Below are 115,343 nucleotides of genomic sequence, written 5' to 3' on the forward strand. Positions count from 1 at the left end.
ACCTTTGTTTCTTTGATATATCTGTCCTATATCAAGGACCGGATGCAGAAAAACGAACTTTTTTCAAAGTACACCCTCCAGGGACTCCTGGATGAACTGGATGTTATCGAATGCTTCACTGAGCCAGGAAAAACACCAATTCAGGGCGAAGTCCTGAAAAAGCAGGAGGATCTGTATACAGCGATGGATGTTGCACCGTTATACGCAAAGCCTAGTGTGGAGACACCGGGAATTTAGGATGAATGGAGTCGTTTGAAATGACGCAGGAATCGCTCATCTCCGAGCCTGCTGCTGCAAGAGTAAGGATGCAGCCCTTTTTCAGGGATTTCGTGAAAGGCACCTTTTTGGTCTGCAGCTCCCATTCATCAATGCCGGGATTGGCTGCTCCATGGGCAATGGCCTTGGAGGAATCCATGACAGAACCGCCTCCGACCGCCAGGACGAAATCGACCTTTTCCTTTATCGCTAGCTCGACGCCTTTTCTTACAAGCTCTATCGAGGGATTGGCTCTTACACCGCCAAGCTCAACAAAGGGTATTCCCTCGCTTTTTATCGACTGTCGCACCTTATCGAGAAGGCCGCTCCTTTGGGCCGAGTGACCGCCGTAGTGGATAAGAACCTTGCCAGCGCCGAATTCCTTAAGATATTTTCCGACATTTTCTTCCTCGTTTTTACCGAAGTAGACCTTAGTCGGAATGTCATAGATGAAATTTTTCATTGTAAAGACCTCCTGAAGTCATTATAATATTTGATGGTATCTTTGTGAATAGTTGATTATTTTTTATGGAAAGAAAAGGATGAAATGGCTGCAATAAGATCGCTTGGCAAGGAAAGCCTTGATCCACAAAAGGTAAAAGAAGACAAAAAAAGCTGCAGGAGATTCGGGACATGCGGGGTCGGAGACCTTGCCATCTATATGCCCGGGACTTTCTTTAACAGGAGACTCTATATACCTATATCATCTGTAAGTCATGTATATAAGAGGGTCGCCTATAGTAAGGCCGACGGGAAGGGGCTTCTCTCACCAGTGCTTTTTATTGTCGTAAGATATGATAAAGGACAGGAGAGGACCGCCTTTTTCAAGGACCTGCGGGAGGCCGACAGGATGCTTGATGAAATAAAGCGGGTTGCACCTGCTATAGTGACTATGAGTCCCGCTGGAGAAAGAAATGCCAGAGAAAAGGCCAGAAGAGAGGAGGCTCTCAAGGAAAGAAAGCTCTCTGAAAGGGCTCTGAGATCCCTTAGACAGCTTTCAGGTGATAAGGATAAGCTTAAGAAAAGTCCTGTCCTCTATCAGGATCTGGCAGGAATGGCCAGGATAAAGAGGAGGATGGACCTGATAAAGCCGGCCTACCAGTGGATAGTACTTATCCTTTTCCTTATCGGAGCAGCAGGCTTTATAGCAGCCATAATGCTAAGGAGCAGCGGGCTTATTACACCGACAGCATCTGTAGTCGCCATGCTTATCTGTGCAATGATAATGATACTTATGATAAATACAAGGATTCTTCCAGGTCCGGTTAAGAACAGGAGAAATGTGAACAGGGATTATGAGAAGGCAGTTTCTGATATGGAGCATTTCATCAGTGGCTTCGGTGATTTCCATCTGCCAGCCATATATTCTCATCCGTTAGTTATCGATATGCTTACTCGTATAATAAGAGAGGGCAGGGCGGAGACTATAGAGGAGGCTCTTCTGGTCCTTAAGGAGGACCTTAAGGCGGCTGACAATACCAAGGTAGTAAGCCGTGAGGAGTATGAGGAAATAGTCACTGTAAAGCCGATGTTTACAGTCAGGGATTATGAGTGAAAAAGTTTCATCAGACAGGTAAAAAGGGCTGTGCATTGCAATGATGCACAGCCTTTTGTACAAAACACACCTGATTTACAGTTGAATTTTATTCACTACAAGGGTAAAATTTATTTAATTAAAGGACCTTGTAGCTTCCGGATGAGTCCCGGTAATGATCGGGGGTTACAGGAGAAAACAGAAAGAAGGGATTTTTTTGGCAACTTTTATTATCGGACTCATTATCTTAGTCGGAGGCGGTGCGCTCTACGGACGCTTCTGCGAGAGAGTATTCGAACCTGACGACAGGGAGACTCCGGCCTATGCTAAGCAGGATGGGGTGGATTATGTCCCGATGGCTACCTGGAGGAACAGCCTGATAAACCTGCTGAATATCGCAGGAACAGGACCTATCTTAGGACCTATCCAGGGTATCCTGTTCGGACCTATCGCTTTTCTTGCGATTCCGATCGGAAACGTGATCGGAGGATCTATGCATGATTATTTCTCAGGAATGATCTGTACCAGGGACGGAGGACTTCAGATGCCTCAGTTCGTTTCCAGATATACTAACAAGGTGGTCTACATCCTCTATGATATATTCATCTGCATACTCCTGCTTCTGGTCGGAGCTGTATTTATATATACTCCTGGTGATATCTTCAATACTCAGGTGCTTGGCAGAACAGGAGCAGCTACAGACTATGTGACATGGATAGTTTATACCTGCATTTTCGTATATTATCTTATAGCTACTGTATTCCCTATTGATAAGATAATCGGACGCATCTACCCGATCTTCGGAGCTATCCTTGTGGTATCGGCTGTAGGTATCTTTATTGCTGTATTTGCAAGGTCATATCCTCTTACCGATGTCTGGGGCAGCTGGAATACGCTAGGGCAGTTTGCCAAGGACGGAGGCTTTGATTACAGGGCCTTCTTCGGATCTGGCCCTCTTGCAGCTGACGGCCACCATTTCATACCTATCTTCTTCGTGACAGTGGCCTGCGGTATCCTGTCAGGATTCCATTCTACACAGACAGCCCTTATCTCGCGTACTATAAAGAGCGAGAAGAAGGGAAGGATAGTATTCTACGATATGATGATACTTGAGGGCTTTATCGCTATGTGCTGGGCTGCCGGAACAATGGCAATGATCAATATGGGAGCAAGCCACGGCGGAGTCACTATGATACTTGACAAGGCATCAGGGGCCTGGACCTTCAATGTATTATCAGCCGGAAAGCTTACAGCAGTAAGCGCGACCTCGGTAGTCGGAGTCCTCTGCAAGAATGCACTGGGACCGGTAGGCGGAATGATAGCTATCATCGGTGTTATCGTTCTTCCGATCACATCAGGAGATACAGCCTTAAGGTCGCTTCGTCTTACTATCACTGATTCATTCCATCTGAAGCAGGATAACAATGTAAGGAGAATCGGACTTGCTATACCGATATTTGCACTTGTCTATGCGATCCTTGTATGGGCCAAGCTTGATGCAAACGGCTTCAATGTCCTCTGGAGATACTTCGCATGGTCCAACCAGATGATCTCCCTGTTTGCACTTGCAGGTATAACTATCTATATGTTTGAGAACAAGAAGGCAAGGTTCGCGTGGATGCCTATGATAGCAGGAGCCTTCTACTCCTTCGTTACATGCGCCTTCATCATGAATGCCCAGATAGGCTTCAGGCTTCCGTGGAATGGAGCATATATCGTTTCTCTGATATGGACAGTATTATATGTAGGTCTTGTCCTTTTTGCCGGAAAGAAAAGAGCTTCTGCCGGGAAGCTTGACGCAGTGACCGCCTGATCACTTCGTAAATCAGTAGACATATACGGGTCACTGCGCTATGTCGCGGTGGCCTTTTTGCTTTATTTTGAAAGGAAAACTTATGGATCAGATGATCAGGTTTCTAAGGGAAGAGGGAGTGTCGGACGGGATATTATCAGATGTGGAGGCCTTCAGGAAATTCTATAAGCTAAGTCCAGGTATGGAGAAAAGGATCCCTGCTTCACAGTACAATTATTACGGGACCGATGTCTGGGAGGAGGCACTTTCTACTATACTTGCCGGAGAAAACCTTCTCCTTTCAGGCCCCAAGGCTACAGGGAAAAACGTGCTAGCAGACGGCCTTTCAAGGGCCTTTGGACGTCCTCAGTGGGATATTTCACTCTATATAAATGCAGATGCGGCTTCACTTATAGGCACAGATACATTTAAAGACGGCGAGGTGTCACTGAGAAAGGGCCCGATCCTTAAATGCGCCGAGGAGGGAGGCTTCGGAGTCCTCGATGAGATAAATATGGCAAAGAATGAGTCGCTTGCTGTCCTGCATGCAGCCCTTGATTTCAGAAGGGTAATAGATGTTCCGGGCTATGAGAGGATAGAGCTTAGTGAGGCCACACGCTTTATAGGTACAATGAACTACGGCTATGCAGGAACAAGGGAGCTTAACGAGGCCCTGGCCTCACGCTTTATGATAATACAGATGCCTGTTATAAGTGAGGACAACCTTAAGCGACTTATAGCATCTAAGTTCCCTGAGCTTAAGGATGATTATACAGCCCAGTTTGCAGAGCTTTTTACAGAGATAAGAAAGAAGTGCGAGGGGGGAGAGATCTCTTCAAAATCCCTTGACCTGAGGGGGCTTTTGTCAGCCATAGAGATGATGAAAAGGGGACTTGAGGTAGATAAGGCTCTTTCACTTGGGATAGTTAACAAGTGCTTTGATGCCTATGAGAGACAGCTTGTATCTGATATGATACAGGTGAGATTCCCGGGGAATCTGGATAGTGGGAAGGTATTTAAGGCCTGATGAAGATTACTGATTTCGAGAAAAAGCGGGCCTCGAATCTGATCTGGAACGGAGCTCATGATTACTCGGCCGAGGTCGGATTCAGGGTCTATGACAAGGAGGGGAAGGCTGATATCTACTGGAATACGATAGTAGGGATCATACACAGGAGATATGACTGGGATAGTCTTATGGACTATTACAATTCCTTTGATGAAAAGATAAATCAGTCTGTCTATCAGAGCCTGTTCTGGATAGGACTTGAAAACGGAGCTTTTTTAAAGGAAAGAAATCTTCGTCCGGCTCTTTCTGATCTGAGAAGGGCCTATGCTTCTGATGCCTTAAAGCTTTCGACAGGCAATACTGATTTCGAGGATTCGGCCGGACAGAGGCTTTTAGCTATCACACGTGGACATTTAAGGAGATGCATGGGCCTTGATGCAGCCCTCCCTGACCAGGTCGATATAAAGCTTCTTGATGCTATAGAGCTGCCCGGTGAGCTTGATACTAAGGGATCAATAGAGCGGATAGATAAGACTCTTAAAACATTTTTTCCATACACCAGCGGCCCACACAGGAAAACCTTTCTTGACAGATTTTATCTGATAACTTCTGTTCCTTCACTTTTCTTTAGAAAAAGGAGGAGTGCTTATGATGATGGCCTTGACCACCTCTCATTCGGCCTTGGAGAAAAGGCTGTCTCCTCCGGTAAGATCGATCAGAGTCATATTTCAGTCAGCTTTGCAAAATATACGACTCAGACTGATCAAGGGATGAAGGAATACATAAGGGAATACTTTGGTAAGGCAGCTTTTACAGAGACAGAGACCAGGGACCTTGAAAAGCGCTACTGCAGGGGAAACCATCAGGACGTAAGGCTCTTTTTCACGAGAGGAGAAGATATTGGCGAGCCGGGCAAGGAGAGCTTTGCCACAAAAATGCACAAAAAGGCCCTGAGGCAGGCAGAGATCAATAAAAAAACATACAAGGACAATGAGGCGCTTAACAGGATACAGATAGATAAGCTTACTGAGAGAATCAGGAATTCGCTGCTTGTCAGGATGGAGGACCAGAGCATAGGTGCAAGGTCCGGTAGGATCAGACCAGAAAAGGTATGGAGAGCCATGCTTTTAAATGATGACAGGATCTTTAAAAAGACAATTCCGGGTGATCAGGGAAATCTGTCAGTGGATCTGCTTCTTGACGGCTCGACCTCCCAGGTCAGGAGGACTGAGATAGTCTCAGCTCAGGGCTACATGATTGCTGAGGCTCTCAGCAGATGCGATATTCCTGTAAGGGTAGCTTCATTTTGCTCAATTTCCGGATATACTGTCTTTACCATCTACCGGGACTACAGCGAAAAGGATAAAAATACTGAAATATTCAGATTTTCGACGAGTGGAGCCAACAGGGACGGGATAGCAGTAAGGGTTGCTGCCGGACTGATGAGCGGACCCGTTCCATCGGGGCTTGAGGAGAACCATGCGGATCACAGGATTCTTATTATCCTTTCTGACGCTACTCCCAATGATATGATAAAGATCAGGACTTTTGACGGAGACTACAGGAATTATGCTGCAGAGACCGGAGTAAAAGATACTGCAGAGGAAGTGCATCAGGCAAGGCTTGACGGGATAAGTGTGCTGTGCGTATTTACAGGAGAGGACCGGGCTCTTCCTGATGTAAGAAGGATATACGGGCAGGATTTTACCAGAATAAGGGATCTCAATATGTTTTCGGATGCGGTAGGCTCCATGCTGTTAGACCGTATCGCAGGCTATTGACCCAGCCCCCTCACACCTCGCACCTCGCACCTCACACCTCTCACACCTCACATCTCTCACACTTCGCACCTCACACCTCTCACACCTCGCACCTCACACCTCACACCTCTCACCTTTTACTATGATATTGTAAAAACATCTCCTCTGGTGCTATAATAAATCCCGTTATGAATGAGATAAAGGAACTTGACCAGAGAGTAATAGATAAGATAGCTGCCGGAGAGGTCGTAGAACGCCCGGCATCAGTTGTGAAGGAGCTTGTGGAAAACTCCATTGATGCCGGCTCGACTGCCATATCAGTAGAGATAGAGGGTGGCGGGATAGACCTGATAAGGGTAACTGACAATGGAAGCGGCATAGCTTCGGATCAGATAGAGCTTGCCTTTACCAGGCATGCGACAAGCAAGATAAGAAGTGATGAGGAGCTTAAGAGCATAAGCTCACTTGGTTTCCGTGGTGAGGCCCTGTCCAGCATAGCTGCGGTTTCAAAGACAGAGGTATTTACCAAGGGATCTGATCAGATGGCCGGTGCATACTGCCGTATCGAGGGCGGAGTCATAAAGGAAAAGGCGCAAAAGGCGGCTCCTGATGGGACTACCTTTATTGTCAGATCCCTTTTTTACAATACGCCTGCCAGACGTAAGTTCCTGAAAAGTCCGGTGACAGAGGGTAACTATATAAGGGAGCTTATCGAGAAGCTTGCTATATCGCATCCTGAGATAGCCTTCAAATTCCGTTCCAATAAGGCGGATAAATTCATTACTGTAGGAGACGGCAAGCTTTTAAATGCCGTATACTGCGTATATGGCAGGGGTATTGCTGCCCATCTGTTAGAGCTTGATACAGAGGCTTGCGGTATCAGGATAAGAGGCTTCATAGGAAAGAGCGAGCTTAACCGCGGCAACAGGACAATGGAGATATTCTTCGTTAATGAAAGGCTTGTGAAGAGCAATATCCTTTCAAAGGCCATAGAGGATGGAGGTGAAGGATATGTGATGAAGCATCAGTATCCCTTTGCCATCCTCTTCATTGATCTTGACAGATCGCTTGTGGATGTAAATGTACACCCGGGAAAACAGGAGGTCAGATTCATGGACGAGCCTGCTGTTTATCAGGCTCTTAGTCAGGCTGTCCATGATGCCTACCATAGAGGGGATATGGAAAGAAGCACTGGCGATCTGGAGGAAAAAAGTGCCTTTGCCCCTGAGCTTGCCAGAGCAGATGAAAGCAGGCCAAAAAGCGCACCGGAGCCATTTGAAAAGGACAGGCTGCAGCAGATAAAGGAAAGTATAAGAGAGCAGATCAGTAAGGATTCTCCTTATGAAAGAAAGTATGACAGAAAAGAGGTCGATTCCTTTCTTTGTGAGCATAAGGGAGACTATACAGACGAGTCAAAGGAGAAAAGCGACAGGGAATTCCTTTCCGGAGACAATGGCCAGATATCACCTGAGAGGAGGGATATCCTGGATAGGAGCTTCGAGCAGTCCTCTTTTATTTCAAAGGATTCTATAGAAAATCACAGACTTATAGGGCCTGCCTTTGATACCTACTGGATATTTGAATATAATGATGCGCTTTATCTTGTGGACCAGCATGCAGCCCATGAGAAGGTAAATTACGAGAGGCTTATGAGGGGGCTATCTGATCAGACAATGACCTCAGAGAGTATTTCGCCGCCTATTATAATGACCCTTACAGTCCAGGAAAAGCAGGCGGTTTCTGAACATATAGATGCATTCGAGGAGCTTGGCTTTCGGATCAGTGATTTCGGAGAAAGGGAGGTCGCACTGGAGGCAGTCCCGGGTAATCTCTTCGATATAGACCCGGAGGAGCTCTTTACCAATGTGCTAAGCGATATAGATTCCTGGAACAAAAGCGGCCTGCCACGGATAGTCAGGGAGAGGATAGCGACTATTGCCTGCAAGGCCTCGGTAAAGGGAAATCAGAGGATCTCTGCCAGGGAGATGGAGCATCTTTTTGTCGAGATGATGAAGGCCGATGAGCCCTTCCACTGTCCACATGGAAGACCTACAGTGATAAGGCTTACAAAGGCTGAGATAGACAGACGCTTCAAGCGGATAGTCGGATAAGGGACACTTATTGAAAGGAAAGCCATATGTCAGAAATTTCTCCTATGATGAAGGAGTATCTGAAGACAAAAGAGGAATATAAGGACTGCATTCTTTTCTATAGATTGGGCGATTTCTATGAGATGTTTTTTGACGATGCAAAGACAGCCTCAAAGGAGCTTGAGCTTACTCTTACCGGAAAGAACTGCGGGCTTGATGAAAGGGCACCCATGTGCGGTGTTCCGTTTCATTCTGCTGATACCTATATATCAAAGCTTGTAAGATCCGGCCACAAGGTAGCTATCTGCGAGCAGCTCGAGGATCCTAAGGAGGCTAAGGGGCTTGTAAAGAGAGGAGTGATAAGGATAGTCACTCCGGGTACAGATATCTCTGCCTCATCTGATTCAGCGGTAAATAATTATATTGCCTGCATATATTACAATAATAGAAGTTCTATAGGACTTGCCTTTTCGGATGTGGGTACAGGAGATTTCTTTACTACAGAGACTGATTCTGTTTCTAAGGTTATAGACGAATTATCCAAATATTCTCCCTCAGAGATCATCTATAATGAGGCTCTTGAGAATGAGGCAGGAGATCTTATCAGGCAGCAGGCTGCCCTTAAGAGGATGTGCCAGAGTGTCGACAGATCATATTTCCTCTATGATAATGCCATAGAGGCCCTGAAACGGCATTTCAAGGTCTTTTCTCCTGCTGCTATAGGACTTGAGGGAGATGATCAGGCCATAGTCGCAAGCGGCGCACTGATCTCGTATCTTACTGATACCCAGATGAATGATCTTTCACAGCTTACTGAGATCCATCCATATTCTATAGGCGGCTTTCTGATAATAGATCATTCGACGCTTAGAAACCTCGAGCTTACAGAGACTATGAGGCAGAAGGAAAAGAGGGGATCTCTTTTCTGGGTGCTGGATCATACAAAGACTGCAATGGGCCAGAGAAGGCTAAAAAGCATGCTGACCCATCCGCTTCTTAAAAAGGAGGCCATAGATGAAAGACTTGATGGAGTAGAGGAGCTTTCTTCTCGTATGATAGACAGGGAGGAGATCAGAGAGAGGCTTACAGGAATTTATGATATAAACAGGCTTCTTACAAGGGTTTCCTACAGGACAGCAAATCCAAGGGACATCCTGTCATTCCGCGACTCCATAAGGCCTCTGTCATCTGTAAAGGAGATCCTTAAGGAATTTAATTCAAAGCTTTTAAGCAAAATAAATGACCATATCGACCCTCTTGGTGATATCCTCTCCCTGCTCGATGCAGCTATAGATGATGATGCCCCGGCCACCCTTCATGACGGCGGCATATTAAAGGAGGGCTTTAACGAGGAGGCGGATAAGCTCAGAAAGGCCAGAAGTGACAGCAAGCAGTGGCTTCTTGAACTGGAGACAAGAGAAAGAGAGCGAACAGGCATTGCCAAGCTTCGTGTCAGATACAATAAGGTTTTCGGATATTTCATAGAGGTAAGCAATTCCTACAAGGACAAGGTCCCGCCTGATTATATAAGAAAGCAGACCCTTGTAAATGCGGAACGCTTCTATACAAAGGAGCTTAAGGAGCTTGAAAATACTATACTGGGAGCCTCTGACAGGCTTATATCTCTTGAAAAGCAGATATTTTCTAATATTCTTGACCAGATAGACAAGGCTTCCGCAAGGATAAGGCGAACTGCTGATGCTATAAGCCTTCTCGATGTCTTATCGGGAGTAGCTGATGTCTCCCAGAAGAGGCATTATATAAGGCCTTCTATAAATCAGGATGGTGTGATAGATATAAAGGGAGGACGGCATCCTGTGGTGGAGCTTATGATAGCTGACGGCTCCTTTATTGCAAACGACACCTATCTGGACAGGGAAGATCACAGGACGGCTATCATTACAGGACCAAATATGGCAGGCAAATCGACCTATATGAGGCAGACGGCTGTCATTGTCCTTATGGCTCAGTGCGGCTTCTTTGTACCGGCTGACTCGGCTGATATAGGGATCTGCGACAGGATATTTACCCGGGTAGGCGCAAGTGATGATCTGGCCACTGGACAGTCAACCTTCATGGTCGAGATGAACGAGGTCGCAAATATCTTAAAAAATGCGACACGTGACAGCCTTGTGATTCTTGATGAGATAGGACGGGGGACCTCGACCTTTGACGGCCTCTCCATCGCCCAGGCTGTAGTGGAATATGTCACGGAAAAGATAGGGGCTGCCACTCTTTTTGCAACACATTACCATGAGCTTACTGCTCTTGAGGGAAAGCTTGCCGGAACTCATAACTACTGCGTCGCTGTTAAGGAGGATGGGGATGACGTCACCTTCCTTAGGAAGATAATCCCGGGCGAGGCAGACAGGAGCTATGGTATAGAGGTCGCAAAGCTTGCAGGAGTTCCGTCTCCTGTGCTGCGCCGTGCCAGAAGCATTGCCGCAAGGCTGGAGCGGGATAGCCTGACTGGTCAGGCCAAAAGAAAGGATGATCAGATAGATGGACAGCTGTCATTCTATGATATCCTCACTCAGGAAAACGAGGAGGATGAAAAGGAGAGAGAAAGAAAGGATCAGATAATCAATCGGATAAAGGAGCTTGATCCAAACAGCATGACGCCGATAGAGGCGCTTAATGTGCTGGATGATTTGAGGAAAAGGGTTAGGGATTAAATAACGGAGGTAACATGGATATAATCGATGCCTACAGATCCGCCGGCATCAGGCCGGAGGTTTATGAATATGCAAAAAGGGCTGAGCAGACCCTTAAGGACAGATTTGACCTTATCGACAGGATCGCAGAGTGTAACCAGCTGAAGGTCGTAAATGCGATGAGAAAGAACCGGGTCTCATATGACTGTCTGAATGGAACGAGTGGTTACGGCTATGGCGATGTCGGAAGGGATACACTTGAGAAGGTCTATGCGGATGTATTTTGCGGTGAGGATGCCCTTGTCCGTCCCCAGATCACCTGTGGTACCCATGCCATAGCACTAGCTCTCTTTTCGAATCTCCGTCCCGGGGATACATTTGTCTCGGCTGCGGGAAAGCCATATGACACGCTTGATGATGTGATAGGGATAAGGCCATGCAGAGGGTCACTTGCAGAGTACGGTGTGAAATACCGACAGGCAGATCTGAAGGCTGACGGAAGCTTTGACTTTGAAGCCATAAGAAATGCCATAGATGAGAATACAAGGCTTGTAGAGATCCAGAGATCAAAGGGCTATGCGACCAGAAAGACATTTTCGGTAGATGAAATAGGGGAGGCGGTCCGTTTCATAAAGAGCATAAAGCCTGATGCCTTAGTCTTTGTTGACAACTGCTACGGCGAGTTCGTCGAGGATAAAGAGCCTCTTTTGGCCGGAGCCGATTTCATGGCCGGAAGTCTAATCAAGAATCCGGGCGGCGGACTGGCCCCTATAGGAGGATATATAGTAGGGAAAAAGGAATGCATAGAAAATGCAGCCAACCGCCTAACATCACCTGGACTTGGCAAGGAGGTCGGAGCATCCCTTAATGCGATGAGGGATTTCTATCAGGGATTTTTCCTGGCTCCAACAGTCACAGCAGCGGCAGAAAAGGGAGCCATACTTGCTGCAAGGATATTCGAGGGACTGGGATATGAATGTATACCATCCTCGGATGAGATAAGACATGATATCATCCAGGCAGTAAAGCTTAGGACGCCGAAGGCTCTCTGTGCCTTCTGTGAGGGTATCCAGGCTGCATCACCCGTTGACAGCTATGTGAAGCCTGAGCCATGGGATATGCCGGGCTACAGCGATAAGGTGATAATGGCTGCCGGAACCTTTGTAAGCGGAGCCTCAATAGAGCTTTCTGCTGACGGACCTTTAAGAGATCCTTATGCGGTCTATTTCCAAGGAGGACTTACATATCCTCATGCCAAGATGGGGATCCTGATGGCTCTTGAATATCTTATCAGGGCAGGAGAGATTATATTGAAATAAAGCTTGATCTGTGGTATCTTTAATTAGTATGTATTTTCATGTGATGTCAAAGGGAGAGAGGAGACATCATCGGAAAGATAAGACAATGGACCACTCCGGTGGATCCACAGACAAAGGCAAGAGACTATGGAATAGAGAGTCTTACCGACCCTGAGCTTTTATCCCTCGTGATAAGGAACGGGACAAAGGAAAAGAATGCGCTGGATCTGGCCTGCGAGGTACTGGCAGGTCGCGAGGGCTTTTATGCACTAATGGAAGCAGACAAGTCTGAGCTTATGGCTATCGAGGGCATTGGTGAGGCCAGAGCCTGCCTGCTGCTTGCTGTGGCTGAGATCTCCAAGAGAGCCTCAAGGGACAAAAGGAAATTTTCACTTCCTATCACCTGTGCCAGAGATGCAGCGGATGCAGTAATGCAGTCACTCCGCTACGAGCGCAGGGAGATAGTCATGCTTCTGATACTTGATGTCAGGATGCGGATAACTGATCAGGTCCTTATGTCTGTAGGTACGGCGGAGAATGCAGCCTTTTCGACAAGGGAGCTTTTTTCGGAGGCTCTTAAGAGAAGAGCCAGCTCGGTGATTTTAGTTCACAATCATCCAAGCGGGGATCCCTCTCCGAGTGAGGCGGACATTGCGGTCACAAGGAAGACTCAGGAAGCAGGAAGACTTTTGGATATCCCTCTTCTTGACCATCTGATAATAGGAGATCTAAGGTTTTACAGTTTCAGAGAAAGCGGGCTTATCACTGCTAAAGCGTGAAACAGGAGGATAACATGACCAACGGTTACGGAATCGATATGGGTACAGGCAATTTAAAGATATACAGCCGTGCTTCGGATACAGTAACTACAGAGAAGAATACAATTGCCATAGTAGAGGGCAATCAGATGTATGCCTACGGAGATGAGGCATATGAGATGTATGAGAAGGCACCGGAGAATATCGATGTATCCTTCCCGATAGTAGGCGGAGTCATTGCTGACTTCGACAATATGCAGACCATGCTCCTTGAGGTTCTGCGGGAAAAGATAGACGCCCGTCTAAAGGGATCCGATATAGTGATCGCTGTTCCTACAGACATCACAGAGGTAGAGAAGAAGGCTTTTTATGATATGTTCGCAAAGACAAGAATCAAGGCCAGGAGCATAAGACTCTGTGAGAAGCCTCTTGCCGATGCCTTAGGACTCGGTCTTGATATCACAGAGCCTACGGGTGTGATGGTAGTTGATATAGGAGCAGATACTACTGAGATATCGGTTATTTCCTTAGGAGGTCTTGTTCTGTCAGAGCTTCTTCCTTTCGGTGGCAATAAGCTTGATGATGCTATAGTCACCTATATGAAGAGAGTAAAGAATCTTGTCATAGGCCGAAAGACTGCCAAGGATCTTAAGGAAAAGATAGGCTCTGCTGTAAAGAGTGAGGACGAAACGCCTCAGAAGATCTCTATAGTAGGACGTGATATAGTAAGCGGACTTCCAAGACCATATGACATCACAAGCGATATCATCTATGAGGCAATAAAGGACGAGCTTCTAAATGTCGGCTCCAACATCCGTATGATCCTTGAGAAGGTTCCTCCTGAGCTTGCCAAGGACATTGTCCGCTCCGGTATCTATATTACAGGCGGAAGCTCTCAGATCACAGGACTGGTAGATCTCTTCGAGAGCATGACTGAGATCAGCATGAATATAGCAGAGGACGGAGAGCAGACTGTGGCAACGGGACTTGGCATGGTCCTTTCAGAGGACAAATATGACAGGTTTGGATATACGATGAAGTCAAGGATATTCAGTTAAAGCCATGAATAAAAAGGACAGGATAAATATTCCGGGATATGTGGTGCTTCTTTTCCTGACTCTTCTCTGCATAGTCATACTTTTCTTCAGCTATGCGACTGACTTTGCAGGAGGACCGCTCCAGACCCTTGCTGACTATGTCTTTTTGCCTATGCAGCAGGGACTTACAGCAGCAGGCTCAGGAATTTCACACGGAATTGCCGAACGTACTGAGAAGGAAAAGCTGATAGAGCAGAACAAGAAGCTTGAGGAAAGAGTGACGGAGCTTGAATCCAGGCTCACCAATACCCAGCTTCGTGAAAATGAGCTTGACAGACTTCAGGATCTTCTGGACCTGAGCCATGACTATGACAAGTACAAGACCACAGGAGCCCGTATAATAGCCAAGGGTACAAGCAACTGGTTTTCTACCTTTACAATAAATAAAGGCAGCGCTGACGGGATCAGGCGTGATATGAATGTCATCGCAGACAACGGTCTGGTCGGAGTAGTAGTCTCTACAGGCAGGCATTTCGCGAATGTCCGCTCTATCATCGACGATGATTCGAATGTATCGGCCCAGATAGCAGATACAGAGGATCAGCTCATAGTAAGCGGAAGCTTAAAGGACATGCAGCAGAGCGGTATGATAACCTTCAACGGCTTAAGAGATGAGAAGGGAAAGGTCAGGTCAGGAGACGCTGTCGTAACAAGCAATGTATCAAGCAAATATCTGCCTGGTATACTGATAGGATATATAGGAGATAAGGATGATTCGAGTGATGGCCTTACCAGCCATGGGACAATAACTCCGGTAGCCGATTTCACCCATCTTTCGGAGGTCTTAGTCATTACTCAGCTTAAGGAAGCTCACTCATGAAGACGGTGTATTATTTTTTGCGCGGGGGTCTTATACTTATGGCCCTCGTTATTGTGTTCATACTTCAGACAGCTCTGATGCCCAGGCTGTCTCTTTCGGTGACTCCTAATCTATGTCTCTGCTTTGTATCCATGATGGGATTTATGCGGGGCAGAAAGACAGGAGCCCTTACTGGTCTCCTTGCAGGGATCTTTCTCGACCTTCTGTCAGCCCAGCTGTTTGGTACATACACACTTATCTATATGCTGCTTGGCTATCTGAATGGCTTTTTCAGAAAGATCTATTTCGGAGATAGTATCAGACTTCCGGTGATACTTACGGGGGCAACAGATCTTCTTTACGGTCTGATAATCTACTTCGTTTTTTTTCTTACAAGCGGACATACACAGATCTATTATTATTTCTACGGAGTCATGATGCCTGAGATGGTGGTTACAGTTATCTTTGCACTGATAATGTATTTTCCGGTCTTCAGGCTGAACGAGCTCATAGAAAGGATCAGGAACAGGAGGGAACGCAGAAGTGCTTGATGAGATAAAGGAAGCCTTCGGGCGTATCTTTTCATCCAGAAAAAATATCATATATGCGGTGTTTTTTGTCTTTGCCATGACCCTTATTGCAAGATTGTTTTTTCTGCAGATCATTCGCGGAGAAAGCTACAAGTCAAACTACAATCTAAAGATCGAAAAGACAGAGCCCATAAATGCAAGAAGAGGAAATATCTATGACAGGAAGGGCAGACTGCTCGCCTACAACGATCTTGCATATACTGTAACCCTTATGGATACAGGCTCCTACAAGGACAGTAAGGAAAAGGCGCGCCGCTTCAATGCAGAGATAGCTCTTTTGATAAAAAATATCGAAAATAACGGCGATGAGATCGATCTGGATTTCGGTATCATCCTTGACAGTGACGGCAAGCTGTCATTCAGGGACAGCGGAAGCGCTGTAAACAGATTCAGGGCGGATGTATACGGAAAGGCCAGAACTACGGACTTAGGTTTCGACAAGGACTTAGGTTACAATACAGCCGATGCCACGCCTCAGCAGATCATGGATTATCTCTGCAATGACAAGAATAAATTCAGGATCAGCAGTAAATACAGCGATGACATGAGGTTTAAGATAGCAGTGATCCGCTATAAGATCTGGCTGAACCGTTACCAGCAGTATGTGGCCACACCTGTAGCCTACAACGTGAGCGCAAAGACTGTTTCCTATGTAAAGGAAAATACGGATATCCTTACCGGAGCTGATGTAAGGGAGGATTCTGTCAGAAAGTATAATTCGCCTGAGGCCATTGCATCTATAGTCGGATATACGGGCACCATTTCATCCGATGAATACAACAAGAGAAAGAAAAAGGACAAAACCGTTACTATGAACGATCAGGTCGGAAAGACCGGAATAGAAAAGGTAATGGATTCAGTCCTTTCGGGAAAGAAGGGCTATCGCAAGATCTATGCCAACGCCCAGGGAAAGCCTATCTCTGTTACAAGCGAGAAAAAGGCTACTGCCGGAAACGATGTCTATCTGTCTATAGACAAGGATCTGCAGGTGAAGACCTATAAGCTGCTTGAGAAGGAGATAGCAGGGATCCTGGGATCAAAGATCGCAAATATAAAGGAATACAAGGCTTCCGGTAAAAATGCCGGATCCAATGTAGTTGTGCCTGTCTACAATGTATATTTCTCCTTTATCAATAACAACCTGATCGATATGGACGAGCTCCAGGAGAAGTCGGCCACGGAGGTTGAGCATAAGGTAAGCAACGCCTTCATAGCCCACGAGGATAAGGCTGTAGGATATGTAAAGAATGATATCCTTTCCTCGAGGGCAAAGGCCTATGGTGATCTGAGCGAAGAGGGACAGGATTACTCGACCTTTATAATCAGATATCTGAGAAACTCATCGATACTCTCGGATAAGTCAAAGAATCAGGATGATCCCTATTACAGGAAATGGTCGAATGAGAAGATATCAGTATACAGTTATCTGAAGCACTGTCTGTCAAAAGGATGGATAGACTATACAAAGTTTTCCGGAGAGGATCAGCTTGTCGATTCACAGGAGCTTTATCAGGAGCTGGTGAAATACATCCTTGCTACTATGGTAAAGGATTCGGATTTCAAGAAGATAGTATATCATTATGCCATATTAAATGACGAGATAAGTGGAAGCAGCCTTTGTGCCATACTTTATGATCAGGGAGTGCTTAAAAAAGATCAGGCAAAACGCGATGCCCTTGCTAATGGAAGCATAAGCGCCTTCTCCTTTGTCAAGTCAAAGATAGGAAGCCTTGAGCTTACTCCGGGCATGCTGGGACTTGAGCCGTCAAACGGAGCCTCTGTGATCACGGATGTAAGGACTGGAAAGATTCTGGCCCTTGTTTCCTATCCAGGATATGACAACAACAGGCTGGCAAATTCAGTGGATAACGACTACTATGCCTCCCTGCTTGCAAATACCTCAAATCCTCTCTATAATCATGCTACCCAGCAGAGGACTGCTCCAGGATCCACCTTCAAGCTTGTGACATCCACGGCCGGACTTGCAGAGGGAGTCATAACGACCACTTCTACTATAGAGGATAAGGGAGTCTTTGAAAAGGTATCTAATAAGCCTAGGTGCTGGATCTATCCAGGAAACCACGGCGTGATAAATGTATCTGAGGCCATCAGGGATTCATGTAACTACTTCTTCTATGAGGTTGGCTGGAGACTTGCCGGAGGAGACAACCACTATAACGATGCCAGAGGTATAAGGCGAATAAGGAAATATGCTTCTCTTTACGGTCTGGGTGACAAGACAGGTGTCGAGATCGATGAGAATAAGTCCCATATAGCTACCCAGTTCCCTGTAATGGCTGCTATCGGTCAGTCAGATCACAACTACACTGTGATAGCCTTGTCACGCTATGTCACAGCGGTTGCAAGCAGCGGTAATGTTTATGACTACACTCTACTCGATCATGTGGAAAGTCCTGACGGGCGCATCCTTAAGACCTATAAGCCGAAGAAGGTAAGACATATCAATGTTCTAAATTCCTCTGACTGGCAGGCCATCCATTCAGGAATGAAGATGGTAGTCGAGGGACTTGAGACCTTTGACGGCTTCCCGGTAGAGGTAGCAGGAAAGACAGGAACGGCCCAGCAGAGCGGACATGCCAACCATGCACTTTTCGTTGCATATGCTCCGTATTCTTCTCCGAGGATCTCGATCGCGACAAGGATACCTTTTGGATATACCTCGCATAATGCAGCAGATGTATCAAAGAATATCCTGGGAGTCTATTTCAAGGTAAAGTCCTCAGAGAAGCTTTTAAAAGGCGGAGCTAATCAGGTAAGTACAAATGGAAGAGTAGTGGACTAAGGAGTATATATGACTGAAGATCTGATTATAAAGGGCTATCCGCACGGGATCAGGCTGGTGATGAATCCTGATATCCCGATAGAGCAGCTTCTTACAAGCCTTTGTGTGAAATTTGCCGCTTCAAAAAAGTTCTGGGGAGAGGCTACAATGTCGCTTACCATAGAAGGAAGGCAGCTTGATGATCAGGAGCTTGAGGCTGTCATCCAGTCGATCGAGAGGAACAGCGATGTGACAGTATCTCTTGTGAGTACAAGAGACAGGGTCTTTGAAAAGGAGATGACAAGGAAAAAGGATGCCTTTTATTTCGCAAAGACAAGGGACTATCTGAAGATCCATGACGGAGATATAGATATGGGAAGAAAGGTGATAAGCAGCTACGGACTGCTTGTCACAGGAGATATCATGTCAGGTGGAAGCGCCGAGTGCGGAGGCAGTCTCTATGTCCTTGGAACTATAGCGGGAAAGGCAAGCGCCGGTAAGGTGATCGGGAAGAATGCCTGTATCGTAGCATCAGGAATCTCTGATGCAGATCTTTCTATAGGATCTGTCAGAGAGAATTTCTCGATAAAGAACAGGACAAGATTTTTTTCAAAGGACAATGAGATGATAATTGTCAGGGTAGAGGATGGGCATTTAAGCCCGGAGAAATTTACAGGAAGCATAAATGTTTAGAAATTACAGGTTCAAAAATTACAATTTCAGACTCGTTGCTTTTGTTGTAGCTCTTACGATTTATGGTATAATGATAATCGGAAGTGCTAATAAGGACTACCAGAACAAGCAGATCATAGGTATGGTCTTAGGCGTAATAGTAATGGTCATTGTCTCAATGATCGATTATTCGATGGTACTGTCATTTTCCTATCTGCTCTATGCCCTTGCGGTGCTGGCCCTTCTGGCGATAAAGACACCGCTCGGATATTCCTCCCATGAGGCTACCAGATGGATAAGGATAGGAGGACTGCAGTTCCAGCCTTCGGAGATGGCAAAGGTATTTCTTATCCTTTTCTTTTCGGCCTATCTGATGAAGTACGCCCAGTCACTGAATAACAGGAAGCGCATCCTCATTACAGCCTTTCTTGCTATGATCCCTCTTCTGGGTATCCTTATGGAGCCGGATCTTTCGACCACTGTAGTTACCTTTATGGTGATCTTTACCATGCTTTTTTATGCAGGCTTTTCGGGAAGGCTTACGGCTGCACTCGTTGGCCTTGGAGCATTCGGATCACTTGCTGTGATCTTCCTTACCCTTCATTCAAACGGAGTCCTGCAGGGCTACCAGAATGAAAGGATAGCTGCCTGGCTTTCTCCGGATAAGTATCCGGCCTCATCCATGCAGCAGCAGAATTCCATAATGGCGATAGGCAGTGGTATGCTTTTTGGAAAGGGACTTACAAGCACAGGCGCTGATTCGGTAAAGAGCGGAAACTACATACCCGAGCCCCATACTGATTTCATATTTGCGGTTACGGGTGAGGAGACGGGATTTATAGGAACTGTTATTATGGTTATCCTGATCTTTGGTATCGTCTTTGAATGTATGCGTACTGCAAAGAAGGCCAAGGATCTGGCAGGGCAGCTGATATGTGTCGGTATGGCATCGCTTGTTGCTTATCAGGCCTTTGTAAATATCAGTGTTGTCACAGGCCTTATGCCAAATACAGGTCTTACACTTCCTTTTGTAAGCTATGGCCTTACATCGCTTGTGACCTTGTATTTCGGGATAGGCTTTGTCCTGAATGTGTCATTGCAGGCCAAGATGTTTTACGCAGACCAGAGGAATTTCACCTTTGATCTCAAGGAATAAAAAGGAGTGGTTATATGAATATAGGACTAGTGGCACATGACGCCAAGAAGAAGCTAATGCAGAATTTCTGTATTGCATACAGATCTATACTTGCCAGACATAAGCTGTACGCTACGGGGACAACGGGACGGCTTATCGAGGAGGCAACCAATCTTAAGGTGCATAAATATCTTTCAGGACATCTTGGAGGTATGCAGCAGCTGGGAGCCCAGATAGAGCATAATGAGATAGATCTGGTTATATTTCTTCGGGATCCGCTTACAGTGAAGTCACATGAACCGGATGTGAATGTTATAATAAGGATGTGCGATGCGCATAATATACCGCTGGCTACAAATCTAGCCAGTGCTGAGCTTCTTATAAGAGCATTAGACAGAGGAGATCTTGAGTGGCGTGAAATGTATAAATAAAAACAGGCTGCGGCTTTTTGCTTCGGTCCTGCTTCCCTTATCCTTTATCCTGACAGGATGTCAGGGACAGATAAAGCAGGAATACTCACTTGACAGCAGAGCAGCCGAATATGGATTTGTAAAGGAGGATTCGTCCTCCCTGATGGCTTCGGATCTGTGTCCATACATAGAGGACTCATCCGGCGCCGATCAGAACAAGACAGTATATGCAGCTGGAGCCTTTAATGAGACGACGGGCGAGACTAAGTACAGCCAGAATCTTCTGAAAAAGATCTATCCTGCTTCAACGACCAAGATTCTCACGGCTCTTGTCGCAATAGAAAACGGAAATCTGAACCAGATCTGCACAGTAGAGGCGTCTGATCTGGATCTGCCTGCCGGCTCATCGGTTGCTCATCTGAGGGTCGGAGACAGACTTTCACTCTATGATCTGATGAAGGGCATGCTGCTTGAAAGCGGAAATGACGCTGCTAAGGCCATAGCCAGATCTGTTGCCGGCAGTGAGGAAAAATTTGCTGATCTTATGAACCAGAAGGCAAGGGAGATCGGCGCATCTCATTCGCATTTTGTGAATCCTGACGGACTTCCTGACGAGGATCATTATACCTGTGCCTATGACATGTATGTGATCTTTCATAATGCCCTAAAGGAAAAGACCTTCAGGACCATAATCAGATCTAAAAAGCAAAAGGCTACAGTCACAGACAGCACTGGAAAGGCATCGATTGTCACATATAAGTCGACCAATCTTTATTTTACAGGAGATATCAGGTCTCCTGAGGGCATCAGGGTCTTAGGGGGTAAGACCGGAACCACAAACGATGCAGGATATTGTCTCGTTCTATGGTCAGAAAATAAGACGACAAAAGCGAAAATCATTACCGTTGTTTTCAAGGCTGACACCAGATACGATCTGTATCTGATGACAAATAAACTTCTGACATCGTTTGGCTCGGTTTGAATTAAGGAGGTAAGCTATGACGATTCTAGTTACTGGAGGCGCTGGTTATATCGGAAGTCACACATGTATTGAGCTTCTGAACAATGATTATAATGTGGTTGTTGTGGACAATCTCTACAATTCCAGCAAAAAGGCGCTTGATCGTGTAAAGGAGATCACGGGGAAGGATCTGAAATTTTACAAGGGGGATATCCTTGACAAGGATTGTCTTGAAAAGATCTTTAAGGAAAACGATATCGACTGCGTTATCCATTTCGCAGGGCTGAAGGCTGTAGGCGAGTCTGTAGGCAAGCCTTGGGAATACTACAACAACAATATTACAGGCTCTCTTAATCTGATAGAGGCAATGAAAAATGCAGGCTGCAAGAACCTGATCTTCTCATCCTCGGCAACCGTATACGGCGATCCGGCACAGATTCCTATTACAGAGGAATGCCCTAAAGGCAAGTGCACGAATCCATATGGATGGACCAAGTGGATGCTCGAGCAGATCTTTACAGACATGCATACAGCAGATCCGGACTGGAATGTGATCCTTCTCCGTTACTTCAATCCTATCGGAGCTCATCCGTCAGGTCTTATAGGCGAGGATCCTAACGGCATCCCTAATAATCTTATGCCTTATATCACCCAGGTAGCTATCGGCAAGCTCCCGGAGCTTGGTATCTTTGGAAATGACTACGATACTCCGGATGGTACCTGCGTAAGGGACTATATCCATGTATGTGATCTTGCTACCGGACACGTTGCAGCCCTTAAAAAGATAAAGGAGAACTGCGGTGTAAGCATCTACAACCTCGGTACAGGAGTAGGGTATTCAGTTCTTGATGTAGTAAATAACTTCATCGAGGCTACAGGAGTAAATGTCCCTTATTCCTTCAAGCCGCGTCGTGAGGGTGACGTACCGCAGTGCTATTCCTCAGCCGATAAGGCAAAGAGGGAGCTTGGCTGGGAGGCAAAGTACGGAATAAAGGAAATGTGCCGCGACTCCTGGAACTGGCAGCAGAAGAATCCTGATGGATTTGGGGAGGCCGAAAGCCTGTAGGTAAGAGCGAGTCGAAGACGAAGCTCGAACCACAGGCGAGGCCGTTCTTTGAGATTAATGAGAGCAAGCCGAAGGCGCAGCTCGAATTTAGCGAAAAGAACTTCCTTGACAAGAGGTGCGAGGTCAGAGGTGAGAGGTTAGAGGTCTGAGGTGAAAGGCTGAAAGTTTCGAGATGAGAGTAAGCTGAAAGCGAAGCTCGAGGCCGAAAGCTTCGAGATGAGAGCAAGCCAAAGGCGAAGCTCGAATCCGAAGCGAGGTCGTTCTCTGAGGCTGAAAGTTTCGAGATGAGAGCGAGCTTATAGCGAAGCTCGAATCCGAAACGAAGCCGTTCTTTGAGATTAATGAGAGCGAGCCATAGGCGAAGCTCGAATTTAGCGAGCAGAACTTCATTATTATCGAGAACGAGTCGAAGACGAAGTTCGAGCTTAACGAAGACAGCTTCCTTGACCGAAAGCACAGAGACAAGAACGAGCATGAGCGAGGTGCGAGGTCAGAGGCTCTGGTTTTACTAAACCCTAATCCCTCACACCTCACACCTCACACCTTAAACCTGCCCCCTCGCACCTCACACCTCTCACCTCAGATTGTACTCACATAAATACAAAAATCTCTCACAAACCCCCTTGACATCCTCTCATATCTGAGTATAATAGTCTTTGTTGTCGCGAACGAAAGAGAGCGACACAGGATATATGGTTCCTTGGTCAAGCGGTTAAGACGCCGCCCTCTCACGGCGGAATCAGGAGTTCGATTCTCCTAGGAACTATTAATTGAGGGTGTTTACTTGAGTACCTGTATCGGAAGCTTTTCGGTACGAACCATAACTCTTGAATCAAGAGGGCGGGCCGCATGGCCCGCTCTCTTACTTGTATAAGGATGTAAGAAGCATGAATGCAAGAGAATACGAGGAGAAGACCTTAGACTTTATCACTCCTATCCTTGAGGAACTTTCACTTTCGCTCTGGGATGTGGTTTTTGAGAAGGAAGGTCGTGAGTACAGCCTATCAGTATATATTGATAAGCCGGGCGGGGTTACAGTAGATGACTGTGAGGCAGTAAGCAGCCGGATGAATGAGATCCTTGACAGGGAAGATTACATCAGGGAACCATATACATTTGTGGTGAGCTCGCCTGGACTTGACAGGGAGCTTGTCAGAGAAAGGGATTTCATCAATGCAAGAGGACGCAAGGTCCTGATACATACATATCGTTCCATTGGCGGAGAAAAGGAATTCACAGGAGTCCTTAACGATTTTGATAAGGATTCCGTGACGATCGATACCGGAGAAGAGAAGCAGAAGTTTTTACGCAGGGACATATCCCTGATAAGGCTTGCTTTTGATTTTTGATATAAGCATTAGGAGGATAAGATGGCAGACTTTAGTGAACTGAGCGCAGGACTTGATTTGCTTGAGAAAGAAAAGGGCATTCCGAGAAATGAGATAATAGATGCTATTGCGGAAGGCTTAAAGCATGCCTGCAGGCAGCAGATCGCAAACAGGCGGCAGGTGAAGCCTGAGAATGTGAATGTTGATAATATCCATGTCACAGTAGATTATAACACCTGCGAGTATCATATTCTCGAGGCAAAGCAGGTCGTTAATGATGTGGTAAATCCTGATACACAGATTTCACTTCAGGAGGCTCATGACAAATTTGGCGGCGACTATGTCCTGGGGCAGAGTGTCAATGTAGAGATCAATTCAATGGACTTCAGCCGTGTAGCAGTAAAAACCGCAAAAGAGACTATAGTCCAGAAGATCAAGGAGGTTGAGAAGCTTTCTGTGATCGAGGAATTCAAAAAGAAGATTGGCACTATTGTTACCGGAGTCGTAGAGAGATATGCCGGCAGGAATATCAGTATCAATCTCGGAAGATGTGATGCCCTCCTTATGGAAAGCGATCAGATCAAGGGTGAGCATTATAATCCTACAGATCATATCAGAGTCCTCGTGGTTGATGTAAAGGATGGGTCCGAGGAAGACAGATTAAAAAAGAACGCTTCCGGCAATGAGAAGAAAAAGAAAAGAGACAATGGACCGAGGATACGTCTGTCACGTTCTCATCCTGATTTTATCAAATGCCTTTTTGCAGAAGAGGTATCTGAGATAAGGGATGGCATAGTTGAGATCAAGGCTGTCTCAAGAGAGGCAGGCAACAGGAGCAAGATCGCTGTGGCATCAAACGATCCCGACGTGGATCCGGTAGGAGCCTGCGTAGGAATGAATGGAAGCCGTGTAAATGCAGTCGTTTCTGAGATCGGAAATGAGAAGATAGATATAATCGAATGGTCTGACCAGCCGGCTCAGCTTATCGAGAATGCACTGGCACCGGCAAAGGTCATTGCTGTCGTGGCAGATGCTGATCTGAAGCAGGCAAGAGTCGTTGTGCCTGATTATCAGCTTTCTCTTGCGATTGGAAGAGAAGGACAGAATGCCAGACTTGCAGCCAGACTTACAGGCTTCAAGATCGATATCAAGAGTGAGACACAGGCTGAGCAGACGCCAGGATTCATGACATTTGATGATATCTATGGCCCTGAGGATGATGTGGATCCTGATTCTTCTGATGACATGGATGATGCAGAGGATATCGATTCTTCTGATGACATGGATGATGCAGAGGATATCGATTCTACTGATGACATGGATGATGCAGAGGATATCGATTCTACTGATGATATAGATGATGCAGAGGATATTGATGCATCCGATGCAGAAGATAGCTCTTATACTAATAATGGAGAGGGCGAGGAGTAAGGCCGGAAAGCGGAGAGAGTAGATAGGAGTCAGATTGCCGAAGAGATTACCAGAGAGAAAATGCGTCGGCTGTGGAGCACTAAAGCCTAAGAACGAGCTTGCGCGTATAGTCCTTTCACCGGAGGGGGAATTTATTGTAGACCCTACCGGGAAAGCCCCGGGAAGAGGAGCATATATATGCAGAAATAAGGATTGCTTAAGAAGGGCGGAGAAGAACCGTGGCCTCGAGAAGTCCTTCCGGCGCAGCATAAGCCCCTTAGTATATGAGAAACTGGGGAGGCTTATAGATGAATAATGACCGGATCCTGTCATTTATTTCTCTGGCCAGGAAGGCCGGCAAGATAAAAAGCGGTGAGTTTTCCACCGAAGAAGCAGTGAGGCAGGGTAAGGCATATCTTGTGATTGTAGCATCAGATGCCTCTGATAATACCAGAAAGCATTTTGATGATATGTGCAGATACAGAGACCTGCCCTTTTATATAATAAGCGATTCTCTTTCTTTAGGAAGAGCACTAGGATACGAGTTTCGGATGAGTCTTGCGGTCACTGACCAGGGATTTGCGAGATCACTTGAACAGAAGATACAGGCCTTTATGAGCAGCAAGGAGGAATAAAGATGGCAAAAATCAGAATCTATGATCTATCGAAAGAGATAAATGTATCAAATAAGGACATCGTTGCACACTTTGCTGCTTCAGGTAAGACATTTACCGCCTCTAGCGGACTGACTGAACAGGAGGCGGATGAGGTCAGGAGGGCATTTGGTGAGAAAGCTGCTCCTGCCGGACCGGATAACAAGGAAAAGAAGGAGCACAGTGCCGTGGAGGTAAAACCTGTGGAAGAAAAAAAGCGTGATGTAAGGAAAGACGAAAGCACTAATCGTCACAAGTCGGAGCAGGGAGGCGCATCCAGACAGAATAAGGCAGCTGTGGCTCCTGTACAGAAGAGAAAGAGAAACATCACTGCAGTATTCCATTCTGAGAATTCCAAGGAGCATGGCTCCTCTGGAAGAAAGGATGGAAAAGGTCAGGGAAGGAACAGGAAGCCTTCTACTCCTGAAAGACGCGGGCCGATCAAACCGCGTACCGACGGCAACAGGGTAAGGCCAAAGGGACTGGATGCCTATCCGGATCAGAAATTTGAGTCTAAGCCCACAAAGCCAGTTCCTGCCGCTTCGCAAGCAGCAAATAAGCCTGTAAGCAAGCCTAAGACCGAGGAGATACCAAAGAAGAAGGAAGAGGCAAAGCCGGAAGGTCCAGTCAAGCTTGGAAATATCATGGAAGCGCTTGTCCAGCAGAAGAAGAGAAACGCTGAGAGAAAGAAGGAAGCGGCTGCTGAGAGGCGCGAGAGGAGAAACGGTTCTGCTTCGGATAAAAGATCTGGCAGAGGAGATCGTGACAACGACCGCAGAAGGAATTCCTTCGATCCAGGCATTAAGGACAGAGGAAATAATGGCCCTGGTGAGATGGCCTCAGCTGACAAGGGCCGTCATAACGGAAAACCTCATAATAAGAGAGGCAGAGCTGATCATGATGCCTTAGGGAGAAAAGAAGAGCATTATATCAATCTCGAGAAAAACGGCGGTAAAAAGAAAACAAAGAATAACAACAATAATAAGGTCGAAAAACGTGATCCGGATGAGATCATCACGATCACAGTACCTGATCGTATTTCGTTAAGAGATCTTGCTGACAAAATGAAGGTGGTACCTTCTGAGATCATAAAGAAGCTTTTCCTTGCCGGAAAGGTATATACTCTTAATTCGGAGGTCGATTTTGACGAGGCTGAAAACATCGCAGCTGAGTTCAACTGCATCCTGGAGCATGAGGAAAAGGTCGATGTAATCGCAGAGCTTGTAAAGGATGATGAGGACGATCCTTCGACTCTGGTTCCAAGACCGCCTGTTGTCTGCGTAATGGGACACGTCGATCATGGTAAGACATCGCTTCTCGATAAGATTCGTCATACCCATGTATCGGACAAGGAGGCAGGAGGTATCACCCAGAAGATAGGAGCTTATGTAGTAAGCATCGACGGAAAGAAGATAACCTTCCTTGATACTCCTGGACATGAGGCATTCACTGCAATGCGAATGAGAGGTGCTAATTCCACCGATATAGCCATCCTGGTGGTAGCTGCCGATGACGGAGTGATGCCTCAGACTGTAGAGGCCATAAACCATGCCAAGGCTGCTGGTGTAGAGATCATTGTTGCAGTCAATAAGATAGATAAGCCTAATGCGAATGTCGAGAGAGTAAAGCAGGAGCTTTCAGAATATGAGCTTATTCCTGAGGACTGGGGTGGCAGCACCATCTTTGTTCCGGTATCAGCTCATACGGGCGAGGGTATAGACCAGCTATTAGAGATGGTCCTTCTGACAGCCGATGTTATGGAATTAAAGGCCAATCCTAAGAGAAACGCCAGAGGTCTGGTGATCGAGGCAGAGCTTGACAAGGGACGCGGAGTTGTAGCTACAGTTCTAGTACAGAAGGGAACCCTTCATGTAGGAGATCCGGTGGCAGCCGGATCCTCGTTCGGTAAGGTCAGGGCCATGCTCGATGAAAACGGAAAGAGAGTAAAGAAGGCAGGACCTTCGACACCTGTTGAGATCTTAGGACTTTCAGAGGTTCCAAACGCCGGAGAGATCCTTAATGGATTTGATACAGAAAAGGAGTCAAGGGACTATGCATCTACCTTCGTTTCTGTCGGCAAGGAGAATCTGATAGAGGAGACCAGAAGAGGAGTAAGCCTTGATGATCTGTTCAGCCAGATCAAGGCTGGAAATGTCAAGGAGCTTGATATAATCGTAAAGGCTGATGTACAGGGCTCTGTAGAGGCAGTCAGATCCTCTCTTGAAAAGCTTTCAAATGACGAGGTCGTCGTAAAGGTGATCCATGGTGGCGTGGGAGCTATAACAGAGTCAGATGTAAACCTTGCAGCAGCATCAAACGCTATCATCATCGGTTTCAATGTAAAGCCTGATAATGTGGCGAAGTCCATAGCAGATCACGAGGGCGTGGATGTCCGTCTTTACAAGGTCATCTACAATGCAATAGCAGATGTAGAGAGTGCCATGAAGGGAATGCTTGAGCCTGTATATGAGGAGCAGGTTATAGGCCACGCAACGGTAAGAGCTACGTTCAAGTCCTCAGAGGCTGGCATAATTGCCGGATGTATAGTTGATGACGGATATATGGAGCGTGACTCCACTGTCCGTATCCGCCGCGGCGATGAGCAGATCTACGAGGGCAAGCTTATTTCCCTCAAGCGTTTCAAGGATGACGCCAAGACTGTCAAGGCCGGATATGAATGTGGTCTTGTTGTCGAGGGATTCTCTGATTATCAGGAGGATGACAGCCTCGAGGCATACAAGATGGTAGAGGTAGCCAGAAAGTAATAATGAGAAAGAACAGTGTTAAAAATAACAGGATAAACGAGGATGTAACAAGGGTCATCTCCGAGATTCTTAGAGAGGATGTAAAAGACCCGCGCATATCTCCTATAGTTTCTGTTACTGATGCTATCGTTGCTCCTGACTTAAAGACTGCAAAAATCTTTATCTCTGTTCTAGGAGATGATCAGGACGGCTGTCGTACAATGGAAGGCATCAGATCATCTGCAGGATATATAAGGCATCAGCTGGCCGTAAGGCTTAATCTGAGAAATACTCCCCAGCTGGAGTTTATTCTAGATAAGTCTATAGCCTATGGCGTCGATATGTCCCACAAGATAGATCAGGTAATGGAGCATGACAGGGAGGCTGATGCCGGAGAGGAATGACTCCCGGCTGGCCTCTGAAGGAATATAATGAGATTAGAAGATTATTTAGATGGAGTAAGGACCATTGCTGTATCAGGTCATATCAGGCCTGATGGAGACTGCATTGGCTCGGTGCTTGGCATCTACAATTACATAAGGACAAATTACAGGGAGATCCAGATCAAGGCTTATCTGGAGCCTATCCCATTTGACTTCGAATTCCTGTCAGGCTCTGATAAGCTGATAAGGGCAAACAGGTTTGATAATACAGCCTTTGATCTTTTTATCTGCTGTGACTGTGGAGATCTTGGAAGACTTGGGGATTCTTCTGTATATTTTAGCAATGCGAAAAAGACCATCTGTATCGACCATCACGAGACTAATGGTGCTTTTGCTGATGTGAATTATGTTTTTCCCGAGGCATCGAGTACCTGTGAGCTTGTAGGTCAGATAATAGACAGGGAGCGGATCGATAAGAAGACAGCTGAATGTCTCTATACCGGAATGGTAACAGATACCGGGCTCTTTCAGTATAACTGCACGCATTCAAGCACTATGGAATTCGCCGGTTTCCTTATGGATAAGGGAATCGATTTTTCCTACATAGTCGATCATGTATTTTTCACAAAGAGCATAAAGCAGCTTCAGATGCTTGGAGTCGGGATCACTAATTCGAAGACCTATCTGGATGGCAGGATAATAGCAAGCTATGTTACAGCTGATCAGATGAAGAAGTATGATGCAGCACCTAAGAACATGGAGGGAGTGGTAAGCACCCTGCGTTCAGTCGAGGGAGTGGAGCTGGCCTTTTTCATGTATCCTACTGAGGATGGAAGCTATAAGGTTTCTTCAAGAGCCTCAACAGACAGGGTTGATCTGTCAGCACTGGCTCTTAAGTACGGCGGAGGGGGTCATAAGAGAGCTGCCGGCTTTTCGATGGAAGGGACTGATCCTGTTTTGATGATAGATGAGCTTATTGACCAGGTGAGACCATTTTTTAAGGAGGAGGCCTGATGGACGGAGGGATTCTTATTATGGATAAGCCCTCCGGCTTCACTTCCTTCGATGTCGTTGCAAAGCTCCGCGGCATATTTCATATAAAAAGAATCGGACATACAGGCACTCTTGACCCTATGGCTACAGGAGTGCTCGTTGTCTGTGTAGGAACGGCTACAAAAGCCGTAAACAGACTTACGGCCTCTGACAAGGTCTATGAGGCCGGGATAAGGTTCGGAGAGAAATATGATACCGGTGATATCACGGGAAAGCTTTCAGCAAGGTCAGACATGGCCATCACTGAGCAGGATTTCAGGCAGATTTTTGACAGATTTACAGGAGATATAGAGCAGATCCCTCCAATGTATTCGGCAAAGAAGGTGAACGGAAAAAGGCTCTATGAATATGCCAGAGAGGGGATAGAGGTCGAAAGAAGTCCGGAACAGATCCATATTTTTTCAATAGAGCTTTTAAGCTTTGACTATCCGCATGCCAGAGTAAGGATACATTGTTCCAAGGGTACCTATATCAGGACTCTGATCGAGGATCTTGCCGAAGGCTGTGGAACTGTTGCCACGATGGAAAGTCTTCGCAGAACGAAAAACGGAGATTTTTCGATAGAGGATGCGCTGACATTTGACGATCTTACTGATTCTTCTGATCCCTGGTCTCTTCTTCTACCAGTGCCATGAGTTATTATAATGGAAATCATAAAAGGAATAGATAATTATCTGCATAAATTTCCAACGGCAGTGACAGTTGGAAAATTCGACGGGATACATCTGGGACATGAGGCTCTGGTTTCGCTTATCACCACAAGACCAGGTATGAAAAGTGTGATGGTTACCTTTTCTGCCTCACCCAGAAAGGTCCTTTTCGACCATGATCTTAAAAATATCATTACAGAAGAGGAAAGAAATTTCATCCTTGAAAAAAAGGGTATAGATATCCTTCTGGTGCTTACCTTTGATAAGACCCTGATTAAGCTTTCACCGGAGGACTTTATAGGCCTTCTGGTAAACAGGATAAATATGCGATATCTTGCAGTAGGAAGTGATTTCACCTTCGGCTATCAGGGAAAGGGGAATACAGACCTGTTATTGCAGCTTTCTGGTCGGATGGACTTTGATCTGAAGGTAATAGAAAAGATAAAGGACGAAGGCAGGGATATAAGCTCAAGCCGTATAAGGGACCTTATAAAGAAGGGAGATGTAGCTCAGGCAGGACGCCTGCTTGGACATCCATTCCTGATAGCAGGGTCAGTAGTCCATGGCAGGCATCTGGGAACGGGTATGGGAATACCAACTATAAATATAATCCCTCCCGAAAACAAGCTTCTTCCGCCATTCGGAGTATATATCACGACTGTAGAGATAAGGGGAAGGATCTACCACGGCATTACCAATGTCGGAAATAACCCTACGATCTCAGACGACAATCCTGTAACGGTCGAGACAAATATTCTGGATCCGATCGGAGATCTCTACGAGGAAAGGGCGACGGTCATTTTTCATAGATTTATCCGTCCGGAGAAAAAGTTCGCAAGCATAGAAGAGCTTACAGAAGAGATTAAGAGGAATATAAGGGAGGCGAGGGAGTTCTTCAATAGGGGTTAGTAGTCCCTAACCCTCAATTCCTCCCCTTGACTTTTCCGCCATTGTTTGCTAGTATAATCAAGTTGTTTTCTGCACGCAGCTTTACGATTATCCGACGTTGGCTTCGTGCGAGATGTAAATTGTTTTATAGGAGGATCACAATGATCACAAAAGAGAAAAAGCAGGAACTCATCACAAAGTATGCCCGTACAGAGGGTGATACAGGCTCACCTGAGGTTCAGGTAGCTATCCTGACAGAGCGTATCAGAGAGCTTACTGACCACATGAAGCAGAATCCTAAGGATCATCACAGCAACAGGGGTCTGCTCAAGATGGTAGGTAAGAGAAGAAACCTTCTTACATATCTAAGGAATAAGGACATCGATCGTTATCGTGCACTTATCGCTAGCCTCGGCCTGAGGAAATAATTATGGATAGAAAGACATACACAATGGACCTTGCCGGCAGACCCTTAAAGGTAGAGGTCGGTAAGGTAGCAGCGCAGGCAAATGGAGCAGTACTTATTTCCTATGGGGATACTACGGTTCTTTCTACAGCCACAGCAAGTGATGCTCCAAGAGAGGGAATAGATTTCTTCCCTCTTTCAGTAGAATTCGAAGAGAAGTTCTATTCGATCGGAAAGATTCCGGGTGGATTCAATAAGCGTGAGGGAAAGGCATCCGAGAATTCGGTCCTTACCGCTCGCGTTATAGACCGCCCTATGAGGCCGCTGTTTCCAAAGGATTTCAGAAATGATGTGACGCTCAACAATCTGGTGCTTTCAGTAGATCCTGAATGCCGTCCTGAGCTTGTAGCTATGATAGGTACGGCTATGGCTACATGCATCTCTGATATCCCTTTCGACGGACCTTGTGCTATGACTCAGGTGGGTATGAAGGACGGTGAGTTTATCATCAATCCGTCACAGGCTGACTGGGATTTCGGAGATCTGGAGCTTACAGTTGCTTCCACCAGGGATAAGGTCATAATGATCGAGGCCGGAGCCAATCTTATCTCAGATGATAAGATGATAGAGGCTATTTATACCGCCCATGATGTTAACCAGCAGATAATAAAGCTGATAGATCAGATGGTAAGCGAGGTCGGGAAAGAGAAGTTCTCATATGAGAGCTGCGCAGTTCCTGATCAGATGCTTTCTGATATGAAGAAAGTAGTGCCTCCGGAGGAGATGGAGAAGGCAGTATTTACCGATGACAAGCAGACCCGTGAGGCCAATATCAAAGAAGTCACAGAAAGACTCGAGGAGGCCTTCTGTGATAATGAGGATTATCTGAAGCTCCTTCCTGACGCTGTATATCTCTATCAGAAGAAGACAGTAAGGAAGATGATCCTTAAGGACCATAAGAGACCTGACGGAAGAGAGATAAAGCAGATAAGACCTCTTTCTGCTGAGGTGGATCTGATCCCAAGAGTTCATGGCTCATCTATGTTTACAAGAGGCCAGACTCAGATCTGTGATATAGTTACTCTTGCTCCTCTTTCAGAGGCACAGAGGATAGAGGGACTTGATCCAAATATAACAGAGAAGAGATATATCCATCAGTATAATTTCCCTTCTTATTCTGTCGGTGAGACCAAGCCTTCAAGAGGACCAGGACGTCGTGAAATAGGACATGGCGCTCTTGCTGAAAGAGCCATAAAGCCTGTACTTCCGCCGATCGAGGAGTTCCCGTATGCGATAAGGGCAGTTTCAGAGACCTTTGAGTCAAACGGTTCCACCTCAATGGCAAGTACCTGTGCCTCATGTATGTCTCTTATGGCAGCCGGAGTTCCGCTTAAGGATATGGTTGCCGGTATTTCCTGCGGACTTGTGACAGGAGATACAGATGATGATTATATAGTTCTTACCGACATCCAGGGCCTCGAGGATTTCTTCGGCGATATGGATTTCAAGGTAACAGGAACTCATGAAGGTATCTCAGCTATCCAGATGGATATAAAGATTCATGGTCTTACAAGACCTATTGTCGAAGAGGCTATCCACAGAGCTCATGAGGCCCGTAACTTCATAATGGATACCTGTATGAGCAAGGCTATTGCAGCTCCAAGAGATCATCTCGCTGCTCTTGCTCCGAAGATCAGCTTCATCCAGATCCCGGTTGATAAGATCGGCGATGTGGTCGGTCAGAGAGGAAAGACAATAAATGAGATCATTTCCCGTACCGGAGCCAAGGTTGATATAGATGATGAAGGACGCGTATCGATAAGCTCCCTCGATGAGGAGGCTAATAAAAAGGCTCTTTCGATGATAAAGATCATCACTACAGATTTCCATAAGGGACAGATTCTTAAGGGTACTGTAGTCTCGATCAAGGAGTTCGGTGCCTTTGTGGAGTTTGCTCCTGGCAAGGAGGGAATGGTCCACATCAGTAAGATTGCAAATGAGCGTATCGACCATGTTGAGGATGTCCTTACACTTGGAGACCTTGTGACAGTTATATGCCTGGGAAAGGACAAGACAGGACGCATGTCCTTCTCTATCAAGGATGTTCCAAAGGATAAGCAGTAAAGACTTACATTATGGCTGCAGCTTGTAGAAATACAATCTGCAGCTTTTATATTATTTATATGAAGATAATAATAGCAGGCGCAGGCGCCGCCGGACTTGCCGCAGCTGTAAGTGCTGCAAGAAACGGAGCCGAGGTTGTTCTACTCGACAGGAACGAAAAGGCCGGCAAAAAGATATATATAACAGGCAAGGGAAGATGCAATTTCACAAATATTGCTCCTGTCGATGACTTCTATGCCAATATAGTTTCAAATCCCAGATTTATGTATTCCTCTTTTGCTCATTGCGATAACAGGGATCTGATCAGATTCATAGAGGATGCCGGTGTTGCGACAAAGGTAGAAAGAGGAGGCCGGGTTTTTCCAGAGTCTGATCATGCCTCAGATATCACAAGGGCCTTTACAGATACCCTGAGTCAGGCAGGTGTGAAAATACATTTACATACCCGCCTTACAGGGCTTATAATAGAGGATGGCCAGATAGCAGGAGCTAAGGTAGCAAGAGAAGGTCATATTTCTGAAAGAAATGAGATAAGAGCCGACGCGGTCATACTTGCCGGAGGAGGGTTATCCTATCCGAGCACAGGTTCAGATGGCAACATGATCCCTATGCTTGAGGAACTTGGACTAAAAGTAGAAAGACCTTATCCAGCTCTCGTCCCTCTTTTGACTAAGGAGGACTATATACCTTTGCTTCAGGGGCTTTCACTTAAGAATGTGACCTTTAATGTCTATTCAGAAAAGAAAAAGAAAGCTGTCTTTTCTGAATTCGGAGAGATGCTCTTCACTCATTTCGGTCTGTCTGGACCTATTGTCCTGTCTGCATCATCAAGGATCGCGGACTTTCTTTACAGGGAAAGAGAGCTTAAGGCCTGGGTCGATCTGAAGCCTCATCTTTCTCCGGAAAAGCTTCATAACAGGCTTATAAGGATAGCTTGTGAAAATCCCAACAGGGATTTCTCACATTTCTTTGATGAGCTTCTTCCATCAAAGCTATGCCCTGTCATCGCAGGACTAACTGGAATAGATCAGAAGCGAAAGATCAATTCGATAACCAGGCAGGAGAGGGAAAAGATACAGTTCCAGCTCGGACATTTTCCAATGACGATCACAGGGACCAGAGGCTTTAAGGAGGCGATTGTTACCGGAGGAGGTCTTTCGGTAAAGGAGGTCGATCCCAAAACTATGCAGGTAAAGAAGATCCCGGGGCTTTTTGTGGCCGGAGAGCTTATCGATGTTGATGCCCTGACAGGAGGATATAATCTGACCTGTGCTTTTTCAATGGGAGCGCTGGCCGGATATTCTGCCAGTCGTGGCTATGAAAGGAATTGCAATGAGTAAACAGATAGCAATAGATGGACCTGCAGGCGCAGGCAAGTCAACTATAGCAAAAAGGGTCGCAGCCGACCTTTCATATATCTATATAGATACCGGAGCCATGTACAGAAGCATAGGTCTTTATATGCTCCGTAATGGAATAGATATACATGACAGGGATAAGGTCGAGATTGAGTCAGAGAATGCCGATGTGAGTCTTTCATATGTGGACGGAAATCTTCATGTCTTTTTGAATGGCGAGGACGTCTCGAACGAGATTAGAAAAGAGGAGGTAGGTAATGCTGCAAGCGTGGTAAGCGCATATCCTCTGGTGAGAAGGAATCTGACAGAGCTTCAGCGCAGGCTTGCAAAAAAGGAAAACGTCGTAATGGACGGACGTGACATTGGCACATGTGTCCTGCCTGACGCCTTCCTTAAGATATATCTGACTGCCTCGCCAGAGGTCAGAGGAGAGAGAAGATACAGGGAGCTTATGGATAAGGGAGAGAGTCCTGATCTTGACAGAATTATCGAGGATATAAAAAAGCGTGATCAGGCAGATATGAACAGAGAGATATCTCCTTTGAGAAAGGCAGATGACGCAGTAGAGGTTGATTCATCTGATATGACTATCGATGAGGTCGTAAACAGGATAGAAAGTCTGATATGAAAGCAAGACGGATGATAATGATGCTGGCCGGCCAGACTCTCTGTGCGGTAAGCGCCGGAATGCTTCGCTTCTGCAATTTCGGTATGGATCCCTATAATTCAGGAGTGCTCGGGCTATGGCATATGACTGGCCTTCTTGACTTTGGGACCTTTTCCCTTATAGTCTGCCTGCTGCTTCTTGCAATAGACTTACTTTTTCTCGACAGGAAGAGGCTTGGTATAGGAACGGTCTACAATATGGTCATTATGGGATATGTGATAGACTTTACCTACAAGACACTAAAGGGGCTGCTGCCGGGCGCATCGATCGCTGTAAGGATCATTTTCCTTTTCGCTGGTCTAGCCCTTCTGTGCTACTCATCTTCTATGTATCATGTGGCCGATATGGGAGTTTCTCCCTATGACTGCATTCCATTGTCGATATCCGAAAGGGTAAGGTTCAGGTTTCGGACCGTGCGACTGACCTCGGATTGTATAATGGTCCTTATTGGACTGATAGGAAGACAGATGCCGGGAGTCACTACTATAATCACAGCACTCTGCCTAGGACCATTCATAGAGCTTTTCAATCCTTTAAACAGAAGGCTTATAGGAGAAGAGAAGAAGGATATGAAGAAGTGAAGAGACTAAGGCTTGTATACGGGGGAAGCGGAAGCGGCAAGAGTGATCTGGCGGAGGGGCTTCTTGACACCTGTTTGGATAAGATCTATCTGGCCACAATGCCCTTTGCAGGAGAAAACATTGGCCGGATCGATCGTCACAGGAGACGAAGGGCCGGGAAGGGCTTTTGGACCATTGAGCGGACTAAAGACATATCTGGCCTGCCATTAGCCGATAATGCAGTGGTACTTTTGGAGGATCTGCCGAATCTGCTTGCAAATACCATGTTCCTTCCGGACGGGACTGTGGATTATCATGCGGACGATAAGGTCAGGGAGGATCTTTTATATCTGATAGACAGATGCATGGAGCTTGTGATAGTTTCTGATGATATATTTTCATCGGGGATGAGCTATGACAGGCTGACTGAAAGATATATGAGCATGCTTGGATCCCTGCATGGCTTTCTGGCAAATAAGGGTGAGATGATAGAGGTCGTTGCGGGAATAGGGATCTATCATAGCAGCTTAAACAGATTGGAGTAGACAATGGATGCAGAAACAGACAGAAACAAACAGATAGTAAGGACCAGTATAGTAGGGATACTTGCGAATATCCTTCTTGCCTCATTTAAGGCTGTGATCGGAGTACTCTCAGGTTCTATTGCTATCACACTTGATGCAGTAAATAACCTCTCGGATGCGGCCAGCTCCGTCATAACTATAGTCGGGACAAAGCTTGCGGGAAAGCCGGCTGACAGAAAGCATCCGTTCGGATACGGGCGGCTTGAATACCTGAGCGCCATGATAATTTCTATCATTGTGCTCTATGCAGGAGTTACCTCCCTTAAGGAATCAGTAGCAAGGATCATACATCCGAAGAGACCCGATTATGCATTGCTTTCCCTTATCATCGTGGCAGTGGCCGTCCTTGTAAAGATAATCCTTGGCAGATATGTAGAGGGGGTCGGAAAGAGGGTAAATTCCGATTCGCTTATCGCCTCCGGCAGGGATGCCACACTTGACTCAGTGATCTCAGCCTCGACTCTGCTTGCAGCTCTTATCTATATAGCATCAGGTCTTTCACTTGAGTCATGGCTTGGAGCTATTATCTCTGTCGTTATAATAAAGTCCGGCATAGATATGCTTCGTGATACTATCTCAGAGATCCTTGGAGAACGCGCTGATACCCAGCTCGTTGTAGATATAAAAAAGACAGTAAGAGAGATGGATGGAGTAAGAGGAGCCTATGATCTGGTCCTTAATAACTATGGCCCTGATCATTATATCGGTTCGCTTCATATAGAGGTTCCGGATACCTGTACCGCTGACCAGATAGATGAGCTTACAAGGAAGATTACAAGAGAGATCTATAATAAGTACAAGGTCCTTCTTACAGCAGTAAGCGTTTATTCCTATAATACAAAGAATCCTATGGTAATAGGAGTAAGGGACAAGATAGAGGGTATTGTAAAAAAGTGCCCGAATATACTCCAGATGCATGGATTCTATATGGATGAGGAGGAAAAAACGATCCGCTTTGATCTTGTGGTGAGCTTCGAGGCGCCTGACAGACTGGAAGCCTTTAACAGCGCACTTGAAAAGGTAAGAAAGGAATATCCCGGCTATACTGTAACAGCCGCCATTGATGCGGATTTTTCAGAGATCTGATGATTTATTAAGCGGGATGCAGGATTTGGCTTAAATAAAGACAGGAGATAAGATGATATACCCGAAATTTTTACAGAATGGGAGTACTATAGGAATCGCAGCGCCGAGCGCCGGCGTAGGTGATGATATTGGTCAGTGGGAAGAAAGCTGCGCCCTTCTGCAGACTGAGGGGTTTTTTATAAAGGAGACGGAGTCGGTAAGGAATGTGGGGGACAGAAGTGCTGATGCTGTGACAAGGGCTAAGGAGCTGGGTTCTCTATTTTCAGATTCGGAGGTCGATTTTGTCATGTGCGCTGCGGGCGGAGATTTTCTTGACGAGTGCCTTCCTTATGTTGATCTTGATCTGATGAGGGCAAATCCCAAATGGCTGATGGGAGCATCCGATCCTACAGGAATACTATATCCTTATACGACTAAGTGTGATGTTGCAACTATTTACGGTCTTAACGCAGGTGGCTACAGCAGATACCCTGTACCTGACTATGTAAAGGATAATCTTTCTCTGATAAAGGGAGAGTCTCTTACTGAGAAGAGCTACCCTATGTATATGTCGATTCCGCCATTTGCATCAGATGATACTTTTTATGACAGGCCATCTGATATGACTTGCAGCAGGGACTATGTCAGTGCAAGGGGAAGATGCATAGGTGGCTGTATAGATGTGCTAAAGGATATGATCGGTACTCCTTTTGACGCAACTAAGGACTTCCTTAGAAGATATAAGGATGATCATTTCATCTGGTACTTTGATAATTTCTCACTGGGCGCCGAGGCATTCTACAGAACACTTCTTCAGATGAGATATGCAGGATGGTTCGATGATACAGAGGCTGTGATAGTAGGCAGAACTCTTTTTGAATCATCAGATACAGGGCTTTCATATAGAGAGGCTGCCGAGATGGCATTAGGTGATATTCCGGTCATACAGAGGGCCGACATAGGGCACACTCTGCCACATTTTACTATGATAAACGGGGCCATGATGGAGCTTGTCTACAAGGACAGCCAGATGGATATTACCTTTTCACTGGTGTAGTATATGGATATTTTAAGAAGCATTGTGATAGCTTTTTCGACCTATTCGACTATACCTATGCCGGGATTTCAATGGGATAAGAGATGCTACGACAGATCACTTGACTTTTTTCCTCTGGTCGGGGCGGCTCTATCAGGCATTCTTTTCCTTATACACAGGGGATGCCAGCTTCTTGGTATAAGTCAGGTATCAGCTGCTGTGATACTAAGCGCTGCGGTAGTGGCCTTTACCGGAGGATTCCATATAGACGGATTCATGGATACGATCGATGCGCTTTGTTCACACAGGAGTCAGGGAGAAAAGATCGAGATAATGAAGGATTCTCATACCGGAGCCTTCGGAGTGATATGGCTTCTGGTCTTAGCCGGCCTTTTTACAGCCGGGATCTTTGAGGCAGCAGGGAAGGGAAGTCTTAATTCACTTCTTTATGCCTTTGTCATATCACGTTCTCTTTCCGGCATTTCTGTAGCCTCCTTTAAGAGAAGGGATGATAATAGCTCCCTTATTCATTTCGATTCGGCTGTTCAGAAGTTCTCGACAGTTTTTATAATGATCTCATATATTGCGATCGCAACGGTTTTGATGCTGCATTCTGCGGACATGGCAGCTCTTGCAGCAACGCTCTGCTGCGTGGTATGGCTGCTTATATCCAGGGTTTTATATGAAAAGGAATTCGGTGGTATAAGCGGTGATACCTGTGGACATTTTCTCTGCATATGCGAGCTGGTCTATTTTGCAGCATTTGTAGTGATATCCGGTATCAGATGGTGATCAGAGGATTTTACATGGATTTTACAATAGGGTACTTGCAGATTTTACAGTGGGTTTTTAGAATAGAGGCCGAAAGCTTCGAGATGAGAGCAAGCCAAAGGCGAAGCTCGAATCCGAAGCGAGGTCGTTCTCTAAGATTGGTGAGACCGAGCTGATAAGCGAAGGTCGAACCTAGCGAAGAGAACTTCCTTGTTAGCGAAGAGAACTTCCTTGTTAGCGAAGAGAACTTCCTTGTTAGCGAGCAGAACTTCCTTTTTTTTGTATATGACATAAAGGAGAACATGATATGATCTACTGTGTTGAGGATGATGACAATATCAGAGAGCTTGTGGTCTATACGCTCGATTCTACCGGCCTTCCGGCCAAGGGCTTTCCGGGAGGAGTAGAGTTTCATACTGCACTGAAGAATGAACTTCCTGAGCTGGTTCTTCTTGATATAATGCTTCCTGGTGAGGATGGAATGGAGCTTCTGTCTGATTTGAGGAAGGATCCGAGGACCAGATCGATCCCTGTTATCATGCTTACTGCAAAAGGTGCCGAATATGACAAGGTATCTGCGCTTGATATGGGAGCAGATGACTATGTGACAAAGCCATTTGGAATGATGGAGCTGGTATCTAGGATAAGGGCAGTACTGAGAAGAAGCGGCAAGGGAAAGAACAGCGATGAACCAGTGCTTAGCTCCGGCTCTATTAAGATAGATGTTCTGCGCCATAAGGTAACAGTGGGCGGCAAGGAGGTAGTCCTTACGTTAAAGGAATTCGAGCTGCTCAAGATGCTGATACTAAACAGCGGAGTGGTTCTTACAAGAGAGCAGCTGCTAGAGGATATATGGGGCTATAATTTCGATGGAGAGACAAGAACAGTCGATGTCCATGTCAGGTCCCTGCGACAGAAGCTTAAGAACGAGGGCGACCGGATAGAGACTGTAAGAGGCCTGGGATACAGGATAAGGGAGAAATAATATGCAGAAAAAGATACAGACAAGAATGATTCAGGTGATAGCACTGGCTCTAACAATAGCCTATGCTGTCACCATATTTTTTGTATACAGGACAATAGTAAGCATTTCCGAGAAGAATGTGATCTATGAATCGGAATATCTTTCAGAGGCAGTAAATTATAACGGCTCTGATTTCCTTAAGTCATTAAAGCATCTTCAGACCGGAACAAGGATCACTCTTATAGACAGGGACGGATCGGTACTTTATGATTCAAAGGAGGATTCCCATACACTAGAAAATCATAAGAACAGACCAGAGGTCGCTGCAGCCTTCAGGAAGGGCAGAGGAATGGACAAAAGAAAGTCCGATACTCTAAAGGAGGATATGTATTATTCTGCTATAAGGCTTGATGACGGAAGGGTACTTCGGATAGCAAAATCGGTAAAATCGATTCTTGCTACCGTACTTGAGCTTTTGCCGGCCATGATCATAACTGTAGTTCTGCTTTTGATAGCGGCCTTCTATTTTGCCCACAAAACAGCATCAGATCTGATAAGGCCAATAAACAGCCTGGATCTCGACAATCCTCTCGACAATGATGTCTACGAGGAGATAAAGCCGCTTCTTGTAAGAATAGATGAGCAGAATAAGCAGAAGGATGCCATGGTTGCAATGAGACAGGAATTCTCGGCAAATGTCTCCCATGAGCTTAAAACTCCTCTAACATCGATTTCCGGCTATGCCGAGATCATAAGGGACGGTCTTGTAAAGAAGAAGGATATTCCTGATTTCTCAGACAGGATCTATAGAGAAGCAAACCGAATGATAAATCTGGTCAACGATATAATAAAGATCTCCAAGCTTGATGAAGGAGAGATAGGTATCGACAGGGAACAGTGCGATCTCTATCAGATGTCCTCTGATATAATAACAAGGCTTGTGCCAAAGGCCCGAGAATACGGGGTACATGTCTCACTTATAGGAAATCACCTTCAGGTGAACGGATACAGACAGGTGCTTGATGAGATGATACAGAATATAGTGGAGAATGCTATCAAATACAACAAGCCTGACGGTAAGGTGACTGTGACAACTGAGATGGCAGAGGGGAAGCCGTGTATCACTGTTAAGGATACGGGAATAGGGATACCGAAGAAGGATCAGGAAAGGATTTTTGAGAGATTCTACAGGGTCGACAAGAGCCATTCAAGGGAGACAGGAGGAACAGGGCTTGGCCTTTCAATAGTAAAGCATGCGGCTGCAATCCATAATGCCAGGATAATCCTTTCTTCTGTCGAAGGAGAGGGCACCACTATCACGATAGTATTCTGAGACAACTTAACAGGCATTTTACAATCTTTAACGGAGGCTTAACCCCTCCGTTATTTTTTTGTTACTTTGAAAGTGTATCATTACAGCTGTAACAAGGGAAAGCCAGTAGTTTTGATATGAAAAGGAGTACACAATGAAGAAAAAACTTTTTTCCCTGCTGCTTTTATCAGCACTTACAGTTTCAACAGTCCTTACCGGATGCGGCCAGGGATCGACAAAGAAGGCTGATGCCTCATCTGATACCGGATCAAAGTCATCCTCAAACAAAGCAGGAGGAGACTTAAGCGGAACAGTAGCAACAGACGGATCCACTTCAATGGAGAAGGTAATAGGCTACCTGAGTGAGGCCTTTATGCAGGAGAATCCTAATGTAAAGGTTACCTATAATCCTACAGGATCAGGTTCAGGAATTGAGGCAGTAGGGAAGGGAAGCTGTGATATAGGTCTTGCCAGCCGTGATCTTACAGATGATGAGAAGAGCTCGGGACTGACCCAGACTACAATAGCTATCGATGGAATTGCTATGATAGTAAATCCTAACAATGGCGTTGAAAACTTAAGTATGGACCAGATAGCTCAGATCTATACAGGAAAGATCACCAACTGGAAGGATGTCGGCGGTTCAGATGGAAAGATCGTAGTGATCGGCCGTGAGGCAGCATCAGGAACACGTGATGGTTTCGAGACCATAACAGATACAAAGGAGAAGTGCAAGTACTCACAGGAGCTTACCTCTACAGGTGATGTTATCCAGACAGTAGCAGGAAATCCTAATGCAATCGGATATGCTTCTCTTGCAGATCTTAACGATACAGTAAAGTCTATAAAGGTTGATGATGTAGCACCTTCAGAGGATACAGTAAAGGATGGTTCCTACAAGATCCAGCGTAATTTCAACCTGATCACAAAGGACGGCAAGGAATTAAGCGCACCTGCAAAGGCATTCTTCAATTATTGCACAGGCTCTGATGCAGCAGCGTATGTTTCAAAGGCCGGCGCTGTTTCTAAGTAGGTTCCAGGGGCCAGGGAACAGGGTATAGTAAATACTATCAACAACCCCCTAAACCCTAACCCCTGACAAACAAAGGAGATAATAATGGACTCAGTAGTCAGATTACAGTCACGGCTTAAAAGGCAGAAGGGTATAGAGAGTATATTCCACACAATCTTCCTTATCTTTGGTCTCTTCTCGATAGCGTTTGTGCTATTTATCACAGTTTTCCTTGTGATATCAGGAGTTCCGGCTATAACAAAGATCGGTATCTTTAAGTTCCTGTTCGGAACAAAGTGGGCATCAACTGCAGCAGAACCGTCATTCGGTATCCTGCCATTCATACTTACATCAGTATATGGTACGCTTGGAGCACTTCTTATAAGTGTACCGGTTGGGATATTCGCTGCAGCCTTTCTGGCAAAAATGGCGCCGGGACCTGTAGCTGCTGTAGTCCGTGAGGCGGTAGATCTTCTTGCAGGAATACCTTCAGTAGTCTGTGGTCTCTTCGGTATGATAATAATAGTTCCAGGAGTGAGAAGGCTTTTTAATCTCCCGGACGGAGCCAATCTCTTTTCAGCGATTATAGTGCTCCAGATCATGGTGCTCCCTTCGATTATTTCTGAGTCTGAGACAGCACTCCGGGCAGTGCCAAAGGAATATGAGGAGGGCTCACTGGCTCTTGGAGCCACCTATACCGAGACTGTATTCAAGGTTACCCTGCCTGCCGCAAGAAGCGGAGTGCTTACCTCTGTAATCCTGGGCACCGGACGTGCGATAGGAGAGGCAATGGCAGTAATGATGGTTGCAGGTAATGTGGCAAATATGCCTGGGATTTTCAAGAGCGTCAGATTCCTTACCACAGCAGTGGCAAGTGAGATGTCATACTCTTCAGGACTCCAGAGGCAGGCTCTTTTCTCAATAGCACTAGTGCTTTTCTTCTTTATTATACTTATTAACCTCGTATTAAGGAAGCTAACTTCGAAAGGAGAGATAAAATAATGGATGCGACAGGTACGACTGATATGATCCTTCAGGCAAAGGAAAGGATCTCCACAAAAAGAAGAGTAAAGGGAGCCCTGTTAAGAGGACTTATGTATTTTGCTGCAGCACTTACGACAGCTCTTCTGGCTCTTATAATCGGATATATCTTTTACAGAGGCGTACCATATGTGACATGGAATTTCCTCTCCACAGTCCCGTCTCTTCTGGATGATAATATAGGAATCCTGCCAAATATCTTAAACACTCTCTATATCATATTGATAGCTCTTGTATTTGCTCTGCCTATTGGAGTCGGTACGGCAGTATATCAAAACGAGTATGCGACAAACAAAAAGCTGGTCCGGGTAATAGAGCTTGCGACAGAGACATTAAGCGGTATACCTTCTATCATCTACGGACTTGCCGGAATGCTGATATTTGTTCAGGCATTAAACTTCGGGACTTCGATCATTGCAGGTGCTCTTACTCTTGCAGTCATGACACTACCCATTATAATAAGGACTACTCAGGAGGCCTTGAAGACAGTCCCGGACAGCTACAGGGAGGGCTCTCTTGCATTAGGCGGCGGAAGATGGCATATGGTCCGCACAGTAGTGCTACCATGCGCTATGGACGGTATTGTAACAGGAATAATCCTTTCAGTCGGAAGGATAGTAGGTGAATCAGCTGCTCTACTCTATACAGCAGGAATGGCAAATCAGATACTTTCTCCGGCAAAGGCAGTTATGCCGGGTAACGCAGGAGCGACTCTTACGGTTTCACTCTATATGTATGCAAAGGAAAGAGGAGAATTCAATGTAGCTTTTGCTATAGCTGTTATCCTTCTTCTCATCACCTTTGCAATAAATATCAGTGCAAAGCTTTTAGCCAGGAAGCTCAAGAGATGAGAGAGTCGGAAAAGTAAGGAGACAACATGACAAGCGTAATCGAAACAAAGGAATTAAATCTCTGGTATGGAAAACACCATGCCCTTATGAATATCAATATAGATATTCCCGAGAAGCAGATCACAGCTCTTATCGGTCCGTCAGGATGCGGAAAGTCGACATTCCTGCGCACGTTAAACAGAATGAATGATCTGATCGAGGATGTAAAGATCGATGGTCAGGTACTGCTAAAGGGTGAAAGCATCAATGATATGGATGTCAATGTCCTAAGAAGCCGTGTAGGAATGGTCTTCCAGAAGGCAAATCCTTTTCCTATGAGCGTATATGATAATATAGCCTATGGTCCAAGGATACTTGGAGTCCATAAGAAAAAGGAGCTTGATCAGATAGTGGAGACATCACTTAAGCAGGCTGCTATCTGGGATGAGTGTAAGGGAAGACTTCGTACCTCAGCGCTTGGGATGAGCGGGGGACAGCAGCAGAGACTTTGTATCGCAAGAGCTCTGGCTGTAAAGCCTGAAGTGCTCTTACTTGATGAGTCGACTTCGGCTCTTGATCCTGTTTCCACTTCAAAGATCGAGGACCTTCTGCTTGAACTGAAGAAAAAGTACACTATTATAATGGTAACCCATAATATGCAGCAGGCTGCCAGAATAGCAGACAAGACAGCTTTCTTCTTATTAGGCGAGCTTATAGAGTACGATGATACTGAGACTATATTCTCGCATCCATCGGATAAGAGGACAGAGGATTATATCACAGGAAGGTTTGGCTGATATGAGAGACAGATATAATGAAGAACTTAAGGATCTCAATGCTTCTCTTGTCGAAATGGGCAAGCTCTGTAAGGAGGCTATCTTAAAGGATGTCGATGCTCTTGCAGATGCTAAGCCGGGTGACCTTGAGGAGATAAAGGAGGTCTCTGATGCTATAGTAAAAAAGCAGGAGTATATAGAGGGTCAGTGCTATCGACTGATCCTGATGGAGCAGCCTGTAGCTAGCGATCTTAGAAACATCTCTGCGGTCTCAAAGGTCATTGTGGATATGCAGCGGATCGGGATAAACGCACTCGATATAGCTGAGATCGTTCCCTATGTGGCAGATTCGCCTCTTAAGAATCAGGTGCCTATACTTATGATGGCTGACGCAGCATCATATATGGTTTCAAAAAGTGTGGAGGCCTTTGTCGAGAAAAGCACAGATATAGCAGAAAGTGTGATCAAGTACGACGATACAGTCGATGACCTTTTCAATGAGGTCAAGACATCAGTGATTGAGGCTATCAGGAACAACAAGAAAAAGGATGCAGCCTCAGGAGTCGATATAATGATGATCGCCAAGTATTTCGAGAGAATGGGCGATCATGCAGAGAATATTGCTCATATGGTAAAATACCTGTATGATAACAGATAAGCAGAATTAAGTTTTAATATATTGTACAGGGGCAGTACTTTTGTTATAATTGGCTTATGCTTAAAGTAGAACATATAACAAAAAAATACAGAAAAACCACCGCAGTTAACGATGTCAGCTTCACTCTTGAGGATGGCACCGTTAATGTGCTTTTAGGGCCAAATGGTGCCGGAAAGAGCACTCTTTTCAAGTCTATAACAGGCTTCCTCAGATACAGCGGACAGATAACGGTAGACGGTATCCTTAACAAGACACCTGAGGCAAGACGCCTTATGGGATATATACCTGAGCTTCCGGCTCTTTATCCGAATCTGTCTATAATAGAACATATGGAGTTCCTTGCCAGAGCTTACAGATTAAGCGATTATAAGGACAGGGCAAATGCCCTCCTTGATGCCTTCGAGCTTAGGGACAAGGAAAAGAAGTTCGGGGACGAGCTGTCAAAGGGTATGCAGCAGAAGGTAAATCTATGTCTTGGCCTTTTAAGTGACCCGAAGCTTATTATCATGGATGAGCCTATGATAGGCCTTGATCCTCATGCCATAAAAAAGCTGAAGGAGATAATAGAGGAGGAGAGGCAGAAAGGGAAGACTGTCATTGTAAGCACCCATATAATCGATTCCATCGATATGATCTGGGACAGGGTCCTTATAATGAAGGATGGAAGCCTGTACGGTGATATGACCAGGGAGCAGGTTGAGGATACAGGAAGAAGCCTGGAGGATATCTTTTTTGATATCACAGAGGGAGGAGAAAGGTGAGACTGTTCGGTTATTATGTCTGGCATTCCTTTGTGAATCAGGTCAGGAAGATCTTTCGTACAAAGATAATCATATTTATCATAGCCTGTGCTCTGCTTGGGGGATTAGCCGGCGCTATAGGAGGCTCTATGGCGGCCCAAAGGACCCGGCAGACCGAAATGTCGGCTGAGAAAGAGAAGACCAAGGCAGCAGATCGGTCAGATAAGGGCCGTTCCGCTGTGAAGGCTCTTATCAGGTCGTCCGGCCTGACGGGGCAGAGGGCTGTTTTTGTATTTATATCAGCAGGAATAATAATCCTTTTTCTTTTTTTTATAGGCTCATCAGATGCAGGAGGAAGCATATTTCTGCCTGCCGATGCCGGAATACTTTTTCCGTCTCCTTTGGAGCCCCAGTCTGTTCTTATGTTCAGGCTTTTTGTCAGGATGGGAAGCTTTGTCTTTCTGACTGTTTATCTGGTGATCTGCAGCTTCGCATTTGCTGATATGATAAAGATAAGTCTCTTCTCCAAGCTTATGTTGATACTGGCCTGGATCCTTGCCTTCATCACAGCAAAGCTGTCCCAGATCTTATTCTACCTGCTCTGTGACAGATATGAATTTCTCAAGAAGAATATTAAGTATGCGGTTACAGCAGCTTTAGTCCTTATTATTTGCCTTATACTTTCCTATCAGAAGATAAGAGGTATAGCCATAGGGACAGCAGCGGATCATGTCCTTAATTTCAGAGGATCCACCTTTATTCCCTGTTATGGATGGCTGAAGGGAATGGCCTATTATGGCCTTAAGGGAAATGTCATAATGGCAGTGACAGATGCCATATTATCGGCTTTTTTTGCGGCTTTTCTTGTAATCCTGATATACAGACAGAAGGCTTGTTACTACGAATCGGCTCTTGAAAAGACCGACCAGATCGAAAAACAGATGGAAAAGGTCCAGAAGATGGGCCTTGCTATCCCGTCAGGAAAAGCTAAGCATAAAAGCCTTTCCGCAGAGGAAGAGGGTATAGGACACGGAAGAGGAGCCTCGGTCTTTTTCTTCAAGGATATGAAGCTTAGATTCAGGAAAAAGGGAAAGGGTCTGGTTACAAGGACCTCAGTCATATATCTTGCCATCTCCTTTATGGCAGGAGTGATAGCAAGGGATCAGTGGGGGATAAAGCCTGCCCTGGCTGCATTTACGGCTCTTAGCCTACTGGTCTTTTACAGATCCTTCCAGAATGAAAGCTCAGAGGACTTAAAGACCGGATTCTACAGAATGATACCCGAAAGTCCATGGAAGAAGCTCTTCTTCTCACTTGCCGGAGGAAGCACAGTATGCTGCCTGGACTTACTGCCATCTGTAGTACTCGTAGCTCTGGCCTTCAGACCGGCGCCGGCTGTACTATTGATCGGCTTTATCATAGTGATCACGACAAATATCTATTCATCGATTGTAAGAGCTTTTATTGATTCGGTCATATCTGATTCGATCGATCAGAGTGTCCATCAGGTCGTATTCATGACATTTCTTATGTTCGGCCTGCTTCCGGATTTCATAATCCTTTACATTGGATATATGAAAGGAGACATGAGTGCATATATACCATATATAGCTCTGGTAAATGTCCTTGTAGCTTGCTTATTCTTCTCTGTTACTCCTGTAAACCTTGAGGATATGAGAGTAAGGGCAGATAAGCCCTCGATTTCAGATTACAAGGGTGATCTGAAATCGGCAGCACATGATTTTTCTACGATAGGACTTGGACTTGCGCTTATAATAATATTATCTATTGCATCCCAGTTTCTTATATCGAAGCTAATCATGCACTATTTTCCGGGAGTAATGGATACTTCATGGGGAAGCTGGGCTGTCGTGATGCTTCCCGAGTATCTGATCGGTTTTCCGGCTGGACTTGCAGTGATAAAAAGAGTAAAGGCAGCTTACTATAAAGACCGGCCGCTTGGAGGCAGAGAATATCTGTTAGCAATACCATCATCCTTTTTCGTAATGGTAGCAGGAGCCCTTGCAGGATTTCTTGTCCTTTTTCTACTGGGACTTATCCTTCCTGTAAATAAGGTCTCAGGTATTTCTGTAATGTCAGACCAGGGACCTGTCTATGTACGGATACTCTTTATGGTGATACTTGCTCCTCTTATCGAGGAGTATACATTCAGGCGTACTCTTATAGACAGGCTGCGGCCGTATGGGGAAAGGACAGCAATAGTATTTCAAGCGGCAGCCTTCGGTCTCTTTCACGGGAATTTTTCCCAGATCTTTTATGCGATGGGACTGGGACTTATCCTTGGTGCCATATATGAAAAGACAGGAAGACTCCGTTACAGTATCTCACTCCATATGCTTATAAACTTCCTTGGCGGAATAGTATCTCCTCTTATCCTTTCGGCCATGCAGGGGAAGTTGTCAGGCTTTTATCATACTATGGCTATAGTCTATCTTGCTATTTACTATGGACTTGCCATAGCCGGTATTGCAGTATTTTTCATCTCCATGTCGAGACTTCGCTTATACCGTATGGAAAAAGAGCTTCCATCCGGCGCGACTGTCTCTACGGTATGCTGGAATCCGGGAGTCATGGCCTTTGCACTCTCCTGTGCAGCTCTTATATTTTTGCAGACAGCAGCCTAGGCTGTCCGCAAAAATATACAAAAATATAGTGAATGTCTTTTCTCTTTATGTGCAAAAGTGATATAATGTTCTAGTGAAGTTAAGCGAATAGCTTATTGAAAATGATTTCACTGTTGGAAAAGTAACTAGAAAGTGGGGTAACTGAATGAGCCTTAAAACATTTAAAGGCGGTGTCCATCCCTTCGAAGGCAAGGAGCTTTCAAAGTCCAAGCCTATCAAGGAGCTTCTCCCAAAGGGCGAGCTGGTATTTCCGGTATCTCAGCATATCGGAGCTCCGGCAAAGCCTGTTGTAGCAGGAGGAGATACGGTTCTTCGCGGTCAGAAGATTGCTGAGGCCGGCGGCTTTGTTTCATCGCCGATTTACTCATCGGTTTCCGGTACTGTAAAGGGCATAGAAAAGCGCCGTACAGCTACAGGAGATATGGTGGATTCGATCATCATTGAAAGTGACGGGAACTTCATGGAGGTTGGCTTCGAGGGGACCGATGATGTGACAAAGCTTTCAAACGAACAGATCATTGGAAAGATCCGTGAAGCAGGAGTAGTCGGTATGGGAGGAGCAGGCTTTCCTACACATGTCAAGCTTTCTCCAAAGGAGCCTGAAAAGATTGATCACATAATAGCCAACTGTGCTGAATGTGAGCCATACCTTACAAGTGATTACCGGGAAATGATGGAGGAGCCGGACAAGCTCATAGGAGGGATGAAGATCGTCCTGCAGCTTTTCCCGAAGGCTAAGGGAGTATTCGCAATCGAAAACAACAAGTCTGACTGCATTGAAAAGCTGACAGAGCTGACAAAGGATGATGACCGTCTTAGTGTTGTGCCTCTCCTTACCAAGTATCCTCAGGGCGGCGAGAGAACGATCATACATGCTGTTACAGGAAGAGATATCAATTCAAAGATGCTTCCTGCTGATGCTGGCTGCATAGTTGACAATGTGGCTACCCTTATCGCTATCTATGATGCGGTAAAGCTTGGGATTCCTGTAATGAACAGGGTATTTACTGTTACAGGAGAGGCAGTGTGCGAGCCACGCAACTACCGTATCTGTATAGGAACAAGCTATGAGGAGCTTCTCGAGGCATCAGGCGGACTGATACATGAGGCAAAGAAGGAGATAAGCGGCGGCCCTATGATGGGATTTGCGCTTTATGGACTTGATGTTCCGACCACCAAGACTACATCGGCCCTCCTGTGTCTTACAGAGGACGAGGCAAGCGAATATCAGGAAAGCGCCTGCATCAACTGTGGCCGATGTGTTGAGGCCTGTCCTGAGAGGCTCGTTCCTTCAAGGCTTGCGGATTTCGCTACGCATGGACAGAAGGAAGAATTTGAAAAGTGGTACGGGCTCGAGTGCGTTGAATGCGGCAGCTGCAGCTACGGCTGTCCGGCAAGACGTCCTCTTGCCCAGCATATAAAGACCCTGAAGAAGCTCCTGCTTGCTGAAAAGAAAAAGGCAGCAGCAAAGGATAAGAAATGAGGTGAGTGAATTGGAAGAGAAGAAAATGCTTAATGTAACCTCCTCGCCTCATGTAAGGGCAAAGGATGATACACAGCGGATCATGGCTTATGTGATCATAGCCCTGCTTCCGGCAACTATTTTTGGAATCTTTAATTTCGGAATAAGGGCCCTTTTAGTCATTGTTTCTACAGTGGCAGCAAGTGTACTTTCCGAGTATATCTACTGCAGGATAGTCCATAGAAAGAATACGACAAGGGATCTGTCAGCGGTAGTTACGGGCCTTCTTCTGGCCTTAAACCTTCCAAGTTCAGTTCCGATCTGGCTTGGTATAGTAGGCGGAGCCTTCGCTATAATCGTGGTAAAGGAGCTGTTCGGGGGACTCGGACAGAATTTCATGAACCCGGCTCTTGGTGCCAGATGCTTCCTGCTTATCTCATTTGCAGGACTGATGACAGATTTCTCTGATTACAGGGGATTTACTGATACCTTCGGAGGAGCAACACCACTTGCTACATTAAAGGCAGGAAAGAGTGTTGACACACTAAGGCTTATACTTGGAAACGTACCGGGGACAATAGGTGAGACATCTATGATAGCAATCGTTATAGGAGCTGTCTTCCTTATACTTATGGGAGTCATCACCTTACGCATACCTGGTACCTATATCCTTACCTTCGCTGTCTTTACTATCATCTTTGGCGGACATGGTTTTGACATGAACTTCCTTGTAGCAGAGCTTGCAGGAGGCGGACTTATGCTTGGAGCCTTCTTTATGGCAACAGACTATGTGACAAGTCCTATAACCCCGTCAGGTCAGATAATCTATGGAATACTCCTGGGAGTAATGACAGGCATATTCAGATTCTTCGGCTCCTCAGCGGAGGGAGTTTCGTATGCGATCATCTTCTCGAACCTTTTCGTACCTCTGATTGAGAAGGCTACAATACCTAGAGCCTTTGGTATCAGAAAGGAAAAGAAGGCTAAGAAAGCAAAGGAGGGTGTAGCATGAGTGACAAGAAATCGATTCTTAGGGATGCTATGAGACTGACCGTGATCACACTTGTATCAGGACTGCTTCTGGGACTGGTCTATCAGATCACTCTTTCTCCTCGTAATGCTGCTGCCGAGAAGGCGACGAATGACGCCTATAAGGCTGTATTTACAAAGGCAGCAAGCTTTAAAGACTATTCTGATTTCGATCCAGACAAGGCCGATGCGCTGATAAAGAAGGCCGGATATAACAATATATCTATCACTGCCTGTGTAGAGGCCTGTGACAATAGCGGAAAAACACTAGGATACGTGATCACAGTTGTGACAAAGAGCTACGGCGGCAACGCAACATTCTCTATGGGCGTGACTAACGAGGGAGTGATGAACGGTTATCAGATTACCTCGATCTCTGATACACCGGGACTTGGCATGAAGTCAACAGAGCCTAAGTTCAAGGATCAGTTCAAGGGTATCTCTGCCGGCAGGTATACTGTGACAAAAGATACGCCTAAAGATAATGAGATCCAGGCGATAAGCGGAGCTACAATTACCTCCCGCGCTATTACCAACGGAGTTGACGCCGGATTTGAGTATTACAAGAGTATAGCAGGAGGTGAAGAGTAATGGATAGCCCTAAGGAAAGACTATATAACGGAATAGTAAAGGAAAATCCTATCTTTGTCCTTGTACTTGGAATATGTCCTACACTTGCAGTTACAACATCTGCAATGAATGGACTTGGTATGGGACTTTCGACTACGCTGGTGCTTGCATTATCCAATGCCCTGATATCGGCTCTAAGGAAGATGATACCGGACAGAGTGCGTATGCCGGCCTTTATAGTTGTGGTTGCTTCATTTGTGACTATAGTGCAGTTTTTGATTCAGGGATACCTGCCTACACTCTATGATGCACTTGGTATCTATATACCTCTGATCGTAGTAAACTGTATCATACTAGGACGTGCCGAAAGCTACGCTTCAAAGAATCCTGTCATTCCTTCCCTGTTTGATGGTCTTGGTATGGGACTTGGATTTACTGCCTCCCTTATCTTTATCGGAGCAGTAAGAGAGCTTCTTGGAGCAGGAACGATATTTGGCTTCCAGCTTCTTCCACTGGCTGACAAGGCTAGTGGAAAGGCAGGCTATACTCCTGTTTCGATCTTTATCCTGGCTCCGGGCGCCTTCTTCATACTTGCTCTTCTCGTGGTGATCATGAATATAGTAAGAGAAAAGCAGGCCGCCAAGGGAAAGCCGCTTGCACCTGTTGCGAATTCATGCCTTTGCAATGACGAGGATGCTCTTGAGAAGGCAATGACAAGTGACGACCCTAACGTTAAGGAAGCCATCGACAATCTGAAGTCAAAGCAGAAGGAGGCGAAGTAAATGAGTAATCTAGCCCTTATTTTCATCGGAGCCTTTATAGTAAATAATGTGCTCCTAAGCCAGTTCCTTGGCCTGTGCTCATTCCTTGGAGTATCAAAAAAGACTTCAACAGCAGTTGGAATGGGAGGAGCAGTAACCTTTGTCATTACGATCGCTTCTGTCGTCGCAGGACTTCTTTATAAGTATATTCTGGTACCAACAGGATTTGAGTACCTTGATACTATCGTTTTCATACTTGTAATAGCAGCTCTGGTCCAGGTCGTTGAGATGTTCCTCAAGAAAAACGTACCTTCCCTTTACCGGGCCTTAGGTGTCTATCTTCCTCTTATCACGACAAACTGCGCGGTCCTTGGTGTAGCTCTAAAGAACGTGACCAACAACTACAGCATTCTTCAGGGTGTCGTATATGGTATAGGTACCGGACTTGGATATTTCCTGGCTATCGTCATTCTTGCCGGGATCCGCGAGAAGTATCACTATAATGATTATCCGAAGTATTTCAAGGGTACTGCAATGACCCTTATCACAGCAGGACTTATGTCTATGGCCTTCTTCGGATTCTCAGGAATGATCTAAGGAGGAAAGGTATGTTTAGTGGAATCATAATTGCTACAATAATCGTAGGTGCGGTAGGCTGCGCTATCGGTTTTCTCCTCTGTCTCGCATCAGAAAAGTTCAAGGTCCAGGTGGATCCGAGAGAGGAAGAGATACTTTCGGTCCTTCCCGGCAATAACTGCGGAGGCTGCGGATATCCTGGATGCCCCGGCTGCGCCCATGCCATAGCTGCAGGAGAGGCTGGTGTAGGTCAGTGTCCAGTAGGAGGAGCTCCTGTTGCAGCAAAGATAGGTGCAATAATGGGTGTCGATGCCTCTGAGCAGAAGCGGATGGTAGCCCATGTCAGATGTATAGGAGACTGTGACATGACTACTCCAAAGTACAATTATAGCGGAGTAGAGAGCTGTTCTGCCATGGCATTTGTGCCGGGCGGCGGTCCTAAGGAATGTAAGTACGGCTGCATGGGATTTGGTGACTGTGTGGATTCCTGTCAGTTTGATGCCATACATATAGTAAATGGTATAGCCTTAGTGGATAAGGAGGCCTGCAAGGCCTGTGGCAAATGCGTAGAGGCCTGTCCGCGTGATATAATCGAGCTTATTCCTTATGATGCCTCTGAGGTGGTTGACTGCAGGAACAAGGACAAGGGCAAGGATGTAATGGCCGTATGTAAGACCGGCTGCATCGCCTGCCATATCTGCGAGAAGACCTGCCAGCATGATGCGGTTCATGTAGTAGACAATGTAGCTTATATAGATCAGGATAAGTGCATTGGCTGCGGAGATTGTGCCGCCAAGTGTCCTAAGAAGGTTATAACAGTCCTTAATGCAAAGTCCTGTGAAAAGACTGCTTAGGTCTTTGGAACAAGCTTATTTAAGCGTCGTCTGTTTGTCTCAGACGACGTTTTTTTATTTTTCTGAAACTTTTTTACAGCTAATGGGGTCTAATAGATGTAAGCAAACGAAAGGAAGTGATGAATCAAGTGTTTTCCCGGGAAAGAAAGACTACTAACGAAAAGCTTATAGAAGGAATCCTTCTTGAAAAATATAACAGCTACTATCGGATGGCTCTAAGCTATACAAAAAATGAGGCAGATGCAGCTGATATAGTTCAGGAGGGAGCATACAGAGCAATAAGGATGGCCGGGTCCTTAAAGGATCCAAAGTTCGCTTCGACCTGGATCTACCGGATCATGATGAATGAGATCTACCGTAGCATGAGCAGGGCTGGGGCGACATCGCTTGATGCTATAGAATACGAAGGCGAAGGTCATGAGGATAAGTACAGGGATACAGATCTTGAAAGGGCTCTCGATTCCCTTGATAAAAAGGATCAGGCGGTTATCAAGCTAAGATATTTCGAGGAAATGACGCTTCAGGAAATAGCCCGGATCCTTGATGAAAATGAGAACACGGTTAAAAGCCGGCTGTACAGGAGTCTTAAAAAGCTAAGAGCAAAGATGGAGGAAAGCGGTTATGACAGATGAGTTTAATGGACTTAAGGAAAGATATGCCGGTTGTTCAATGGATGAAAAGGCGGTAAGTGCAATGAAAAAAAGGATAGAAGAAGCAGAAAACTTAAACAGGGCAGACAGGGCAAAAAAGAGAATAAGAGGCTTTGCTATAGCAGCAGCTGCAGCCTTTACGGTTGTAGTCCTCCCTAATACGAATCAGGGGATTGCAAATGCGATGGCAGGCATTCCGGGAATCGGTGGACTGTTTCGATTCGTTACTATAAGAGACTATCATGATAATACAGGAAGCAGTCAGGCAGACATATCTGTTTCCGGAATCAGAGCAAGTGGCAAAAAGGGTAAGAAGACAGCAGGAGAGATAAACAAGGAGATAAAGGAGCTGGCTGATAAGTATCTGGCCTCCTATAAGGAAACGGTAAGGAAGGGCGGACACGAGGCAGTAGATGTGGATACAGAGATAATAGATAAGACAGATGATTACTTTACTCTCAAGCTATCATCTACTGAGTCAGCAGCAGACAGCTATACAGAAAATCACTATTATACGATTTCTCTTAGGACAGGAAAGCAGATAAGGCTTATAGATCTGTTCAAAAAGGGAAGCGATTATAAGAGCGTGCTGATAAAGAGTGTAGAGGATCAGATGAAGGATCAGGTAAAGGATACGCCTGATGTTTCATATTTCTATACAGACAGCAGGGAGGATCAGGAGCTTACTGGATTTAAGGAAAGTGACCTGTTTGATAAGGCCTCATTCTATCTGAACAAGGATGGAAATATAGTCCTCTGCTATAACCAGGGTCAGGTAGCAGCCATGTATATGGGTGATCTGGAATTTGTTATCCCAAACGATAATGTAAAGGACATCCTTAAGTAATAATTGCGGCAGTGATCAAAATATTGTATAATCAGTCATTATGAAAAAGATACGTGAGATTCTTTCAACGATACTGATAATTACAATGATCCTGCCGCTTTTTTCATGTTCTAATGCTTCTGTGGAGGCGGATACGCCTCACAGCAGGACCGGGCTTTTTTTTGATACGGTAATAACGATTACATTATACGGTGATAGCGCAAAGGCATCAAAAAGACTTGACGCTGTTTTTAAAATGGCAGAGAAATATGACAATATGTTTTCGGCAACAAAAGGAAAGTCAGATATTTCAAGAATCAATAATGCCGCAGGGCAGCCGGTAAGGGTCCACAGGGAAACAATCCAGATAATAAGGGATGCAGTGGAATACTCAAAGAAGTCAGATGGCATCTTTGACCTCACGGTCGGAGACTTAAGCGATCTCTGGGACTTTAAGAACAATACAGGTACTGTGCCGGACAGACAGGCCTTAAATCAGGCACTAAAGCATGTAGATTACAGGAATGTGGAGATAGACGGTAACTACGTATGCCTTAAGGATCCGGACTCAATGATAGATCTCGGCGGTATAGCAAAGGGCTTTATAGCTGACAAGATTAAAAAGAAGCTTGAGAAGATGGGGGCGAAAAGCGGGATAATAAATCTCGGAGGCAATGTCCTGCTGATAGGAAACAGACCCGATGGCAAGCCATATACAGTAGGAATACAGCGACCTTTTTCCGATGATGGTACAGCTCTTTTCACACTTCAGGCCAGGGATATGTCAATTGTTACCAGCGGGACCTATCAGAGATATTTTGAAAAAAACGGCAGGATCTATCATCATATCCTGAACCTGTCCACAGGCTATCCGTATAATAACGGTCTTGATTCGGTGACTATTATAACAAAGAAATCCACAAAAGCAGATGCTCTGTCGACAACGGTTTTTGCAATGGGACTTAAAAAGGGCCTTGAATATGTCAACTCACTAAAGGGAGTTGAGGCAGTATTTGTAAAGACAAACGGAGAAATAATAAAGTCTTACAATGTAGACAGGCTATATAAATACACTAAGCTCAAAAAAAACTATTGAAAAAGCGACCGGATTAGGTTATTCTAGTCTTGTTCACAAAAAATTCACAAAGAAAGGCACTGATATGTTTGTTGGAACCTTCTGGTCACTTTTGCCACCTATAGTTGCTATCGCTCTGGCTCTGATCACAAAAGAGGTATATATATCTCTATTTGCCGGATGCGCTCTTGGAGCCCTGCTTTCAGCAGAATTCCATCCCTGGAGGGCCTTCGACACCTTCTTTAATACAATGATCAAAAGTGTGGATTTCTCCATACTTATGTTTATGATCCTGCTTGGAATGATAGTGATCCTGATGCAGGAATCCGGAGGTACAAGGGCATACGGAGAGTGGGCAATAAAGCACCTTAAGTCAAAGAGAGCGACTCTTGTCGCAACCTCTCTTCTCGGTGTGCTTATTTTCGTGGATGATTATTTCAACTGCCTTACTGTAGGGTCTGTTATGAGGCCGGTTACAGACAAGTATAAGATTTCAAGAGCAAAGCTTGCATATATAATCGATGCAACGGCCGCTCCCGTCTGCATAATAGCACCGGTTTCCTCCTGGGCCGCTGCTGTCAATTCCTATGTACCTAAGGGAAGTTCCATGTCGGGCTTTCAGATGTTTCTTTCTACGATACCATTTAATTTATATGCCATCCTGACTCTCTTTATGGTCTTCTTTACCTCGATCAGGGGAATTGATTTCGGACTTATGAAGGTCCATGAGGAAAATGCCGCCAAAGGGGATCTATTTACATCCGGCGGAGAGGCATTTAAGGATATGCCAGGCGAGGGCGATGTGACAGAGGGCGGAAAATACACTAAAGGAAAGGTCTCGGATCTTGTCGCTCCTATGCTGTTGATGATCGCCTCGGCAATCCTGTGCATGATATGGACCGGTCATCTGAATGGCGGAAAGAATATTGTTTCTGATTTTGCCAACTGCTCGTCATCTGAGTCCCTGGTCTTTGCCGGACTGGTGACCATAGCCTTTCTTCTGATCTATTATCTGCCTAGAAGGGTAATAGGCTTCAAGGACTTCATGAATTCAGTTCCTGAGGGTGGAAAGCTGATGATGCCTGCAATCCTGATCTTAGTCCTTGCCTGGACCCTTAAGGGGACGACAGATGGTCTTGGACTTGGGAGCTTTGTGAGGAGTTCTCTTGATCTGAATTCATCCCTTGTCAGATTTGTCCCTGTGATAATCTTTATGGTAGCGGTTTTTATCGGCTTTTCATCAGGAACAAGCTGGGGAACCTTTGCTATCCTGGTCCCTATAGTCGTCGATATGTTCTCAAGGTCTGACCAGACAATGATGATAATATCCGTTTCTGCGGTTCTTGCCGGAGCAGTCTGCGGCGACCATGTCTCACCGATCTCGGATACTACGATTATGTCATCGTCCGGGGCCCAGTGTAACCATGTAAATCATGTCCAGACTCAGATGCAGTATGCAGGCCTGGTGGTCCTTGTATGTATAGCAGGATATATAATTGCAGGCTTCACAAAGAACTGGTGGCTTACACTGGCCATCTGCATTGCTGCTCTTGCCGGGATCCTTACGGCTATAGGAAAGAAAAATCCTGTACAGACCTATTGACAAATACCCCATAGGGGTATATACTCCCTTTTAAGAGATACCCGATGGGGGTATCCCGTAGAAAGGAAGGTCAGGATGACAAAATATTCTGTATCCGGAATGAGCTGCGCGGCCTGTCAGGCCCATGTGGAAAAGGCCGTAAGCAGCGTTGATGGAGTAAGTCAGGTAAATGTAAGTCTTCTTACTAACTCTATGCAGGTAGAGGGAGATGCTTCCCCAGCTTCTGTTATGAAGGCTGTAGCAGATGCCGGATACAAGGCAAGTCCTCTGGGCCAGGGAGCAGCTGAGTCAGACAAGAGCCTTAAGGCAGGAGATATTGTCAGGGAGGAGGAAGAACTTCTTCGGGATCGGACTACTGATCGGATGGTAAAGAGACTTATAGCCTCTGTCATTTTCCTTGCAGCCCTTATGTATCTTTCTATGGGAGTCAGCATGTGGGGCTTTCCTTTCCCTGATCCACTTGATAATCCGATATCCCTTGCTACGATGGAGATGCTCCTTTCTGCCGCTGTAATGTATATCAACAGGGATTTCTTCATTAACGGCTTTAAGGGACTTGCCCATTTTTCTGCAAATATGGATACACTTGTAGCCATAGGCTCTGCTGTATCTTTCTGCTACAGTCTTGCCGGACTTTTTGCAGAGATAGATGCAGCCTGGAAAATGGATATGAGCAAAGCCATGGCCATTTCGATGAGGTATATTTACTTCGAAACGGCGGCCATGATCCCGACATTTATCACTATAGGCAAGACTCTTGAATCATATTCCAAGGGACGGACGACCGATGCACTAAAGGACCTCATAAAGCTGTCACCAAAGACTGCGACCGTAGAGCGTAATGGTAAGGAAGAGCAGATAAGCATTGATCGGGTCCATTCAGGCGATATAGTGGTCGTTCGTCCGGGAGAGAGCATACCGGTAGACGGTATTATCACAGAGGGGACAACAGCAGTGGATGAGTCGGCACTTACAGGAGAAAGCGTCCCTGTTGACAGATTTCCGGATGATACAGTAAAGGCTGCAACGATCTCCACCTCAGGATATATAAAGGTAAGGGCTACAAGGGTAGGAGCAGATACCACCTTAAGTCAGATCATAAAAATGGTTTCGGATGCATCGGCCACAAAGGCTCCTATAGCAAGGATAGCAGACCAGATAGCCGGAGTATTCGTTCCAGGGGTAATGATTATTGCCCTTCTTACCTTTATAGGATGGCTTGTGGTCGGAGGCGGATTTTCTGCCGCACTTACAAGAGCTGTATCTGTTCTTGTGATATCATGTCCATGCGCATTAGGTCTTGCTACTCCGGTTGCCATAATGGTAGGGAGCGGTAAGGGGGCAAGAGCCGGGATCCTTTTCAAGACCGCAGCCTCATTAGAGCAGGTCGGTCATACGGATATAGTTGCTCTTGACAAGACGGGAACCATAACCAATGGTAGGCCTCTTGTTACAGATCTGCTTCCTGTATCGGTTGACGAGGAAGTTCTTCTTGCTTATGCTGCTTCACTTGAGAAAATGAGCAGTCATCCGCTGGCAGGGGCAGTAAGCGAGTATGCTGCTGATAAGGAGATAAGCCTCTATCAGGCATCGGATTTTGTTAACATCCCTGGCAAGGGACTTAGTGCAGTGATAAATGGCAGGAGGGTAGCAGGAGGAAACAGGGACTATATCAGGACGATAATAAAGGCTTATATGTCTGATATAGACAATAAGGCGGATCAGCTTGCTGACCAGGGAAAAACACCGCTTTATTTTGCTGCAGATGAAGAGCTCTTAGGAGTGATCGCAGTTTCAGATACCATAAAGGCTGAAAGCGCAGAGGCCATAAGTCAGCTCCACAGGCAGGGAATAAAGGTAGTAATGCTTACAGGAGACAATGAAAGGAGCGCCCGTTCGATAGGAAGCGCAGCCGGAGTCGACGAGATTTACTCGGATGTGATGCCGGATGGCAAAGCCTCAATTATTAACAAGCTCAAGAGATCAGGCAGAGTCGCAATGGTAGGAGACGGTATTAACGATGCTCCTGCACTTACGATAGCAGACAGTGGTATTGCTATCGGGGCTGGGACCGATGTGGCTATAGATGCAGCTGATATTGTACTTGAAAAGAGTCTGCTTACAGATGTGCCTGCTGCAATAAGACTATCAAGGCAGACTGTAAGGAACATACATGAGAATCTCTTCTGGGCATTCTTTTATAATCTTATCTGTATTCCTCTGGCCATAGGGCTCTATCAGGCTCTTTTCGGATGGAGCTTCGAGATGAGGCCTGAGATTGGGGCACTTGCAATGGCCTTTTCGTCAGTAACAGTATGTCTTAATGCATTAAGGCTCAATCTGTTTTCTGTATACAATACAAGGGTTGACAGGGCTTTAGGCAGGAGAAGGAATCTTTCTGTGACAGAGTCTTCTGATAACAATGATAATGAAAGTGAGGCAAATGAAATGACAAGGACCATGACGATTGAAGGAATGATGTGCGGACACTGCGAGATGACAGTAAAAAATGCTCTTCTTGCAGTAGACGGAGTAAGTGAAGCAGAGGTAAGCCATGAGAAGGGAGAAGCAGTAGTAAGGCTTGATCCTTCGGTTTCTCCTGATGCCTTAAAGAAGGCCGTCGAGGATCATGATTATAAGGTTGTAAAGATTTCGTAAATAAAAGGTATTAAAGATTTATACAACTTATGGTAAAATAATCTTCAGTGAATATAGCTGGAGGTTATTTTTTTATGGGAAAGGACCTGGCAGAAAGCCTGCTTTTATATGCGGTAACAGACAGAAGGTGGCTTGGTGAAAACGAGACTCTTTCTGATGCGGTCAGAGCGGCCATATCCGGCGGAGCGACAATGATACAGCTTCGGGAAAAGGATATGACAGAGGATGAATTCATAGAGGAAGCAAGAGCTGTTCGCAGAGTATGTACTGTTCCTCTGCTTATAAATGATAATATAAGGGTCTGTAAGGAAAGCGGTGCAGACGGAGTCCATCTTGGCAGAGAAGATATGCCAGTAGAGAAGGCAAGAGAGATACTTGGGAGCGGATATATAATAGGCGCTACTGCCCATAACCTTTCTGAGGCCATCTGCTCAGAGGAGGCAGGTGCAGACTACCTGGGAGTTGGGGCGGCCTTCGGCTCATCGACTAAGATGGATGCCAGGAGGATTATATCGCTTTCTGAATATAAAAGGATCACAGAGGAGGTCAATATACCTGTTGTAGCGATTGGAGGCATTACGTCAGCTAATGTAGAAGGGCTTAGTGGACTCGGGCTGGCAGGAGTCGCCTCAGTATCAGCCGTTTTTGCAAATAAGGATATTGCTCTTTCTACAAGGAAGTTTAGGAAAAGGGTAGAGGATGCGATTACAGGATCAGAAAGGAAGCAGACGGGAGAAATATAATGATACTTCTTCTTTCAGGAAAATACCAGCTGGAAAGTGAGTTCGGAAGAAGACATTTCCCAGGTCTTAGTCTGTCTGAGAGGAATGCAGATCAGTATGACTTTGACGAGGAGGCAGATATTGATAAGGAGGCCGGACGGATAGCAGAGGAGATGCTTACATCCGGCTATGACATATTATTCTGTCATATAAGCGGCTGCGGGGTTGTGCCGGTAGACAGAAGAGAGAGATACCACTCTGAGCTTACGGGACGCATTTCATGCATTCTGGCAAAGAAAGCAGACGAGGTCTGGCTTGTCAGAGCCGGTATCGGAGAGAGGATAAAATGACGCAGGGGAAAAGCAAAAAAAGGATCAGCAAAATATGTATATGGGCAATATTGTTTGCTATTGCTTTTTTTACTGTATTTACAGTGATGAGGTATCTATCAGACAGTCACGGGGGATTTGCCGTATACAGCTTAAAGGATAACTGGGATATCGATTTCTGTGGAAAAAGATTTGCCGGCATTTCCAGAACAGATAAGAGGCTGTATGATATCCGGGTAAAACGTAATAATATAGTCTCAATGACAAGGAAGATAGATGTAGGAAATGACAGTAGGAGACTTACCCTGAGACTATACAGCAGGATGGCTTTTGTAAGAGTAAGTATTATCGACTACATGGGTCGGGAGAGGATCATATATTACTATGGGTATAGCCGAAATGGAAGAAAGTCTGACTTTTTCCCGGGAAGCGGTTATCATTTCATCCAGCTGCCGCAGAGATCCCGTGGCAAAACGATAAAGATAATGGAGATGGCCTCCTGTGATAATGCCTTCAAGGGTACACCTGAAATTCTCATAACAGAAACCAGCCATGCTATGGAGCTTTTCGCCCAGCAGAGGAGCCTTGGAACCTTTATCACAGTCTTTATGATCATTTCAGGACTGTCTGTTGTGCCGCTCTCACTGTTCATGTCAGCAGGTGACAGAAAGTTTTTTACGCTGACTATGATCGGTATCTATTCAGTCATATGCGGGATCTGGTGCCTGTGCCTTACCAAGACGATAGAGCTTTTCTATCTTGACCTGAGGTTAGACAGCCTGATAGAGTATACTACCCTTTATCTGATGATTATCCCTCTTATGTTTGTGACACGGAGGTTTCTTTCTGATGCAGGCAAGGCTGTAAAGGCAATAATAGATGGCTTTGTGATCATTGATATTGCATTCGCCTTTCTTGCTATTATCCTGAGCAATACATGGAATATAAGGATAGACACGCCGGTCTTGTTCTTTCATATGCTTCTTGTCCTGGAGTCAGTCTGCATATCTCTTATAGTTGTGATCAGAATAAGGAAGGCTGCTATTCCAGAGAGGATTTTTGATACAGGTATTATAACTGCAGCAATAGTGATCATAATCTATATACTGTATTATAATTTCTGCAATACAAATGATGCGCCATCATTCTTTGAGCTTATAATTGCACCGGCGGTCCTCTTGTTTATGATCATTACTATGCTTGCAGGCTATATCGCCGATGTCTTCATAAGGAAGCTCGATAAGGATCAGAAGAAGAGGCTTATCACGCTTGCCTATTCAGACGAAATGACAGGACTTTCCAACAGGGCCGTAGGCGAGAAAAGGCTTAAGGAGCTTGATGGGACAGGAGGGGACTATCTGCTTGTAAATCTGGATCTGAATTACCTTAAGAGGGTAAATGATACATTTGGACATGAGGCAGGAGACCGCTATATAAAGGAATTTTCTTCTATCCTACAGGATGTATTCTTTGATGCAGATGCAGTATGCAGGATGGGAGGAGATGAATTCCTTGTTATCTATTCAGATCCCCTCCTGCGGGAGGATGTACTCAGGCAGAGGCTTTCCTGGATGGAGGAGCTTGAGAAGCAAAGATCAGAGGGGCTTAATGGTATTACCATAGATTCTGCATATGGATATGCATATTCAGATGAGACCAAGGGCAGGTCAAGCCAGGAGACATTCCTCTTATCGGATGACAGAATGTATCAGATGAAAAGGTGGTCCAAAAAAGGGAGGTGTGAATGATGAAGGAAGGGAAAAGAGAGCATACGGTTCTTGTTCTTACGGTGACCGTATTATTTAATATGCTTATTATAATGCTTTCCGGCATTTCAGCTCTGGGAAGGACTGAGCTTGACAAAGGCTGGAGGGTGATCTTTCATCAGAGAACTTTTAATGATGTAGACCTTAACAGCTTCAGGCTGCCTTACAAGGTAAGCAGAGGAGACAGGGTAATACTGGAAAGAGAAATACCTGTGGATATAGGCTCTGACAAGGCGCTTGCATTCAGGACAAGCCTGTCAAATGTCACTGTATATATAAACAGAAGAGTATCCTATATGTATATGAATAACATAGCGGCCGGGGAAAAGACGCCTGGAAGCGGTATGAATGCGGTCGTCCTGCCCGATAATGCCAGAGGAGGCGAATGTCAGGTAATTATAACAGCAGGGAACGACCATGCCTTCAACAGGCTGCCTGCCTTTTATATAGTAGATGCCTGGAATGGATCAGCGATCCAGCTTAATCTTTCACCGGCTGTAAGCCTTATAGGTTTTTTCCTGACATCACTTGGAGTGATAGTTTTGTGTCTGTCCTTTGTGATGATATTCTTTGGGATAGCAGCTCCGGAAAGAGTATTTGTAACGGGACTTATGGCATTTCTTATAGGTATTTGGTCCCTGTATTCAAGCAACGTCTTTGAGCTCTTTTCATCGGATTTTACTATGAATACCAGGATAGGGATATTATGCCTCTATGCATCTGTCATTCCATTTGATTCTCTTATAGTAATGGTAAGGGGAGCAAGGAGAAGAAAAAGATGGCTGTTAGCTGTTGGCATTATGGCTCCGATCGTATTCATTATAGTGGCGGCAGTCCTTGACATCAGAGGAAAGATTTTTGTATCAGGCCTTTACTGGTTAAATATGCTTGTAAGCGCTATAAGCATTATTATAACTATATCCTCTACAGGGAAGAAATATGAAAGAAAAAACAACAGAGTATTTTCTCTGGGTATAGATGTTATGACCGCCGGGATCATAATAGATATAATAAGGTATCTGATAGTAAACAGCATAAGGATCAGGCTTTTTGGTCTTGAAAGATCGTTGATTCCTTTTTTTGCATTAGCCTATGTAATTATCATCCTTTATTCCTATATGGTAGATATAGGAGAGCTGTATCTTGAGCAGTCAGGCGATGCCATCCTGAAGGAGCTTGCATATACGGATCCTCTGACAGGCCTTTTAAACAGGGCTTCCTACAATCTGTTAGTAAAAAATCTTACCGGGGGAAAAAGAGTATATACTATGATAAGCCTTGATGTAAACGGGCTTAAGATAGTAAATGATATAATGGGTCATGAGGCGGGAGATATGCTTATAAAGGACAGCGCTTCTGTCTTATCAGCGATCTTTAAGGAGACAGATAAGGTTATTAGGATGGGTGGCGACGAGTTCCTTGTCATATCAGAAAAAAAGAGCAGGGGCAGACTTGCTAGCAAGCTAAGAAGGATGGAGAAGCTTCTTACAATCCGCAGCAGAAAAAGACCATACGATATAAGCATAAGCTACGGGATCGCATCATCTGACGAGGATCTTACTTCTAGTGCTGACAACGTTTACAGACTGGCCGACCAGAGAATGTACGAAATGAAGAAGCAGATGAAGAAGGAAAGAGGATCACTATGACTAGTGAGCTTATAAGGAAAAGGAACAGAACCAAACGCGATCAGATAGGGGCCTGTGAGCGAAAAGAAAAGTCAGAGCTAATAGCAGAAAGGATCCTTGCAGGAGATATTTCATCCTGTAACGATATACTATGCTACTATCCGCTTGGAAGCGAGCCGGATCTGCTAGGCGCCTGCCGGGTTTTCCTTGAAGAAGGGAAAAGGCTTTATTTTCCGGTGACAGAAAAGGATGGCATACATTTCTACTGTGTAGGCGACCTTAAGGGATTTAAAAGGGGCGTTTTCAATGTAATGGAGCCTGCAGACAGGAGATACGAATACAGAGGGGGCAAGGCTCTTTCGCTTACGCCAGGACTTGCCTTTGATCGTGACATGAACAGGATAGGCTATGGAGGGGGATATTATGACAGATTCTTTTCTCTCCATCCTGATATAATAAGAGCCGGTATCTGCTTTGATGAGCTGCTTGAAAGAAATATCCCTCATGAAAGGTGGGATATGAGGATGGATCTCATAATAACTGACAGGGAGCTTATTACAAGATCTGGTGTTAAGAAAGAGGTTTTGTGATATAATCTTGATATTGTTTTTTGAAAATGCAGAAAGGTGCAGTAATGAAGCAGTACAGGAATTATATTTTTGATCTCTATGGGACGCTTATTGATATTGAGACCGACGAGGAAGACAGTCTTTTATGGGAGAAGCTTTCGGGACTCTATTCGGTATATGGAGCCGATTATAGTAGGGACCAGCTAAAAAAGCGTTACGAGGAGCTTGTCAGGGAGGAAGAGGAGGCTCTCGGCAGACGTATGGGCTTCGCATATCCTGAGATCAGGCTTGAAAGGGTATTTGCAAGGCTCTATCTTGAGGCGCCGTCGACCCACAGGTCAAGAGTTGCGTATTTTTACAGAAATGCAGCTGAGTTAGCAGAAAGCAGCTTTATCTTTGGAATAGCAAATGCCTTCCGTGTAATATCGAGAAAGAGGTTTCAAGCCTATCCCGGCACGATCAGGACACTTTCTGCCCTCAGGGAAAGAGGCTGCCATATCTATCTGCTCTCAAACGCCCAGAGGATATTTACATTGCCTGAGATAGAGCAGACCGGTATAAAGGACTACTTTGACGATATATTCATTTCGTCTGACAGACAGGTAAGGAAGCCGGATACAGCCTTTATTAAGGGGCTTTTAGAAAAGCATGGCTTAAAGAAGGAGGAATCGGTAATGGTCGGAAACGACTATGATTCTGATATAGGAATTGCGGCCTCCTGCGGACTTGATTCAATATTTTTAAACACCTTTAAGCTTTCAGCAGAGGAAAGAGAAAAAAGACTCTCTGAGATGAGGGATAGAACAGGGGCAGAAGCTTATGAGCCGGTCCTTACTGTTGTCTCGGGTGATGTTTCAGAAATCCTCTGATTTGAAATAGAAGGCTTATTATGGTAAAGTATCCTTTGTTGACAGCTTTAGGAGAAAACAATGACAGTAGAAGAAATTTGCCGAAGGGCATATGAGAACAAATATCTGACAGCAAGGCTTACTACAGACCAGAAGAACAGCCTTATCTGCTCTGCTGCTTGTGATCTGGTAAAGAGGACAGACTCTATCCTGTCTGCTAATCAGGAGGATATGAAGCGGGGACGTGAGAATGGAATGGCCCCTGGACTTCTCGACAGGCTTTGTCTCTCAGAGCAGAGGATAGAGCAGATAGCGGATGGTATGAGACAGGTCGCTTCCCTTCCGGACCCGGTAGGAGAGGTCACTAAGATGTGGAAGAGGCCTAATGGTCTTGTCATAGGTCAAAAAAAGGTTCCAATCGGGGTCATAGGCGTGATCTATGAGGCAAGGCCTAATGTGACTGCTGATGTATTCTCACTCTGCTTCAAGACAGGAAATACGGTTATCCTTCGTGGGGGATCGGCTGCGGCCTCGACAAATCTGGCAATAGTTGATTCCCTTCACAGCTCGCTTGAGGCAGCAGGCCTTCCTGCTGATTCAGTCCTTTATATAGAGGATCTATCGCATGAGGCTGTAGGGGCCTTTATGAAGATGGATAGGTATGTGGACCTGCTGATACCTAGAGGCGGAGCAGGTCTTATTAGAAATGTCGTCGAAAATTCTACAATACCTGTCATAGAAACCGGCACAGGAAACTGTCATATTTATGTGGATCAGTATGCCGATATAGATATGGCTCTTAGGATCACAGACAATGCAAAGACACAGAGGATAGGAGTCTGCAATGCGGCTGAATCCCTTGTGGTGCATGAAAAGATAGCCCCTGAGTTTTTGCCGAGGCTTTCGGAGCTCTTCAAGGGAAGAGTATCACTTTTTGCCGACCAGAATGCGAGAAATTATCTTGTTGATTCCTATGAGGCCACAGATCAGGACTTCGGAAGGGAATACTTAGACTACAAGATGTCGGTAAAGACTGTAAAGGATATAGATCAGGCCATAAGCCATATCAATCATTACAATACAGGACATTCTGAGTCTATAATAACAGACAGCTATGAAAACGCACAGAAATTCCTTGACGAGGTAGATGCAGCCTGCGTCTATGTCAACGCCTCGACAAGGTTTACAGATGGAAATGAATTCGGCTTTGGAGCCGAGATAGGGATAAGCACCCAGAAGCTTCATGCCAGAGGCCCTATGGGACTTGATGCCCTTTTATCTTCTAAGTATATAATTTATGGAAATGGACAGATCAGAGAATAATCATTATTACAATGGAAGCCTGTCAGCGGCAGAGACCGAGGTACCTCTCACTGAGCCGGAAAGACAGTACTTCTTCATGGACAAGGTTAAGAAAATAGTAGAAAATAAGGTAAGAGACCTGGGAAGGCCTCTTACTTTTCATGTGACGACCTTCGGCTGCCAGATGAATGCCAGGGATTCCGAAAAGCTCAGAGGTATCCTTTTAAGGTGCGGATACGAGGAAAGCGAAGATGAGGATTGCGATCTGGTGCTCTATAATACCTGTACAGTCAGGGAGAATGCTGACAATAAGGTATTCGGAAGACTAGGCGTTCTATATGGCTATAAGAAAAAGAATCCTGAGATGCTTATAGGGCTCTGTGGCTGTATGGCTCAGGAGGAGGTAGTCACAGATAAGATAAGGAAGAGCTATCCTTATGTGGACATGGTCTTCGGGACTCATAATGTATATATGCTTGCAGAGATACTCTATCAGAGATTTGATGAGAATAAGCATATAGTAGATGTCAGGGAAAGCGCCGACAGGATAGTTGAGAATCTTCCTCTCGAAAGAAAGTATTTCTTCAAATCCGGCGTAAATGTGACTTTCGGCTGTGATAATTTCTGTAGCTACTGCATAGTACCATATGTGAGGGGCAGGGAGAGGAGCCGGAGACCATCTGACATAATAGATGAGATAAAGCGACTGGCCGCTGACGGAGTCATAGAGGTCATGCTTCTGGGACAGAATGTCAATTCCTATGGTAAGGGACTTGAGGAAAAGACAAGTTTTGCAGACCTTCTGCGTCAGGTAAACGAGATAGACGGTATTGAGAGGATACGTTTCATGACATCCCATCCCAAGGATCTGTCGGATGATCTGATAAGAGCAATGGCAGAGTGCGATAAGGTCTGTCCTCACCTTCATCTGCCCCTTCAGTCTGGAAGTGACCGTATACTTGCCGATATGAACAGGCATTATACAAAGGAGAAGTATCTGTCACTGGTTGATAAGATAAGAAATGCCATTCCTGACATAGCACTTACTACAGATATCATAGTAGGCTATCCGGGAGAAAGCGAGCAGGACTTCTTAGAGACTCTTGATGTCGTAGACCGTGTGAAATTTGATTCGGCCTTTACCTTTATTTACTCCAAAAGGACAGGTACGCCGGCAGCAAGGCGGAGTGACCAGGTGCCGGAGAAAGTGATAAAGGACCGCTTCGACCGGCTTCTTACAAGGGTAAGAGCTGATGGAGAAAAGAAAGCCATGGCGCTTACAGGAAAGACTCTGCCGGTCCTAGTAGAGGAGGTAAACAAGCAGGATGAGCATCTTGTCAGCGGACGGCTTGCAAACAACAGCGTGGTCCATCTGCCAGGAGATGAATCACTTATAGGTAAGATAATAAATGTAAGGCTTGATAGCTGCAAGGGATTTTATTATCTGGGAAATATAGCAGAGTAAGGATGTGGATTACAGGTGATTTCATTTATTGATGGATACATAGAAGAGATAAGGGATGGTTCTGTCGTGATAGAGCATGACGGGATCGGCTTTATGATGGCTATGTCAGGGAACTCCATATCACGCCTGCCGGGCGATCACACAAAGATCAGGATCTATACTCTGCTAGGTTTCAACGAGAATACAGGCCTTAGTCTCTATGGATTTATAGATAAGCAGGAAAGAGATCTTTTCATAGAGCTAAACAATATATCAAAGGTAGGGCCAAAGGCTGCAATGGCAGTTCTTTCAGTAATGACCCCGGATGAGCTGAGGCTTTCTGTAATAGCAGGAGATGCCAAGGCTATCTCAAGGGCACCGGGTGTCGGAGCAAAGATGGCAGAGAGGATCATCCTGGAGCTTAAGGACAGGATCGATGTTTCTGATCTGTCAGAGACAAGCTCTGATACGGCCCAGACAAAGGCTATTCCAGGCAAAGCAGTAAGAAACGATGTACTTGTCGCGCTTACCGGAATGGGATTTTCAGGCGGAGAGGTCCTTAATGCGATGAAAGGGATAGATGGAGCAGATGATATGGATCTTGACTCTCTGCTTGGCGAGACATTAAGGATCCTTGGGAGTAAGTGATGGAAAGAAGAGTTATCACAACTGAAAGACAGGCTGAGGATATTAAGCCCGAGAATTCCCTAAGGCCCTTATATCTTTCTGAATATATAGGACAGTCAAAGATCAAGAAGACCCTTGAGATATATCTTAAGGCGGCTCGTGACAGAGGTGAGCCGCTTGATCATGTGCTCTTTTTCGGACCGCCGGGACTTGGAAAGACCACGCTTTCAGGCATAATAGCAAATGAGATGGGAGTACATATGAAGATCACATCCGGGCCAGCCATAGCGACTCCGGGTGATATGGCTGCTATAATAATGGGCCTTAAGGAAAATGATGTCCTCTTTATCGATGAGATCCATCGCCTGAACAGACAGGTCGAGGAGGTGCTGTATCCTGCAATGGAGGACTTTGCTATAGATATAATGATAGGAAAGGGCCCGAGTGCAAAGTCTACCCGTATCAGTGTTCCGAGATTTACTCTTGTCGGAGCCACGACAAGGGCAGGACTTTTGTCCGCTCCATTAAGGGACAGGTTCGGAGTCATATTCCATATGGAGTATTATAGTCCGGATGAGCTTAAGGCAATAATCCTGGCCTCAGCAAGAAAGCTTGACGTGGAAATAGACGAAAAGGGTGCTCTTGAGATGGCAAAGAGATCAAGAGGCACACCGCGACTTGCCAACCGGCTTTTGAGAAGGGTCCGTGATATAGCCCAGGTGAGGTTTGACGGAGCCATAACCGAGGATGTCGCCTCAAAAAGTCTTGATCTTTTAGATGTGGATTCACTGGGACTTGACAAGACTGACCGGAAGATTCTTCTGGCGATACGTGATACCTTCGACGGAGGCCCGGTCGGTATAGACACCCTGGCTGCCTATGTCGGAGAGGACAGGGGTACTATTGAGGATGTGACAGAGCCATATCTGGTCCAGAGCGGACTTATAGTTCGTACACCAAAGGGCAGAGTGCTTACCGACAAGGCAATAAAGCATCTGGGCAAAATTTGCAGCTTGTAATATTCCTGAAATATCTTTATAATAAAAGAGATATTATTTTTATCTGTGAAGGAGACAGTGGATGTCTGCGAAAAAGAGTACGACAGTAGTGATAGGCGGCAGGGTATATACTTTAAGCGGATTTGAGGATGAGGAATATCTTCAGAGGGTTGCCACCTATATCAATAATAAAATAGATGAATTTACAAAGGTGGACTCATACAGGAAGGCAAATGCTGATCAGAGAGCCATGGTACTTGAGCTCAATATTGCCGATGATTATTTCAAGATGAAGGAGAAGGCTACCGATCTTGAAACACAGCTTTCACAGAAGGATAAGGAATTATACGATCTGAAACATCAGCTTATTACCAACCAGGTCGATAAGGAGGACTTATCGGAAAGAGAAGAGGCTTTAAAGAAGGAAAATGAGGAGCTTAAGGCCATAAAGGAAAAGCTTGAGAGCTCACTTGCCGATGCACTCCTAGGTCCGGCCTCGGATGATCAGGATGAAGAGAAGACGAGCGAAAAGAAAAAGTGATCATGGACAGACAGCTTGAGGTACTGGCCCCGGCAGGGGATCTTGAAATCCTGAAGACAGCGGTTCTATCCGGTGCTACAGGGGTATATTTTGGTGGAGAGGAATTCGGGGCAAGGGCATATGCCACGAATTTTTCATTTAAAGAGGCCTGCGCCGGGATTGATTTTGCTCATAAGAGAGGCGCAAGAACTTATCTTACTGTAAACACATTACTTAAAAGCATCGAAATAGAAAAAAAGGTTTATTCCTATCTTAAGGATTATTATAATGCGGGAATCGATGCGGTTCTGGTGCAGGATATAGGACTTATGCAGCTTGTCCGCGAATATTTCCCTGAACTCCATCTTCATATTTCCACCCAGGCCAATGTGACATCTGAATATGGCGCAGCCTTTTTCAAGGAGCTGGGAGCAAAAAGAGTCGTTTTAGCAAGAGAGCTTTCGCTTAAGGAGATAGAAAGGATCCATAAGGCCGTAGACATAGAGCTTGAATGTTTTGCACATGGAGCCCTCTGTGTCTCCTATTCCGGACAGTGCCTTATGAGCTCGATGATAGGCGGCAGAAGCGGCAACAGGGGAAGATGCGCCCAGCCATGCAGGAAGTGCTACAGACTTCTGGATCAGAAGGGCGATCGGATAAGGCTTCCGGGCAGATATCCTCTTTCGATGAAGGATCTGATAACAATAGATCATGTGGCAGAGCTTTACAGGGCAGGTTGCTCATCTCTTAAGATAGAGGGCAGGATGAAGTCAAAGGAGTATGTGGCAAGAGTTGTATCATCCTACAGATGGGCGGCAGATGCTGCTATGAGCGGACAGCCGCTTTCAGATGGGGAGTCAGAGGCTCTTTATAATAAAGCAATAGAGGCGGGGAGCCGGGCAGGAGGATGCGACGGATATTTAAGCAGGCGTAACGGACCTGAGATGATATCATTTGCCAATTCATCGTTTTCATCTGACGGCCCTGCCGCTGTTTCTATCGCTTTAAATAAAACAAGAGCAAAGGCCTTTCTTCATGCTAAGGTCGGAGAAGACATTTCTCTTGAGCTTTCGGATCAGAAGCATACAGTAAGGGCTTTTGGGCCAGTCATAGAGAAGGCAAGAAAGGAAGCCGATATCTCAGATGAGATAAGAGAAAAGATCCGCCGGAGCGGAGATGATCGTATTGAGATCACTGATGTCGGGCTTGATATAGACAGGGATGCCTTTATTCCGGTAAGCCTTATTAAAAGGCTGAGAAGAGAGGCAGTGGATAAGCTTCTTGGAGGACTCGTGCAGAGTAGAAATGAGCCGCTTCCATTCAAGCCAATGACAGAAAAGAGAAAAAGGATAAGGGGTAGCAGACGCCTTCTGGTAAGCTGCCTCAGTAAGGAGCAGCTTCTCTCAGCTGACCGTATACTTTCAGATGATGATATTATAGCCCTTGACTATGACCTGTACAGCAGGATGGATATGTCTGTGATAAGGGGCATAGGGGCGGCTAAGTATCTTTGTCTTCCGCATATATTAAGATCCGATAAGCTCCCTCAGATAGATGACGGCATTTTTGACGGACTGATTGTCTCATCCTTTGATGAAATGCAGTATGCTTCTTACAATTTCCCTGATCTGCCCATGATCCTGGATCAGAGAGTCTATTCCTGGTCTGACAGGAGCAGGAGCTTTCTTTTGTCAAAGGGAGCAGCCTTTCTTACGGCACCATACGAACTTAACGAAAAGGAACTGTCTCATCTCGACAACAGCAGTTCTTTTATCACTGTATACGGCAGAACTCCCGTTATGTATACGGCGACCTGTCAGCATAAGAACAGCAGGGGCTGTGACAGGAGACAGGAGGAGCTCTATCTTTTGGATGACAGGAAGAGCAGCTTTCTTTGCCTTAATTTCTGCAGCAGCTGTACAAATGTGATCTATAACAGCCTGCCGACCTCGCTTTTACCCTTCCTTGACAGACTTTGGGAAATGGGCTTTGCAGGCGTCAGGGCTGATCTTACTGTAGAAAATGAAAAGGAGACAGTAAGGATCCTTCAAATGATAAAAAACAACAAGTGTGAGGATGTCTGCCAGGCGACTCGCGGACATTTTCACAGAGGAGTGTCATAGTGATTCATCTGATTACCGAGGTCTCGAGACTGACCTTTATCATCATATTCGCTATATTTACCTATGACTGCTTTGCGGCTCTTCGAGTAGAGAGGCATGGAAGAGATTCGAAAAGGCTCTACAGGAGACAGACCGCCATGATTTATCTTTTCCTGATAAACGGAAACCTGCTCCTGTTTCTCAATACAAATGAGCCGAAGATATTTGTCATGATGGCAGCCGAGATAGTCTTTACGGCGATCGCCATGATAATCTACAAGAAGATCTATGAGAGCGCGAGCAAGGCAGTGGTAAACAATATGTGTATGCTGCTATCTATAGGCTTTATCATGCTTACAAGGCTTGATCAGCCAAAGGCCCTAAGGCAGCTGCTCTTTGCCTGCCTTGCCCTTATAATAACCTGCTTCATACCTCTCTTTCTAGGGAATGTAAGGCTTATAAAGAGCCTTAAGCTGTTTTATATAGGGGCAGGGATCCTTCTTCTTGGAATAGTGGCTGTGATAGGAAAGACTACCTATGGCTCAAAGATCAATATAAGCATAGGGGGGATAGCTATCCAGCCATCAGAGTTTGTAAAGGTCCTTATGGTGCTTTTCATAGCCTGTATGCTTTATCAGGATTCGTCATGGAAGCAGGTAATGAAGACCCTGCTTCTCTGCTGCATTCTGATCCTGATACTTGCTATATCAAAGGATCTGGGAAACGCTATGATATTTTTCCTTACTATGATCGTTATGATCTATGCCGCCTCCCAGAATGCCTTATATATGCTGTCGGGGGCCGGCCTTTTTGCAGTGGCGTCTGTTATAGGATATTACGCCTTTTCCCATGTGAGGGTAAGGGTACTTGCCTGGAAGGACCCTCTTTCAGTGGTAAACGGAGCCGGCTATCAGATCAGTCAGTCCCTGTTCGCCATTGGTACAGGCGGATGGTTCGGAGTAGGTCTCTATCAGGGAATGCCAAAGAGGATACCGGTTGTCACTACGGATTTTATCTTTTCGGCGATTTCGGAGGAGCTCGGAGGGCTTTTCGCACTCTGCCTTATCTTTATCTGTATAGCTAATTTCCTTATGTTCTTTAATATAGCACTCACTATAAAGAACAGATTCTACAAGATAATCGCCATAGGCTTAGGGGCGCTTTATGCCTCACAGGTATTTACGACCCTGGGTGGAGTCACGAAATTCATTCCGTCAACAGGAGTCACGCTTCCTCTTGTTAGCTATGGAGGAAGCTCGCTTCTTGCGACAATGCTTATCTTTGCAATGATAGAAGGACTATATGAATACAGAGGAGAAAAGGAAGATATAAATGAGTCAGAAACGAGATACGAGGAGAAGAAGAGGGCAGGAGGAGCCAGACAATAAAAGGCATTCTCTGAATACAGAGGCAGGTATAGCAGCCTATATGTTTCTTATCCTTTTCCTTTTGCTTGTAGGATATTTCATATATTTCATGGCCTTTAAGAGTGAGGATTTCATCAATAACCCTGCAAACCCAAGAGTCAAGGGCTTTGAAAAGCTTGTGGTAAGAGGTGAGATAAAGGCAAATGACGGGACAGTTCTTGCCCGTACCATCACAAGAAACGGCAAGGAAGTAAGAGAGTATCCAAAGGGCAGGGAATATGCCCATGTGGTAGGCTTCAATTCGAATGGCATGAGCGGCATAGAATCGGATAAGAGCTTCTATATGCTAAGATCCCATGCCTTTATCCTTGAGAGGATAATGAATGATCTGAAGGAACAGAAAAATCCCGGGGACAATATAGTAACGACCCTGGACAGCCGGCTCCAGCAGAGTGCCTATTACGGAATGGGAAGCTACAAGGGAGCCTGCGTCGCGATAGATGCGGATACTGGAGCTATCCTTGCCATGGTATCTAAGCCGGATTTCGATCCGAATACAGTTGATCAGGAATGGAAGAGTCTCTCTAAGAGCGAGGATTCGGCTCTTTTGAACAGGGCCAGTCAGGGACTCTATCCGCCAGGCTCGACCTTTAAGATATTAACGGCACTTTCATTTCTTAAAAATGGCGGAAGTCTAAGCGATACCTTCGACTGTAAGGGATCATATTCGACCGGAGGATATACTATCCACTGCTACGGTGGTGAGGTCCATGGCAGACAGACCTTTCTTCAGGCTTTTGGAAACTCCTGTAACGTAGCCTTTTCCCAGGTGGGACTTTCTCTCCCCAAGGGGGCTTTGAAGAGTACAGCAGATGAATTCTATTTCAATCAGAAGCTGCCTACGGATATATTAAATGTCAAGCAGAGCAGATTTACTCTTAAGGCATCTGATGACGACGCTCTTGTAATGCAGACCGCTATTGGTCAGGGAAATACTCTAGTCACCCCTCTGCATATGGCAATGATCTGCGAGGCGGTCGCAAATGACGGAGTCCTGAAGAAGCCCTATGTCTGCGACCATATCGAAAACAACAGAGGGAGTCTGGTAAGAGGACATGTAAGCTCAGAACTAAGACTTTGCTCTGCCTCGGAGGCAAAGACGCTTAGACGGCTGATGAGATACGTAGTGACAAACGGTACAGGAAGGGTTGTAAATTCATCCTCCTATACAGCATATGGAAAGACAGGGACAGCTGAGTTTTCAGAAGACAAGAGCAAGGCTCATTCCTGGTTCGTTGGCTTTGCAAAAAATGGAAAGAAAAAGATCGCTGTAGCTGTAATAATGGAAGGTGCAGGCGCCGGTTCCTCCCACGCTGCTCCTCTTGCAAGAAAAATGTTTGAGACCTATCTTAGATGATAAGAATAATACTAATAATTATAGCTGTAATACTTGCGCTTATTGCCTACTTCCTGTTTGCACCCTTTGGCTTTTCATTAGTCGGGGATTTCGACAGGAAGACGATAAGGCTTTCGCTTCATGATCCGCTGCGCCTTGTAGACCTTCTGATCGACACATCTGTGGAGGAGAAGATAGACTTACGGATCTTTTATCTGATAAAGCCTCTTGGCAAGAAGAAAAAGCAGGGGACGGATGCAGATAAGAGCAGGCATAAGGACAAGAAGAAAAGCAGGGGCAAAAGGAAGGGCTCTCTTATGGACTTTGTGAAAAAGAGGCTTTCTCTTATAATAAAGAATGCCTTTTCCTTCCTGGCAAAATGCCATATACATATAAGGAGTGCTGTGCTTTCCTTTTCTGCTGGAGAGCCTGACACTACGGCTCTTATATATGGGGGCCTTGCTTCGCTTCCATTCATGTATGGCAGGCAGATCTCGGTTGATGCTGATCTGTTAAGTGATGAGGCATTTATCAGAGGCAGGATTGATGCGGGTGGTTCTATTTTTGTCTGTATTCTGTTATACTATGTGATAAAGACGATTGCGGCAAAAGGAGACTGATATATGACAAGAGATACTTTCAACAATACCGTAAGTTCACTGTTTGAGGGGCTTGATAAGAATTTTTCGACAAAGCAGGTGATCGGCGATCCTGTCGTGGTTGGAGAGACGACTATCATCCCTATAATCGACCTTTCGGTCGGAATGATAAGCGGAGCCTTCAACGGAGAGAAAAATTCCAACAGTGCCGGAGGAATAGGTGTAAAGGCCCGTCCCCAGTCAGTGCTTGTGATCCGCGGGGATTCTGTCAGACTTATGGATATAGGTACCAGGACAGGCATGGACAAGCTTCTCGATCTGCTTCCTGAATTTGTGGATATGATAAAGGGAAAGATGGGATCCGGGAAGGCAGACAGAGAAGAGGAAAAGGAGGCCAGGGAGGCTTGTAAGGAGGAAATCGAGGAAAGGGTAAAAAAGGCTGCTTCAGCTAAAGAAGAGTAACAAAAAAGGAGGTGTCCATTGGACAGCTCCTTTAAGTGGCTCTATATTAAGCTCTCTCCACAGCGCCTGAACGAAGACAGGAAGCGCAGACGTATAATCTCTTCGGAGCACCGTTTACGATGCATTTAACAGACTTAACGTTTGATTTCCAGATTCGGTTCGACCTTCTGTGTGAATGACTCACATTATTTCCGAAGTGAGCGCCCTTGCCACAGACAGCACATTTTGCCATTCTTAGCACCTCCTTATCGAATAATCTACATAAAGGTGTCTTCTTGCGACACAACTATTGTATTCTATCAAATCTAAATACAAAATGCAAGAGGTAATTTTAGCATTTTAACTTTCTTGTTGAAATTTCCGGGGATTTAGATATAATATGAACTAGCTGAAAAAATTTTGAATGGAGGAATTTATGCAGGCACAGGGTCAGATGGAAAATGATCTGGGAAAGATCATAATAGATACCGATGTCATTGCCACCTATGCGGGATCCGTTGCTGTGGAGTGCTTCGGGATAGTAGGCATGGCTGCGGTCAATATGAAGGATGGGCTTGTCAAGCTTCTTAAAAAGGAGTATCTTGGACACGGTATACAGGTTGCTTACAATGACGATGGAAGCATTTCTCTTGATTTTCACTGCATCATAAGCTATGGAGTTTCTATTGCGACTGTAGCAGCAAACCTGCGTGAGACTGTCAAGTACAAGGTCGAGGAGTTCACAGGACTTACAGTGGACAAGATAAATATTTATGTAGAGGGCGTTCGCGTCATCGATTAAGGAGGATACATTGGCTATTAATTCAATTGATGCAGCCCAGTTGTCAAGGATGTTCCTTGCTGGCGCCCGTTATCTTGAGAATCAGAAGGATCATATCAACGAGCTTAACGTTTTTCCGGTCCCGGATGGTGATACCGGCACCAATATGACAGCCACCATCATGTCGGCTGCCCAGGCGGTTTCGGAGATAAAGGATCCGGATATGAAGAGCTTGTCAAAGGCTATTTCCTCTGGCTCGCTAAGAGGAGCAAGAGGCAACTCGGGAGTAATCCTGTCCCAGCTTTTCAGAGGCTTTACAAAGGTTCTTAAGAATGTAGAGAGCCTCGACTCTGCTTCACTTGCAGAGGGCTTCAAGAAAGCTACACAGACTGCATACAGGGCAGTAATGCAGCCTAAGGAGGGTACAATCCTTACAGTTGCAAAGGCGGCAAGCGATGCAGCAGAGACTGCAGCTGCAGAAAGCGATGATCTTCTCGTTATAGGAGCAGGCATTGTCGAGGCGGCGCAGGCAGCGCTTGATTCTACTCCTGAGCTCCTTCCAGTCCTGAAGGAGGCCGGAGTCGTAGACTCTGGCGGAGCCGGACTTGTAGAAGTGCTTAAGGGAGCCTATGATCTTCTTTCCGGCAAGGATATAGATATCACTATAGCTTCTGCATCTGCTGATGGCAGTGCGGATACAGAGCAGGAAGAGAAAAAATACGAATATAGTCTGGCCTTCTCACTTAAGGCTTATCAGAGCTTCGCTGCTGGAGTAGACCAGGAGCTTCTTGCCTATCTTTGCGGCCTTGGTACAGAGGTGAAGCTTTCATCAGACAAGAAGACAATGCACATATCCCTTCTTACCAATGTTCCTGGAAAGGCCTTAAACCACGCCCTTAAGCTTGGAAGTGCATATGACATAAGGATAGATAATCCATCTCTCGATGGAAGTGAGCCTGCGGCAGCTTCTGATACCCATGCAGAGGCAGAGCAGACCACATCTGAGCAGAAGGAGATAGGATTTGTAGCTGTTTCATGCGGAGATGGCCTTGACGGCATCTTTAAGGAGCTTGGATGTGATGTCGTGATCAAGGGTGGTCAGACCATGAACCCTTCGACAGATGATATCCTAAAGGCCTGCGAGCAGGTGAACGCAAGGAATGTGTTTATCCTCCCTAACAATAAGAATATAGTTTTAGCAGCAAGTCAGGCTGCGGATCTGCTTGATGATAAGAAGGCATATGTGATCCCTGCAAAGACTGTTCCTCAGGGCATTACTGCTCTGGTGAACTTCATTCCTGATCAGTCGGTTTTAGATAACCAGAAGAGGATGACAGAGGAGCTTTCAAATGTAAGGAGCGGTGAGATCACCTATTCAGTAAGGGATACATCTATAGACGGCAGGGCCATAAAGGCTGGAGACTATATGGGTATCACGGACGAGGGGATCAAGGCAGTAAGCCCTTCCATAGGAGAGGCTTTTATGGAGATGCTTTCAGTCATGGTGACTCCTGATTCGGCCCTTCTTACTGTATATACAGGTGCTGACGCAAAGGAGGAGGTAACTCGGGAGATCAGTGCCAGGATATCAAAGGAGTATCCTTCTCTCGAGGTCGATTTCCAGACTGGCGGACAGAATGTATATTACTATATAGTAAGTGTTGAGTGATGAAGATATTTGATGATATCACAGCGGTTAAAGGAATAGGAGAAAAGACGGCTGCCCTGTTTAAAAGGGCGGGCGTCTTTTGCGTTTATGATCTGCTGACCTATTATCCTGCCACATATATGACCTACCCGGAAATATCAGACCAGATATTGTTATCAGATAAGACCATGGTCTCTGTCTGCTGTCCGATCAGAAGACTAAGTGAGCGCTATGTGAACAGGAAGCTTATAACTGTTGCGGCTGCATCTGTCGGAGGAGATGATATCTCGCTTGTATGGTTTAATCAGAGATATCTGAAAAGGACTCTTAAGCCTGGATACAGATATGTCTTTTATGGGAAGCTTTCCTGCAGGGCTGGCTCCATAGAGCTCCTGTCTCCCCAGATCTTTTCCAGGGAGGAGTATGGCAGGCTCTCAAACAGGATGCTTCCTGTATATTCCAAGGTCTTAGGGCTTAACGACAAGACTATCCGTAAGGCACTTGTAAATGCTTTTACAGAGATAGAAATAAGTGAGTATCTTCCTGACCATATCCTGAATGAATACGGCCTTATGGACCTGTCATCATCGCTTCATGACATTCATTTTCCCAAAAGCAAAGAGCAGCTTGCTTTGGCCAGAAGAAGGCTTGTTTTCGATGAGTTTTTTCTCTTTCTTCTGCAGCAGAGGCTTGTAAGGCTAAATGAGAGAAAGATAAAGAACCCGCTTCAGGGACTCGATCTTTCTGTTTCTGAGAAGATAGAGGAGGCGCTTCCTTATAAGCTTACTGGCGGACAGAAAGAGGCTATATCCGATGTGATCACTGATCTTACTGGTCCAACTGTCAGCCAGAGGCTTATTCAGGGCGATGTGGGCTGCGGGAAAACGATAGTTGCCTTTATCGCAATGGCAATTATTGCCTCAGGAGGCTATGAGGCTGCCCTTATGGCACCTACAGAGGTACTTGCAAGACAGCATTATAATAAGCTTGCTTCCCTGACCAGGGAGGCAGGTCTTGATATAAGACCTGTCCTTCTTACAGGATCCGTAAAGGGAAAGGCAAGAAAAGAAGCACTTTCTGTAATTGAGGACGGTGGTCCGGTCATAGTGATTGGGACCCATGCGCTTTTTCAGGAAAAGGTCGTTTTCAATAAGCTTGCCCTTGTGATAACCGATGAGCAGCACAGGTTCGGAGTAAAGCAGAGGGAGGCGCTTTCAAAGAAGGGTCAGGCTGTTTTTTCCATAGTGATGAGTGCCACCCCTATACCGCGTACACTCTCTCTTATCCTCTATCAGGGCATGTCGGTTTCTTCGATAAAGGAAAAGCCGTCCCTGCGCCTGCCGCTTAAGAATGCCCTGATAAATGCAGGGCAGAGGGACAGTGCCTATTCATTTATAGTAAAGCAGATAAGAGCGGGTCATCAGGCTATCATTATCTGTCCGCTCGTAGAGGCGTCAGAAAATATAGAAGGTGAAAATGTTTGCGATTATGCAGACAGGATGTCTTCTCTCCTGCCTAATGATATCAGGCTTGGAAGGCTTACAGGTCCTATGGCGCCTGATGAGAAGGATAAGGTCATGGGAGACTTTGCGTCAGGCAGGATAGACCTTCTTATCGCCACTACCGTGATAGAGGTAGGCGTAGATGTGCCGAATGCCACAGTGATAATGATAGAAGACGCCCAGAGGTTTGGCCTGGCCCAGCTGCACCAGCTGAGGGGGCGTGTAGGACGAGGCGATGCCCAGGGATACTGTATCCTTGTCGACAGCTCTGGCTCCAAAACTCCTCCGGCCAGACTAAAGGCCCTGCTCCAGTCCAATGACGGCTTCTATCTGGCTGATGCTGACCTGAGGCTTCGTGGTCCCGGGGATACATTCGGAGTCAGGCAGTCAGGAGAGGCCTCCTTCCGGCTGGGAGATATATATAAGGATGCAGATATCCTAAAGGAAGCTTCCAGGGCCCTTTCTCTTTTAACAGAGGATGGAGCAGACCTAAGCTCGTATCCTAATCTTTCCGAAAGGCTTGATATAAGCAGAAACAGGACCTTTATCAATTTATGATAAAGCGAACCAACGCTATAATAATATTATTATTAAAATATGAGAGTGACATTAGATGGCTCTTATGAGATGATTCTTACAGATACCTTAGCATTATGATCCATGAAAGGAGAATTCTATGAAAAAATCTGTAAGGATCATCCCACTTGCAATGCTGCTTGCCTTTGTTTTCGTCTTTTCAGGAGATATATTATACCTCATAAATAATCTTGTCGTAGAGTAAAATTGATCTGAGACTAAGGCATCTGACCGGCAGAATAGCAGTATTCTGCCGATTTTTTTGCGATTGATTTTAAGGTTAGTATATTTTATAATAAACAGATAAGGCTTGTGGAGGAATATTATGTCGTTTGACGGAATAACTATACATGCTCTTGTAAGGGAACTTGACAGGGCGCTTTCGGATTCGCGTATCACAAAGATAGCCCAGCCACAGCCGGAGGAGCTAATAATAACAGTAAAGAATGGTGGGGAAAAGCATCTTCTTCTTATGAATGCAAATGCTTCCCTGCCGCTTATTTATCTGACACAGGAAAATGAAATCTCGCCGCTCAAGGCGCCGGGATTTCTTATGCTGCTTAGAAAGTATATAGGGAGCGGAGTAATAGAGAAGGTAAGCCAGCCAGGTCTTGAAAGGGTGGTCCGCCTACAGATAAGGCATTTAGATGAGTTGGGTGACCTCGCAAGGAAATATCTCTATATAGAGATAATGGGCAAATACTCCAATATCATCTTTACAGATGACAATGACAGGATAATAGATTCGATAAAAAGAATAGGGGCCAATACCTCAAGTGTCCGTGAGGTTCTGCCAGGAAGGGATTATTTCATACCATCACAGAAGGATAAATACAATCCTTTCGATGTCACAAGGACTATGTTTATAGAGGAGATATTAAGACGGCCAGGAGAGACGGCAAGAGTCATAGCATCGGGACTTGTCGGATTTTCCTCTGTAAGCTCTGTTGAGGTCTGCCTGAGAGCCGGAGTCGATCCATCTGTCTCCCAGGCCTCTCTTACCCAGGACCAGAAAAACGCCCTGTTTGATGCCTTCAGGCAGATCCTTGCAATGATAGATCAGACAGAGCCGTCTCCTGTCATATACTCGGATCCTGTCACGAAAAAGCCGCTTGAGTTTTCGGCCTGGCCTCTGCTTTCATATGAGAATGCCAGCTGTACAAGGTCTTCGTCTGTCAGCCAGATGCTCTATAGCTATTATTCAGCAAAGAACACCTATTCCAATATGAAGCAGCGGTCGGCTGACCTCAGGAAGAATGTGAAGAACCTGCTGGAGAGAGAGTCAAGGAAGCTTAATATTCAGCAGAAGCAGCTTGAAAGCTCAAAGAAGATGGACAAGTATCGTATCTATGGGGAGCTTTTGCATACATATGGATATGAGGCCAAGGAGGGAGATGATTCAATAGAGGTAATAAACTATTATGATAATAAGCCTCTTAAGATCCCTCTCGACCCGAAGAAGCCTGTTATGGAGTGTGCAAATGATTATTTCAAAAGATATGAGAAGCTTAAGCGTACAAAAGAGGCAGTTAGTCTGCAGATAGAGGATACAAGAAAGAATATAGACGAGCTTGATTCTGTCCTTACCTCTCTTGATATGGCTGAGGATGAGGGGGATCTGTCAGAGATAAGGCATGAGCTTTCAGACTACGGTTTTCTAAGGAAAAGCTCACATTCCAAGAAGGAAAAGGCCCTGAAGGCAAAGCCCCTTCATTTCGTGACGGATGATGGTGCTGATATCTATGTCGGAAAGAATAATTATCAGAATGAATATGTGACCTTCAAGCTTGCAAAGCCGCTCGACTGGTGGTTCCATGCAAAGAATATGCCAGGCTCCCATGTCATAATAAAGACGGATGGAGGGGAACCATCAGACAGGGACTTTGAGATAGCCGCCCAGATAGCAGCCTATTATTCCAAGGGAAGGGACAATGACAAGACAGAGATCGACTATGTGAAAAGGAAGGAGGTCATGAAGTCTCCGGGCAAGGCTAAGGGATTTGTGATCTACCATACCAATTATTCCATGACAGTCCATCCTGAGGTCAGCGGGGTGAGAAAGGCCTGAAATCTTTTTTGACATAAGCTGTCTTTAGGCTTATAATATATTAGATTACGTTCTGACAGGAGGTAAAGGTGCAGCTGATAAATATAGGATATGGAAACCTGGTCAGCTCTGACCGCATTCTCTGTATAGTTTCGCCAAAGTCGGCTCCGATCAGCAGACTTGTAAAGAAGGCTAAGGAGGACGGCAGTCTGGTCGATGCCAGTGAGGGCAGGAAGACCAAGGGAGTCATTATAGCTGACAATGGCAGCGTCATCCTCTCAGCTCTTACTCCTGTGACGATCGAGGGAAGGATGCATAACGAAAAGACAGACGAGGAAACAGAAAATGGCAGTAAGTAAAGGACTTGTGGTGGTGCTTTCCGGCTTTTCGGGAGCAGGTAAGGGAACTATTATGAAGCATCTTCTGAATAAGTATCCCGGAAGATATCATCTTTCCATCTCAGTGACCACCAGGGAGAAGAGACAGGGAGAGGAAGAAGGAAGAGAGTATTTCTTCAAGACACGCGAGGAATTTGACCGGATGGTCAGGGATGATGAATTCCTTGAGCACGCTACCTTTAACGGCAATTCCTACGGTACGCCCAAGGCATATGTGAAGCAGCTTGTCGATCAGGGCAAGGACGTGATCCTTGAGATCGAGGTAAATGGAGCCCTGCAGGTGAAGAAGATCTTTCCTGACGCTCTTCTTTTGTTTGTGACACCTCCGTCAGCAAAGGAGCTTAAAAACCGTCTGGTAGGAAGAGGGACTGAAACCGATCAGGTAGTAGCCCAGAGACTTTCCATATCGTCAAAGGAATCCCTTCTGATGCCGTCCTATGATTATCTAGTGGTTAATGACAGGATAGAGGACAGTGTCGAGAGGGTTCATCAGATAATAGAGAGCGCGCATTATGCGACAAAATATAATGGTGAGAGAATAGCCGAGCTGCAGGAAGAACTCAAGGCTTTTTCGAAAGGAGATAATAAATGATACATCCATCCTATGTGGAACTGATGAAGGTAGTTAACGAGGGAACTGACGTCGGAGAAGAGCCAGTCGTAAACAGCCGTTATTCGATAGTCTGCGCTACCGCAAAAAGAGCCAGACAGCTGATCGACGGAAAGCGCCCGCTTATTGACCCCAGGCCTAAGGAAAAGCCTCTTTCGGTTGCGGTAAATGAGCTCTATACAGGACAGCTGCGTATCCTTACGGATGATGAGGCATCCGATATGGCCTTAAAAGAGGCAGAACTAAAGGAGCAGGTAGCCGAGCGCCTAAGAGAGGCAAAGGCTGCTGCAGAGGCCTCAAAGAAGGAAGAGGAGGCTGCAGCTCTTGCTGATGAGCCCGATGAGGAAGCAGAGGCAGAGGATATTGATGGCGTTTTGGATAATACCTCTGATGATCAGGAAAACAACGAATGAAAAAGCTCTTTTTTGTTTCTTTAGGATGTGACAAGAATCTCGTTGATGCAGAGCATATGCTCTCTCTTCTTCATGCTGACGGATACCAGATCACAGAGGATGAGACAGAGGCAGATGTAATAATAGTAAATACCTGCTGCTTCATAGAGGATGCTGCTCAGGAAAGCGTTGATACTATCCTTGAGATGGCATCTCTTAAGGAAAACGGAAATCTGAAGGCGCTTATAGTCACAGGATGTCTTGCAACGAGGTATTCAAAGGACATTGGTGTGGAGATACCTGAGGTGGACGGAGTCGTAGGGGCGAGCTCCTATGATGAGGTAAAGGAGGTCCTTGACAGGGTACTTGCAGGCGAGGAACATGTGGACTGTGAGGATGATATCTCACGTACTCCTGTTGACAATGGTCGTATCCTTACAACGGGCGGGTATTATGCCTATCTGAAGATCGCTGAGGGCTGTGACAAGAACTGCTCATACTGTATCATCCCGAAGATCCGCGGCCATTACAGATCTTTCCCGATGGAAAAGCTTCTTGCTGAGGCTAAGGAACTTGTAGATAAGGGAGTAAGGGAGCTGATCCTTGTAGCCCAGGAGACCACTCTTTATGGCAGCGATCTCTATGGGAAGAAAAGCCTTCCTGAGCTTCTTCACAGGCTTTCTCAGATAAAGGGACTTGCCTGGATCAGGCTCCTTTACGCATATCCTGAGGAGATAGATGATCAGCTTATAGAAGAGATGGCTTCAAACCCCAAGGTCCTCCACTACATTGATATGCCTATCCAGCATTCGGATGACTATATCCTTGGCAGGATGGGCCGTCGCACCAAAAGGGCGGATATAGTGGATGTGATAGGGAAGCTGAGGGCAGCCATGCCTGATATATGCTTACGGACCACCCTTATCTGCGGATTTCCCGGAGAGACCGAGCAGATGCATCAGAACCAGATGGATTTCATCAGGGAGATGAGATTTGACAGATTAGGCGCTTTCCCATATTCCAGAGAAAAGGGGACAGTAGCCTATGATATGACGCCACAGGTTTTGGAGGTCACCAAACAGCTGTGGTATGATCAGACTATGCGCGTCCAGCAGGAGATCACATTCGAGAAGAATAAGGAACTGATCGGAAGAACCCTTGATGTATTTATAGAGGGTGAGATACCTGATGACCGCGTCTATGTGGGACGGACATACAGGGATGCTCCGGATGTGGACGGATATGTGTTCATGGACAGGGACCGCCAGAGAATGAGCGGCGATCTGGTCAGGGTCCGCATCACTAAAACAAAGGATTATGATCTGATTGGAGAGATAATAGATGAAGATGAATCTGCCGAATAAGCTTACAACTCTCAGGATGTTCCTGGTACCTGTATTTGCAGTGGTATTTCTGGCAGGAGGAGCAGATAATGATCTGACAAGGATAATTTCCTGTATCATTTTCTGCGCTGCGAGCCTGACAGATATGCTTGATGGAAAGATAGCCCGCAAGTACAATCTGATAACTGATTATGGTAAATTCATGGATCCTCTTGCTGACAAGCTGCTTGTATGCACTGCCATGATTTGCCTTATGAGCTTCGGGCAGCTTCCGGCATGGGTGCTGATAATCATAATAGCAAGAGAATTCATAATAAGCGGCTTCCGTCTGGTTGCAGCAGACAATGGAGTGGTCATAGCCGCAAGCTACTGGGGTAAGTTCAAGACTGTATTCCAGATGGCAATGGTCATAGTCATGCTGCTTAGGATAAGGGTAGAGCCATTTGCCATGTTCTTTAAGGTGCTTGAGACCCTGCTTATGTATATAGCAGTGATCCTTACAGTGGTTTCCCTGATTGACTACCTTGTTAAGAACAGGGGCGTTCTTAAGGAGCAGAAATAATGCTTTATGCTGATGTTTTGGGAAAGCTTCTTATCGCAAAGGGCATAACTGTAACTACAGCGGAATCTGCCACTGCCGGCATGATCGCCTCTTGTCTTGGCGATATTTCCGGCATCAGCTCATGCATGAGAGAGGCCTATGTCACCTATTGCGACGAGGCAAAGGAAAGAATCCTCGGGGTAAGGAAGGAAACAATAGACACCTGCAGCGTATACAGCCATCAGGTAGCGGCTGAGATGGCAGAGGGAGCCAGAAGAGTAAGTGGAGCTGATCTGGCTCTTTCTGTAACAGGAATTGCAGGACCGGGAGGAGGAAGCCCTGACCAGCCGGTTGGTCTGGTCTATATAGGCGGCTCCTACAGGGATATTACTATCACCAGAAAATATATCTTTTCCGGAGACAGGAAAAGGATCAGACGCAAGGCAGCTATCGAGGCCATGCGTCTTGGTATATCCCTGATATCACGATAAGGAGACTAATATGAGAGTTATTGCAGGAAGCGCCAGAAGTGTCCCTCTAATGACACCAGAGGGCTTTGAAACCCGTCCTACCCAGGACCGTATCAAGGAAACGCTTTTCAATATGATACAGCTGGAGGTTCCCGGATGCAGGTTTTTAGACCTCTTTGCGGGGAGCGGACAGATAGGCATCGAGGCCTTAAGCCGTGGTGCAAGACATGCGGTGCTTGTTGATTCTGACAAGAAGTGTGCAGGCTGCATCAGGGCAAATCTGGCCAAGACAAAGCTTTCCGACAAGGCGACCTTTATACAGAAGCAGATACCTGCTGCACTTTTCCAGGTCAGGAACGAGGGACCATTTGATATAATATTTATGGATCCGCCTTACTTCGTCCACAATGAGGAAGAGGTGCTTAAGGGAATAGCTGACAACGAGCTGCTGTCTGATCAGGGTATAGTGATTATAGAAATGGAGAAGGACAGGAACCTTACCTTTATCGAAGACTCGGGCTTTATAGTAAGAAGAGTAAAGCAGTATAAGACCAATCAACACGTGTTTCTGGAGAAAAAATGAAGATAGCAATCTATCCGGGCAGCTTTGATCCTGTCACGCTTGGGCATCTTGATATCATAAGGCGTTCGGCAGCAATGTTTGATAAGCTTATTGTAGCTGTACTTAATAACTCTGCCAAGAAATCGCTTTTTTCCGTTGAGGAAAGGGTTTCTATGATAGAAGAGGTGACAAGGGATATTCCAAACGTAGAGGCGGACTCCTTTGACGGTCTGATGGTTGACTATGCAGCAAAGGTAGGAGCTACAGTGGTAATAAGAGGCTTAAGGGCTGTGACAGATTTTGAGTACGAGCTGCAGATAGCCCAGACCAACAGAGTCGAGAATCCTGATATCGATACGGTATTTCTTACTACATCATTGAAATATTCTTATCTTTCGTCTACAATAGTAAAGGAATTCGCCTCTTACGGCGCTGACATTGAGAAATTTGTACCTGAAGCAATAGTTCCGCTGGTACTTTCGAAGTACCAGGTAGGACAGGAGAAATGACTATGGCAAGCGAAATAGAAGATATAATCGACAGCATTGAAGATTTCATAGAGGAATGTAAGCCGGCTGTTTTTTCAAGCGGCAAGATAACTGTAGACAGGGATCAGATGGAGAGCCTGTTAGAGGAGCTTAGGTCCAGGACTCCTGTCGAGATCAAGCAGTATCAGAGAGTCCTTAAGAATAAGGATGCGATCATCGAGCAGGCAAGAAAGCAGGCTGACGCTATAATAGCTGAGGCCAAGGCCAAGTCCAATCAGATGATGAGTGAGAATGAGATCATGCAACAGGCCTATGCCAAGGCAAATGAGGTTGTAGGCATAGCAAAGAAGGACGCTGATGAAATTCTTACCAAGGCGACAGAGGATGCCAACAGCATAAGGCTTTCATCTCTTAGGTATTCAGATCAGCTGATGAGCGACATAGGAAACGTTCTTCAGTCTGCTATAGATACGACCCAGACCGGAATGGGCAATTATCTGAATACTATGAAGAAGTATCTGGAAACTATAAATGTAAACAGAAGCCAGATCTCGGTTTCACTAAAGCCGGAGGATATCCAGCAGGGTCCTGCTATCAAAGACCAGGCCGCTGACAATGGATCAGAAGAAAAGAAGGTTCAGTAATAGGTGAAAAAGGGATATTATCCCTTTTTCACTGTTTTTGTTTTATGATAAGAAAAGAGAAGGAAAAACTGAAATTAAAGGAAGACATCACGACAGTCCTCTTTGATCTCGATGGTACACTTGTGGATTCCATGTGGATGTGGCCGGATATAGACAGGGAATTCCTTAAGGAAAGAGGATATGATGTGCCAGATGGGCTTAAGGCTGATCTGGACGGCCTTTCCATGTCTGAGGATGCAGTCTACTTCAAGACCCATTTCGATCTGAAGGAGTCAGAGGAAGAGCTTATAGACATCTGGAATAATATGGCTCTAAGGCATTATCAGGAGGATGTGAGACTCCAGCCCGGAGCAGCGGAGTTTCTCGATTTCATAAAGGGACGAGGAATAAAGGCCGGAGTGGTAACGAGTAATTCAAGAGTGCTGGCTTTGGCTGCACTTCAGTCAAATGATGTGATGGAATATTTCGGAACTATAGTAACATCTGAGGATGTGATCCATGGTAAGCCTGATCCTGAAGGGTATCTTACCGCAGCAGGAAAACTCAGATCTACTCCGGATCAGTGCATGGTATTCGAGGATCTTCCTGCTGGGCTTATTGCTGCGAATTCGGCAGGAATGCTTACTGCTGCCTTTGATGATGATTATTCAAGGCCATACCTCGATCAGAAATCGGAGCTTTGCGACCTTATGATAAATGATTACAGGGACCTGATCGGATGAAGGAGATAAGAGTAGCAGAGAGCTTTAGCGACTCCCGTCTTGACAAGTATCTGATCAGGCTTCTCCCATCTGCCTCGGCCGGATTCATTTACAAGATGCTCCGTAAGAAGAATATCACTCTGAATGGAAAAAAGGCATCCGGAAGGGAACTGCTTAGAGACGGAGATCTGATAAGGATATTTTTTTCTGACGAGACCTTTGAGAAGTTTTCGAGGAAGGAGCAGATATGCTCCTCTGAGGGTGTCCTGCTGGCGGAGACAGACATACTCTATCAGGATAAGGACATTATGGCAGTCCACAAGCCTGCCGGGCTTTTGTCCCAGTCCAACAGGCCTGGAGGCGACTGTCTTAATGCGCGTATCATTTCTTATCTTGCTTCAGAAGGTGAGTTATCGTCTGATTTTACTCCATCTATAGTAAACAGGCTGGATGCGGCGACAAGCGGAATCGTCCTTTTCGGAAAGACCTATCATGGAGTGAGGCTTCTTACAGAGATGATCCGCGAGAGAAGGATAGTAAAGACCTATAAGTGTATCTGCCATAAGACATTTGAAGAGAAAGTGACTGTCACTTCATATCTTAAGGAGCTTTCCGGAAACAGGGTGTCTGTTACAGCAGAAAGGACAGACGGCAGCAAAAGGATAATCACTGAATTCATACCTGAAAAAAGGCTTTGTGGCTACACTTTGCTTACAGTGATACTTCATACAGGAAGGAAGCATCAGATCAGGGCCCAGCTGGCTGCCCTTGGATTTCCTGTCGCAGGAGATTCCAAATACGGACATGATAGCGGACGGCTTTATCTACATGCTTATTCTGTTGAAATACCAGGGATAGGACAGATAGTGGATCTGCTTCCAGAGGAATTCGGGAGGTTTATAAATGCCCACCTTTAATTCACGCGGACTAAGAGGCTCGTCACTTGAAGAGTGTGTAAATCATACAAATGAGACGCTACGGTCAGAGGGCCTGGCTCTGATCCAGAAAATCCCGACTCCTATAACTCCGGTAGATATAGATAAGGAAAGCAGGCAGATAAGACTTGCTTATTTCGATAAGAAAAGTACAGTCGACTATATAGGAGCGGTACAGGGAATACCGGTCTGCTTTGACGCAAAGGAATGCAATACTGATTCCTTTCCCCTTCATAATATCCATGAGCATCAGATGACCTTTATGGAGGACTTTGAGAGACAGGACGGTATAGCCTTTTTCCTGATATTTTTCAGCAAGAGGGAGATGTATTACTATATGCGCTTCGAGGAGGCTCTTACATTCTGGAACAGAGGAAGAAGCGGAGGCAGGAAAAGCGTTCCCATAAATGAGCTTAGCAGGGATTTTTTCTTCTCGTCCTCGAATGGATATTTTCTTCCCTATCTTGATATGATAAATCAGGACCTTGACGTGAGGAGACAGATGGAAGGTGCGACTTGACAAACAGAGAATATTTCTATATAATTCTATCTTGTGCTAATACGTTACTATACTAAAGCAAAAGGAGAAAAGATGAACAGTCTTTTACATACGCCTGAGGGCGTTAGAGACATCTTAGGAGATGAGTGTCAGAAAAAGAACTATGTTATGAAGGCTCTTACATCGCTGCTCTTTTCATACGGATATGATCAGGTAGAGACACCGATGTTTGAGTTTACCGATACATACAGTGAGTCCTATGGCTCTACCCCGGAGAGGGATATGTTCCGTTTCTTTGACAGGGATGGAAATACTCTGGCCCTTCGGCCTGATTTTACTCCATCTATAGCAAGACTTACTGCCAGGTTCTTTTCAGACACAAAGGAGACGATCAGACTCTGCTATCAGGGAAATGTATTCAAGAACCGTCATTCTCTGCGCGGAGAGATGAGCGAGCAGACTCAGGTCGGGGCTGAGATGATCGGTGATTCATCGATAGAATCAGATGCAGAGATGATCTCTATTATAGTAAACGGATTCCTTTCAGCTGGTCTGAGTAAGTTTCAGATAAGCATAGGTCATGCCGATATATTCAACGGGCTTATAGAGGCTGCAGGCTTTTCGTCTGATGAGGAGAAGGATGTGCATGACTTTGTATCCAACAAGAATTTCTTCGGCCTGTCAGAATATCTTACACAAAAGAAAGTGGACCAGGATCTGCAGTCTCTTTTTTCACTTCTGTCAAAGATCTTTATGAATCCTGACGAATGGAAGGATTCTCTTGAGATGGCCAGGAATTATCCTCCTGTATACAATGCTCTGTCACATCTCTATCAGATGAACGAGCTTTTAAGTGCCTATGGTGTCGAGGACTATGTTAGCTTTGACCTTGGACTGGTAAGAAGTCTGAATTATTACACAGGTATAATCTTCGCGGGCTATACCCTTGGAAGTGGAAAGCCAATAGTAACTGGAGGCCGTTATGACAGTCTGCTGGGCCATTTCGGTGCTGACCGTCCTGCCATTGGATTTGCGATCCTTGTTGATGAGCTTCTTCTGGCGATTGACAGACAGCATATAGAACTTCCTATCGAGAATGCCAAGATCCTACTCCTCTATCCAAGGAATCAGGTGAAGAGTGCGATCAGGAAGGCTGACTCATTAAGAAAGGCCGGAAACCGCGTCCTCATGCATTCATATAACGATACAGATCACAAGAACAAGCTCTGTATCAAATATGCGTCATTTACTATAATGGAGACAGGAGGCGAGAAATGAGCTACAGGGATGAGATGATAACAGTTGCATTAGGAAAAGGCCGGCTTGCAAAGAAGGCCATGGCTCTTTTTGACAATATAGGCCTGGGCGTCGAGGAGATACACGACCCTGATACCAGAAAGCTTATCTTTACAAACGAAAAGGAGAATATCAGATATTTCCTCTCAAAGGGGCCTGATGTACCGACCTATGTCGAGTATGGCTCGGCAGATATAGGAATAGTCGGAGAGGATACTATCCTTGAGGAGAACAGAAATATATATGAGGTATTCGACTTAGGCTTCGGCAAATGCAGGATGTGTATAGCAGGACCTGAATCGGCCAGAAGTCTTCTGGATTCCTCACATCTCATCAGGGTTGCCACAAAGTATCCCAGAATAGCCAAGAATTATTTCTACAATCAGAAGCATCAGACAGTAGAGATAATAAAGCTTAACGGAAGTATAGAGCTTGCGCCTATAGTAGGGCTTTCTGAGGTGATCTGTGATATAGTAGAGACAGGAAGTACCTTAAAGGAAAACGGACTTGTCGTGCTGGAGGAGGTAGTTCCTCTCTCAGCCAGGGTTGTAGTGAACCAGGTATCAATGAAGATGAAAAATGCCAGGATCACAGAGATAATAAATGCTTTACAGAAGGAGATAAGAAATGCAGATTGAAAAGCTAAATGAGGATAATATCAAAACCCTTCTTACCAAGCTTTTGAAGAGAAGCCCGATAAGCTACGGCAGCTATGAATCATCGGTTAAAGAGATAATCGATCAGGTACGTACCCAGGGAGACCAGGCTGTGTTTTCTCTCGAAAAAAAATTCGACAAGGCTAGCCTCAATCCGTCAAATATCCGTGTGACAAAGGAAGAAATCGAGGAGGCATACTCAAGAGTTGACGAAAAGCTTCTTACTGTAATAAGACGTTCTCTTAAGAATATCAGATCATTCCATGAAAAGCAGAAGCAGAACAGCTGGTTTACGACCGATGAACGCGGGATCTTTCTGGGACAGAAGGTTACACCTATAGCAGTGGCAGGTGTATATGTTCCTGGAGGAAAGGCTGTATATCCATCATCTGTACTTATGAATATAGTTCCTGCCAAGGTAGCCGGAGTACCTAGAATAGTAATGTGCACTCCTCCAGGGCCTGACGGAAAGGTCTATCCATCTACACTTGTTGCAGCAAATGAAGCCGGAGCAGATGAGATCTATAAGGTCGGCGGAGCACAGGCTATAGCAGCAATGGCATTCGGAACCGAGTCCGTTCCTAAGGTCGATAAGATAGTAGGTCCTGGAAATATATATGTTGCTCTGGCAAAGAAAGCTGTATTCGGCTATGTAAGCATAGATTCCATAGCCGGACCGTCAGAGATCCTTGTGCTGGCGGATGAGACTGCAGATGCACATTTCGTAGCAGCAGATCTGCTTTCACAGGCAGAGCATGATGAGCTTGCTTCAGCTATCCTTATCACTACAAGCGAGGAGCTTGCGAAAAAGGTAGACGAGGAGATCGAGGGCTATCTGCCTAAGCTTTCCAGAGAGGAAATAATAAGAAAGTCCCTTCAGAATTATGGTCATCTGTTTGTGGCAGAGACAAAGGAGGATGCAATAGCAGCTGTAAATCAGATAGCATCAGAGCATCTTGAGATAGTAACTGCTGATCCTTTCCTTGATATGACGAAGATAAGAAATGCAGGAGCCATTTTCCTCGGGACCTGGTCCTCAGAACCATTGGGAGATTATTTTGCCGGACCAAACCATGTCCTTCCTACCAATGGAACCGCAAAATTCTTCTCAGCCCTCTGTGTTGATGATTTCATAAAGAAGTCAAGTGTGATATCATATTCTAAGGAGGCTCTTGAAGAAATAGCAGGAGATATCGAGGATTTCGCTGAGTGTGAGAGACTGACAGCTCATGCGAATTCCATAAGAGTACGTTTCGAGGATAAGTGATGACAAGAAAAGCTTCTGTAAACAGAAAGACAAGAGAAACCGATATAAAGGCAGTTATAGATCTCGATGGAAGCGGCATTTATCAGATAGATACAGGGATAGGCTTCTTCGATCATATGCTGAGCGGCTTTGCAAGACATGGCTTCTTTGACCTTAGCCTTTCATGCAAGGGAGATCTCGATGTCGACTGCCACCATACAATAGAGGACTGTGGTATAGTCTTAGGTCAGGCGATCGCTAAGGCTCTTGGAGATAAGGAAGGGATAAGGAGATTCGGATCCTCACTTCTTCCTATGGATGAAGCCCTTGTGCGCTGTGTGATAGATCTTAGCGGCAGGCCTTATCTGGTATTCAATGAGGAGTTCTCAAATGACAGGGTAGGAGACTTCGATACTGAGATGGTAAGGGAATTTTTCTATGCCATTTCCTATTCGTCGATGATGACCCTGCATATAGATGAGCTTCATGGAGAGAATTCCCATCACCTGATCGAGGCTAGCTTCAAGGCTTTCGGAAAGGCCCTGCACGAGGCAGTGACTATAGATCAGAATATAAAAGGCGTATTGTCAACAAAAGGGAGTCTGTAATGGAACATAAGAGTATAATCGCAACGATCTATATCAGGAATGGAAGAGCTCTTCTTCATAAGGATGATCCAGATCAGACAGTCGATCTTATCGAGCTTGCAAGATCATACAATGACAGCGGAGTGGACAAGATCTTTCTTGTCGACCTGTCTAATGATGAGTCAGAGCATATGACTAATCTGATCGCGATAAGAAATGTAAACAGAAACATAGATATAAAGACCTGCGGCAGCGGTAATATAAAAAGAGAGGATGATATCAAGCTTTTCTTCTTTGCCGGCTGCACTGAGGTAGCCTTAAACGGAGGCAAGCCAGAGACCATAGAGCTTGTAAAAAAGGCAGCGGCTCGTTTTGGCAAGGATAAGATACTGGTATCAGTAGATACAGTTAATTTTGCCTTTAAGACCAGGGATTTCATCAATGACTGTGTACATGAGCTTGTGCTTATGAATCCGGATCTGGTAAAGGGCCTTGAAAATATAACAGATATTCCTTATATCCTTAAGCAGGATGACTATGATCTGGACAGAATCACCGGTCTTCTGGAGTCTGAATGCATAAGGGGCATATACGGAAGCTTCATAAATGAAGACGATACAGATATAATGCAGCTTAAGTCAGATCTGGCTGACAGAGGGATAGTAATGGACAACTTCAACCCCAAGCTGCAGTGGAAAGACTTAAAGGTTAACAGTGACGGACTTGTGCCTGTCATAGCCCAGGATTACCAGACAGGACAGGTATATATGCTTGCCTATATGAACGAGGAGGCATTCAATACCACTATCCGTCTTGGCAAGATGACCTACTGGAGCAGATCGAGGCAGGAGCTATGGACCAAGGGACTTACAAGCGGTCATATCCAGTATGTAAAGAGTCTTACGGCTGACTGCGATTATGATACGATCCTTGCCAAGATAAGCCAGGTCGGAGGAATTGCCTGCCATACCGGATCACCGTCATGCTTCTTTAATGAGATCATAAAGAAGGAGTATATAGAGAGATCGCCTCTTCGGATATTTGAAAACACCTACAATCTGATCAAGGAGCAGAAGGAGTCCGAGGGAGAGACCTATGCCAGGCAGCTCTTCAAGGGCGGTATTGACGAGGTGCTTAAGAAAATTGGAGAGGAAGCGGCAGAGGTAATAATAGCCGGCAAGAACAATGGCGACACAGAGGCTATATATGAGATAACAGACCTTATCTATCATCTGATGTTTCTTATGATCGACAAGGGCATTTCCTGGGAGGAGATCACAAGAGAGCTGTCCCAGAGATAAGATCGCGATTAGGATAAAATGAGAAATTCTGCACTAACTGATGAAATCCTGATGCAGGTTGAGCAGCCTGCAAGGTATATAGGAAATGAAATAAATTCCACTATGAAAGACAAGTCGAAGATCGATCTTCGGTTTGCCTTTTGCTTTCCTGATGTATATGAGGTCGGGATGAGCCACCTTGGAATTAAGATCCTCTACGAGATGTTTAACAAGAGAAGTGACGTCTGGTGCGAGAGGGTCTTTTCTCCATGGCCTGACCTTGCTTCTATAATGAAGGAGAGAGGGATCCCTCTGTTTGCGCTTGAATCCCAGGATCCGATCAGTGAATTCGATTTTCTGGGTATAACGCTCCAATATGAGATGTGCTATACAAATATCCTTCAGGCGCTTGATCTCTCAGGCATTCCCTTTCATTCAACTGATCGGAGGGAGGAGGATCCTATAGTGGTAGGAGGCGGTCCATGCGCCTACAATCCAGAGCCTGTAGCAGAGTTTTTTGACCTCTTCTATATAGGAGAGGGAGAAAAACAGTATGACAGGCTGTTCGATCTCTATATCTCAATGAAAAAGGGTGGCAGCTACAGCAGAAGAGAATTCTTACGAAAAGCAGCAGCTATTCCAGGTATATATGTGCCCTGTCTTTATCATGTTAGCTACAGTGAAGACGGTACTATAGAAGACTTTTCTCCTACAGAGGATGGTCTGCCGGAAAAGATCATGCGACAGGTCGAGATGGATATGGACCATGCTCCTTATCCGATGAAGCCTGTCATTCCTTATGTCAGATCGACACAGGACAGGGTGGTGCTTGAGGTGATGAGAGGCTGCATAAGGGGATGCAGGTTCTGTCAGGCAGGAATGGTATACAGACCATGCAGGCAGAAGTCCCTTGATGTACTAAAGAAATACGCTGTTGAACTGTTTAGGAATACCGGCTATGATGAGATATCCCTAAGCTCGCTTTCAACAAGTGACTTCGAGGAGCTGCCTGAATTCCTTGATTTCCTGATAGAAGAGTGTGACAGGAGAAGGATCAATATCACTCTTCCTTCGCTGCGTATAGATGCCTTTTCGCTTGATGTGATGAGTAAGGTCCAGGATGTAAGGAAGAGCTCACTTACCTTCGCTCCTGAGGCAGGAAGCCAGAGGATGAGGGATGTGATAAACAAGGGGCTTACTACAGAGGAAATCATGAAGGGAGCCTCTGACGCCTTCCTCGGAGGCTGGAAAAAGGTAAAGCTCTATTTCATGCTTGGCCTTCCTACAGAGACCGAGGATGATATGCGCCAAATACCTGATCTGGCTCAGGAAATAGCTCATCTCTATTATGAGACCCTACCTGACAAGGCGACAAGAGGCGGCAGATGCCAGATCACGATTTCGACCTCCTTCTTCGTGCCAAAGCCCTTCACTCCATTCCAGTGGGCCGCAATGTGCCCGGCGGAGGAGTATCTGAGGCGGGCAAGAATAGTAAATCACAGGATGAAGGAGGAACCTAATCATAAATGCCTGTCATATCAGTGGCATGAGGCAAAGACCACTGTTCTTGAGGGTGTTTTCGCAAGAGGTGACAGAAAGATAAGCAGGGTGATAGAATACGCATACAGACATGGTGCCTGCTTTGATGCCTGGAATGAATTCTTCAGACCTGAGATCTGGGATATGGCTTTCACGGCATGTGGAGTTGATCCTGATTTCTATACACTTAGGAAAAGAGAACTGGATGAGATCCTGCCATGGGATTTCATTGATACAGGAGTAAGCAGAAGGTTCCTTGAGAATGAATGGAAGAAGGCAACAGGAGAAATGACGGTGACTCCGAACTGCCGTAATAGCTGCTCGGGCTGCGGCTGCACGAGATTTTGCTCAGGAGTCTGCGTAGCAGGGAAATAAGGATGGACATAAGGATCAGATTCAGTAAATTCGGACCAGTAAAATACATAGGGCATCTGGACCTGATGAGATATTTTCAGAAGGCTCTTCGTAGGAGTGATCTCCCAATCACATATACAAAGGGATTCTCTCCTCATCCGGTCATGTCCTTTGCGGCTCCTCTTGGCGTAGGTATCACCAGTGAGGGAGAATATATGGATATCTCCCTTGAAGAGGAGATCGAGGTGGAGAAGATAAGGGACATACTAAATGCCCAGATGGCTTATGGTATAGAGATCATTTCTGTAGCAAAACGAAGCAGTAACAAGAAGGCCATGGCAGAGCTTGCGGCAGCCTCATATATAGTTTTCTTCAAGAGGATAAATGGAGGTATCAGGATAGATAAGGACCTTATAAGTGACCAGATCGATAAAAGGATAAGCAATGCATCCTCTCTTGTTGTTACAAAGGAAACGAAGAATAGCAGCAGACAGGTAGATCTGATACCTCTTATCTATCAGATCAGCTGTCTGGATTGCTTTCCTGTTGATAAGCGAGACCACTATCTGCCTGACTGGGAGCATAATGGATTTCTGCTTGGAGAGGAGGATCCGGCTGTCTATATGAAGGTATCTGCCAGAAGCTCAGATAATCTGAGGCCGGAGCTTCTAATGAAGACTCTTCTTCAGCCATATGCAGATGAGGAGGCATACATTCCTGGAATACACAGACTTGATATGTTCCGGGAGGACCAGGGAGGGCTTGTTTCCTTTGGTGAAGGGGACTTATCAAATGGATAGGGAATGCTTTCTTGTATATGACTCCTACAGGTTTTCCGGAAGGGATTTCATGGTCCTCGCCTGCTTTGGTGCAGAGGACAGAAGACTTTTATATATAAGATTTTTTGATGAATCAGACAGAAGCCTGGTAGGAAAAGTATATGTGGCAAGGGTTGAAAAGCACATAGCTGGCATCGGGGTCTTCCTTGTCACACCTGATTCACATGTCTTTGTAAGGGAAAAGGACAGTAGGGCTGTTGTCTATATCAAAAGGCAGAGCCAAAAAAAGGAGCTTTCTCAGGGAGATCTGGTCCTTGTCCAGATAGAAAGGGATGCGATAAAAAGCAAGGAGCCTCTCGGCGGTTTTGTAATTACTATAAAGACCCCTTATTTTCTCCTGAAACGTCCTGGAGAGGGCATCTCCTTTTCAAAAAGGCTTAGTGCTTCTGACAGGGAAAGACTCTCTACAATTAGACATGCAGACGGAGCCCTTCTGTTAAGGACTGCTGCGGGGGAGGCTGACCCTGTCTGGCTTAAGCAGGCTATAGGGGAGGCAGGGGAGACGCTTGATGGGATCCTTGCAGACGGAGCCAACCACACAGGACCGGCTCTTGTCTGGCAGGATAATGATCTTTTGAACAGACTTATGTCTGCCTTTCCTTTTGCAAGAAACCATCTTTTTGTAAGCAGGATCATTTCATCAGATAAGTCAGTATGTGACAGGCTGGGAGAGATCTCAAGACTTTATCAGGACCAGGGCCTTGGCCTCCTTGATCTGTACAGGATAAGAACCATAACGGATGATCTCCTTAAAAAGGAGGTCTGGCTCAGATCGGGTGCCAATATAGTGATAGAGCAGACAGAGGCGCTTACTGTTATCGATGTGAACAGTGCGAAGGCCGGCAGATCAGATGCATTTTCTATAAATATGGAGGCTGCTCGGGAGATCATGACCCAGATAAGGCTTAGGAATATTTCTGGTATAATAATTACTGACTTCATGAAAATGGATTCTGACCAGCAGAGGAGCTCTGTTATGTCTGTAATGAGACAAATGGGCCAGATGGATTTCGCCAGAGTTACTGTGGAGGGATTTACGAGGTTAGGTCTCCTCGAAATGACAAGAGAGAAGCTTTTTGCGTCTGTAAATCAGACCTTGACAGGAAGAATTAATTATGATACTATATCTAGCGTTGACGCCCAGTGAGGTAGGATAAGTCTGTCATGATGACAGCGCCATAGCTGGCGGAGGGAACAGTTTGTTTCAGTACAGGAGGTATAGATGTACGCAATAATCGCAACAGGTGGAAAACAGTATAAGGTCTCAGAGGGAGACGTTATCAGAGTTGAGAGGCTCGGCAAGGCAGAGGGAGACAAGGTTACATTTGATCAGGTCCTTCTGGTAGGTGGAGACGAGACAAAGGTCGGAGATCCTACAGTCAGCGGAGCTACAGTTGATGCTTCAGTTGTAAAGGAAGCAAAGGCTAAGAAGGTCATCGTTTACAAGTATAAGCCGAAGACCGGATATCATAAGAAGAATGGTCATCGTCAGTGCTTTACAGAGGTTAAGATCGAGAAGATCAATGCTTAATGGTCAGAGTAACTATTCACCGGTCACCAAATGGAGCCTATCTGGGCTTCGAATCAGAAGGGCACGCTGATTATGCTTCATTCGGGAAGGATATAGTATGTGCTGCCGCATCTGTGCTTATGATCAATACTATAAACAGTATCGAGCTGTATACCCCAACTGTCGAGGACTATAAGTCAAGGGACGACGGAGGATATCTTACAGTCGTTTTTCCGACAGGCACAGAGGAGAAGGCAAAGCTGCTTCTTGATTCAATGGTATCGGGACTTAAGCAGATAGAGATGAGATACGGGAAGGAGCATCTTTCCGTTGAATTTAAGGAGGAATAAATATGTTAGAGTTAAATCTTCAGTATTTCGCTCATAAGAAAGGAATGGGATCGACAAAGAACGGTCGTGATTCCGAGTCAAAGAGATTAGGCGCTAAGAGAGCTGACGGACAGTTCGTAAAGGCTGGAAATATCCTTTACAGACAGCGTGGCACCAGGATCCATCCTGGAACAAATGTTATGAAGGGCGGGGATGACACCCTCTTCGCTACAGTTGATGGAGTTCTTCGTTTCGAGCGTAAAGGCAGAGACAAGAAGGTTGCCAGCGTTTATCCTGTAGCCGAGTAATTTTTTACCTTGAGTATTAAGGCCTGATCTGCTATAGAGCCAGATCAGGCTTTCTTTTTCTATATAAGGGAGTGCATTATGTTTGCAGACCGAGCCAGAATAATAATCCAGTCCGGTAAAGGCGGAAACGGACATGTAAGCTTCAGACGTGAGAAATATGTACCTGCCGGCGGTCCTGACGGAGGAGACGGAGGCAGAGGCGGAGATATCATTTTTGAGGTTTCCGACCGTGTGAATAATCTGTCTGACTATCGCCAGAGAAGGAAGTTTGCCGCCACAGACGGGCAAGAGGGCGGGAAAAAGAAATGTCACGGTAAGGACGGACAGGATCTGGTCCTTTATGTCCCTCAAGGCACCGTAGTAAAGGAGGCCCAGACCGGTCAGGTCATCTGTGATATGAGCGGGGATAATAAAAGAGTGATCGTCCTGAAGGGAGGCAAGGGCGGGATAGGGAATATGCATTTTGCCACCTCTACAATGCAGGCCCCGAAGTACGCCAAGCCAGGCGGCGAGGCCAAGAGTCTCGAGGTCATACTTGAGCTTAAGCTTCTGGCTGATGTAGGACTGGTAGGATATCCTAACGCCGGCAAATCTACTCTTTTATCCAGGCTCTCAAATGCAAAGCCAGAGATTGCCGATTATCCTTTTACTACACTTAATCCCATACTCGGGGTTGTAGATCTGCCGGGAGGAGGAAGCTTTGTAATGGCTGATATCCCGGGGATCATAGAGGGTGCTTCGGAGGGTGTAGGCCTGGGCCTCGAGTTTCTTCGCCATATAGAAAGATGCAAGGTTCTCATACATATGGTAGACATTTCCGGAGTAGTAAGAGAGGATCCTGTAAAGGACATCACAGACATTAATCTGGAGATGGCCTCTTATTCAAAGGAGCTTCTTGACAAGCCTGTGATCATTGCTTTAAACAAGGCTGATACCAGACCTGATGATGCAGAGGAGCTTAGAAAAAAGGTCGAGGATACCTTCCACAGAAAGACCTTTACCATATCTGCTGTCACAGGCCAGGGAGTAAAGGAGCTTGTATCCGAGGTAGTAAAAGAGCTTGATGAGTACAAGGATACAAGTGTTATCTATCAGTCAAACTTCAACCCGGATGAATTTTTCAAGGAAGACGACAGCTTTACTGTGACTGTGAATAAGGACGGTGAATATGAGGTCGAGGGTCCTAAGGTCCTCAAGATGCTTGGCTTTACCAACCTTGACTCAGAGAAGGGTTTTGCTTTTTTTCAGAAATTCTTAAAGGAGCAGGGCATCCTGAAGAGGCTTGAGGAAATGGGGATCACTGATGGAGACACTGTCAGGGTCTATGGACACGTGTTTGAATACTATAAGTAGGATGGATTATTCAGTATGAATGATATTACTAATAAACAAAGAGCTTATCTGGCCGGACTTGCAGCTAAAATGTCTCCAGTATTTCAGGTCGGTAAGGCTTTGGTTACTCCTGAGATCGTAAATGCCATTGATGAAGCGCTTGAGAAGAGAGAGCTTATAAAGATCTCTGTGCTAAAGAACTGCAATGAGACTCCGGCCTCTGTGGCTGCCATGATCAGTGAAAGGACAAAATCTACTCTTGTCCGGGTGATAGGAAGGAAGTTCGTTCTATACAGACCGGCAAAGAAGCCCGTAATAGAGCTGCCAAGATGAAAAAGATAGGAATCCTTGGAGGAACCTTCAATCCATTTCACAAGGGTCATCTGTATATTGCCAATGCTGCATATACTCAGCTGGGACTCGATCTGGTATATATAATGCCATGCGGTATACCGCCGCATAAGGACATGGACTCATCTGTCACCAGATATCAGAGGATGTCGATGTGCCAGAAGGTCTGCAGCAATTATCCCTATCTCAGGCTCCTTGATACGGAGCTTAAAGAGGACGGTCCAAGCTACAGCTACAGGACTCTTGAGCGGATAAGGGAGGGCCATACTGACTGGGAGCTTTACTTTATCATTGGTGAGGATTCACTTGACCAGTTCTCTACCTGGAAGCATCCGGAGCTTATAGCTCAGTCGGCAAGTCTTGCTGTTGCCATTAGAAGAGCGGGTAAGAGGGCCGGAATAGATAAGGTATGTAAGGCTATAAGAGAAGAATATGGAGCCAGGATCTTTCTTCTGGATTCTGACTATATAGATGTATCTTCTACAGAGATAAGACATATAATAAGAGAAAAGCGGGATGGAGTCGAGCAGACTCTTGCTTCCCTGATCCCGGCAGAGGTGCTTTCCTTTATCAGGGAACACCGTTTATATAGTAATGGAGGAATAGAATTGTCACCGAAGAAGGATATAAAACCAAGTGATTTTCCAAGGCTTAAGGCTGATATTGAGAAGAAGCTTGAAAAGAAGCTCAAGCCATCAAGATATATGCATACTATTGGTGTAGCATATACTTCGGCCTCTCTTGCAATGGCTAACGGCTATCCTATGGATATTGCCTTTATCGCCGGACTTCTTCACGACTGTGCCAAATACATGTCACCATCTGAGCTTTATGCCTTCTGCGAAAAGAAGGACATTGAGATCTCCGCTGCTGAGAAAAAAAGTCCTCAGCTCCTCCATGCCAAGGCTGGTGCTTATCTTGCTGAAAAAGATTACGGTATCACCGACAAGGACATCCTTCATGCCGTAAAAGTTCATACTACAGGCTGTCCTGAGATGAATCTTCTAGATCAGATACTTTTTACCGCTGACTATATAGAGCCGAATCGTGACAAGGCAAGGAGACTTACCGAGATCAGACAGGCAGCATTTAAGGATCTTAGGCTTGCGATCGAAATGATCCTGTCGGATACGATCGAATATCTGAAGGAAACGGGTAAGGAGATAGACCAGACGACATATAAGACCTATGAATGGCTGAAAGTTTCGAGATGAGAGCGAGCCATAGGCGAAGCTCGAATCCGAAACGAAGCCGTTCTTTGAGATTAATGAGAGCGAGCCATAGGCGAAGCTCGAATTTAGCGAAAAGAACTTCCTTGACCGAAAGCCTGTAGATGAGAGCAAGCTGAAGGCGAAGCTCGAGGCTGAAAGTTTCGAGGTGAGAGCAAGCTGAAAGCGCAGCTCAAGCCACAAGCGAAGCCGTATACTAACCCCTAATACAAGGAAATAACATATGAACAATACTCTTGAAATCGTAAAAACAATAAAAGAAGCCCTTGAAGACAAGAAGGGCGAGGATATAGACATCCTTGATATCTCCGGTGTGACTGTCGTCGGAGACTATTTCGTCGTTGCCAGTGCAGATAATCTGGTGCAGTTGTCTGCTATGAAGGATGAGGTAGAGGAAAGGCTATATAAGGACTATAAGCTTAGCCCAAAAAATGTCGAAGGAAAGAGAGGATCGTCATGGATCCTTATTGATTATGGTGAGGTGATCGTGCATCTCTTTACCAGAGAGGACCGTGCCTTCTATGATCTTGAAAGGATCTGGAAGGATGGGCGTAGAGTTGAGGTCTAGGGCCAGGGTCGAAACTACTGCTTTATGTCTGCTGATGGTAACGATCCATCTTTTCTGGGAAGGGAAAGACGGGAACTATACAGAGTCTGCACCATCGGATGATCTGTGGGAGGAAGAAGGCTAGAAGAGAGAGGGTATAGGGGCTAGGAAAATAGTTTTTAATCTGAAATATCATACAAAACCATACACTTTAAGCCATAGTAAAAGAATGCTTGATACAGCTCCTTGACATCAATCTAAGACCAGAATCCCTCTACCCTGCTCCTAGCCACTAAAACATAACCCCTACTTCTCCTCGAACAGCCTCAGGACCCCGAAGACCTTGCCGAGGATCTGGCAGTCAGGGACAATGATCGGATCCATATGATCATTCTCTGGCTGGAGTCGGATATGGCCTTCCTCCCTGTAGAAGGTCTTTACTGTTGCGGAATCATCGACCAGAGCGACTACCATGTCTCCATTCTCGGCAGTGGAGCAGCGTGAGACCATGATCGTGTCGCCGTCGAGAATGCCGGCATTTATCATGGATTCGCCCTTTACACGGAGCATGAAGCTTTCCTTATTAGGAACGTACTCGGCCGGGATTGGGAAGTAAGCCTCTATATTCTGAACAGCGAGAAGAGGCTGGCCTGCTGCGACACTTCCGATCAGAGGGATGTTTGTCACCTCACGACGGCTGAGATTAAAGGCATCATCTAAGATCTCTATAGCACGAGGCTTGGTCGGGTCTCTTCTGATATAGCCGTTCTTCTCAAGAGTATTGAGATGTGAGAATACAGATGAGGTAGACTTCAGGCCTACTGCCTCACAGATCTCGCGGACTGATGGCGGATAGCCCTTGTTCAGGATCTCACTCTTTATGAAATCGAGAATGATCTGCTGCTTCTTCGTGATCTTTCCGTAGCTCATATTACTGTCCTCCTTATTACTGACTTTTTCTATAAGATACTAGCATTATACCATATCGAACATAGGATTTCAAACGTTTTTTCGAAAAGCCTGTTCTGAAAATCACAAAAAAATCATTGACATTAGTGCGGGAAAGTGATAAATTATTCTTTAAGTTAAACATAGTTATTCTATAGGAATTAAAGGATATTATGAGAAGAAAATTATCATTACTGCTTTTGACATCGATACTTATGTCACTGGTGCTGACTGGCTGCGGCTTAAACAGGGATAAGGACGGCAATACCACGTCTGAGCGGGTCACACTTATCAATGTCTCCTACGATCCTACCAGAGAGCTGTATGAATCCTATAACAGATATTTCGAGCGGAAATGGAAGAAGAGCACAGGACAGAGCCTTGATGTAATACAGTCCCACGGCGGAAGCGGAAAGCAGGCGCTTGAGGTGGCGAACGGATTAAAGGCCGATGTGGTTACCCTTGCCCTTGCCTACGATACCGATTCCATTGCAAAAAGCGGTCTTATAGCCAGTGACTGGCAGAAAAGGCTGCCGGACAACAGTTGTCCCTATTATTCTACTATAGTTTTTCTGGTAAGGAAAGGAAATCCCAAGCATATAAGGGACTGGGACGATCTGGTAAGACCGGATGTCTCTGTATTGACTCCGAATCCCAAGACATCAGGCGGAGCGAGATGGAATTATCTGGCAGCCTATGCCTATGCCCTTGAAAAATATGATAATGACAGTACAAAAGTATTTGGCTTCATGCGGGACCTGTATAGAAATGTATCCGTCCTTGATTCCGGAGCGCGCGCATCCACAACCTCCTTTACAGAGAACGGACAGGGAGATGTGCTTATATGCTGGGAGAATGAAGCCTATCTGACGGAGAAGAACGATAAGGGTGATTATCAGATGATCTACCCTTCGGTAAGCGTAAAGGCAGAAACACCTGTAAGCATAGTTGATTCAGTCGTGAAAAGTCATGGCACTAAAAAAATAGCAGAGAATTACCTGAAGGGCCTCTATGATGAGAGGGCACAGGAAATCTGTGCAAGGAATTATTACAGGCCTTCTGATCAGAGGGTACTTGACAAATACAAGAAATACTTCCCGACAGATTTCAGGATGGTTACTATAGATGACTTGGGCGGATGGGAGAAGGTAGCGAAGAAACATTTCTCCAATGGAGGTATATTCGACAGGATATACAGCTGAGACAGAAAGGTTTGGTCAAGAGATGGAAAGCAGCACAAAAAAGATAATACCAGGATTCAGGCTGACATTCGGGATTACAGTCACTTTTCTTGGGCTCCTGGTAATCCTTCCCTTATCATATATAGTTATATATACTCTTAAGCTTTCACCGGAAAGATTCTTTCAGGTGATTTTTTCAAAAAGAGTAGTCACAAGCTTCGCCTTAAGTCTGTCATCAGCTCTTATTGCGACACTTGTAAATACAGTGATGGGAGTAGTGATAGCCTTTGTCCTGGTCAGATATGAATTCCCAGGCAAGAGGATAATGGATGCTCTTATAGAGATACCTTTTGCACTTCCTACTTCTGTAGCCGGGATCTCGCTTACAGCTCTTTATGGTGAAAGGGGTGTCCTGGGGAAGCTTTATTCACATTTGGGTATTTCGGTAGCCTATACAAGACTTGGAATAATAATAGCCCTTACCTTTGTGAGTATTCCTTATGTCGTCCGTTCAGTAGAACCGGTGCTTAACAATCTGGATCATTCTATAGAGGAGGCAGCCGGATCAATGGGAGCCTCACGTTCTCTTATTTTCAGGAGAGTCATATTTCCGGAAATAGCACCGGCTGTATTCTCCGGAGCAGCGCTTTCTTTCGGCAGATGTCTGGGTGAATATGGAAGCGTTGTATTCATTGCCGGCAATATGCCCTATAAGACAGAGATAGTTCCTATCATCATAATGAGCAGACTGCAGGAGTTTAATTACAGTGAAGCCAGTGCTATAGCCTTTGTGATGCTGATCTTCTCATTTATGATACTTTTTATATCGAATATAGTTTCCTCGCATAATATAAAGATAAAGGCAGGTATACGATGAAAGAAAAGGGAAACAGCAAAGCCATTAAATGGTTGCTAATAATTATTTCAGCGGTATTTCTTTTTATCATGGTAATAATGCCACTTTTTACTGTCATTTCTGGTGCATTGCAGAAGGGTCTGGGTTTTTATATAGGAGCCATAACTGATAAATATACCCTGAAGGCTCTTATACTTACCATAAAGGCAGCATTTGCATCGGTTATAGTGACCTCTGTATTCGGACTGATCGCTGCCTGGGCTGTGACAAGGTACTCCTTTCCAGGAAAAAAGATAATAAAGAGCATAATAGATATACCTGTAACGATCTCTCCGGTTATATGCGGTATGATATTTCTGCTTCTTTTCGGAAGGCAGGGCTTTATCTATCCGCTGCTCGACAAGGTCGGGATAGATGTGATCTTTGCTGTACCAGGTATCATAATAGTAACTGTATTTGTGACATTGCCTATGGTCTTTCGTGAGATAGTTCCGGTCCTCGAGGCAAGAGGCACTCAGGAGGAAGAGGCAGCTGCTATGATGGGAGCAGATGGATGGACCATTTTAAGAAGGGTTACATTTCCATCTGTAAAATGGCCATTCATATACGGAATTATCCTGTCTGCATCGAGGGCAATGGGAGAATTCGGAGCAGTGTCCGTAATAAGCGGACACTTGAGAGGCCTTACCAATACGCTTCCTCTTCATATAGAGATACTATTCAATGAGTTTAATACGACTGAAGCCTTTGCGGTTTCGTCGATTCTTGTTATACTTTCCATAGCGCTTATGCTGCTTAGACTATTACTTCAGCAGTACAGCAGCAGAAAAAGAACATGAAAGGAAGGCACTGATATATGTATGTTGCACTTGATGATGTAAATAAGAATTACGGCGATTACAAGGCCTCAGATCATGTCTCCTTTTCAATAGAAAAGGGTAAGCTGACAGGTCTTTTAGGCCCATCAGGAAGCGGAAAGACTACTATACTTCGTATGATAGCAGGCCTTGAAACACCTGATTCAGGGACCATATCAATAGACGGCACTGTAGTAAACGATATTCCTGCAAGCAAGAGGGGGATAGGCTTTGTATTCCAGAATTATGCCCTTTTCTCCTATATGAGTGTCTATGACAATATTGCTTTCGGATTGTCTGTAAAGAAGGTCTCTAAGGATAGGATAAAAAGCAGGGTAAATGAGCTGATCTCCCTTGTAGGTCTTAAGGGGATGGAAAACCGCTATCCATCGCAGCTTTCCGGCGGACAGAGACAGAGGGTGGCCTTTGCAAGAGCCATAGCTCCGGGACCCAAGCTCCTGCTTCTTGATGAGCCATTTGCTGCCATAGATGCAAAGGTAAGGGTGGAGCTTCGCACCTGGCTTAAGGAAATGATAGAGAAGCTCTCTATCACAAGCATCTTCGTGACTCATGATCAGGATGAGGCCATAGAGGTTGCAGACCAGATCATAATTATAGATCATGGAAGGGTCGAGCAGTCGGGTACTCCTGTTGAGATCTACCAGCAGCCCAGAACAGCATTTACTGCATCATTTGTCGGAAATGCGACTGTAATACCTGATTATCACATCTTCAGCCACTTCGAGGATATACATGGGGCCAATACTGCAGTGATAAGGCCCGAATTCCTTCATCTGACAAGGGCAGGAGAGGTCGAGCAGTTCCCTAATTCCTCAGAGGTCGGAACAGTCGAGTCCATCCTCTTCCGTGGAAGCCATATGGAGATAAAGGTCTGGGTCAAGGGCTCACTTCTTACTGTAAACAGACCTATAGAGGAAAGTCGGGTAGAGATTGGCGAAAAGGTGCATATCTTTATATACCAGATATTTGTGACAACCAGGGATAAGGTATATCATCTGAAGAACAAGGCTCTTTATGATGATTCAGTTGTGATCTGATCTGCTGAAAGGAGATATCGATGGATCTTAAGTTATATACGACTGATGTTCTGATAATAGGAGGCGGTACCGCCGGATGTGCAGCTGCTATAAGGCTAAAGGACAGTGGTCTTCGGGTCATAGTCGCTGAAAAGGCAAATATAAAAAGAAGCGGCTGCCTTGCAAGTGGTGTCAATGCCTTAAACGCCTATATTTCAAAGGGACATAGGCCAGAGGACTATGTAGATTATGCTATGAAGGATGCTGAGGGAATTGCCAGGGAGGACCTGCTTCTTTCCATAAGTGAAAGAGTAAATCAGGTCACCTGGAGGCTTGAGGAGGCCGGACTGCCTGTACTTAAGGATAAGAATGGACATTATGCTACCCGTGGCTGGCGCAATGTAAAGATAAACGGAGAGAATATAAAGCCTCTTTTAGCAAAGCAGGTAGATGATGCGCCTCTTGTTACAGTGATAAATCATATCAATATTACTGATTTTATAATAAAGGACAGGAGGGTCTACGGAGCAGTTGGCTTCAACGTCCTCACAAGGCAGGCTGTGGAAATCTATGCTGAGGCTACTCTTATAGCAACAGGCGGAGCTGCCGGAATGTATAAGCCAAATAATCCTGGATTTTCAAGGCATAAGATGTGGTATCCTCCATTCAACACAGGAGCCGGACTGGCTATGGGTATAAGGGCAGGCGCTGAAATGACTACCTTTGAGATGAGATTCGTGGCCCTGCGCTGTAAGGATACCATAGCTCCAACAGGAACTATAGCATTCGGTGTCGGTGCTCCTCAGATGAATGCTAAGGGAGAGGAGTATCAGGATAAGTATGGAAATACTACGTCTGAGAGAGTATATGCCTCTGTCGCTGAAAATATGAAGGGGAACGGCCCTTGCTATCTGAAAACCGAGGGGATCTCGGAGGAAACCGACGATGATCTGATAAAGGCATATCTTAATATGGCTCCCCAGCAGACCCTGAAATGGATGTCAGGCAAATTCCCTTCCGAGGAAAATGTCGAGATAGAGGGGAGTGAGCCTTATGTAGTAGGTGGTCACACAGCGAGTGGCTACTGGGTAAAAAATGACAGAAGCACGACGATAGAAGCTCTTTTTGCTGCAGGGGATATTGCTGGCGGCGCCCCTCAGAAATATGTGACAGGAGCTATTGCAGAGGGAGAGATCGCGGCTGAGGGGATCCTTTCTTATCTGAAGGCGAACTCGAAGAATCGTATGCCATCTCCAAAGACATTTGATAAGGAGGTCGGCAATATAGTAAATGAATATGACAGATTCTTTAAGAATCAGGGTATAGGTTATTCGGAAGACGATCTCGAGGAGACTATGCAGAAGATAATGGATCAGTATGCCGGAGGTATCTCCACCTACTACAGATTCAACGAGGCAGGACTTCGGATTGCTGATAAGAGGATCCGTGATCTGATCAGACTTTCTGATACACTTAGCGCCTGTGATAACTATGAGCTGATGAAGATCTATGAGCTCAGGGAAAGACTTACTGTCTGCCTGGTGCTTATTGCCCATCTTATGGCCAGAAAGGAGACCCGCTGGCCGGTATTTGACTCCAATTCGGACTATCCGGACAAGAGCGAGAAATTCGGGAATTATTTCGTGAATTCTGTTTATAACGATGGTAATGTAAAGATCATCTACCGAAAGATAAAAAAGGAGGACAAAAATTGAGCATAAGGATAAATCCAAAGAAATGCATAGGCTGCAGGAAGTGCGTTGAAGAATGTCCCGGCAATCTTTTCGTGATAGGAGAGGATAACAAGGCTCATATGCGTGACCCAAGAGACTGCTGGGGCTGCGCTACCTGTGTAAAGATCTGTCCCCTTAATGCCATAAGCATGTATCTGGGTGCGGATATAGGCGGAGACGGAACCTCTATGATAGTGAAGCATTCAGGGAATGTGCTTCACTGGATCTTCGAATCACCTGACGGAATGAAGCTTTTTGTGGAGACAGACAGGACAGAATCAAATAAATATTAGTTCGGCCCTAAATCCAACATACTATTTCCTGATCCCTAAATCCTATAAGTATCTTGACAACAGAGGAATTATCTGCTATATTAACATAGTAACCCGATAGGAAATAAGGGATACTAAAATCGATCTGAAAGGAGCTTAAATAAATGAGCGAGAAATCACATCTTGACTCCCTGGAGGCAGAAGCCATATATATTATCAGGGAGGTTGCCGCAGAGTGTGAGAAGCCGGTAATGCTATATTCCATTGGAAAGGATTCATCGGTCATGCTTCACCTTGCATTAAAGGCTTTCTATCCGCAGAAGCCTCCTTTTCCTTTCCTTCATATAGACACCACCTGGAAGTTCAAGGAAATGATAAAGTTCCGCGATGAAACCGCAAAGAAATACGGGTTGAATATGCTCGTATATACAAACGAGGAGGGCAGAAAGAAGGGAATCAATCCTTTCGATAACGGCGCCTCATATACAGACATAATGAAAACACAGGCCTTAAAGCAGGCTCTTACCAAGTATGGCTTTACTGCTGCCTTCGGTGGAGGAAGACGTGATGAGGAGCAGTCAAGAGCAAAGGAGAGGATCCTTTCCTTCCGTAACGCTGCTCAGGCATGGGATCCCAAGAACCAGAGACCTGAGATGTGGAAGCTTTACAATACCATGATCCATAAGGGTGAGAGCATAAGGGTTTTCCCGCTTTCCAACTGGACAGAGAAGGATATCTGGCAGTATATCAAGAGAGAGAATATAGATATAGTTCCTCTCTATTTCGCTGCAGAGCGTCCTTGTGTCGAAAGGGACGGAAACCTTATCATGGTAGATGACGACAGGATGCGCCTTAAGCCTGGTGAGAAGCCTATGATGAAAAAGATCCGTTTCAGAACCTTAGGCTGCTATCCTCTTACAGGTGGATTTGAATCAGACGCCACTACTCTGGACGAGATCATTGAGGAGACACTTGGTGCTGTAGAATCAGAACGTACAAGTCGTGTGATCGATCACGAGGGGGTCGGCAGCATGGAACGTAGAAAGAAGGAAGGATACTTCTAAATGAACGATTTACTAAAATTTATTACTTGCGGATCAGTAGACGATGGGAAATCCACACTGATCGGACACATCCTTTATGATTCAAAGCTTTTATATGCCGATCAGGAAAAGGCTCTGGAGCTTGACTCTAAGGTAGGCAGCAGAGGCGGTAAGATCGATTATTCACTTCTACTAGACGGACTAACAGAAGAAAGAGAGCAGGGCATCACTATAGATGTAGCCTACAGATACTTCACTACCGACAAGAGAAGCTTTATAGTAGCTGACACTCCAGGTCATGAGGAATATACGAGAAATATGGCTGTAGGAGCCTCATTTGCAGATCTTGCAGTTATACTTGTGGATGCCTCACAGGGAGTCCTGGTCCAGACGAGACGTCACAGCCGCATTGCCAGGCTGATGGGCATCAGATACTTCGTCTATGCAGTCAATAAGATGGATCTTGTCGATTACAGCGAGGAGAGATTCAGAGAAATCCAGGACTCTCTTAAGGAGCTTAGCGATACGCTTGGCCTTTCTCATGTGATAAGCATACCTGTTTCTGCCACAGAGGGTGATAATGTCACAAGAAGATCTGACAAGATGAAGTGGTACAGCGGCCCTGTCCTTCTTGACTATCTGGAGAATGTAGAGATCGATCACGGCGAGAATGAAGAGGGCTTCTATATGCCTGTCCAGAGAGTATGCCGTCCTGATCACACATTCCGTGGCTTCGAGGGTCAGATAGAGGCCGGATCTGTAGCAGTCGGAGATCAGATCACTGTTTATCCAAGCCTTGAGAAGGCCAGGGTAAAGGGCATCCTTAAGGCAGCA

At 45.5% G+C, this 115,343-nt stretch carries 113 protein-coding genes, 1 tRNA gene and 1 pseudogene (1 of these 115 running past the window's edge); 112 read left to right on the top strand and 3 right to left on the bottom strand.

What is annotated here, in order from left to right; translation table 11 throughout:
• A pseudogene (locus ACTNCK_RS00005) lies at positions 1–237 on the top strand (hypothetical protein); the annotation flags it as partial.
• On the opposite strand, the gene ACTNCK_RS00010 reads toward ACTNCK_RS00005, so the two are convergent.
• Positions 212–718 (bottom strand): iron-containing alcohol dehydrogenase, encoded by a 507-nt coding sequence (locus ACTNCK_RS00010; protein WP_441080190.1) that lies wholly within the window; start codon positions 716–718, stop codon positions 212–214. The pseudogene ACTNCK_RS00005 and the gene ACTNCK_RS00010 sit on opposite strands and share 26 nt — an antisense overlap.
• 84 nt (positions 719–802) lie before the next feature.
• Between ACTNCK_RS00010 and ACTNCK_RS00015 the strand changes: the two genes are divergently transcribed.
• The 72 genes from ACTNCK_RS00015 to ACTNCK_RS00370 all read left to right on the top strand — a co-directional run bounded on the left by ACTNCK_RS00015 (position 803) and on the right by ACTNCK_RS00370 (position 79,063).
• Positions 803–1,810, top strand: coding sequence for a hypothetical protein (locus ACTNCK_RS00015; RefSeq protein WP_441080191.1), 1,008 nt, complete (start codon positions 803–805; stop codon positions 1,808–1,810).
• A gap of 196 nt (positions 1,811–2,006) precedes the next feature.
• On the top strand, positions 2,007–3,602 hold the full coding sequence (locus tag ACTNCK_RS00020) for a carbon starvation CstA family protein (RefSeq protein WP_441080192.1): 1,596 nt from the start codon (positions 2,007–2,009) through the stop codon (positions 3,600–3,602).
• Positions 3,603–3,684: 82 nt separating this feature from the next.
• Complete coding sequence (locus ACTNCK_RS00025; protein ID WP_441080193.1) at positions 3,685–4,608, top strand: AAA family ATPase; 924 nt, start codon at positions 3,685–3,687, stop codon at positions 4,606–4,608.
• Entirely contained in the window at positions 4,608–6,371 is a 1,764-nt protein-coding gene (locus ACTNCK_RS00030; protein ID WP_441080194.1) for a hypothetical protein, read from the top strand. The genes ACTNCK_RS00025 and ACTNCK_RS00030 overlap by 1 nt, the downstream gene beginning before the upstream one ends.
• A gap of 167 nt (positions 6,372–6,538) precedes the next feature.
• Positions 6,539–8,461, top strand: coding sequence for a DNA mismatch repair endonuclease MutL (gene mutL, locus ACTNCK_RS00035; protein WP_441080196.1), 1,923 nt, complete (start codon positions 6,539–6,541; stop codon positions 8,459–8,461).
• Between the two features lie 26 nt (positions 8,462–8,487).
• A complete protein-coding gene (gene mutS / locus ACTNCK_RS00040; protein ID WP_441080197.1) occupies positions 8,488–11,115 on the top strand; it encodes a DNA mismatch repair protein MutS in 2,628 nt (875 codons plus the stop codon).
• 14 nt (positions 11,116–11,129) lie between these two features.
• A complete protein-coding gene (locus ACTNCK_RS00045; protein WP_441080198.1) occupies positions 11,130–12,413 on the top strand; it encodes an aminotransferase class I/II-fold pyridoxal phosphate-dependent enzyme in 1,284 nt (427 codons plus the stop codon).
• Between the two features lie 77 nt (positions 12,414–12,490).
• Positions 12,491–13,171 (top strand): RadC family protein, encoded by a 681-nt coding sequence (gene radC, locus ACTNCK_RS00050; RefSeq protein ID WP_441080502.1) that lies wholly within the window; start codon positions 12,491–12,493, stop codon positions 13,169–13,171.
• A 14-nt stretch (positions 13,172–13,185) separates the two neighbouring features.
• Positions 13,186–14,208 (top strand): rod shape-determining protein, encoded by a 1,023-nt coding sequence (locus ACTNCK_RS00055; RefSeq protein WP_441080199.1) that lies wholly within the window; start codon positions 13,186–13,188, stop codon positions 14,206–14,208.
• Between the two features lie 4 nt (positions 14,209–14,212).
• Positions 14,213–15,067: a rod shape-determining protein MreC gene (mreC, locus tag ACTNCK_RS00060; protein ID WP_441080200.1), complete on the top strand. Its 855-nt coding sequence runs from the start codon at positions 14,213–14,215 to the stop codon at positions 15,065–15,067.
• Positions 15,064–15,597, top strand: a complete 534-nt coding sequence (mreD, locus tag ACTNCK_RS00065; protein ID WP_441080202.1) for a rod shape-determining protein MreD — start codon at positions 15,064–15,066, stop codon at positions 15,595–15,597. Before mreC ends, mreD begins: the two co-directional genes overlap by 4 nt.
• Positions 15,590–18,439, top strand: coding sequence for a penicillin-binding transpeptidase domain-containing protein (locus tag ACTNCK_RS00070; RefSeq protein WP_441080203.1), 2,850 nt, complete (start codon positions 15,590–15,592; stop codon positions 18,437–18,439). Before mreD ends, ACTNCK_RS00070 begins: the two co-directional genes overlap by 8 nt.
• Before the next feature lie 9 nt (positions 18,440–18,448).
• Positions 18,449–19,111 carry a septum site-determining protein MinC gene (locus ACTNCK_RS00075; RefSeq protein WP_441080204.1) on the top strand — a complete coding sequence of 221 codons (663 nt, stop codon included), beginning with the start codon at positions 18,449–18,451 and terminating at the stop codon, positions 19,109–19,111.
• Positions 19,104–20,246 (top strand): FtsW/RodA/SpoVE family cell cycle protein, encoded by a 1,143-nt coding sequence (locus tag ACTNCK_RS00080; RefSeq protein WP_441080205.1) that lies wholly within the window; start codon positions 19,104–19,106, stop codon positions 20,244–20,246. The genes ACTNCK_RS00075 and ACTNCK_RS00080 overlap by 8 nt, the downstream gene beginning before the upstream one ends.
• Positions 20,247–20,260: 14 nt before the next feature.
• Positions 20,261–20,656 carry a methylglyoxal synthase gene (gene mgsA / locus ACTNCK_RS00085; RefSeq protein ID WP_441080206.1) on the top strand — a complete coding sequence of 132 codons (396 nt, stop codon included), beginning with the start codon at positions 20,261–20,263 and terminating at the stop codon, positions 20,654–20,656.
• On the top strand, positions 20,640–21,617 hold the full coding sequence (locus tag ACTNCK_RS00090) for a D-alanyl-D-alanine carboxypeptidase family protein (protein WP_441080207.1): 978 nt from the start codon (positions 20,640–20,642) through the stop codon (positions 21,615–21,617). Before mgsA ends, ACTNCK_RS00090 begins: the two co-directional genes overlap by 17 nt.
• 16 nt (positions 21,618–21,633) lie before the next feature.
• The gene (gene galE / locus ACTNCK_RS00095; RefSeq protein WP_441080208.1) at positions 21,634–22,662 is read left to right on the top strand and encodes a UDP-glucose 4-epimerase GalE; all 1,029 of its coding nucleotides are present in this window, start codon (positions 21,634–21,636) and stop codon (positions 22,660–22,662) included.
• Positions 22,663–23,356: 694 nt separating this feature from the next.
• A tRNA-Glu gene (locus ACTNCK_RS00100) sits at positions 23,357–23,428 on the top strand.
• 121 nt (positions 23,429–23,549) lie between these two features.
• Positions 23,550–24,011, top strand: a complete 462-nt coding sequence (gene rimP / locus ACTNCK_RS00105; RefSeq protein WP_441080209.1) for a ribosome maturation factor RimP — start codon at positions 23,550–23,552, stop codon at positions 24,009–24,011.
• Between the two features lie 21 nt (positions 24,012–24,032).
• Positions 24,033–25,421 carry a transcription termination factor NusA gene (gene nusA / locus ACTNCK_RS00110; RefSeq protein WP_441080210.1) on the top strand — a complete coding sequence of 463 codons (1,389 nt, stop codon included), beginning with the start codon at positions 24,033–24,035 and terminating at the stop codon, positions 25,419–25,421.
• Between the two features lie 34 nt (positions 25,422–25,455).
• Positions 25,456–25,716 carry an RNase P modulator RnpM gene (rnpM, locus tag ACTNCK_RS00115; protein ID WP_441080211.1) on the top strand — a complete coding sequence of 87 codons (261 nt, stop codon included), beginning with the start codon at positions 25,456–25,458 and terminating at the stop codon, positions 25,714–25,716.
• Positions 25,709–26,035, top strand: a complete 327-nt coding sequence (locus tag ACTNCK_RS00120) for a L7Ae/L30e/S12e/Gadd45 family ribosomal protein (RefSeq protein ID WP_441080212.1) — start codon at positions 25,709–25,711, stop codon at positions 26,033–26,035. The genes rnpM and ACTNCK_RS00120 overlap by 8 nt, the downstream gene beginning before the upstream one ends.
• Positions 26,036–26,037: 2 nt before the next feature.
• Positions 26,038–28,818 (top strand): translation initiation factor IF-2, encoded by a 2,781-nt coding sequence (gene infB, locus ACTNCK_RS00125; protein WP_441080213.1) that lies wholly within the window; start codon positions 26,038–26,040, stop codon positions 28,816–28,818.
• A gap of 2 nt (positions 28,819–28,820) precedes the next feature.
• Positions 28,821–29,201 (top strand): 30S ribosome-binding factor RbfA, encoded by a 381-nt coding sequence (gene rbfA, locus ACTNCK_RS00130; protein ID WP_441080214.1) that lies wholly within the window; start codon positions 28,821–28,823, stop codon positions 29,199–29,201.
• A gap of 27 nt (positions 29,202–29,228) precedes the next feature.
• The gene (locus ACTNCK_RS00135) at positions 29,229–30,194 is read left to right on the top strand and encodes a DHH family phosphoesterase (RefSeq protein WP_441080215.1); all 966 of its coding nucleotides are present in this window, start codon (positions 29,229–29,231) and stop codon (positions 30,192–30,194) included.
• Positions 30,194–30,868, top strand: a complete 675-nt coding sequence (truB, locus tag ACTNCK_RS00140; RefSeq protein ID WP_441080216.1) for a tRNA pseudouridine(55) synthase TruB — start codon at positions 30,194–30,196, stop codon at positions 30,866–30,868. The genes ACTNCK_RS00135 and truB overlap by 1 nt, the downstream gene beginning before the upstream one ends.
• Before the next feature lie 9 nt (positions 30,869–30,877).
• On the top strand, positions 30,878–31,792 hold the full coding sequence (locus ACTNCK_RS00145; protein WP_441080218.1) for a bifunctional riboflavin kinase/FAD synthetase: 915 nt from the start codon (positions 30,878–30,880) through the stop codon (positions 31,790–31,792).
• A gap of 140 nt (positions 31,793–31,932) precedes the next feature.
• The gene (rpsO, locus tag ACTNCK_RS00150) at positions 31,933–32,199 is read left to right on the top strand and encodes a 30S ribosomal protein S15 (RefSeq protein WP_441080219.1); all 267 of its coding nucleotides are present in this window, start codon (positions 31,933–31,935) and stop codon (positions 32,197–32,199) included.
• A gap of 2 nt (positions 32,200–32,201) precedes the next feature.
• Positions 32,202–34,301 (top strand): polyribonucleotide nucleotidyltransferase, encoded by a 2,100-nt coding sequence (locus ACTNCK_RS00155; protein ID WP_441080220.1) that lies wholly within the window; start codon positions 32,202–32,204, stop codon positions 34,299–34,301.
• 59 nt (positions 34,302–34,360) lie between these two features.
• Positions 34,361–35,641 (top strand): NAD(P)/FAD-dependent oxidoreductase, encoded by a 1,281-nt coding sequence (locus ACTNCK_RS00160; protein ID WP_441080221.1) that lies wholly within the window; start codon positions 34,361–34,363, stop codon positions 35,639–35,641.
• Complete coding sequence (cmk, locus tag ACTNCK_RS00165; RefSeq protein WP_441080222.1) at positions 35,634–36,287, top strand: (d)CMP kinase; 654 nt, start codon at positions 35,634–35,636, stop codon at positions 36,285–36,287. Before ACTNCK_RS00160 ends, cmk begins: the two co-directional genes overlap by 8 nt.
• Entirely contained in the window at positions 36,284–36,907 is a 624-nt protein-coding gene (locus ACTNCK_RS00170) for a YczE/YyaS/YitT family protein (RefSeq protein ID WP_441080223.1), read from the top strand. The genes cmk and ACTNCK_RS00170 overlap by 4 nt, the downstream gene beginning before the upstream one ends.
• Positions 36,904–37,431, top strand: coding sequence for a bifunctional adenosylcobinamide kinase/adenosylcobinamide-phosphate guanylyltransferase (locus tag ACTNCK_RS00175; RefSeq protein ID WP_441080224.1), 528 nt, complete (start codon positions 36,904–36,906; stop codon positions 37,429–37,431). The genes ACTNCK_RS00170 and ACTNCK_RS00175 overlap by 4 nt, the downstream gene beginning before the upstream one ends.
• 3 nt (positions 37,432–37,434) lie before the next feature.
• Positions 37,435–38,556, top strand: coding sequence for a cation diffusion facilitator family transporter (locus tag ACTNCK_RS00180; RefSeq protein WP_441080225.1), 1,122 nt, complete (start codon positions 37,435–37,437; stop codon positions 38,554–38,556).
• A 52-nt stretch (positions 38,557–38,608) separates the two neighbouring features.
• A complete protein-coding gene (locus tag ACTNCK_RS00185) occupies positions 38,609–39,592 on the top strand; it encodes an LD-carboxypeptidase (RefSeq protein WP_441080226.1) in 984 nt (327 codons plus the stop codon).
• A gap of 3 nt (positions 39,593–39,595) precedes the next feature.
• The gene (locus tag ACTNCK_RS00190; protein ID WP_441080228.1) at positions 39,596–40,363 is read left to right on the top strand and encodes an adenosylcobinamide-GDP ribazoletransferase; all 768 of its coding nucleotides are present in this window, start codon (positions 39,596–39,598) and stop codon (positions 40,361–40,363) included.
• A 286-nt stretch (positions 40,364–40,649) separates the two neighbouring features.
• Positions 40,650–41,327, top strand: coding sequence for a winged helix-turn-helix domain-containing protein (locus ACTNCK_RS00195; RefSeq protein WP_441080230.1), 678 nt, complete (start codon positions 40,650–40,652; stop codon positions 41,325–41,327).
• A gap of 1 nt (position 41,328) precedes the next feature.
• The gene (locus tag ACTNCK_RS00200; RefSeq protein ID WP_441080231.1) at positions 41,329–42,639 is read left to right on the top strand and encodes an ATP-binding protein; all 1,311 of its coding nucleotides are present in this window, start codon (positions 41,329–41,331) and stop codon (positions 42,637–42,639) included.
• 133 nt (positions 42,640–42,772) lie between these two features.
• Positions 42,773–43,651 (top strand): phosphate ABC transporter substrate-binding protein, encoded by an 879-nt coding sequence (locus tag ACTNCK_RS00205; RefSeq protein WP_441080233.1) that lies wholly within the window; start codon positions 42,773–42,775, stop codon positions 43,649–43,651.
• An 84-nt stretch (positions 43,652–43,735) separates the two neighbouring features.
• The gene (pstC, locus tag ACTNCK_RS00210) at positions 43,736–44,632 is read left to right on the top strand and encodes a phosphate ABC transporter permease subunit PstC (protein WP_441080235.1); all 897 of its coding nucleotides are present in this window, start codon (positions 43,736–43,738) and stop codon (positions 44,630–44,632) included.
• The gene (gene pstA / locus ACTNCK_RS00215) at positions 44,632–45,522 is read left to right on the top strand and encodes a phosphate ABC transporter permease PstA (protein ID WP_441080236.1); all 891 of its coding nucleotides are present in this window, start codon (positions 44,632–44,634) and stop codon (positions 45,520–45,522) included. Before pstC ends, pstA begins: the two co-directional genes overlap by 1 nt.
• Before the next feature lie 26 nt (positions 45,523–45,548).
• A complete protein-coding gene (gene pstB, locus ACTNCK_RS00220) occupies positions 45,549–46,298 on the top strand; it encodes a phosphate ABC transporter ATP-binding protein PstB (RefSeq protein WP_441080237.1) in 750 nt (249 codons plus the stop codon).
• 1 nt (position 46,299) lies between these two features.
• Positions 46,300–46,935, top strand: a complete 636-nt coding sequence (phoU, locus tag ACTNCK_RS00225) for a phosphate signaling complex protein PhoU (protein WP_441080238.1) — start codon at positions 46,300–46,302, stop codon at positions 46,933–46,935.
• A 56-nt stretch (positions 46,936–46,991) separates the two neighbouring features.
• Positions 46,992–47,696, top strand: a complete 705-nt coding sequence (locus ACTNCK_RS00230; RefSeq protein ID WP_441080239.1) for an ABC transporter ATP-binding protein — start codon at positions 46,992–46,994, stop codon at positions 47,694–47,696.
• Positions 47,693–50,320: a putative ABC exporter domain-containing protein gene (locus tag ACTNCK_RS00235; RefSeq protein ID WP_441080240.1), complete on the top strand. Its 2,628-nt coding sequence runs from the start codon at positions 47,693–47,695 to the stop codon at positions 50,318–50,320. Before ACTNCK_RS00230 ends, ACTNCK_RS00235 begins: the two co-directional genes overlap by 4 nt.
• 145 nt (positions 50,321–50,465) lie before the next feature.
• Positions 50,466–51,803: an electron transport complex subunit RsxC gene (gene rsxC, locus ACTNCK_RS00240; protein ID WP_441080241.1), complete on the top strand. Its 1,338-nt coding sequence runs from the start codon at positions 50,466–50,468 to the stop codon at positions 51,801–51,803.
• Between the two features lie 25 nt (positions 51,804–51,828).
• Positions 51,829–52,794, top strand: a complete 966-nt coding sequence (locus ACTNCK_RS00245; RefSeq protein ID WP_441080503.1) for an RnfABCDGE type electron transport complex subunit D — start codon at positions 51,829–51,831, stop codon at positions 52,792–52,794.
• Complete coding sequence (locus ACTNCK_RS00250) at positions 52,791–53,402, top strand: FMN-binding protein (RefSeq protein WP_441080242.1); 612 nt, start codon at positions 52,791–52,793, stop codon at positions 53,400–53,402. The genes ACTNCK_RS00245 and ACTNCK_RS00250 overlap by 4 nt, the downstream gene beginning before the upstream one ends.
• Positions 53,402–54,163: an electron transport complex subunit RsxE gene (gene rsxE, locus ACTNCK_RS00255; protein WP_441080244.1), complete on the top strand. Its 762-nt coding sequence runs from the start codon at positions 53,402–53,404 to the stop codon at positions 54,161–54,163. The genes ACTNCK_RS00250 and rsxE overlap by 1 nt, the downstream gene beginning before the upstream one ends.
• Entirely contained in the window at positions 54,164–54,739 is a 576-nt protein-coding gene (locus ACTNCK_RS00260) for an electron transport complex protein RnfA (RefSeq protein ID WP_441080245.1), read from the top strand.
• An 11-nt stretch (positions 54,740–54,750) separates the two neighbouring features.
• Positions 54,751–55,572: an RnfABCDGE type electron transport complex subunit B gene (locus tag ACTNCK_RS00265; protein ID WP_441080246.1), complete on the top strand. Its 822-nt coding sequence runs from the start codon at positions 54,751–54,753 to the stop codon at positions 55,570–55,572.
• A gap of 119 nt (positions 55,573–55,691) precedes the next feature.
• A complete protein-coding gene (locus ACTNCK_RS00270; RefSeq protein ID WP_441080247.1) occupies positions 55,692–56,204 on the top strand; it encodes a sigma-70 family RNA polymerase sigma factor in 513 nt (170 codons plus the stop codon).
• Positions 56,194–57,069 carry an RsiV family protein gene (locus tag ACTNCK_RS00275; protein WP_441080248.1) on the top strand — a complete coding sequence of 292 codons (876 nt, stop codon included), beginning with the start codon at positions 56,194–56,196 and terminating at the stop codon, positions 57,067–57,069. Before ACTNCK_RS00270 ends, ACTNCK_RS00275 begins: the two co-directional genes overlap by 11 nt.
• A 40-nt stretch (positions 57,070–57,109) precedes the next feature.
• Positions 57,110–58,144, top strand: coding sequence for an FAD:protein FMN transferase (locus tag ACTNCK_RS00280; RefSeq protein WP_441080250.1), 1,035 nt, complete (start codon positions 57,110–57,112; stop codon positions 58,142–58,144).
• Between the two features lie 64 nt (positions 58,145–58,208).
• Entirely contained in the window at positions 58,209–59,726 is a 1,518-nt protein-coding gene (locus ACTNCK_RS00285) for a Na+/H+ antiporter NhaC family protein (RefSeq protein WP_441080252.1), read from the top strand.
• 75 nt (positions 59,727–59,801) lie between these two features.
• On the top strand, positions 59,802–62,384 hold the full coding sequence (locus ACTNCK_RS00290) for a heavy metal translocating P-type ATPase (RefSeq protein WP_441080253.1): 2,583 nt from the start codon (positions 59,802–59,804) through the stop codon (positions 62,382–62,384).
• A gap of 74 nt (positions 62,385–62,458) precedes the next feature.
• On the top strand, positions 62,459–63,127 hold the full coding sequence (gene thiE, locus ACTNCK_RS00295; protein ID WP_441080254.1) for a thiamine phosphate synthase: 669 nt from the start codon (positions 62,459–62,461) through the stop codon (positions 63,125–63,127).
• On the top strand, positions 63,127–63,456 hold the full coding sequence (locus tag ACTNCK_RS00300) for a hypothetical protein (protein WP_441080255.1): 330 nt from the start codon (positions 63,127–63,129) through the stop codon (positions 63,454–63,456). The genes thiE and ACTNCK_RS00300 overlap by 1 nt, the downstream gene beginning before the upstream one ends.
• 86 nt (positions 63,457–63,542) lie before the next feature.
• On the top strand, positions 63,543–65,183 hold the full coding sequence (locus ACTNCK_RS00305; protein WP_441080256.1) for a GGDEF domain-containing protein: 1,641 nt from the start codon (positions 63,543–63,545) through the stop codon (positions 65,181–65,183).
• On the top strand, positions 65,180–66,850 hold the full coding sequence (locus ACTNCK_RS00310; protein WP_441080257.1) for a GGDEF domain-containing protein: 1,671 nt from the start codon (positions 65,180–65,182) through the stop codon (positions 66,848–66,850). The genes ACTNCK_RS00305 and ACTNCK_RS00310 overlap by 4 nt, the downstream gene beginning before the upstream one ends.
• Positions 66,847–67,419 carry a 5-formyltetrahydrofolate cyclo-ligase gene (locus tag ACTNCK_RS00315; RefSeq protein WP_441080258.1) on the top strand — a complete coding sequence of 191 codons (573 nt, stop codon included), beginning with the start codon at positions 66,847–66,849 and terminating at the stop codon, positions 67,417–67,419. Before ACTNCK_RS00310 ends, ACTNCK_RS00315 begins: the two co-directional genes overlap by 4 nt.
• A gap of 26 nt (positions 67,420–67,445) precedes the next feature.
• On the top strand, positions 67,446–68,267 hold the full coding sequence (locus ACTNCK_RS00320; protein ID WP_441080260.1) for an HAD family hydrolase: 822 nt from the start codon (positions 67,446–67,448) through the stop codon (positions 68,265–68,267).
• 60 nt (positions 68,268–68,327) lie between these two features.
• The gene (locus ACTNCK_RS00325; RefSeq protein WP_441080261.1) at positions 68,328–69,569 is read left to right on the top strand and encodes a glutamate-5-semialdehyde dehydrogenase; all 1,242 of its coding nucleotides are present in this window, start codon (positions 68,328–68,330) and stop codon (positions 69,567–69,569) included.
• A complete protein-coding gene (gene miaB, locus ACTNCK_RS00330; protein ID WP_441080505.1) occupies positions 69,550–71,013 on the top strand; it encodes a tRNA (N6-isopentenyl adenosine(37)-C2)-methylthiotransferase MiaB in 1,464 nt (487 codons plus the stop codon). The genes ACTNCK_RS00325 and miaB overlap by 20 nt, the downstream gene beginning before the upstream one ends.
• Positions 71,014–71,028: 15 nt before the next feature.
• Entirely contained in the window at positions 71,029–71,640 is a 612-nt protein-coding gene (ruvA, locus tag ACTNCK_RS00335) for a Holliday junction branch migration protein RuvA (protein WP_441080263.1), read from the top strand.
• On the top strand, positions 71,640–72,638 hold the full coding sequence (gene ruvB / locus ACTNCK_RS00340) for a Holliday junction branch migration DNA helicase RuvB (RefSeq protein WP_441080264.1): 999 nt from the start codon (positions 71,640–71,642) through the stop codon (positions 72,636–72,638). Before ruvA ends, ruvB begins: the two co-directional genes overlap by 1 nt.
• A gap of 61 nt (positions 72,639–72,699) precedes the next feature.
• The gene (gene zapA / locus ACTNCK_RS00345; protein WP_441080266.1) at positions 72,700–73,158 is read left to right on the top strand and encodes a cell division protein ZapA; all 459 of its coding nucleotides are present in this window, start codon (positions 72,700–72,702) and stop codon (positions 73,156–73,158) included.
• 2 nt (positions 73,159–73,160) lie between these two features.
• Positions 73,161–75,260, top strand: a complete 2,100-nt coding sequence (locus ACTNCK_RS00350) for a peptidase U32 family protein (RefSeq protein WP_441080268.1) — start codon at positions 73,161–73,163, stop codon at positions 75,258–75,260.
• Positions 75,260–76,627: an FtsW/RodA/SpoVE family cell cycle protein gene (locus tag ACTNCK_RS00355; protein WP_441080270.1), complete on the top strand. Its 1,368-nt coding sequence runs from the start codon at positions 75,260–75,262 to the stop codon at positions 76,625–76,627. The genes ACTNCK_RS00350 and ACTNCK_RS00355 overlap by 1 nt, the downstream gene beginning before the upstream one ends.
• A complete protein-coding gene (locus ACTNCK_RS00360) occupies positions 76,572–78,023 on the top strand; it encodes a peptidoglycan D,D-transpeptidase FtsI family protein (protein WP_441080271.1) in 1,452 nt (483 codons plus the stop codon). Before ACTNCK_RS00355 ends, ACTNCK_RS00360 begins: the two co-directional genes overlap by 56 nt.
• Complete coding sequence (locus ACTNCK_RS00365) at positions 78,020–78,622, top strand: hypothetical protein (protein ID WP_441080273.1); 603 nt, start codon at positions 78,020–78,022, stop codon at positions 78,620–78,622. Before ACTNCK_RS00360 ends, ACTNCK_RS00365 begins: the two co-directional genes overlap by 4 nt.
• Before the next feature lie 3 nt (positions 78,623–78,625).
• A complete protein-coding gene (locus ACTNCK_RS00370) occupies positions 78,626–79,063 on the top strand; it encodes a GerW family sporulation protein (protein WP_441080275.1) in 438 nt (145 codons plus the stop codon).
• A gap of 46 nt (positions 79,064–79,109) precedes the next feature.
• Here ACTNCK_RS00370 and rpmB read toward each other — a convergent pair whose 3' ends face one another.
• Positions 79,110–79,295, bottom strand: coding sequence for a 50S ribosomal protein L28 (gene rpmB / locus ACTNCK_RS00375; RefSeq protein ID WP_441080276.1), 186 nt, complete (start codon positions 79,293–79,295; stop codon positions 79,110–79,112).
• 183 nt (positions 79,296–79,478) lie between these two features.
• Between rpmB and ACTNCK_RS00380 the strand changes: the two genes are divergently transcribed.
• The 31 genes from ACTNCK_RS00380 (at position 79,479) to rsfS (ending at position 106,603) form a co-directional block, all read left to right on the top strand.
• The gene (locus ACTNCK_RS00380) at positions 79,479–79,844 is read left to right on the top strand and encodes an Asp23/Gls24 family envelope stress response protein (RefSeq protein ID WP_441080278.1); all 366 of its coding nucleotides are present in this window, start codon (positions 79,479–79,481) and stop codon (positions 79,842–79,844) included.
• A 10-nt stretch (positions 79,845–79,854) separates the two neighbouring features.
• A complete protein-coding gene (locus tag ACTNCK_RS00385) occupies positions 79,855–81,492 on the top strand; it encodes a DAK2 domain-containing protein (RefSeq protein WP_441080280.1) in 1,638 nt (545 codons plus the stop codon).
• Positions 81,492–83,531: an ATP-dependent DNA helicase RecG gene (recG, locus tag ACTNCK_RS00390; RefSeq protein ID WP_441080282.1), complete on the top strand. Its 2,040-nt coding sequence runs from the start codon at positions 81,492–81,494 to the stop codon at positions 83,529–83,531. The genes ACTNCK_RS00385 and recG overlap by 1 nt, the downstream gene beginning before the upstream one ends.
• Positions 83,532–83,874: 343 nt before the next feature.
• Positions 83,875–85,617 carry an Rqc2 family fibronectin-binding protein gene (locus ACTNCK_RS00395; RefSeq protein ID WP_441080284.1) on the top strand — a complete coding sequence of 581 codons (1,743 nt, stop codon included), beginning with the start codon at positions 83,875–83,877 and terminating at the stop codon, positions 85,615–85,617.
• Positions 85,618–85,685: 68 nt separating this feature from the next.
• Positions 85,686–85,955 (top strand): extracellular matrix/biofilm biosynthesis regulator RemA family protein, encoded by a 270-nt coding sequence (locus ACTNCK_RS00400; protein ID WP_441080286.1) that lies wholly within the window; start codon positions 85,686–85,688, stop codon positions 85,953–85,955.
• Positions 85,942–86,586, top strand: a complete 645-nt coding sequence (gene gmk / locus ACTNCK_RS00405) for a guanylate kinase (protein WP_441080288.1) — start codon at positions 85,942–85,944, stop codon at positions 86,584–86,586. The genes ACTNCK_RS00400 and gmk overlap by 14 nt, the downstream gene beginning before the upstream one ends.
• A complete protein-coding gene (gene rpoZ, locus ACTNCK_RS00410; RefSeq protein ID WP_441080289.1) occupies positions 86,583–87,017 on the top strand; it encodes a DNA-directed RNA polymerase subunit omega in 435 nt (144 codons plus the stop codon). The genes gmk and rpoZ overlap by 4 nt, the downstream gene beginning before the upstream one ends.
• Positions 87,014–88,360 carry a 30S ribosomal protein S12 methylthiotransferase RimO gene (rimO, locus tag ACTNCK_RS00415; RefSeq protein ID WP_441080291.1) on the top strand — a complete coding sequence of 449 codons (1,347 nt, stop codon included), beginning with the start codon at positions 87,014–87,016 and terminating at the stop codon, positions 88,358–88,360. Before rpoZ ends, rimO begins: the two co-directional genes overlap by 4 nt.
• A complete protein-coding gene (pgsA, locus tag ACTNCK_RS00420) occupies positions 88,344–88,901 on the top strand; it encodes a CDP-diacylglycerol--glycerol-3-phosphate 3-phosphatidyltransferase (protein ID WP_441080506.1) in 558 nt (185 codons plus the stop codon). The genes rimO and pgsA overlap by 17 nt, the downstream gene beginning before the upstream one ends.
• Complete coding sequence (locus tag ACTNCK_RS00425; RefSeq protein WP_441080292.1) at positions 88,901–89,371, top strand: CinA family protein; 471 nt, start codon at positions 88,901–88,903, stop codon at positions 89,369–89,371. Before pgsA ends, ACTNCK_RS00425 begins: the two co-directional genes overlap by 1 nt.
• Before the next feature lie 10 nt (positions 89,372–89,381).
• Positions 89,382–89,933 carry a 16S rRNA (guanine(966)-N(2))-methyltransferase RsmD gene (gene rsmD, locus ACTNCK_RS00430; RefSeq protein WP_441080294.1) on the top strand — a complete coding sequence of 184 codons (552 nt, stop codon included), beginning with the start codon at positions 89,382–89,384 and terminating at the stop codon, positions 89,931–89,933.
• Positions 89,930–90,421 (top strand): pantetheine-phosphate adenylyltransferase, encoded by a 492-nt coding sequence (gene coaD / locus ACTNCK_RS00435; protein ID WP_441080295.1) that lies wholly within the window; start codon positions 89,930–89,932, stop codon positions 90,419–90,421. Before rsmD ends, coaD begins: the two co-directional genes overlap by 4 nt.
• A 2-nt stretch (positions 90,422–90,423) precedes the next feature.
• Complete coding sequence (locus ACTNCK_RS00440; RefSeq protein WP_441080296.1) at positions 90,424–91,044, top strand: ATPase; 621 nt, start codon at positions 90,424–90,426, stop codon at positions 91,042–91,044.
• 44 nt (positions 91,045–91,088) lie between these two features.
• Entirely contained in the window at positions 91,089–91,766 is a 678-nt protein-coding gene (locus ACTNCK_RS00445) for an HAD family hydrolase (protein WP_441080297.1), read from the top strand.
• Positions 91,763–92,662, top strand: coding sequence for an RluA family pseudouridine synthase (locus ACTNCK_RS00450; RefSeq protein WP_441080298.1), 900 nt, complete (start codon positions 91,763–91,765; stop codon positions 92,660–92,662). Before ACTNCK_RS00445 ends, ACTNCK_RS00450 begins: the two co-directional genes overlap by 4 nt.
• Positions 92,649–93,200, top strand: a complete 552-nt coding sequence (locus ACTNCK_RS00455; protein WP_441080299.1) for a Holliday junction resolvase RecU — start codon at positions 92,649–92,651, stop codon at positions 93,198–93,200. The genes ACTNCK_RS00450 and ACTNCK_RS00455 overlap by 14 nt, the downstream gene beginning before the upstream one ends.
• Before the next feature lie 72 nt (positions 93,201–93,272).
• Positions 93,273–94,457 carry an ATP phosphoribosyltransferase regulatory subunit gene (hisZ, locus tag ACTNCK_RS00460; protein ID WP_441080300.1) on the top strand — a complete coding sequence of 395 codons (1,185 nt, stop codon included), beginning with the start codon at positions 93,273–93,275 and terminating at the stop codon, positions 94,455–94,457.
• A complete protein-coding gene (gene hisG, locus ACTNCK_RS00465) occupies positions 94,454–95,113 on the top strand; it encodes an ATP phosphoribosyltransferase (protein ID WP_441080302.1) in 660 nt (219 codons plus the stop codon). Before hisZ ends, hisG begins: the two co-directional genes overlap by 4 nt.
• Positions 95,103–96,398, top strand: a complete 1,296-nt coding sequence (gene hisD / locus ACTNCK_RS00470) for a histidinol dehydrogenase (RefSeq protein ID WP_441080303.1) — start codon at positions 95,103–95,105, stop codon at positions 96,396–96,398. Before hisG ends, hisD begins: the two co-directional genes overlap by 11 nt.
• A complete protein-coding gene (gene hisB, locus ACTNCK_RS00475; RefSeq protein ID WP_441080304.1) occupies positions 96,398–96,985 on the top strand; it encodes an imidazoleglycerol-phosphate dehydratase HisB in 588 nt (195 codons plus the stop codon). The genes hisD and hisB overlap by 1 nt, the downstream gene beginning before the upstream one ends.
• The gene (gene hisIE / locus ACTNCK_RS00480) at positions 96,985–98,265 is read left to right on the top strand and encodes a bifunctional phosphoribosyl-AMP cyclohydrolase/phosphoribosyl-ATP diphosphatase HisIE (protein ID WP_441080305.1); all 1,281 of its coding nucleotides are present in this window, start codon (positions 96,985–96,987) and stop codon (positions 98,263–98,265) included. Before hisB ends, hisIE begins: the two co-directional genes overlap by 1 nt.
• A gap of 18 nt (positions 98,266–98,283) precedes the next feature.
• Positions 98,284–100,158, top strand: a complete 1,875-nt coding sequence (locus ACTNCK_RS00485; protein ID WP_441080306.1) for a TIGR03960 family B12-binding radical SAM protein — start codon at positions 98,284–98,286, stop codon at positions 100,156–100,158.
• 2 nt (positions 100,159–100,160) lie between these two features.
• A complete protein-coding gene (locus tag ACTNCK_RS00490; protein ID WP_441080308.1) occupies positions 100,161–100,937 on the top strand; it encodes a TIGR03936 family radical SAM-associated protein in 777 nt (258 codons plus the stop codon).
• A complete protein-coding gene (locus ACTNCK_RS00495; protein ID WP_441080309.1) occupies positions 100,930–102,123 on the top strand; it encodes a ribonuclease E/G in 1,194 nt (397 codons plus the stop codon). The genes ACTNCK_RS00490 and ACTNCK_RS00495 overlap by 8 nt, the downstream gene beginning before the upstream one ends.
• A gap of 75 nt (positions 102,124–102,198) precedes the next feature.
• Complete coding sequence (gene rplU, locus ACTNCK_RS00500; protein ID WP_441080310.1) at positions 102,199–102,507, top strand: 50S ribosomal protein L21; 309 nt, start codon at positions 102,199–102,201, stop codon at positions 102,505–102,507.
• Positions 102,507–102,836: a ribosomal-processing cysteine protease Prp gene (locus tag ACTNCK_RS00505; RefSeq protein WP_441080311.1), complete on the top strand. Its 330-nt coding sequence runs from the start codon at positions 102,507–102,509 to the stop codon at positions 102,834–102,836. Before rplU ends, ACTNCK_RS00505 begins: the two co-directional genes overlap by 1 nt.
• 2 nt (positions 102,837–102,838) lie before the next feature.
• Positions 102,839–103,123 (top strand): 50S ribosomal protein L27, encoded by a 285-nt coding sequence (rpmA, locus tag ACTNCK_RS00510; protein WP_441080312.1) that lies wholly within the window; start codon positions 102,839–102,841, stop codon positions 103,121–103,123.
• A gap of 78 nt (positions 103,124–103,201) precedes the next feature.
• Positions 103,202–104,476, top strand: coding sequence for a GTPase ObgE (gene obgE, locus ACTNCK_RS00515; RefSeq protein ID WP_441080313.1), 1,275 nt, complete (start codon positions 103,202–103,204; stop codon positions 104,474–104,476).
• 24 nt (positions 104,477–104,500) lie between these two features.
• On the top strand, positions 104,501–104,788 hold the full coding sequence (gene yhbY, locus ACTNCK_RS00520) for a ribosome assembly RNA-binding protein YhbY (RefSeq protein ID WP_441080508.1): 288 nt from the start codon (positions 104,501–104,503) through the stop codon (positions 104,786–104,788).
• A complete protein-coding gene (nadD, locus tag ACTNCK_RS00525; protein ID WP_441080314.1) occupies positions 104,785–106,020 on the top strand; it encodes a nicotinate (nicotinamide) nucleotide adenylyltransferase in 1,236 nt (411 codons plus the stop codon). The genes yhbY and nadD overlap by 4 nt, the downstream gene beginning before the upstream one ends.
• A 238-nt stretch (positions 106,021–106,258) precedes the next feature.
• A complete protein-coding gene (rsfS, locus tag ACTNCK_RS00530; protein WP_441080315.1) occupies positions 106,259–106,603 on the top strand; it encodes a ribosome silencing factor in 345 nt (114 codons plus the stop codon).
• A 285-nt stretch (positions 106,604–106,888) separates the two neighbouring features.
• Here the strand turns inward: rsfS and lexA are convergent, their stop codons facing one another.
• Positions 106,889–107,512 (bottom strand): transcriptional repressor LexA, encoded by a 624-nt coding sequence (lexA, locus tag ACTNCK_RS00535; RefSeq protein ID WP_441080316.1) that lies wholly within the window; start codon positions 107,510–107,512, stop codon positions 106,889–106,891.
• A gap of 191 nt (positions 107,513–107,703) precedes the next feature.
• Here lexA and ACTNCK_RS00540 point away from each other — a divergent pair, with 191 nt between their 5' ends.
• The 8 genes from ACTNCK_RS00540 to ACTNCK_RS00575 all read left to right on the top strand — a co-directional run.
• On the top strand, positions 107,704–108,732 hold the full coding sequence (locus ACTNCK_RS00540; protein WP_441080317.1) for a sulfate ABC transporter substrate-binding protein: 1,029 nt from the start codon (positions 107,704–107,706) through the stop codon (positions 108,730–108,732).
• On the top strand, positions 108,701–109,588 hold the full coding sequence (cysT, locus tag ACTNCK_RS00545; protein ID WP_441080318.1) for a sulfate ABC transporter permease subunit CysT: 888 nt from the start codon (positions 108,701–108,703) through the stop codon (positions 109,586–109,588). Before ACTNCK_RS00540 ends, cysT begins: the two co-directional genes overlap by 32 nt.
• Entirely contained in the window at positions 109,585–110,406 is an 822-nt protein-coding gene (locus ACTNCK_RS00550; protein ID WP_441080319.1) for a sulfate ABC transporter permease, read from the top strand. The genes cysT and ACTNCK_RS00550 overlap by 4 nt, the downstream gene beginning before the upstream one ends.
• 17 nt (positions 110,407–110,423) lie before the next feature.
• On the top strand, positions 110,424–111,482 hold the full coding sequence (locus tag ACTNCK_RS00555) for an ABC transporter ATP-binding protein (RefSeq protein ID WP_441080320.1): 1,059 nt from the start codon (positions 110,424–110,426) through the stop codon (positions 111,480–111,482).
• Between the two features lie 20 nt (positions 111,483–111,502).
• Positions 111,503–113,176, top strand: a complete 1,674-nt coding sequence (locus tag ACTNCK_RS00560; protein ID WP_441080321.1) for an adenylyl-sulfate reductase subunit alpha — start codon at positions 111,503–111,505, stop codon at positions 113,174–113,176.
• Complete coding sequence (locus tag ACTNCK_RS00565; RefSeq protein ID WP_441080322.1) at positions 113,173–113,487, top strand: 4Fe-4S dicluster domain-containing protein; 315 nt, start codon at positions 113,173–113,175, stop codon at positions 113,485–113,487. The genes ACTNCK_RS00560 and ACTNCK_RS00565 overlap by 4 nt, the downstream gene beginning before the upstream one ends.
• 143 nt (positions 113,488–113,630) lie before the next feature.
• Positions 113,631–114,530, top strand: coding sequence for a sulfate adenylyltransferase subunit CysD (gene cysD, locus ACTNCK_RS00570; protein WP_441080323.1), 900 nt, complete (start codon positions 113,631–113,633; stop codon positions 114,528–114,530).
• A protein-coding gene (locus ACTNCK_RS00575; protein ID WP_441080324.1) for a sulfate adenylyltransferase subunit 1 crosses the window boundary here: on the top strand, positions 114,531–115,343 show its 5' portion. 786 nt of this gene lie beyond the right edge of the window; 813 of the gene's 1,599 nt are visible here — the first part of the coding sequence; its start codon is at positions 114,531–114,533; its stop codon lies off the right edge, out of view.

Origin of the sequence: Candidatus Weimeria sp. HCP3S3_B5 (assembly GCF_052064335.1) — a bacterium.
Lineage (GTDB): Bacteria > Bacillota > Clostridia > Lachnospirales > Lachnospiraceae > Weimeria.

Bases quoted from the DNA above. Each gene is read 5' to 3' on its own strand.
- ACTNCK_RS00010 (WP_441080190.1), bottom strand. From the start codon at position 718: ATGAAAAATTTCATCTATGACATTCCGACTAAGGTCTACTTCGGTAAA.
- ACTNCK_RS00015 (WP_441080191.1), top strand. From the start codon at position 803: ATGGCTGCAATAAGATCGCTTGGCAAGGAAAGCCTTGATCCACAAAAG.
- ACTNCK_RS00025 (WP_441080193.1), top strand. From the start codon at position 3,685: ATGGATCAGATGATCAGGTTTCTAAGGGAAGAGGGAGTGTCGGACGGG.
- ACTNCK_RS00030 (WP_441080194.1), top strand. From the start codon at position 4,608: ATGAAGATTACTGATTTCGAGAAAAAGCGGGCCTCGAATCTGATCTGG.
- mutL (WP_441080196.1), top strand. From the start codon at position 6,539: ATGAATGAGATAAAGGAACTTGACCAGAGAGTAATAGATAAGATAGCT.
- mutS (WP_441080197.1), top strand. From the start codon at position 8,488: ATGTCAGAAATTTCTCCTATGATGAAGGAGTATCTGAAGACAAAAGAG.
- ACTNCK_RS00045 (WP_441080198.1), top strand. From the start codon at position 11,130: ATGGATATAATCGATGCCTACAGATCCGCCGGCATCAGGCCGGAGGTT.
- ACTNCK_RS00055 (WP_441080199.1), top strand. From the start codon at position 13,186: ATGACCAACGGTTACGGAATCGATATGGGTACAGGCAATTTAAAGATA.
- mreC (WP_441080200.1), top strand. From the start codon at position 14,213: ATGAATAAAAAGGACAGGATAAATATTCCGGGATATGTGGTGCTTCTT.
- mreD (WP_441080202.1), top strand. From the start codon at position 15,064: ATGAAGACGGTGTATTATTTTTTGCGCGGGGGTCTTATACTTATGGCC.
- ACTNCK_RS00075 (WP_441080204.1), top strand. From the start codon at position 18,449: ATGACTGAAGATCTGATTATAAAGGGCTATCCGCACGGGATCAGGCTG.
- ACTNCK_RS00080 (WP_441080205.1), top strand. From the start codon at position 19,104: ATGTTTAGAAATTACAGGTTCAAAAATTACAATTTCAGACTCGTTGCT.
- mgsA (WP_441080206.1), top strand. From the start codon at position 20,261: ATGAATATAGGACTAGTGGCACATGACGCCAAGAAGAAGCTAATGCAG.
- galE (WP_441080208.1), top strand. From the start codon at position 21,634: ATGACGATTCTAGTTACTGGAGGCGCTGGTTATATCGGAAGTCACACA.
- rimP (WP_441080209.1), top strand. From the start codon at position 23,550: ATGAATGCAAGAGAATACGAGGAGAAGACCTTAGACTTTATCACTCCT.
- nusA (WP_441080210.1), top strand. From the start codon at position 24,033: ATGGCAGACTTTAGTGAACTGAGCGCAGGACTTGATTTGCTTGAGAAA.
- ACTNCK_RS00120 (WP_441080212.1), top strand. From the start codon at position 25,709: ATGAATAATGACCGGATCCTGTCATTTATTTCTCTGGCCAGGAAGGCC.
- infB (WP_441080213.1), top strand. From the start codon at position 26,038: ATGGCAAAAATCAGAATCTATGATCTATCGAAAGAGATAAATGTATCA.
- rbfA (WP_441080214.1), top strand. From the start codon at position 28,821: ATGAGAAAGAACAGTGTTAAAAATAACAGGATAAACGAGGATGTAACA.
- ACTNCK_RS00135 (WP_441080215.1), top strand. From the start codon at position 29,229: ATGAGATTAGAAGATTATTTAGATGGAGTAAGGACCATTGCTGTATCA.
- truB (WP_441080216.1), top strand. From the start codon at position 30,194: ATGGACGGAGGGATTCTTATTATGGATAAGCCCTCCGGCTTCACTTCC.
- ACTNCK_RS00145 (WP_441080218.1), top strand. From the start codon at position 30,878: ATGGAAATCATAAAAGGAATAGATAATTATCTGCATAAATTTCCAACG.
- rpsO (WP_441080219.1), top strand. From the start codon at position 31,933: ATGATCACAAAAGAGAAAAAGCAGGAACTCATCACAAAGTATGCCCGT.
- ACTNCK_RS00155 (WP_441080220.1), top strand. From the start codon at position 32,202: ATGGATAGAAAGACATACACAATGGACCTTGCCGGCAGACCCTTAAAG.
- ACTNCK_RS00160 (WP_441080221.1), top strand. From the start codon at position 34,361: ATGAAGATAATAATAGCAGGCGCAGGCGCCGCCGGACTTGCCGCAGCT.
- cmk (WP_441080222.1), top strand. From the start codon at position 35,634: ATGAGTAAACAGATAGCAATAGATGGACCTGCAGGCGCAGGCAAGTCA.
- ACTNCK_RS00170 (WP_441080223.1), top strand. From the start codon at position 36,284: ATGAAAGCAAGACGGATGATAATGATGCTGGCCGGCCAGACTCTCTGT.
- ACTNCK_RS00180 (WP_441080225.1), top strand. From the start codon at position 37,435: ATGGATGCAGAAACAGACAGAAACAAACAGATAGTAAGGACCAGTATA.
- ACTNCK_RS00185 (WP_441080226.1), top strand. From the start codon at position 38,609: ATGATATACCCGAAATTTTTACAGAATGGGAGTACTATAGGAATCGCA.
- ACTNCK_RS00190 (WP_441080228.1), top strand. From the start codon at position 39,596: ATGGATATTTTAAGAAGCATTGTGATAGCTTTTTCGACCTATTCGACT.
- ACTNCK_RS00195 (WP_441080230.1), top strand. From the start codon at position 40,650: ATGATCTACTGTGTTGAGGATGATGACAATATCAGAGAGCTTGTGGTC.
- ACTNCK_RS00200 (WP_441080231.1), top strand. From the start codon at position 41,329: ATGCAGAAAAAGATACAGACAAGAATGATTCAGGTGATAGCACTGGCT.
- ACTNCK_RS00205 (WP_441080233.1), top strand. From the start codon at position 42,773: ATGAAGAAAAAACTTTTTTCCCTGCTGCTTTTATCAGCACTTACAGTT.
- pstC (WP_441080235.1), top strand. From the start codon at position 43,736: ATGGACTCAGTAGTCAGATTACAGTCACGGCTTAAAAGGCAGAAGGGT.
- pstA (WP_441080236.1), top strand. From the start codon at position 44,632: ATGGATGCGACAGGTACGACTGATATGATCCTTCAGGCAAAGGAAAGG.
- pstB (WP_441080237.1), top strand. From the start codon at position 45,549: ATGACAAGCGTAATCGAAACAAAGGAATTAAATCTCTGGTATGGAAAA.
- phoU (WP_441080238.1), top strand. From the start codon at position 46,300: ATGAGAGACAGATATAATGAAGAACTTAAGGATCTCAATGCTTCTCTT.
- ACTNCK_RS00230 (WP_441080239.1), top strand. From the start codon at position 46,992: ATGCTTAAAGTAGAACATATAACAAAAAAATACAGAAAAACCACCGCA.
- rsxC (WP_441080241.1), top strand. From the start codon at position 50,466: ATGAGCCTTAAAACATTTAAAGGCGGTGTCCATCCCTTCGAAGGCAAG.
- ACTNCK_RS00245 (WP_441080503.1), top strand. From the start codon at position 51,829: ATGCTTAATGTAACCTCCTCGCCTCATGTAAGGGCAAAGGATGATACA.
- ACTNCK_RS00250 (WP_441080242.1), top strand. From the start codon at position 52,791: ATGAGTGACAAGAAATCGATTCTTAGGGATGCTATGAGACTGACCGTG.
- rsxE (WP_441080244.1), top strand. From the start codon at position 53,402: ATGGATAGCCCTAAGGAAAGACTATATAACGGAATAGTAAAGGAAAAT.
- ACTNCK_RS00260 (WP_441080245.1), top strand. From the start codon at position 54,164: ATGAGTAATCTAGCCCTTATTTTCATCGGAGCCTTTATAGTAAATAAT.
- ACTNCK_RS00265 (WP_441080246.1), top strand. From the start codon at position 54,751: ATGTTTAGTGGAATCATAATTGCTACAATAATCGTAGGTGCGGTAGGC.
- ACTNCK_RS00270 (WP_441080247.1), top strand. From the start codon at position 55,692: ATGAATCAAGTGTTTTCCCGGGAAAGAAAGACTACTAACGAAAAGCTT.
- ACTNCK_RS00275 (WP_441080248.1), top strand. From the start codon at position 56,194: ATGACAGATGAGTTTAATGGACTTAAGGAAAGATATGCCGGTTGTTCA.
- ACTNCK_RS00280 (WP_441080250.1), top strand. From the start codon at position 57,110: ATGAAAAAGATACGTGAGATTCTTTCAACGATACTGATAATTACAATG.
- ACTNCK_RS00285 (WP_441080252.1), top strand. From the start codon at position 58,209: ATGTTTGTTGGAACCTTCTGGTCACTTTTGCCACCTATAGTTGCTATC.
- ACTNCK_RS00290 (WP_441080253.1), top strand. From the start codon at position 59,802: ATGACAAAATATTCTGTATCCGGAATGAGCTGCGCGGCCTGTCAGGCC.
- thiE (WP_441080254.1), top strand. From the start codon at position 62,459: ATGGGAAAGGACCTGGCAGAAAGCCTGCTTTTATATGCGGTAACAGAC.
- ACTNCK_RS00300 (WP_441080255.1), top strand. From the start codon at position 63,127: ATGATACTTCTTCTTTCAGGAAAATACCAGCTGGAAAGTGAGTTCGGA.
- ACTNCK_RS00305 (WP_441080256.1), top strand. From the start codon at position 63,543: ATGAGGTATCTATCAGACAGTCACGGGGGATTTGCCGTATACAGCTTA.
- ACTNCK_RS00310 (WP_441080257.1), top strand. From the start codon at position 65,180: ATGATGAAGGAAGGGAAAAGAGAGCATACGGTTCTTGTTCTTACGGTG.
- ACTNCK_RS00315 (WP_441080258.1), top strand. From the start codon at position 66,847: ATGACTAGTGAGCTTATAAGGAAAAGGAACAGAACCAAACGCGATCAG.
- ACTNCK_RS00320 (WP_441080260.1), top strand. From the start codon at position 67,446: ATGCAGAAAGGTGCAGTAATGAAGCAGTACAGGAATTATATTTTTGAT.
- ACTNCK_RS00325 (WP_441080261.1), top strand. From the start codon at position 68,328: ATGACAGTAGAAGAAATTTGCCGAAGGGCATATGAGAACAAATATCTG.
- miaB (WP_441080505.1), top strand. From the start codon at position 69,550: ATGGACAGATCAGAGAATAATCATTATTACAATGGAAGCCTGTCAGCG.
- ruvB (WP_441080264.1), top strand. From the start codon at position 71,640: ATGGAAAGAAGAGTTATCACAACTGAAAGACAGGCTGAGGATATTAAG.
- zapA (WP_441080266.1), top strand. From the start codon at position 72,700: ATGTCTGCGAAAAAGAGTACGACAGTAGTGATAGGCGGCAGGGTATAT.
- ACTNCK_RS00350 (WP_441080268.1), top strand. From the start codon at position 73,161: ATGGACAGACAGCTTGAGGTACTGGCCCCGGCAGGGGATCTTGAAATC.
- ACTNCK_RS00360 (WP_441080271.1), top strand. From the start codon at position 76,572: ATGAGTCAGAAACGAGATACGAGGAGAAGAAGAGGGCAGGAGGAGCCA.
- ACTNCK_RS00365 (WP_441080273.1), top strand. From the start codon at position 78,020: ATGATAAGAATAATACTAATAATTATAGCTGTAATACTTGCGCTTATT.
- ACTNCK_RS00370 (WP_441080275.1), top strand. From the start codon at position 78,626: ATGACAAGAGATACTTTCAACAATACCGTAAGTTCACTGTTTGAGGGG.
- rpmB (WP_441080276.1), bottom strand. From the start codon at position 79,295: ATGGCAAAATGTGCTGTCTGTGGCAAGGGCGCTCACTTCGGAAATAAT.
- ACTNCK_RS00380 (WP_441080278.1), top strand. From the start codon at position 79,479: ATGCAGGCACAGGGTCAGATGGAAAATGATCTGGGAAAGATCATAATA.
- recG (WP_441080282.1), top strand. From the start codon at position 81,492: ATGAAGATATTTGATGATATCACAGCGGTTAAAGGAATAGGAGAAAAG.
- ACTNCK_RS00395 (WP_441080284.1), top strand. From the start codon at position 83,875: ATGTCGTTTGACGGAATAACTATACATGCTCTTGTAAGGGAACTTGAC.
- gmk (WP_441080288.1), top strand. From the start codon at position 85,942: ATGGCAGTAAGTAAAGGACTTGTGGTGGTGCTTTCCGGCTTTTCGGGA.
- rpoZ (WP_441080289.1), top strand. From the start codon at position 86,583: ATGATACATCCATCCTATGTGGAACTGATGAAGGTAGTTAACGAGGGA.
- rimO (WP_441080291.1), top strand. From the start codon at position 87,014: ATGAAAAAGCTCTTTTTTGTTTCTTTAGGATGTGACAAGAATCTCGTT.
- pgsA (WP_441080506.1), top strand. From the start codon at position 88,344: ATGAATCTGCCGAATAAGCTTACAACTCTCAGGATGTTCCTGGTACCT.
- ACTNCK_RS00425 (WP_441080292.1), top strand. From the start codon at position 88,901: ATGCTTTATGCTGATGTTTTGGGAAAGCTTCTTATCGCAAAGGGCATA.
- rsmD (WP_441080294.1), top strand. From the start codon at position 89,382: ATGAGAGTTATTGCAGGAAGCGCCAGAAGTGTCCCTCTAATGACACCA.
- coaD (WP_441080295.1), top strand. From the start codon at position 89,930: ATGAAGATAGCAATCTATCCGGGCAGCTTTGATCCTGTCACGCTTGGG.
- ACTNCK_RS00440 (WP_441080296.1), top strand. From the start codon at position 90,424: ATGGCAAGCGAAATAGAAGATATAATCGACAGCATTGAAGATTTCATA.
- ACTNCK_RS00445 (WP_441080297.1), top strand. From the start codon at position 91,089: ATGATAAGAAAAGAGAAGGAAAAACTGAAATTAAAGGAAGACATCACG.
- ACTNCK_RS00450 (WP_441080298.1), top strand. From the start codon at position 91,763: ATGAAGGAGATAAGAGTAGCAGAGAGCTTTAGCGACTCCCGTCTTGAC.
- ACTNCK_RS00455 (WP_441080299.1), top strand. From the start codon at position 92,649: ATGCCCACCTTTAATTCACGCGGACTAAGAGGCTCGTCACTTGAAGAG.
- hisZ (WP_441080300.1), top strand. From the start codon at position 93,273: ATGAACAGTCTTTTACATACGCCTGAGGGCGTTAGAGACATCTTAGGA.
- hisG (WP_441080302.1), top strand. From the start codon at position 94,454: ATGAGCTACAGGGATGAGATGATAACAGTTGCATTAGGAAAAGGCCGG.
- hisD (WP_441080303.1), top strand. From the start codon at position 95,103: ATGCAGATTGAAAAGCTAAATGAGGATAATATCAAAACCCTTCTTACC.
- hisB (WP_441080304.1), top strand. From the start codon at position 96,398: ATGACAAGAAAAGCTTCTGTAAACAGAAAGACAAGAGAAACCGATATA.
- hisIE (WP_441080305.1), top strand. From the start codon at position 96,985: ATGGAACATAAGAGTATAATCGCAACGATCTATATCAGGAATGGAAGA.
- ACTNCK_RS00485 (WP_441080306.1), top strand. From the start codon at position 98,284: ATGAGAAATTCTGCACTAACTGATGAAATCCTGATGCAGGTTGAGCAG.
- ACTNCK_RS00490 (WP_441080308.1), top strand. From the start codon at position 100,161: ATGGACATAAGGATCAGATTCAGTAAATTCGGACCAGTAAAATACATA.
- ACTNCK_RS00495 (WP_441080309.1), top strand. From the start codon at position 100,930: ATGGATAGGGAATGCTTTCTTGTATATGACTCCTACAGGTTTTCCGGA.
- rplU (WP_441080310.1), top strand. From the start codon at position 102,199: ATGTACGCAATAATCGCAACAGGTGGAAAACAGTATAAGGTCTCAGAG.
- ACTNCK_RS00505 (WP_441080311.1), top strand. From the start codon at position 102,507: ATGGTCAGAGTAACTATTCACCGGTCACCAAATGGAGCCTATCTGGGC.
- rpmA (WP_441080312.1), top strand. From the start codon at position 102,839: ATGTTAGAGTTAAATCTTCAGTATTTCGCTCATAAGAAAGGAATGGGA.
- obgE (WP_441080313.1), top strand. From the start codon at position 103,202: ATGTTTGCAGACCGAGCCAGAATAATAATCCAGTCCGGTAAAGGCGGA.
- nadD (WP_441080314.1), top strand. From the start codon at position 104,785: ATGAAAAAGATAGGAATCCTTGGAGGAACCTTCAATCCATTTCACAAG.
- rsfS (WP_441080315.1), top strand. From the start codon at position 106,259: ATGAACAATACTCTTGAAATCGTAAAAACAATAAAAGAAGCCCTTGAA.
- lexA (WP_441080316.1), bottom strand. From the start codon at position 107,512: ATGAGCTACGGAAAGATCACGAAGAAGCAGCAGATCATTCTCGATTTC.
- ACTNCK_RS00540 (WP_441080317.1), top strand. From the start codon at position 107,704: ATGAGAAGAAAATTATCATTACTGCTTTTGACATCGATACTTATGTCA.
- cysT (WP_441080318.1), top strand. From the start codon at position 108,701: ATGGAGGTATATTCGACAGGATATACAGCTGAGACAGAAAGGTTTGGT.
- ACTNCK_RS00550 (WP_441080319.1), top strand. From the start codon at position 109,585: ATGAAAGAAAAGGGAAACAGCAAAGCCATTAAATGGTTGCTAATAATT.
- ACTNCK_RS00555 (WP_441080320.1), top strand. From the start codon at position 110,424: ATGTATGTTGCACTTGATGATGTAAATAAGAATTACGGCGATTACAAG.
- ACTNCK_RS00560 (WP_441080321.1), top strand. From the start codon at position 111,503: ATGGATCTTAAGTTATATACGACTGATGTTCTGATAATAGGAGGCGGT.
- cysD (WP_441080323.1), top strand. From the start codon at position 113,631: ATGAGCGAGAAATCACATCTTGACTCCCTGGAGGCAGAAGCCATATAT.